Origin of the sequence: Amycolatopsis sp. NBC_00348, assembly GCF_036114655.1 — a bacterium.
GTDB lineage: Bacteria > Actinomycetota > Actinomycetes > Mycobacteriales > Pseudonocardiaceae > Amycolatopsis.
Genome location: NZ_CP107994.1, coordinates 115,344 through 228,091, shown reverse-complemented (window position 1 = coordinate 228,091; position 112,748 = coordinate 115,344). Strand labels below are relative to the sequence as shown.

104 protein-coding genes, 2 tRNA genes and 1 pseudogene (1 of these 107 only partly in view) are annotated in these 112,748 nt (G+C 71.4%); 39 read left to right on the top strand and 68 right to left on the bottom strand.

Annotated elements, in window-relative coordinates:
• Positions 1-40: 40 nt before the first annotated feature.
• From OHS58_RS00975 to OHS58_RS00950, 6 genes are all read right to left on the bottom strand, one after another.
• On the bottom strand, positions 41-292 hold the full coding sequence (locus OHS58_RS00975) for a hypothetical protein (protein WP_328646832.1): 252 nt from the start codon (positions 290-292) through the stop codon (positions 41-43).
• Between the two features lie 34 nt (positions 293-326).
• Positions 327-1,715, bottom strand: a complete 1,389-nt coding sequence (locus tag OHS58_RS00970) for an LCP family protein (RefSeq protein WP_328646831.1) — start codon at positions 1,713-1,715, stop codon at positions 327-329.
• Positions 1,716-1,763: 48 nt separating this feature from the next.
• Positions 1,764-2,525 carry an SDR family NAD(P)-dependent oxidoreductase gene (locus tag OHS58_RS00965; protein WP_326943361.1) on the bottom strand — a complete coding sequence of 254 codons (762 nt, stop codon included), beginning with the start codon at positions 2,523-2,525 and terminating at the stop codon, positions 1,764-1,766.
• Positions 2,522-2,941 carry a VOC family protein gene (locus OHS58_RS00960; RefSeq protein ID WP_326959385.1) on the bottom strand — a complete coding sequence of 140 codons (420 nt, stop codon included), beginning with the start codon at positions 2,939-2,941 and terminating at the stop codon, positions 2,522-2,524. Before OHS58_RS00960 ends, OHS58_RS00965 begins: the two co-directional genes overlap by 4 nt.
• Before the next feature lie 115 nt (positions 2,942-3,056).
• A complete protein-coding gene (locus OHS58_RS00955; protein WP_326943363.1) occupies positions 3,057-3,182 on the bottom strand; it encodes an MFS transporter small subunit in 126 nt (41 codons plus the stop codon).
• The gene (locus tag OHS58_RS00950) at positions 3,182-4,537 is read right to left on the bottom strand and encodes an L-lactate MFS transporter (RefSeq protein WP_326943364.1); all 1,356 of its coding nucleotides are present in this window, start codon (positions 4,535-4,537) and stop codon (positions 3,182-3,184) included. Before OHS58_RS00950 ends, OHS58_RS00955 begins: the two co-directional genes overlap by 1 nt.
• A gap of 103 nt (positions 4,538-4,640) precedes the next feature.
• On the opposite strand from OHS58_RS00950, the gene fdhD reads away from it, so the two are divergent.
• Positions 4,641-5,465 (top strand): formate dehydrogenase accessory sulfurtransferase FdhD, encoded by an 825-nt coding sequence (fdhD, locus tag OHS58_RS00945; protein ID WP_328646830.1) that lies wholly within the window; start codon positions 4,641-4,643, stop codon positions 5,463-5,465.
• 21 nt (positions 5,466-5,486) lie between these two features.
• On the opposite strand, the gene OHS58_RS00940 is transcribed toward fdhD, so the two are convergent.
• Positions 5,487-6,929, bottom strand: coding sequence for a carotenoid oxygenase family protein (locus OHS58_RS00940; protein WP_326959383.1), 1,443 nt, complete (start codon positions 6,927-6,929; stop codon positions 5,487-5,489).
• A gap of 73 nt (positions 6,930-7,002) precedes the next feature.
• Between OHS58_RS00940 and OHS58_RS00935 the strand changes: the two genes are divergently transcribed.
• Both OHS58_RS00935 and OHS58_RS00930 read left to right on the top strand, forming a co-directional pair.
• Positions 7,003-7,710: a TetR/AcrR family transcriptional regulator gene (locus OHS58_RS00935; protein ID WP_328646829.1), complete on the top strand. Its 708-nt coding sequence runs from the start codon at positions 7,003-7,005 to the stop codon at positions 7,708-7,710.
• A 446-nt stretch (positions 7,711-8,156) separates the two neighbouring features.
• Entirely contained in the window at positions 8,157-9,077 is a 921-nt protein-coding gene (locus OHS58_RS00930; RefSeq protein WP_328649756.1) for an alpha/beta hydrolase, read from the top strand.
• 28 nt (positions 9,078-9,105) lie between these two features.
• On the opposite strand, the gene OHS58_RS00925 is transcribed toward OHS58_RS00930, so the two are convergent.
• From OHS58_RS00925 to OHS58_RS00895, 7 genes are all read right to left on the bottom strand, one after another.
• Positions 9,106-10,026, bottom strand: coding sequence for an anti-sigma factor RsbA family regulatory protein (locus tag OHS58_RS00925; protein ID WP_328646828.1), 921 nt, complete (start codon positions 10,024-10,026; stop codon positions 9,106-9,108).
• Positions 10,027-10,082: 56 nt separating this feature from the next.
• On the bottom strand, positions 10,083-10,358 hold the full coding sequence (locus OHS58_RS00920) for a hypothetical protein (protein WP_247055281.1): 276 nt from the start codon (positions 10,356-10,358) through the stop codon (positions 10,083-10,085).
• Positions 10,359-10,550: 192 nt separating this feature from the next.
• Complete coding sequence (gene clpX / locus OHS58_RS00915; RefSeq protein ID WP_247055283.1) at positions 10,551-11,846, bottom strand: ATP-dependent Clp protease ATP-binding subunit ClpX; 1,296 nt, start codon at positions 11,844-11,846, stop codon at positions 10,551-10,553.
• 231 nt (positions 11,847-12,077) lie between these two features.
• Entirely contained in the window at positions 12,078-12,731 is a 654-nt protein-coding gene (locus tag OHS58_RS00910) for an ATP-dependent Clp protease proteolytic subunit (protein WP_326943370.1), read from the bottom strand.
• A 28-nt stretch (positions 12,732-12,759) separates the two neighbouring features.
• Positions 12,760-13,365, bottom strand: a complete 606-nt coding sequence (locus tag OHS58_RS00905) for a ClpP family protease (protein WP_326943371.1) — start codon at positions 13,363-13,365, stop codon at positions 12,760-12,762.
• 138 nt (positions 13,366-13,503) lie between these two features.
• Entirely contained in the window at positions 13,504-14,895 is a 1,392-nt protein-coding gene (tig, locus tag OHS58_RS00900) for a trigger factor (RefSeq protein WP_326943372.1), read from the bottom strand.
• Positions 14,896-15,024: 129 nt separating this feature from the next.
• Positions 15,025-15,615 carry a TetR/AcrR family transcriptional regulator gene (locus OHS58_RS00895; RefSeq protein ID WP_326943373.1) on the bottom strand — a complete coding sequence of 197 codons (591 nt, stop codon included), beginning with the start codon at positions 15,613-15,615 and terminating at the stop codon, positions 15,025-15,027.
• Positions 15,616-15,753: 138 nt separating this feature from the next.
• Between OHS58_RS00895 and OHS58_RS00890 the strand changes: the two genes are divergently transcribed.
• The gene (locus tag OHS58_RS00890) at positions 15,754-17,844 is read left to right on the top strand and encodes a fatty acid desaturase (protein WP_328646827.1); all 2,091 of its coding nucleotides are present in this window, start codon (positions 15,754-15,756) and stop codon (positions 17,842-17,844) included.
• Positions 17,845-17,859: 15 nt separating this feature from the next.
• Here OHS58_RS00890 and OHS58_RS00885 read toward each other — a convergent pair whose 3' ends face one another.
• Positions 17,860-18,474 carry a hypothetical protein gene (locus tag OHS58_RS00885; RefSeq protein WP_328646826.1) on the bottom strand — a complete coding sequence of 205 codons (615 nt, stop codon included), beginning with the start codon at positions 18,472-18,474 and terminating at the stop codon, positions 17,860-17,862.
• A 189-nt stretch (positions 18,475-18,663) separates the two neighbouring features.
• Between OHS58_RS00885 and OHS58_RS00880 the strand changes: the two genes are divergently transcribed.
• The 3 genes from OHS58_RS00880 (at position 18,664) to OHS58_RS00870 (ending at position 22,843) form a co-directional block, all read left to right on the top strand.
• Complete coding sequence (locus OHS58_RS00880; protein ID WP_328646825.1) at positions 18,664-20,226, top strand: sensor histidine kinase; 1,563 nt, start codon at positions 18,664-18,666, stop codon at positions 20,224-20,226.
• A gap of 4 nt (positions 20,227-20,230) precedes the next feature.
• Positions 20,231-22,177, top strand: coding sequence for a glycosyltransferase family 39 protein (locus OHS58_RS00875; protein ID WP_328646824.1), 1,947 nt, complete (start codon positions 20,231-20,233; stop codon positions 22,175-22,177).
• Between the two features lie 111 nt (positions 22,178-22,288).
• Positions 22,289-22,843 (top strand): GNAT family N-acetyltransferase, encoded by a 555-nt coding sequence (locus OHS58_RS00870; RefSeq protein WP_326943378.1) that lies wholly within the window; start codon positions 22,289-22,291, stop codon positions 22,841-22,843.
• On the opposite strand, the gene OHS58_RS00865 is transcribed toward OHS58_RS00870, so the two are convergent.
• Positions 22,791-23,954: a hypothetical protein gene (locus tag OHS58_RS00865; protein ID WP_328646823.1), complete on the bottom strand. Its 1,164-nt coding sequence runs from the start codon at positions 23,952-23,954 to the stop codon at positions 22,791-22,793. The genes OHS58_RS00870 and OHS58_RS00865 overlap by 53 nt on opposite strands.
• Positions 23,951-25,021, bottom strand: coding sequence for a helix-turn-helix transcriptional regulator (locus OHS58_RS00860; RefSeq protein ID WP_328646822.1), 1,071 nt, complete (start codon positions 25,019-25,021; stop codon positions 23,951-23,953). Before OHS58_RS00860 ends, OHS58_RS00865 begins: the two co-directional genes overlap by 4 nt.
• Positions 25,022-25,376: 355 nt before the next feature.
• Here OHS58_RS00860 and OHS58_RS00855 point away from each other — a divergent pair, with 355 nt between their 5' ends.
• Together OHS58_RS00855 and OHS58_RS00850 are read left to right on the top strand one after the other, a co-directional pair.
• Positions 25,377-25,643 (top strand): hypothetical protein, encoded by a 267-nt coding sequence (locus tag OHS58_RS00855; protein WP_247055308.1) that lies wholly within the window; start codon positions 25,377-25,379, stop codon positions 25,641-25,643.
• Positions 25,644-25,753: 110 nt separating this feature from the next.
• Positions 25,754-26,269, top strand: coding sequence for a hypothetical protein (locus OHS58_RS00850; RefSeq protein WP_328646821.1), 516 nt, complete (start codon positions 25,754-25,756; stop codon positions 26,267-26,269).
• A gap of 3 nt (positions 26,270-26,272) precedes the next feature.
• Here the strand turns inward: OHS58_RS00850 and OHS58_RS00845 are convergent, their stop codons facing one another.
• The 4 genes from OHS58_RS00845 to OHS58_RS00830 are packed head-to-tail and all read right to left on the bottom strand — an operon-like array spanning position 26,273 to position 29,913.
• A complete protein-coding gene (locus tag OHS58_RS00845) occupies positions 26,273-27,325 on the bottom strand; it encodes a thiamine-phosphate kinase (protein WP_328646820.1) in 1,053 nt (350 codons plus the stop codon).
• Positions 27,309-27,938, bottom strand: coding sequence for a dCTP deaminase (dcd, locus tag OHS58_RS00840; RefSeq protein WP_442875552.1), 630 nt, complete (start codon positions 27,936-27,938; stop codon positions 27,309-27,311). The genes OHS58_RS00845 and dcd overlap by 17 nt, the downstream gene beginning before the upstream one ends.
• Complete coding sequence (locus OHS58_RS00835; RefSeq protein WP_328646818.1) at positions 27,938-28,681, bottom strand: hypothetical protein; 744 nt, start codon at positions 28,679-28,681, stop codon at positions 27,938-27,940. The genes dcd and OHS58_RS00835 overlap by 1 nt, the downstream gene beginning before the upstream one ends.
• An 11-nt stretch (positions 28,682-28,692) precedes the next feature.
• Positions 28,693-29,913, bottom strand: a complete 1,221-nt coding sequence (locus OHS58_RS00830) for a helix-turn-helix domain-containing protein (protein WP_328646817.1) — start codon at positions 29,911-29,913, stop codon at positions 28,693-28,695.
• Between the two features lie 345 nt (positions 29,914-30,258).
• Here OHS58_RS00830 and OHS58_RS00825 point away from each other — a divergent pair, with 345 nt between their 5' ends.
• The 4 genes from OHS58_RS00825 to OHS58_RS00810 all read left to right on the top strand — a co-directional run bounded on the left by OHS58_RS00825 (position 30,259) and on the right by OHS58_RS00810 (position 34,361).
• Positions 30,259-30,585 (top strand): hypothetical protein, encoded by a 327-nt coding sequence (locus OHS58_RS00825; RefSeq protein WP_247055321.1) that lies wholly within the window; start codon positions 30,259-30,261, stop codon positions 30,583-30,585.
• Positions 30,582-31,163: a hypothetical protein gene (locus tag OHS58_RS00820; RefSeq protein WP_328646816.1), complete on the top strand. Its 582-nt coding sequence runs from the start codon at positions 30,582-30,584 to the stop codon at positions 31,161-31,163. The genes OHS58_RS00825 and OHS58_RS00820 overlap by 4 nt, the downstream gene beginning before the upstream one ends.
• Positions 31,164-31,263: 100 nt before the next feature.
• On the top strand, positions 31,264-32,520 hold the full coding sequence (locus OHS58_RS00815) for a bifunctional glycosyltransferase family 2/GtrA family protein (protein ID WP_328646815.1): 1,257 nt from the start codon (positions 31,264-31,266) through the stop codon (positions 32,518-32,520).
• On the top strand, positions 32,520-34,361 hold the full coding sequence (locus OHS58_RS00810) for an ArnT family glycosyltransferase (protein WP_328646814.1): 1,842 nt from the start codon (positions 32,520-32,522) through the stop codon (positions 34,359-34,361). Before OHS58_RS00815 ends, OHS58_RS00810 begins: the two co-directional genes overlap by 1 nt.
• 52 nt (positions 34,362-34,413) lie before the next feature.
• Here the strand turns inward: OHS58_RS00810 and OHS58_RS00805 are convergent, their stop codons facing one another.
• Positions 34,414-34,842: a nuclear transport factor 2 family protein gene (locus tag OHS58_RS00805; protein ID WP_328646813.1), complete on the bottom strand. Its 429-nt coding sequence runs from the start codon at positions 34,840-34,842 to the stop codon at positions 34,414-34,416.
• An 82-nt stretch (positions 34,843-34,924) separates the two neighbouring features.
• On the opposite strand from OHS58_RS00805, the gene OHS58_RS00800 reads away from it, so the two are divergent.
• The gene (locus OHS58_RS00800; protein WP_328646812.1) at positions 34,925-35,671 is read left to right on the top strand and encodes a hypothetical protein; all 747 of its coding nucleotides are present in this window, start codon (positions 34,925-34,927) and stop codon (positions 35,669-35,671) included.
• On the opposite strand, the gene OHS58_RS00795 is transcribed toward OHS58_RS00800, so the two are convergent.
• Positions 35,650-36,381, bottom strand: coding sequence for an AfsR/SARP family transcriptional regulator (locus OHS58_RS00795; RefSeq protein ID WP_326959347.1), 732 nt, complete (start codon positions 36,379-36,381; stop codon positions 35,650-35,652). The two genes, OHS58_RS00800 and OHS58_RS00795, sit on opposite strands and share 22 nt — an antisense overlap.
• Positions 36,382-36,513: 132 nt before the next feature.
• On the opposite strand from OHS58_RS00795, the gene OHS58_RS00790 reads away from it, so the two are divergent.
• Complete coding sequence (locus tag OHS58_RS00790) at positions 36,514-37,221, top strand: PP2C family protein-serine/threonine phosphatase (protein ID WP_328646811.1); 708 nt, start codon at positions 36,514-36,516, stop codon at positions 37,219-37,221.
• Positions 37,222-37,223: 2 nt separating this feature from the next.
• Here OHS58_RS00790 and OHS58_RS00785 read toward each other — a convergent pair whose 3' ends face one another.
• Together OHS58_RS00785 and OHS58_RS00780 are read right to left on the bottom strand one after the other, a co-directional pair.
• On the bottom strand, positions 37,224-37,709 hold the full coding sequence (locus OHS58_RS00785) for a DUF2127 domain-containing protein (RefSeq protein ID WP_247055338.1): 486 nt from the start codon (positions 37,707-37,709) through the stop codon (positions 37,224-37,226).
• Between the two features lie 115 nt (positions 37,710-37,824).
• Positions 37,825-38,397, bottom strand: coding sequence for a TetR/AcrR family transcriptional regulator (locus tag OHS58_RS00780; protein WP_328646810.1), 573 nt, complete (start codon positions 38,395-38,397; stop codon positions 37,825-37,827).
• Between the two features lie 127 nt (positions 38,398-38,524).
• Here OHS58_RS00780 and OHS58_RS00775 point away from each other — a divergent pair, with 127 nt between their 5' ends.
• Positions 38,525-39,913 carry an MFS transporter gene (locus OHS58_RS00775; RefSeq protein ID WP_328646809.1) on the top strand — a complete coding sequence of 463 codons (1,389 nt, stop codon included), beginning with the start codon at positions 38,525-38,527 and terminating at the stop codon, positions 39,911-39,913.
• A 62-nt stretch (positions 39,914-39,975) separates the two neighbouring features.
• Here OHS58_RS00775 and OHS58_RS00770 read toward each other — a convergent pair whose 3' ends face one another.
• On the bottom strand, positions 39,976-42,315 hold the full coding sequence (locus OHS58_RS00770) for a GH92 family glycosyl hydrolase (RefSeq protein WP_328646808.1): 2,340 nt from the start codon (positions 42,313-42,315) through the stop codon (positions 39,976-39,978).
• 222 nt (positions 42,316-42,537) lie between these two features.
• Between OHS58_RS00770 and OHS58_RS00765 the strand changes: the two genes are divergently transcribed.
• Positions 42,538-42,852 (top strand): hypothetical protein, encoded by a 315-nt coding sequence (locus OHS58_RS00765; protein WP_328646807.1) that lies wholly within the window; start codon positions 42,538-42,540, stop codon positions 42,850-42,852.
• Between the two features lie 18 nt (positions 42,853-42,870).
• Here the strand turns inward: OHS58_RS00765 and OHS58_RS00760 are convergent, their stop codons facing one another.
• The 5 genes from OHS58_RS00760 to OHS58_RS00740 all read right to left on the bottom strand — a co-directional run bounded on the left by OHS58_RS00760 (position 42,871) and on the right by OHS58_RS00740 (position 48,228).
• Positions 42,871-43,335 carry a hypothetical protein gene (locus OHS58_RS00760; protein WP_328646806.1) on the bottom strand — a complete coding sequence of 155 codons (465 nt, stop codon included), beginning with the start codon at positions 43,333-43,335 and terminating at the stop codon, positions 42,871-42,873.
• Between the two features lie 89 nt (positions 43,336-43,424).
• Entirely contained in the window at positions 43,425-44,882 is a 1,458-nt protein-coding gene (locus OHS58_RS00755) for an amidohydrolase (RefSeq protein WP_328646805.1), read from the bottom strand.
• Between the two features lie 234 nt (positions 44,883-45,116).
• A complete protein-coding gene (locus tag OHS58_RS00750; RefSeq protein ID WP_328646804.1) occupies positions 45,117-46,691 on the bottom strand; it encodes an ABC transporter permease in 1,575 nt (524 codons plus the stop codon).
• Positions 46,688-47,596 carry an ABC transporter ATP-binding protein gene (locus tag OHS58_RS00745; RefSeq protein WP_247055349.1) on the bottom strand — a complete coding sequence of 303 codons (909 nt, stop codon included), beginning with the start codon at positions 47,594-47,596 and terminating at the stop codon, positions 46,688-46,690. Before OHS58_RS00745 ends, OHS58_RS00750 begins: the two co-directional genes overlap by 4 nt.
• A 2-nt stretch (positions 47,597-47,598) precedes the next feature.
• Positions 47,599-48,228: a TetR/AcrR family transcriptional regulator gene (locus OHS58_RS00740; RefSeq protein WP_328646803.1), complete on the bottom strand. Its 630-nt coding sequence runs from the start codon at positions 48,226-48,228 to the stop codon at positions 47,599-47,601.
• A gap of 236 nt (positions 48,229-48,464) precedes the next feature.
• Between OHS58_RS00740 and OHS58_RS00735 the strand changes: the two genes are divergently transcribed.
• Together OHS58_RS00735 and OHS58_RS00730 are read left to right on the top strand one after the other, a co-directional pair.
• Positions 48,465-51,701, top strand: coding sequence for a S8 family serine peptidase (locus OHS58_RS00735; RefSeq protein WP_326959326.1), 3,237 nt, complete (start codon positions 48,465-48,467; stop codon positions 51,699-51,701).
• Positions 51,702-51,885: 184 nt separating this feature from the next.
• On the top strand, positions 51,886-53,304 hold the full coding sequence (locus OHS58_RS00730) for a discoidin domain-containing protein (RefSeq protein WP_328646802.1): 1,419 nt from the start codon (positions 51,886-51,888) through the stop codon (positions 53,302-53,304).
• Here the strand turns inward: OHS58_RS00730 and OHS58_RS00725 are convergent.
• Positions 53,292-54,455, bottom strand: coding sequence for an ROK family transcriptional regulator (locus tag OHS58_RS00725; protein WP_328646801.1), 1,164 nt, complete (start codon positions 54,453-54,455; stop codon positions 53,292-53,294). The two genes, OHS58_RS00730 and OHS58_RS00725, sit on opposite strands and share 13 nt — an antisense overlap.
• 98 nt (positions 54,456-54,553) lie before the next feature.
• Here OHS58_RS00725 and xylA point away from each other — a divergent pair, with 98 nt between their 5' ends.
• Positions 54,554-55,702, top strand: a complete 1,149-nt coding sequence (xylA, locus tag OHS58_RS00720) for a xylose isomerase (protein WP_326943407.1) — start codon at positions 54,554-54,556, stop codon at positions 55,700-55,702.
• Between the two features lie 104 nt (positions 55,703-55,806).
• Positions 55,807-56,538 (top strand): SDR family oxidoreductase, encoded by a 732-nt coding sequence (locus OHS58_RS00715; protein WP_328646800.1) that lies wholly within the window; start codon positions 55,807-55,809, stop codon positions 56,536-56,538.
• Positions 56,539-56,603: 65 nt separating this feature from the next.
• On the opposite strand, the gene OHS58_RS00710 is transcribed toward OHS58_RS00715, so the two are convergent.
• The 15 genes and pseudogenes from OHS58_RS00710 to OHS58_RS00640 form a co-directional block, all read right to left on the bottom strand.
• Entirely contained in the window at positions 56,604-60,482 is a 3,879-nt protein-coding gene (locus OHS58_RS00710; RefSeq protein WP_328646799.1) for a carbohydrate-binding protein, read from the bottom strand.
• 299 nt (positions 60,483-60,781) lie between these two features.
• A complete protein-coding gene (locus OHS58_RS00705; RefSeq protein ID WP_247055364.1) occupies positions 60,782-61,783 on the bottom strand; it encodes a sugar phosphate isomerase/epimerase family protein in 1,002 nt (333 codons plus the stop codon).
• A 20-nt stretch (positions 61,784-61,803) separates the two neighbouring features.
• The gene (locus OHS58_RS00700) at positions 61,804-63,171 is read right to left on the bottom strand and encodes a nucleotide pyrophosphatase/phosphodiesterase family protein (protein ID WP_442875510.1); all 1,368 of its coding nucleotides are present in this window, start codon (positions 63,169-63,171) and stop codon (positions 61,804-61,806) included.
• A complete protein-coding gene (gene eboE / locus OHS58_RS00695; protein WP_328646798.1) occupies positions 63,171-64,295 on the bottom strand; it encodes a metabolite traffic protein EboE in 1,125 nt (374 codons plus the stop codon). The genes OHS58_RS00700 and eboE overlap by 1 nt, the downstream gene beginning before the upstream one ends.
• Positions 64,292-65,143, bottom strand: a complete 852-nt coding sequence (locus OHS58_RS00690; protein ID WP_328646797.1) for a TatD family hydrolase — start codon at positions 65,141-65,143, stop codon at positions 64,292-64,294. The genes eboE and OHS58_RS00690 overlap by 4 nt, the downstream gene beginning before the upstream one ends.
• Positions 65,143-65,688, bottom strand: a complete 546-nt coding sequence (locus OHS58_RS00685; protein ID WP_328646796.1) for an EboA domain-containing protein — start codon at positions 65,686-65,688, stop codon at positions 65,143-65,145. Before OHS58_RS00685 ends, OHS58_RS00690 begins: the two co-directional genes overlap by 1 nt.
• Entirely contained in the window at positions 65,685-66,506 is an 822-nt protein-coding gene (locus OHS58_RS00680) for a sugar phosphate isomerase/epimerase family protein (protein ID WP_328646795.1), read from the bottom strand. The genes OHS58_RS00685 and OHS58_RS00680 overlap by 4 nt, the downstream gene beginning before the upstream one ends.
• Positions 66,503-67,332 (bottom strand): annotated as a pseudogene (locus OHS58_RS00675) (SCO3242 family prenyltransferase). The gene OHS58_RS00680 and the pseudogene OHS58_RS00675 overlap by 4 nt, the downstream one beginning before the upstream one ends.
• A complete protein-coding gene (locus tag OHS58_RS00670; protein ID WP_328646794.1) occupies positions 67,329-68,450 on the bottom strand; it encodes an inositol-3-phosphate synthase in 1,122 nt (373 codons plus the stop codon). Before OHS58_RS00670 ends, OHS58_RS00675 begins: the two are co-directional and overlap by 4 nt.
• A gap of 18 nt (positions 68,451-68,468) precedes the next feature.
• Positions 68,469-69,632, bottom strand: coding sequence for a Gfo/Idh/MocA family protein (locus tag OHS58_RS00665; RefSeq protein WP_328646793.1), 1,164 nt, complete (start codon positions 69,630-69,632; stop codon positions 68,469-68,471).
• The gene (locus tag OHS58_RS00660) at positions 69,629-70,654 is read right to left on the bottom strand and encodes a substrate-binding domain-containing protein (protein WP_247055376.1); all 1,026 of its coding nucleotides are present in this window, start codon (positions 70,652-70,654) and stop codon (positions 69,629-69,631) included. Before OHS58_RS00660 ends, OHS58_RS00665 begins: the two co-directional genes overlap by 4 nt.
• The gene (locus tag OHS58_RS00655) at positions 70,651-71,628 is read right to left on the bottom strand and encodes an ABC transporter permease (RefSeq protein WP_328646792.1); all 978 of its coding nucleotides are present in this window, start codon (positions 71,626-71,628) and stop codon (positions 70,651-70,653) included. The genes OHS58_RS00660 and OHS58_RS00655 overlap by 4 nt, the downstream gene beginning before the upstream one ends.
• An 82-nt stretch (positions 71,629-71,710) precedes the next feature.
• Positions 71,711-73,216, bottom strand: a complete 1,506-nt coding sequence (locus OHS58_RS00650; RefSeq protein WP_328646791.1) for a sugar ABC transporter ATP-binding protein — start codon at positions 73,214-73,216, stop codon at positions 71,711-71,713.
• Positions 73,213-74,484, bottom strand: coding sequence for an ROK family transcriptional regulator (locus OHS58_RS00645; RefSeq protein ID WP_326943419.1), 1,272 nt, complete (start codon positions 74,482-74,484; stop codon positions 73,213-73,215). The genes OHS58_RS00650 and OHS58_RS00645 overlap by 4 nt, the downstream gene beginning before the upstream one ends.
• Before the next feature lie 324 nt (positions 74,485-74,808).
• On the bottom strand, positions 74,809-75,270 hold the full coding sequence (locus OHS58_RS00640) for a MarR family winged helix-turn-helix transcriptional regulator (RefSeq protein WP_328646790.1): 462 nt from the start codon (positions 75,268-75,270) through the stop codon (positions 74,809-74,811).
• Positions 75,271-75,410: 140 nt separating this feature from the next.
• Between OHS58_RS00640 and OHS58_RS00635 the strand changes: the two genes are divergently transcribed.
• Positions 75,411-76,595, top strand: coding sequence for an MFS transporter (locus OHS58_RS00635; RefSeq protein WP_328646789.1), 1,185 nt, complete (start codon positions 75,411-75,413; stop codon positions 76,593-76,595).
• 23 nt (positions 76,596-76,618) lie between these two features.
• Positions 76,619-77,452, top strand: a complete 834-nt coding sequence (locus tag OHS58_RS00630; protein WP_326943422.1) for an aldo/keto reductase — start codon at positions 76,619-76,621, stop codon at positions 77,450-77,452.
• A 48-nt stretch (positions 77,453-77,500) separates the two neighbouring features.
• Here the strand turns inward: OHS58_RS00630 and OHS58_RS00625 are convergent, their stop codons facing one another.
• The 3 genes from OHS58_RS00625 to OHS58_RS00615 all read right to left on the bottom strand — a co-directional run bounded on the left by OHS58_RS00625 (position 77,501) and on the right by OHS58_RS00615 (position 80,046).
• Positions 77,501-78,340 (bottom strand): SAM-dependent methyltransferase, encoded by an 840-nt coding sequence (locus OHS58_RS00625; RefSeq protein WP_247055391.1) that lies wholly within the window; start codon positions 78,338-78,340, stop codon positions 77,501-77,503.
• 134 nt (positions 78,341-78,474) lie between these two features.
• Positions 78,475-79,572, bottom strand: coding sequence for a sialidase family protein (locus tag OHS58_RS00620; RefSeq protein WP_326959291.1), 1,098 nt, complete (start codon positions 79,570-79,572; stop codon positions 78,475-78,477).
• A gap of 63 nt (positions 79,573-79,635) precedes the next feature.
• Positions 79,636-80,046 carry a helix-turn-helix domain-containing protein gene (locus OHS58_RS00615; RefSeq protein ID WP_326959289.1) on the bottom strand — a complete coding sequence of 137 codons (411 nt, stop codon included), beginning with the start codon at positions 80,044-80,046 and terminating at the stop codon, positions 79,636-79,638.
• 155 nt (positions 80,047-80,201) lie between these two features.
• Between OHS58_RS00615 and OHS58_RS00610 the strand changes: the two genes are divergently transcribed.
• On the top strand, positions 80,202-80,618 hold the full coding sequence (locus OHS58_RS00610; RefSeq protein WP_247055397.1) for a hypothetical protein: 417 nt from the start codon (positions 80,202-80,204) through the stop codon (positions 80,616-80,618).
• 75 nt (positions 80,619-80,693) lie between these two features.
• Here OHS58_RS00610 and OHS58_RS00605 read toward each other — a convergent pair whose 3' ends face one another.
• The 3 genes from OHS58_RS00605 to OHS58_RS00595 form a co-directional block, all read right to left on the bottom strand.
• A complete protein-coding gene (locus OHS58_RS00605; RefSeq protein WP_247055399.1) occupies positions 80,694-80,858 on the bottom strand; it encodes a hypothetical protein in 165 nt (54 codons plus the stop codon).
• Between the two features lie 125 nt (positions 80,859-80,983).
• Entirely contained in the window at positions 80,984-81,526 is a 543-nt protein-coding gene (locus OHS58_RS00600; RefSeq protein ID WP_326943426.1) for a type 1 glutamine amidotransferase domain-containing protein, read from the bottom strand.
• A gap of 57 nt (positions 81,527-81,583) precedes the next feature.
• On the bottom strand, positions 81,584-83,149 hold the full coding sequence (locus tag OHS58_RS00595) for a SpoIIE family protein phosphatase (protein ID WP_326943427.1): 1,566 nt from the start codon (positions 83,147-83,149) through the stop codon (positions 81,584-81,586).
• Between the two features lie 139 nt (positions 83,150-83,288).
• Here OHS58_RS00595 and OHS58_RS00590 point away from each other — a divergent pair, with 139 nt between their 5' ends.
• Positions 83,289-87,953, top strand: a complete 4,665-nt coding sequence (locus OHS58_RS00590) for a HAMP domain-containing protein (RefSeq protein WP_326951617.1) — start codon at positions 83,289-83,291, stop codon at positions 87,951-87,953.
• Here OHS58_RS00590 and OHS58_RS00585 read toward each other — a convergent pair.
• Positions 87,905-87,978 (bottom strand) — tRNA-Gly (locus OHS58_RS00585). The genes OHS58_RS00590 and OHS58_RS00585 overlap by 49 nt on opposite strands.
• A 79-nt stretch (positions 87,979-88,057) precedes the next feature.
• On the opposite strand from OHS58_RS00585, the gene OHS58_RS00580 reads away from it, so the two are divergent.
• The 4 genes from OHS58_RS00580 (at position 88,058) to OHS58_RS00565 (ending at position 90,743) form a co-directional block, all read left to right on the top strand.
• Positions 88,058-88,131, top strand: a tRNA-Pro gene (locus OHS58_RS00580).
• Positions 88,132-88,168: 37 nt separating this feature from the next.
• Positions 88,169-89,179 (top strand): toll/interleukin-1 receptor domain-containing protein, encoded by a 1,011-nt coding sequence (locus OHS58_RS00575; RefSeq protein ID WP_328646788.1) that lies wholly within the window; start codon positions 88,169-88,171, stop codon positions 89,177-89,179.
• A gap of 95 nt (positions 89,180-89,274) precedes the next feature.
• The gene (locus tag OHS58_RS00570; RefSeq protein WP_328646787.1) at positions 89,275-89,835 is read left to right on the top strand and encodes a hypothetical protein; all 561 of its coding nucleotides are present in this window, start codon (positions 89,275-89,277) and stop codon (positions 89,833-89,835) included.
• On the top strand, positions 89,832-90,743 hold the full coding sequence (locus OHS58_RS00565; RefSeq protein WP_328646786.1) for a hypothetical protein: 912 nt from the start codon (positions 89,832-89,834) through the stop codon (positions 90,741-90,743). The genes OHS58_RS00570 and OHS58_RS00565 overlap by 4 nt, the downstream gene beginning before the upstream one ends.
• Here the strand turns inward: OHS58_RS00565 and OHS58_RS00560 are convergent.
• Both OHS58_RS00560 and OHS58_RS00555 read right to left on the bottom strand, forming a co-directional pair.
• Positions 90,740-91,489, bottom strand: a complete 750-nt coding sequence (locus OHS58_RS00560; RefSeq protein WP_328646785.1) for an alpha/beta fold hydrolase — start codon at positions 91,487-91,489, stop codon at positions 90,740-90,742. The two genes, OHS58_RS00565 and OHS58_RS00560, sit on opposite strands and share 4 nt — an antisense overlap.
• Entirely contained in the window at positions 91,486-92,274 is a 789-nt protein-coding gene (locus tag OHS58_RS00555) for an NAD(P)H-binding protein (RefSeq protein ID WP_328646784.1), read from the bottom strand. Before OHS58_RS00555 ends, OHS58_RS00560 begins: the two co-directional genes overlap by 4 nt.
• A gap of 67 nt (positions 92,275-92,341) precedes the next feature.
• Between OHS58_RS00555 and OHS58_RS00550 the strand changes: the two genes are divergently transcribed.
• Positions 92,342-92,704, top strand: coding sequence for a winged helix-turn-helix transcriptional regulator (locus OHS58_RS00550; RefSeq protein WP_247055416.1), 363 nt, complete (start codon positions 92,342-92,344; stop codon positions 92,702-92,704).
• 50 nt (positions 92,705-92,754) lie between these two features.
• Here the strand turns inward: OHS58_RS00550 and OHS58_RS00545 are convergent, their stop codons facing one another.
• On the bottom strand, positions 92,755-93,201 hold the full coding sequence (locus tag OHS58_RS00545; protein WP_326959260.1) for a nuclear transport factor 2 family protein: 447 nt from the start codon (positions 93,199-93,201) through the stop codon (positions 92,755-92,757).
• A gap of 5 nt (positions 93,202-93,206) precedes the next feature.
• Complete coding sequence (locus tag OHS58_RS00540; RefSeq protein ID WP_247055421.1) at positions 93,207-94,082, bottom strand: TIGR03619 family F420-dependent LLM class oxidoreductase; 876 nt, start codon at positions 94,080-94,082, stop codon at positions 93,207-93,209.
• Positions 94,083-94,230: 148 nt separating this feature from the next.
• Here OHS58_RS00540 and OHS58_RS00535 point away from each other — a divergent pair, with 148 nt between their 5' ends.
• A complete protein-coding gene (locus tag OHS58_RS00535) occupies positions 94,231-95,049 on the top strand; it encodes a hypothetical protein (RefSeq protein WP_328646783.1) in 819 nt (272 codons plus the stop codon).
• A 41-nt stretch (positions 95,050-95,090) separates the two neighbouring features.
• A complete protein-coding gene (locus OHS58_RS00530; protein WP_328646782.1) occupies positions 95,091-95,924 on the top strand; it encodes a DJ-1/PfpI family protein in 834 nt (277 codons plus the stop codon).
• Position 95,925: 1 nt separating this feature from the next.
• On the opposite strand, the gene OHS58_RS00525 is transcribed toward OHS58_RS00530, so the two are convergent.
• Positions 95,926-96,735, bottom strand: coding sequence for an Fpg/Nei family DNA glycosylase (locus OHS58_RS00525; RefSeq protein WP_328646781.1), 810 nt, complete (start codon positions 96,733-96,735; stop codon positions 95,926-95,928).
• A complete protein-coding gene (locus OHS58_RS00520; RefSeq protein ID WP_247055431.1) occupies positions 96,735-97,208 on the bottom strand; it encodes a ribose-5-phosphate isomerase in 474 nt (157 codons plus the stop codon). Before OHS58_RS00520 ends, OHS58_RS00525 begins: the two co-directional genes overlap by 1 nt.
• 45 nt (positions 97,209-97,253) lie before the next feature.
• On the opposite strand from OHS58_RS00520, the gene OHS58_RS00515 reads away from it, so the two are divergent.
• Positions 97,254-97,976: a 2-phosphosulfolactate phosphatase gene (locus OHS58_RS00515; protein ID WP_442875509.1), complete on the top strand. Its 723-nt coding sequence runs from the start codon at positions 97,254-97,256 to the stop codon at positions 97,974-97,976.
• Positions 97,973-98,782 carry an MBL fold metallo-hydrolase gene (locus OHS58_RS00510; RefSeq protein ID WP_328646780.1) on the top strand — a complete coding sequence of 270 codons (810 nt, stop codon included), beginning with the start codon at positions 97,973-97,975 and terminating at the stop codon, positions 98,780-98,782. Before OHS58_RS00515 ends, OHS58_RS00510 begins: the two co-directional genes overlap by 4 nt.
• On the opposite strand, the gene OHS58_RS00505 is transcribed toward OHS58_RS00510, so the two are convergent.
• Positions 98,779-99,399, bottom strand: coding sequence for a mycothiol-dependent nitroreductase Rv2466c family protein (locus tag OHS58_RS00505; protein ID WP_326959251.1), 621 nt, complete (start codon positions 99,397-99,399; stop codon positions 98,779-98,781). The genes OHS58_RS00510 and OHS58_RS00505 overlap by 4 nt on opposite strands.
• Positions 99,400-99,560: 161 nt before the next feature.
• Between OHS58_RS00505 and pepN the strand changes: the two genes are divergently transcribed.
• On the top strand, positions 99,561-102,128 hold the full coding sequence (pepN, locus tag OHS58_RS00500; RefSeq protein ID WP_326959249.1) for an aminopeptidase N: 2,568 nt from the start codon (positions 99,561-99,563) through the stop codon (positions 102,126-102,128).
• Positions 102,129-102,186: 58 nt separating this feature from the next.
• On the opposite strand, the gene OHS58_RS00495 is transcribed toward pepN, so the two are convergent.
• Positions 102,187-102,678, bottom strand: coding sequence for a DUF5130 family protein (locus OHS58_RS00495; protein ID WP_326943441.1), 492 nt, complete (start codon positions 102,676-102,678; stop codon positions 102,187-102,189).
• Positions 102,665-102,922 carry an aa3-type cytochrome oxidase subunit CtaJ gene (gene ctaJ, locus OHS58_RS00490; protein WP_326943442.1) on the bottom strand — a complete coding sequence of 86 codons (258 nt, stop codon included), beginning with the start codon at positions 102,920-102,922 and terminating at the stop codon, positions 102,665-102,667. The genes OHS58_RS00495 and ctaJ overlap by 14 nt, the downstream gene beginning before the upstream one ends.
• Positions 102,923-103,200: 278 nt before the next feature.
• Between ctaJ and OHS58_RS00485 the strand changes: the two genes are divergently transcribed.
• Complete coding sequence (locus OHS58_RS00485) at positions 103,201-103,572, top strand: hypothetical protein (RefSeq protein WP_328646779.1); 372 nt, start codon at positions 103,201-103,203, stop codon at positions 103,570-103,572.
• 102 nt (positions 103,573-103,674) lie between these two features.
• Here the strand turns inward: OHS58_RS00485 and OHS58_RS00480 are convergent, their stop codons facing one another.
• Complete coding sequence (locus OHS58_RS00480) at positions 103,675-104,172, bottom strand: HNH endonuclease (RefSeq protein ID WP_326943444.1); 498 nt, start codon at positions 104,170-104,172, stop codon at positions 103,675-103,677.
• Positions 104,173-104,529: 357 nt separating this feature from the next.
• Between OHS58_RS00480 and OHS58_RS00475 the strand changes: the two genes are divergently transcribed.
• The 3 genes from OHS58_RS00475 (at position 104,530) to OHS58_RS00465 (ending at position 107,736) form a co-directional block, all read left to right on the top strand.
• Positions 104,530-105,537 carry a mechanosensitive ion channel family protein gene (locus OHS58_RS00475; RefSeq protein WP_326943445.1) on the top strand — a complete coding sequence of 336 codons (1,008 nt, stop codon included), beginning with the start codon at positions 104,530-104,532 and terminating at the stop codon, positions 105,535-105,537.
• 190 nt (positions 105,538-105,727) lie between these two features.
• Positions 105,728-106,111: a globin gene (locus OHS58_RS00470; protein ID WP_326960134.1), complete on the top strand. Its 384-nt coding sequence runs from the start codon at positions 105,728-105,730 to the stop codon at positions 106,109-106,111.
• A complete protein-coding gene (locus OHS58_RS00465; RefSeq protein WP_326943446.1) occupies positions 106,111-107,736 on the top strand; it encodes a glycoside hydrolase family 13 protein in 1,626 nt (541 codons plus the stop codon). Before OHS58_RS00470 ends, OHS58_RS00465 begins: the two co-directional genes overlap by 1 nt.
• Before the next feature lie 42 nt (positions 107,737-107,778).
• On the opposite strand, the gene OHS58_RS00460 is transcribed toward OHS58_RS00465, so the two are convergent.
• The 4 genes in view from OHS58_RS00460 to OHS58_RS00445 are tightly spaced (at most 60 nt apart) and all read right to left on the bottom strand, a layout consistent with a single transcriptional unit that may run on beyond the window.
• Complete coding sequence (locus OHS58_RS00460) at positions 107,779-108,033, bottom strand: hypothetical protein (protein WP_326943447.1); 255 nt, start codon at positions 108,031-108,033, stop codon at positions 107,779-107,781.
• Positions 108,034-108,093: 60 nt separating this feature from the next.
• Entirely contained in the window at positions 108,094-108,729 is a 636-nt protein-coding gene (locus OHS58_RS00455; RefSeq protein WP_326943448.1) for a hypothetical protein, read from the bottom strand.
• Complete coding sequence (locus OHS58_RS00450; RefSeq protein WP_328646778.1) at positions 108,722-109,141, bottom strand: acyl-CoA thioesterase; 420 nt, start codon at positions 109,139-109,141, stop codon at positions 108,722-108,724. Before OHS58_RS00450 ends, OHS58_RS00455 begins: the two co-directional genes overlap by 8 nt.
• Positions 109,138-112,748, bottom strand: partial view of an NAD-glutamate dehydrogenase gene (locus OHS58_RS00445; protein WP_326959238.1) — the 3' portion only. The gene runs 1,381 nt beyond the window's last position; the window shows 3,611 of its 4,992 coding nt (coding positions 1,382-4,992); its start codon lies beyond the right edge, outside the window — the gene reads right to left on this strand; the stop codon is at positions 109,138-109,140. Before OHS58_RS00445 ends, OHS58_RS00450 begins: the two co-directional genes overlap by 4 nt.

Genomic DNA, 112,748 nt, shown 5'->3' with positions numbered 1-112,748 from the left:
CGCGTTTCGGGAAAATGACCAGCGCGGCTCAGTATTTTGGTCAATCCCGCGCGGCCCAGTACCGGAAGACCCGTTGGACGTCGGCGTGCCACGGCTTGCCGGTGCCACGCCGGTCGGCTCCCGGTTCGCCGGTCTGCGCGTTGACCACCAGCGCGGTCAACGGCGGCTCGTCAGCGCCGTAACAGGATTCGGCCGGCACGCGCGGCATTGCGTTGCGCAGCGCGATCTCCTTCAGGCCGATCGCGTGGCCCAGCTCCTTGTAGGTGACGATCGACCGCCGCAACGCCGCCATGACCAAGGCCGCCCGCTTGCAGGACCAGCGCGGGTCAGTCCACGCAGACGACGCCGCCCGAGGTGATCGGTTCGTCGCCGCCCGGGGCGCCGCCGCCGCCCGCTATTCCGGGGCCCGAATACACCGTCCCCAGCACCACTTCGATGTGGCCCGCCGGGACCGAGGTCGCCTGCTGGGTCGTCAAGCCGCCCAGGAGCTTCGCCACCTCCGCGCCGCGGTCCGCCAGGTCCGGGCCGAAACGGACCAACGACGTCCGGCGCGAGGCCGTGTTGCCCGCCGTTCCCGGCGCGAATCCCTTGTCCCGCAGAAGATCCCCGACTCGTGCGGCCAGGCCCGAGCGCCCGCTCGCGTTGGCCACGTCGACGATCGGCGCGGGTGCGGCCGGGGCCGCGGCGCCGATCAGCCCCGCCACGAACGCCTTGACCTGAGCCGGATCCACCTGCACCGCGGTGGCGCGCGGGTTGGCCGGGTCGTACCGGTAGTCCACGTTGACCGTCGGGATCGTCGCGAACTGGATGCCACCGCCGGAAACCCCGCGCATCTGCGCCACGAAGTCGAGCAGGTTCCAGGAACCGTCGAGGACCACCGAGCGCTTCACCGCGTCGATGAGGTCCGACAGCTTGCCCGGGTCGCTCAGCGTCCCCGACGACAGCACCTGCTTCGCCAGCCCCGCCAGGAAGACCTGCTGCCGCCGGGCGCGACCCAGGTCGCCGCCCTTGACGTAGTCGCGCTGGCGGACGAAGGCCAGCGCGTCCGCGCCCGCGATCCGCTGCGGGCCCGCCTTGAAGTCGGCCCCCGAGTTCTTGTCTTTCGTGTCCGCCTTCAGGCAGACGTCGACGCCGCCGACCGCCTTGCTGATCTCGTAGAAGCTCAGCAGGTTGACCTCGGCGAAGTGGTCGATCGTGACGCCGGTGAGGTCCTCGACCGCCTGCCGCGTCGCGCGGCGGCCCGCGGTCAGCGCCTCCTGGTCGATCTTCTTCTTGTCCGTCTCCCCCGCCTCCCGGCGGTTCCGCGCCTCCCCGGCCTTGGCGCGCCCGAACGCGGCGTTGATCTTCCCCTTGCCACCCGGCATCGAGACGTAGCTGTCCCGCGGGATCGAGAACGCCTTGACCTCCTTGGTGCCGTTCGGGATCCGCAGCACGATCAGGGTGTCGGTCAGGTCGTCGCCGTTCGGGCCCACGCGCAGCTCGCGCAGCAGGTCCGCCGGCATCGGGTTGCCCTGCTGGTCGTCACGCGAGTCGCGGCCGACCAGCAGGATGTCGAGCGAGCCGTCGGCCGGCTGCTCGCCCGGTTTCGCCGCGGCGCCGATCACGTCGTCGCGGGTGACCTCGTCGAGCGAGCGCAGGTTCGCGTAGCCGTAGGCCGTACCGCAGAAGACGACCACGGCGACCCCGGCGACGACGACCTTCCCCAGTGGATGCACGCCCTCCTGACGCCGTCGCCGCCCGATCTGCTGCACGGGTGAGCCACGTCACATGCGCAGGTGGGACGCGCCGTTGAGGTCGAGGATCGCGCCCGACGCCCAGGTCGCGTCGGCGGACGCCAGGTACAGCACGGCCGCCGCGACCTCCTCGGGCGTCCCGACGCGGCCGAACGGGCTCTGCGCGCGCAAGGCGTCGTCGATGCGGTCCAGCTGGCGCTCCGTGGCGGTGAAGCCGGGCGCCACGGACGTCACCGCGATCCCGTGCGGCGCCAGCGAAACGGCGAGGGACTGGCCGAACGCGTGCAGGGCGGCCTTGCTCGCGCCGTACGCCGGGTTGTCGGGCTCGCCGCGGAACGCGCCGCGCGAGCCGACGTTGACGATCCGGCCGGGCACCCCGCGGGTCATCAGGTGCCGGGCGACGCAGTAGCTGAGGTTGGCCGCGCCCAGCAGGTTGACGTCGACCGTGTGCCGCCAGATCCGCTGCCAGTCCGCGTAGGACACCCCGGTGACGGGGTGGGCGGTCTCCGGCGTCGGCGCGACACCCGCGTTGTTCACCAGGATGTCGACGCCGCCGAGCCCGGCCTCGGCCGTGTCGGCGATCCGCTGGGCGGCAGCCGGGTCGGCGAGGTCACCGGTGACGAGCACGTGCCCGTCGCCGGGCAGGGCGGCGAGCGTCGCCTCGGCGTCCGCCCGCCGGGTGCCGTAGTGGACGGCGACGCGGTGGCCGTTCGCCGCGAAGGCGTTGGCGACCGCCCGCCCGATGCCGCGGGACGCCCCGGTGACGAGGACGCCGTTCCCGGGTCCGCTCACAGCGCGAACAACTGCGACTCGTCGCGGAACGCCTTGAACTCCAAGGCGTTCCCGGCCGGGTCGTGCAGGAACATCGTCCACTGCTCACCCGGCTCGCCGGCGAAGCGCTGGTAGGGCTCGATGACGAACTCGGTGCCCGCGTCGCGCAGCCGCTCGGCCAGGACGTGGAAGTCTTCGACGGTCAGCACGAGCCCGAAGTGCGGCACCGGAACGTCGTGGCCGTCGACGGGGTTGCGCCCGGCTTCGGCCCGCGCGCCGGCGACGACGTGGGTGACGACCTGGTGGCCGCGGAAGTCCCAGTCGACCCACTTGTCGGCGGAGCGGCCTTCGCTCAGGCCGAGCACGCCGCCGTAGAAGGCGCGGGCGCGGCCCAGGTCGTCGACGGGGATGGCGAGGTGGAAGGCGGGACGGGTCACAGCGGTCCTCCAACAGGGTCGGCTGGCACCAGCCTGGAGCGATAATGTCTTAATGTCAACATTGAGACATCAAAAGTGTGCCCGGGACCACCCGCGGTGGTCCCGGGCACGCCGGTCAGCCGAAGAGCTGCACCAGTTTCAGGAACAGCTCGTAGACGCCGTAGGCGAAGGGCAGCACGACCCACGCCCAGGCCAGCACGATCAGCGGGACGCGGTTCGGCCCGGTTTTCTGCTCGCTCATCACGCCTCGCTCTTCGCGGTCTCGCCCGCCGCGGCGGGTTCGTGGAACTTCGCCTTCACCGGCCGCACCAGTTCGTTGGCCACGAAGCCGACCACCAGCAGGCCGATCATGATGTAGAACGACGTCGCGTAGAGGTCGGGGCCGGACTTGCCGGCCGACTTCTCGCTGTCGGCGATGGCGTTGACGATCAGCGGGCCGAGCACGCCGGCCACCGACCACGCCGTGAGCAGCCGGCCGTGGATCGCGCCGACCTGGTAGGTGCCGAAGAGGTCCTTCAGGTACGCCGGGATCGTCGCGAACCCGCCGCCGTAGAACGACAGGATCACCATGGCGCACAGGATGAACACGAGTTTCGACGAATTCGACGTCAGCGCGATCACCAGGTAGAGCACCGCGCCGACGCCGAGGTAGGTGCGGTAGATGTTCTTGCGCCCGATGGCGTCCGATGTGGACGACCAGACGAACCGGCCGAGCATGTTGCACAGCGACAGCAGCGCGACGAACCCGGCCGCCGCGGCCGCGCCGACCGGCGTCGAGGTGCCCTTGAAGAAGTCCACGATCATCGGGGACGCCTTCTCCAGGATCCCGATGCCCGCGGTGACGTTGAAGCACAGCACCACCCACAGCAGCCAGAACTGCGGTGTCTTGATGGCGTTGGCCGCCGAGACGTTCGCGGTGGAGATCATCGCCGTGCCGTGGTCGGTCTTCGGCTCCCAGCCCGCAGGCTTCCAGCCGTCGGCAGGGACCCGCACGATCAGCCAGCCCAGCGACATGAACGCCGCGTAGACGACGCCGTGGATCAGGAACGCCGTCGCGATGCTGCCGGTGGTCGGCGTGGTGCCGATCATCGACGACGACCACGGCGACGCGATCAGCGCGCCGCCGCCGAAGCCCATGATGGCGATGCCGGTGGCCATGCCCGGCCGGTCCGGGAACCACTTGATCAGCGTCGAAACCGGGGAGATGTAGCCGATTCCGAGGCCGACACCGCCGATCGCGCCGTATCCGACGACCACGAGCCAGAACTGCCCGGTCGCGACACCGAGGGCCGAGACGAGGAATCCGGTGGCGAAGCAGCACATCGAGACGAACATGGCCCAGCGCGGGCCGTTCTTCTCGACGAGCGTGCCGCCGAACGCGGCGGACAGCCCGAGCATGACGATGCCGAGCTGGAACGGCAGCGAACTCTGCGTGCCGGTGAGGTGCATCGTCTTTTCGAGCGGGGTCTTGAAGACGCTCCACGCGTAGGCCTGCCCGATCGACAGGTGCACCGAGAGGGCCGCCGGGGGCACCAGCCAGCGCGTCCAGCCTGGGGGTGCGACGATCCGGGAACGGTCCAGGAAGCCGAGAGCCATCGGATCCCTCCGTAGAGTGGGGATGATGGAGGGAATGTATTACTAAATACCCGGTGTTGCACCATGCGAGTGTCAAACTTTCCGGCGGCGAAGGGTGCGAGCGATGGGCAGGGTGACCGTGCGGCGGCCGGTGCGGCGGATCACCGCGACCGGGGACCGGCGGCGTCCCGACTCGCTGGCCGCCGAAGAACCCCTCGAGCTGCGGGTCGGCGGCCGCGCCCTGTCGGTGACCATGCGCACCCCGGGCCACGACGTCGAACTGGCCCACGGCTTCCTGCTGTCCGAAGGCGTGATCGGCGTCCGCGAGGACATCGCGGTCGCCCGCTACTGCGACGGCGTCGACGACCAGGGCCGCAACACCTACAACGTCCTCGACATCGCGCTCGCGGCCGGTGTGCCACCGCCGGACGTCGGCGTCGAGCGCAACTTCTACACGACGTCCTCGTGCGGGGTCTGCGGCAAGGCCGCGCTCGACGCGGTCAAGCTCAAGACGCGCTACTCCCCCGCCGACGCCCCCTTCGCGGTGAAGAGCGAGACGCTCGCCACGCTGCCGGACGCGTTGCGCGCGCAGCAGAAGGTGTTCGCCAGCACCGGTGGGCTGCACGCGGCGGCCCTGTTCACCCCGGACGGCGAGATCGACGTCGTCCGCGAGGACGTCGGCCGGCACAACGCGGTCGACAAGGTGCTCGGCTGGGCCGTCATGGCGGACCGGATACCCGCGCCCGGACACGGCCTGCTGGTGTCCGGGCGGGTGTCGTTCGAGCTGGTGCAGAAAGCGGCGATGGCCGGGATCGGCTTGCTGGCCGCGGTGTCCGCGCCGTCGTCGCTGGCCGTGGAACTGGCCGAGGAGAACGGCATGACGCTCGTCGGCTTCCTGCGCGGCGAGTCGATGAACCTCTACACCGGCGACCACCGGGTCCTGACCTAGGAACACCGGCCGGCGCGATCCTCACGGCGTGGCCGGCACCCAGTTGCCGTGGAAGCCGTGGGGCACGCGGTCCGGCAGGTGGACCGCGGCCACCGTCTCCAGCGTCCCCGCGTCGAGCAGGGTCAGGTCGCTGCGCTGCGTCGCCGGGTCGAAGACGAAGCCGATCAGGACGCCGTCGTCCTCGGCCGCGTCGTCGTGGCACGGGACGAACACGAACTCGCCGGGCTGACGTCCGCCGCCGAACGCGCGTTCCTGCGCCGAACCGGTCCGGAAGTCGTGCTTGAACAGCGAGCCGGCCGGGGTCGCGCCGCCGTCCGTGGCGATCGCGTAGCCGTAGCGGTGGCGGCGGCCGACGAGCCGCTCGTCGACGCGCGGGAACTCCTGGCCGCGGTCGTCGAGGCGCTCCTCGATGACCTTCCCGGCGGCGAGGTCGACGGTCCAGCGGTCCAGCGTCGGGCCGCCCTCGTCCGGGCCGTGCAGCTCGCGGTCGAACATCCGCGGGTGGCGGACGACCTCCAGGACGATGTCGTCGCCGTCGTCGTAGGCGTTGAGCGGGTGGAAGACGTAGCAGGGCTCGACGTCGAACCAGCGGACGTCGCCGTTGCCGCCTTCACGCGGCATGACGCCGATCCGCGCCGGGTACTTCGGGTCCCAGCGGTAGGGCAGGCCGCCGTTCGCGCCGATCTTGCGGGCCATCATCGCGGAGACCGGGTCCGGCACGCGCACCTTGCCGACCATGGCCGAGAGCACCAGCTTCGCGGGCGTGCGCAGCGCGCTGGGCACGTTGGCGGCCACGGCCATCTCGGCGTTGAACGTCACGGGCAGGTCGTAGAACACGACGTACCGCTCGGTCAGGGAGAAGTCGTGCATCATCGGCGAGCCGGTGACCTCGACGTCGACCGTGCGGCGGGCGCGGCCGGCGGCGTCGATCACGGAGTACTGGACCTTGTTGCCCATGCCGAAGAAGTACGAGACGGCGTGCAGCTCGCCGGTGCGCGGGTCGCGCTTCGGGTGGGCGGTGTAGCCGCCCGGGAGCGTGCCGTCGAAGTCGCAGCGACCGGCGGTGTCGAGCTCGTCGGTCAGCTCCCAGATCGGCGCGCCCGCCTCGACCAGTGCGAGGGTCTTGCCGGCGTGGCCGATGACGTTGGTGTTGGCGCCGAGCGCGTCCAGCCCGCAGTAGCGGCTCGCGTCCTCGCCGGCCAGCGTCGCCGAGACGGCCGGGTTGCGCACCCAGCGGTTGCGGTACCACTCGGCCTTGCCGTCGCGCAGGCGGACGCCGTGGACCATGCCGTCGCCCATGAACCAGTGGTAGGCCGCCGGGTCCACTTCGGACAGCGGGTTCGGGCCGTTGCGCAGGTAGCGGCCGTCGAGGAAGTCCGGGATCGACCCCGTGACGGCCAGCTCGGTGATCGTGTGTTCCCGGCTGACCGGGGCGAAGTTGCCTTCGAGGAACTTGGTGCCCATGGCTGACCCCTCAGAACGTGCCATAACTCGGTTATAGCTTCATTTATAACAGGGTTATGGGATACTGGCAAGCATGAGCCCGAAACCGCGCGCGACCGAAGTCAAGGACCGGCTCGTCGACGCCGCCATCCGGCTGCTCGACGACGGCGGCCCCGAGGCGCTGCAGGCCCGCAAGCTGGCCGCGGAGGTCGGCGTCTCGACGATGGCCGTCTACACGCACTTCGGGGGCATGGCGGCGCTGGTCGACGAGGTGGCGCGGGTGGGGTTCCTGCGGCTGTCGGCGTGGCTGGGCGCGGTCACGGCGACCGACGACCCGGTGGCGGACATCTTTTCCCTGGCCCGGACCTACCGGCAGGCCGTCGCGGAGCAGCCGCAGCTGTTCGCGGTGACGTTCGGGCAGAGCGCGCCCGGCGGCAAGCGCGCGACGCTCTCCGACCTCACCACCGAGGAGGGTCGTGAAGCCGCGCAGGAGGGCCTGGAGGCGTTCGAGCACATCGTCCGGGCGACCGAACGGGCCATCGAGGCCGGACGGTTCCGGCCGGCCGACAAGTACCAGGCGGCGGCGCAGTTGTGGAGCGCACTGCACGGTTTCGTCACATTGGAGGCGTCCGGGCACTTCGGGCCCGGCGAACAGGGTATAGACCACATCTTGATACCCCTGGGCATCACCCTCGCGGTGGGGCTCGGGGACACTGTGGACCAGGCCGGACGCTCGTCCGAGGCCGCGAAAGCGGCTTGGCGCGCGCGGATCGGAAACGCCGGGCAAGGTGGGAACGACTAACCCGGCGGAGGACAGGACGCGGGGGAACGCGGAGCGGGTGCGCGGCGTCCTAGGAAGTGGCAAGCGGGGGACGGAGACAGGTGAACGAGGAAGACGGGGACCGGGGCGACGAGCAGCGGCCCGAGGCCGAGCCTCAGGCCGCGGGTGGTGTGCGGCCCGAAGCGGAGGTTTCCGGGGCCGGGGAGGGCTCTGGAACACCGCACGGCGACGGCGGCGACGTGGCCGCTTCGGCGGGGGTGGCCGAGGCGGGCTCCGAAGCGCCGCTCGGCGACGACGACCGCACGGTTGCCGGACTGGCAGGAGGTACCGGGGCCGAGGCGGGCTCTGAGACGCCCCTCGACGACGGCCTCCACAACCACGCGGCCGCCGCTTCGTCGCTCGGCGAAGATGACCGCACGCCTGCCGGGCCGGCCGGAGCCGACGAGGGCGTCGAGGCGCCGCCGACGCTGGGGAGCGCTGCGGTCCGGGATGCCCGGCGGTGGCTGAGCCGCCGTTCGGTGCTGATCGCGGGGGCGTCCGGGGTGGCCGTGGCCGGTCTCGCCGCGGGTACCGCCACCGGCAAGCTGCCCTTCAGCCAGGCCCTGCAGCGGGCGCTGGGTGTGGCGTCCTCGAACCCGACGACCCAGCTGGGCAGCACGCGCGTCGAGCGCGTCTACTCCGCGGCCCGCGGCCGGATGGTCGACCTGGTGTTCCTGCTGCCGTCGAAGACCCCGCCGCGCGGGCTGCCGATGTCGCTGATGCTGCACGGCCTGCACGGCAACGCCCGCAGCGCGGCCCCGACCGGCACGCTCAAGCAGCTCTCCAGCGACGTCGCCCGCAAGGCCGTCCCGGCGTACGGCTTCGTGGCCGTCGACGGCGGCGACAACTACTGGCACCAGGTGCACCCGAACGACGACCCGATGGCGATGCTGCTCGAAGAGGTCCCCCAGTGGCTCCGCGCGCGCGGCTTCGCGGGTGACACGGGCCAGCCGTTCGCCTGCACGGGCGTCTCGATGGGCGGATTCGGCGCGCTGCTGTACACCCGCCGCCGGGTGGAACGCCGCCAGCCGCCCGCGGCGGTCGCCACGCTGGCGCCGGCCCTCATCACAAACTGGCCGGAGATGGAGAAGCGTCACATCTTCACGGGCATGGAGGACTGGGTGTCCCTCGACCCGCTGCGCCACATCGCCGAGACGGCGAGCGTCCCGAACGCCATCTGGTGCGGCACGGAGGACTCGTTCATCACCGGCGTCCGCCGCTACGTCGACGCGGCCCACCCGGCGGTCGCCCACACGGCCCACGGCAAGCACGGGGACACGTTCAACAAGACGGTCGTGCCCAGCCTGGTCAGCTTCCTCGGCAAGCACGTCCCCCGCACCAGCGCCTGACCCCGCGTACTCAGAGCGTCCGGGACCTTCAGCAGCGGAAGTGGACCCGGGTTGTCGTGCGGCCCGGGACCCAGTACGTGCGGACCAGGTCGGCCAGGCGGTTGACCAGCAGCAACCCGCGGCCGCCGAGGGTCGCGGCCGGGGGTGGGACGCGGCCGGCCAGCGGCTCGGTGATCGTGCCGTCGTCGGTGACCTCCGCGACGACGTGCTCGTCCTCCGCCCACAGCCGCAGGATGCCGGTGCCGCCGCCGTAGAGCACGCTGTTCGTGGTCAGCTCGGCGATCGCCAGCGCGAAGTCGTCCCGGCGCGGGCGGCGCAGGCCGTGGCGGGCCGCCCAGATCTCCGTGAAGCCGCGCAACGTCGCCAGCTGGCCCACGTCGAACGCGCGCTCGACGGCGGCCGCCGGGGACTCGAGGGGCCGGGTGAGGTCGGCGCGGACGCGGTCGGGGTCGTAGTGCGGGCTGACCGACCGGCCCGTAGGCTTCCACAGCTCCGGGTGGGTGCGGCCGGCGTCGGCCAGGACGCCGGGGGCCAGCGCCGCCGTGTCGTACGGGCAGAGGACCGCGACGGCCCGCCCCGCGAACGCCGTGTTGATGAGCGCTTCGTGCAGCACGCACGCCGGGTACTCGGCGGCGGTCCGGCCGGGCCAGATCGGCTCGACCACGATCCGCACCGGGCCCACGTGCTCGCCCGCGAAGGCGAGCAGAACCGTCGGCAGGATCGCGCCGGGGTTGCGGCCCGCTTGGTGCAGGTCGATCAGCCGGACTTCGCCCGAACGGGGGCCGAGGGCCTTCTCCGCGAGCAGGAGGTTGCGGCCGGGAACGGCGACGGCGACCGGTTCGCCCCGGTCGAGGCCTTCGAGGAGGAACGGAACGACGCCGTCCAAGTACTCAGTGTCACCGCGGTAGAACAGTGCCGGATGCCGAAACGGGCTGAGGGCATCTACCACGGGAGGGTGCTACCCCGGCGCCGTGAACTTCAAACGGACCGGCCGGAGGAATCCGGTCACTCCACCCAGCGGCCGACGACGGCGATGAGCCAAAAGCCCACGATCGTGGCGAGGCCGAAGAGGAGGACCCAGCTGAACAGCTGACGCCGGTCCCGGACGCCGCGGGCCTGCCAGAGGCCGTAGCCGGCGACGAGGAACAGCGGCACCGGGATCAGGGGCAACGGCGACAGCCGGGCGACCACGGCCACCACGCAGGTGCCGGTGCAGACGGCCAGCACGCCCATCAGGACGCGGTTCAGCCACCGGTACCGCTCGAAGGCGGACGCGATCACGCGTTCGCTCAGCTCACGGAACCCGAGCGGCCTTCCGGCCGGAGCGTCCCCGGCGGGTACCGGGGACGGCTCCGGCGGAGGCGGTGCCTGCACGCCTCCGCCAGGGGCCGTACCCCCGGTACCCGGGAAAGAGTCAGCAGTCATTCAGCTTTCCTGTCGGGTCTCCGGGCCGGGTGCCCGGAGACGCCCGGGTCAGGCCGACTTCTCGCCGCGCTCGCTGCGAGCGCGCCGAGTCGGCTGCCGGGCGACGATCGTCGGGTTCACGTTCTCCCGGACGGTCTGCTCGGTGATGACGACCTTCGCCACGTCGTCGCGGCTCGGGATGTCGTACATCACCGGCTGGAGCACTTCTTCCATGATGGCGCGCAGCCCGCGGGCACCGGTCCCGCGCAGGACCGCCTGGTCGGCGATCGCTTCGAGCGCGGTCTTGGTGAACTCGAGCTCGACGTTGTCCATCTCGAAGAGCTTCTTGTACTGCTTCACCAGGGCGTTGCGCGGCTGGGTGAGGATGCTGACCAGCGATTCCTTGTCCAGGTGACTGACCGTCGCCACGACCGGGAGCCGGCCGATGAACTCCGGGATCAGCCCGAACTTGATCAGGTCCTCGGGCATGGTGTCCGAGAAGACGTCGCTCTCCTCGATCTCGGACTTGGTGCGGATCTCCGCGCCGAAGCCGAGGCCACGCTTGCCGACCCGCTCGTTGATGATCTTCTCCAGTCCGGCGAACGCACCGGCCACGATGAACAGCACGTTCGTCGTGTCGATCTGGATGAACTCCTGGTGCGGGTGCTTCCGGCCGCCCTGCGGCGGGACGGAGGCGGTGGTGCCTTCGAGGATCTTCAGCAGGGCCTGCTGCACACCCTCGCCGGAGACGTCCCGCGTGATCGAGGGGTTCTCCGACTTGCGGGCGATCTTGTCGACCTCGTCGATGTAGATGATCCCCGTCTCGGCCCGCTTGACGTCGTAGTCCGCCGCCTGGATGAGCTTGAGCAGGATGTTCTCGACGTCCTCGCCGACGTACCCGGCTTCGGTGAGCGCCGTGGCGTCCGCGATCGCGAACGGGACGTTCAGCATCTTCGCCAGGGTCTGGGCGAGGTAGGTCTTGCCGCACCCGGTGGGGCCGAGCATCAGGATGTTCGACTTGGCGAGCTCGACGGACTCCTCCTTGGAGTCCTTGGGGCCGGCCTTGTCGTCCGCCTGGATCCGCTTGTAGTGGTTGTAGACCGCTACCGCGAGGGTCCGCTTGGCGTCGTTCTGGCCGATGATGTACTGCTCGAGGAACTCGTGGATGTCGGCGGGCTTGGGCAGCTCGTCGAGTTTGACGTCGCCGGCCTCGGCCAGCTCCTCCTCGATGATCTCATTGCAGAGGTCGATGCACTCATCGCAGATGTAGACCCCGGGGCCGGCAATGAGCTTCTTCACCTGCTTTTGGCTCTTCCCGCAGAAAGAACACTTCAGCAGGTCTCCGCCGTCACCGATCCGTGCCATGGCCGTTGACCTCGTCCCCTCCGGCGCGGTTGTCCGCGCCTGACGTGTGTTGCGACGGTGCGACCCCCCGGCCGCGAGCGACCGGGCGGAGCCTCACGCATTGCCACTGACGGTACCCGTCCGATGCCGTGGGCGGGAACACCCACGGGCACCGGGAGCACGTCAGAAGGACGACCCTAAACCAGAGTGCCGGTGTATGTCGTCTTCCTGACACACACCGGCCTGGCGGATCTACAGAGCCGACGCCTTACGGTACGGCAACACTTCGTCGATGATGCCGTACGACTTGGCCTCTTCGGCGGTGAGGATCTTGTCCCGCTCGATGTCCTTGCGGATCTGATCCGGGTCCTTGCCGGTGTGCTTGCCGAGGATGACCTCCATCTGGCGCCGCACCCGCTGGATCTCGTTCGCCTGGATCTCCAGGTCGGAGACCTGGCCGTAGGTGCCCTCGGTGGCGGGCTGGTGGATCAGCACCCGCGAGTTGGGCAGCGCGTAGCGCTTGCCCGGGGTACCGGCCCCCAGCAGCACCGCGGCCGCGGAGGCGGCCTGGCCGAGGCAGTAGGTCTGGATGTCCGGGCGGACGAACTGCATCGTGTCGTAGATCGCCATCAGCGAGGTGAACGAGCCACCCGGCGAGTTGATGTAGATCAGGATGTCGCGGTCCGGGTCCTCGTGCTCGAGGTGCAGCAGCTGGGCCATCACGTCGTTGGCCGACGCGTCGTCCACCTGCACGCCGAGGAAGATGACGCGCTCCTCGTACAGCTTGTTGTACGGGTTCGACTCCTTGACGCCGTAGCTGGTGCGCTCGACGTACGACGGGAGGATGTACCGCGACTGGGGAACGGACGGAGCCCGGAAGTCACCCGGGAGCCTGAAGTTGCTCATGATCGACTCTCCTGTGTGTACTTCGCGCTCAGTTCGAGGCCGGACGGGCGATGTCGCGGGTGAGGACGTGGTCGACGAACCCGTAGTCCTTCGCCTCCTGCGCGGTGAACCAGCGGTCGCGGTCGCCGTCCGCGATGATCTGCTCGACCGTCTGCCCGGTCTGGTCCGCGGTGATCTGGGCCAGTTCGCGCTTCCACTTGTTGAACAGGTCGGCCTGGATCGCGATGTCCGAGGCCGTACCGCCGACGCCCGCCGACGGCTGGTGCATCAGGATCCGCGCGTGGGGCAGCGAGTACCGCTTGCCCGGCGTGCCCGAGGAGAGCAGGAACTGCCCCATCGAGGCCGCCATGCCCATCGCGTAGGTCGCGACGTCCGGGCGGATGAGCTGCATGGTGTCGTAGATCGCGAACCCGGCCGTGACCGAACCACCCGGCGAGTTGATGTAGAAGCGGATGTCGGACTCGGCGTCGTCCGCGTCGAGCAGCAACAGCTGCGCGGTGATCCGGTTGGCGATCTCGTCGTTCACCTCGGAACCGAGGACGACGATGCGCTCCTGGAGCAACCGCTCGAACACCGAGTCGGTGAGGGTGAGCCCTGCGGTTCCGGTCCGCGCCTCGGGCGTGTGCTGCGTCACGTCTGCCTGCCTTTTCGCCGACGGCGGTCTCGTGCTGACGACCGCCGCTGTCGTTTCAGATGCTTGAGATCTTGCAACCGACCCTAACGAACTTGGGCGGTGCAGAATGCCTGACACCGCCCAAGTTCGCTCACAGCTTCACTCCGCGGGAGTCTTCGCCGCCTCTTCGGTGGCCGGCGTCTCCTCGGTTGCGGCATCGGCGGCCGGTTCCTCGCCACCGAACAGCTCGGCGAGGTCGACCTCGGCACCCGAACCGTCGGTGACGGTCGCCTTCCGGACCACGGAGGCGAGCGCCTTGCCGCGGCGGACGTCGGCGTAGATCGCGGTCAGCTGGCCGGACTGCTGGGCGCGCTGGACGTACTCGTCCGGGCTGATCCCGAAGCGCTGGGCCTGGTAGATGATCCGCTCGGTCAGCTCGCCGTCGTTGACCGAGACCTCTTCCTTGTCGGCGATGGTGTCCAGCAGCAGCTGCGTGCGGACGGCCTTCTCCGACTCGGTGCGGGTCTCCGCGTCGAACTCTTCCAGCGTGCGGCCTTCGGCCTCGAGGGCCTGGGCGAACTGGGCCTCGTCGTGGTCGAACGGGTGGATGGCGTCGTGCTTGCGGTTCTCGATCTCGGCGTCGAGCACCTTCTCCGGGATCGGCACCTCGGTGCGCTCGAGGAGCTCGTCGAGCACCTTGTCGCGCGCCTGGACGCCCTGCTGCATCTTCTTGACGCGGGCGAGCCGCTCGCGAAGGTCGGTCTTCAGCTCGTCGATCGTGTCGAACTCGCTGGCCATCTGGGCGAACTCGTCGTCGGCCTCCGGCAGCTCGCGCTGCTTGACCGACTGGACGGTCACGGTCACCTCGGCCGCCTTGCCGGCGTGGTCGCCGGCGACGAGCTCGGTGGTGAACGACCGGGTCTCGCCGGCGTTCGCGCCGACGATCGCCTCGTCGATGCCGTCCACGAGCTGGCCGGAGCCGATCTCGTAGGAGAGCCCGCTGGTGGCGGCCTCCTCGACGGCTTCGCCTTCGACGGTCGCGGCCAGATCGATCGAGACGAAGTCGCCGGTCTCGGCCGGGCGCTCCACGCCGGTCAGCGTGCCGAAGCGGGCGCGCAGCTCGTCGAGCTGCTCGTCGACCTCCGCGTCGGTCAGCTCGACGTCGTCGACGGTGACCGCGAAGCCTTCGAGGTCGGGCAGCTCGATCTCCGGGCGCACGTCCACCTCGGCGGTGAACTCGAGGACGTCGCGGTCCTCGAGCTTCGTGACGTCGAACTCCGGGTTCCCGAGCGTGCGGACCTCGTTCTCGCGGACCGCCTCGATGTACTTCGCCGGGATGGCCTCGTTGACGACCTCGTCGAGCACCGGGCCACGCCCGATCCGGCTTTCCAGGACGCGAGCGGGCGCCTTGCCGGGCCGGAAGCCCGGGATGCGCACCTGCTGGGCGATCTTGCGGTAGGCGCGGTCGAAGTTCGGCTTGAGCTCGTCGAACGGCACCTCGACATTGATCTTGACTCGCGTCGGGCTCAGCTGCTCGACGGTGCTCTTCAAGGTCTTCTCCTCGAGCGGTAACGATTGTGGTGGACAATCCTGCGGAAATGCCCCCGGTCACCTGTCAGACCGGGACGTCCGAGTCTAGGCCAGTGGCCCGCGCCGCCCGGGCGGGGGCCACCTGCGGCGTCACGCGCCCAGCATGCGGCCGATCACCCAGCGCGTCTGGCCGCTCGCGTGCTCGACCGAGCCGCTGGGCTGCACCAGGTGGGAAAGCAGCAGCCGCACGAAGGCCTCGACCGCGACCGGCCACTCGGAAGCGGTCAGCGGGGCCTCGGGGTAGCGGCTCGAGAACAGCTCCGCCACGGCGTCGACGGCCCGGCCGAGCACGGCCTCGGGCCGGGAGGTCAGCAGCGGGAGAAAGTCGTCGCGGCCGCCGGGCCGGCCGCCGAGCGCGAGGGCGACCAGGGGGTTGCCGCGGGCGGTCTCGAGGGTCTCCCGGAAGGCGGCGGTGACGCCGTCGAGCGCCCGGCCGGGGTGCGCGTCGACGATCCTGGTGACGTGCTCGACGAACCGGTCGGTCTCGCGCGCCATCAGCGCCTCGGCGAGCTCGGCCTTGGACCCGAGTTCGTTGTAGACGGTCTGGCGGCTGACGCCGGCGTGCGCGGCCAGCTTGCCCATGGTGACGCCGGCCCAGCCGCCGGTGGTGGTGAGCTCGGCCGCCGCGGCCAGCAACCGCTCCCGGGTGCTGGCCGGCGCGGTGCGGGTGACGGCGTTCACAGGCCGATCTTAGCCAGCGGTTCCGGTGCCCAGGCCGGCACCTTTTTTCGAAGCGTGCCGCACCGTTTACAAAGTCCGGCGCGTTGTCTACGGTGACTCCCGCCTCACCAGGAGCTTCTCGACCGAGGAGACCGTGCGATGTCCGTCGTCGACACTCCGGCGCGCGGCTCCCTGGAGCCCGCGCGCGGGCGGGCGTCCCCGCGCGCGGTCCCCGCTCCCCGGCTCCCGCTGCCCACCGTCTCGGTGCCCGCGGTGCTGCTGTTCGCCGGCGCCCTCGCGGTCTGGGTGGCGTCGACGTGGCTGCTGCTGGCCGGGCTGGTGCCGGCCGTCGTGACCGTGGTGCTGAACACCGCCGTCACCTTCGCGATGTACACCGTGGTGCACGAATCGGCGCACCACTCGGCCGGGAAGCTCACCTGGGTCAACGAAACGCTCGGCCGGCTGGCCGTCCTGTTCGTCGCGGCGTACGCGTCGTTCCCGTCGCTGCGGTACGTCCACGGTGAACACCACCGCCACACGAACGCGTCGGTCCGCGCCGACCCGGACGCCTGGACGTCACGCGGCCCGGCCTGGCTGCTGCCGCTGCGCTGGCTGACCCTCGACGTCTCCTACGCGCGCTGCTACGTCTCGCGGCTGCGCGCCCGGCCGCCGCACGAGCTGGCCGAGACGCTGGTGGTGCTGTCGGTGGCCGTGTCCGCCGGGGTCGCGCTGGTCGCGGCCGGCCACGGCCCGGAGCTGGTGCTGGTCTACCTGCTGCCGCAACGGCTCGGGGTGGGCCTGCTCGCCTGGGCGTTCGGCTGGCTGCCGCACCACGGGCTGCCCGCCGCGGGACCGCGCGGCCGGTTCGGCACGACCCGCGTGCGCGTCGGCCTCGACCGGCTGCTCACGCCCGTGCTGCTGGCGCAGAACCTGCACCTGGTGCACCACCTGCACCCGGCCGTCCCGTTCCACCGGTACCGCCGGGTCTGGCTCGACAACCGCGAGGCCTACCTGGCCCGCGACGTCCCGATCAGCACGGTGTGGGGCCGGGACCTGACGACGGCGCAGTACCGGGCGGAGGCGGGCCTCACCGGCGGGCCGGACGACGCCGTCCCCGCGCCCGCGCCGCCGCCCCCGGGACCGAGCCGGTTCCACCGGCTGCGCGTCGCCGACGTGCGCCCGCTGACCGCCGACGCCGTCGCCGTGACCTTCGACGTCCCGCCGGACCTGGCCGCGGAGTACCGCTTCACGCCCGGGCAGCACGTCGCCGTGCGCGCGGTGCTGGACGGGCAGCCGGTGCGGCGGACGTACTCGATCTGCGCCCCGGCCGGCTCGGGCGACCTGCGGATCGTGGTGAAGAAACGCCCGGGCGGCGCGTTCTCCGGCTTCGCGACCACGTCGCTGACGGCCGGGCAGTTCCTCGACGTGCTCCCGCCTTCGGGCGGCTTCACGCTCATCCCGGACCCGGCGCGCAGCGCGCACTACGTCGCGCTCGCCGCGGGCAGCGGCATCACGCCGGTGCTGTCCATCGTGGTCAGCGCGTTGCGGGCGGAGCCGCACAGCCGGGCAACTCTGTTGTACGTCAACACTTCCGGCGCGACGACGCTCTTCGCCGCGGAGCTGACGACGCTCGCGGAGGGGTTCGGCGGGCGGCTGCACGTCGTCCACTACCGCACCGACGAGCGCGACCCGGACCTGCACACGCACCGGCCCGCCCGGCACTTCGACACGGTCGGCGAGGCGCTGGCCATCTCCCACGAGCGGTACCAGCGCGGCCGCCTCGACGGCACGCGGCTGCGCGCGCTGCTGCAGAACCGGCTCCACCCGGCGAAGGTCGACGAGTGGTTCCTGTGCGGCCCGCGCGGCCTGACCGACCTGGCGCGGCGGACGCTCGCCGACGCGGACGTCCCGGAGGAGGACGTCCACTTCGAACTCTTCCGCGGCGCGGCGCCCCTGCGCGACCCGGCGGGCTTCCCGGCCGAGGTGACCGTGACGCTGGGCGCCACGACGACGCGGATCGCCGCGCGGGCCGGGGAAACGGTGCTGGACGCGGCGTTGCGGGCCGGGTTCGAGGTGCCGTACTCGTGCACCGGCGGCGCGTGCGGCACCTGCCGGGCGACGCTCCTGCAGGGCCAGGTCGACATGGACGTCCGCTACGCCCTCACGGTGGACGACGTCGCGGTGGACCGGATCCTGACGTGCCGCGCCCGCGCGACGACCCCGGAGGTCGCGGTCGACTACGACCGCTGACCCCCGGGACGCGCGTCAGCCCGTGGGCGGCTGCCCCTGTTGTCCCTGGCCCTGCTGCCCTTGCCGGCCCTGTCCCGCGCCGGCGGTGCCTTCGGTCACCGCCGTCGCCGTCGCCGTGGTGCCCGACTCCGTGGCCACCACCGTGACCGTGTCGCCGGCCGCCACGCCCGTCGCCTGGGCCGAGGTGATCGTGTACGTCTTCGAGAAGCCGTCGTCGCTCTGGGCGGTCAGCGACGTCGCGCTCAGCGCCGTCACCTTGCCGGTCTGCATGATCTTCGTGACGTAACCACCGTTTCCGTCCGAAGCGACGTACTCGCCGTGCAGCGCCGAACCCAGCCCGCCCGCGCCGCCGGGGCCGCCCTGGGTCCCACCCGGGCCGCCTTGCATACCGCCCGGGCCGGCCGCGCTGTCGGTCGTGGCGGACGACGACGACGCGGCCCAGATCGCCGCTCCCCCGCCGGCCACGATCACGGCCGCGACGGCCCCCGCGGCGACCTTCTTGCCGGTGGACCAGGCCGGGCGCGCGGGGCCGGGCGCACCGCCCCAGCCGCCGTCCGGGGCGGCGGGCGCGGCACCCCACGCCGGGTCCGAAGTGGACGGTGTCTGCTGCGGGGCCTGCGGTGTGGTCATGGTGTTGCTCCTTCACGGGATGCGTTGCCGCAACCCACAGTCCGGCCCCACGCTGTGTGCGCACTGTGCTGACCGTCAGCCGTTCCTGTGACCGGAGGAACCGGACATCCCGCGCCGGGCCGATCACCGCACAGCCGCCTCACAGGCAGCACACAAGCCGCGCACACGGCCGCGGCGGACGCTGAAGCCATGGCCGCGCGTACCCTCACGCCCCGCCCCCACCGGTCCGGCCGGCCGGGGCGGCTTTCGCTGCGCACGAAGCTGACCGGCTCGATGGTCGTGCTGCTCACCGTGGTGTGCCTGATCGTCGGGGTCGTCAGCGAGTTCGCGCTCGACGTGTTCCTCACCCGCCAGGTCGACCAGCAGCTGACGGCCGCGGCCACCCGCTCGCAGGTCTTCGCGAGCAACGCCGGGCGGCAGAACGGCCTGCCGGGCCAGCCGCCGCCCCAGGACCAGGGCACCGGCGAGCACCCGCTCGGGCAGAACGTCGGCACGGTCAGCGGCACCTTCTCCGGGCAGTCGCTGGTGCACGACGACAGCATTTCCGAGCACGGGGACCGGCTGCACCTGTCCGCGGCCCAGCAGGGCGTGCTGCTGTCGGTGCCCGCGGACGGCAAGCCGCACACGGTCTCCTTCGACGACCTCGGCGAGTACCGGCTGATGGCGCTGCCGGTCACCGGGTCGGCCGACGTCGCGGTCACCGGCCTGCCGATGAAGCCGGTCAACGACACCCTGCTCACCGTCGGGCTCATCCTCTTCGGCGTCGCCGCCGCGGGCGTGCTGGGCGCGGCGTTCCTCGGCGCGTTCGCGGTCCGCCGCACGCTGCGGCCGCTCGAGCGCGTCGCGGCGACCGCCGGGCGCGTCACCGAGCTGCCGCTGGACCGCGGCCAGGTGGCGCTGTCCATCCGCGTCCCGGAGTCCGAAACCGACCCGCGGACCGAGGTCGGCCAGGTCGGCTCGGCGCTGAACCTGATGCTCGGGCACGTCGCGCAGGCCCTCGAAGCCCGCCACGACAGCGAACTGCGCGTCCGCCAGTTCGTCGCGGACGCCAGCCACGAGCTGCGCACCCCGCTGGCCGCGATCCGCGGGTACGCCGAGCTGGCGGCCCGCGGCAGCTCGCTGGTGCCCCCGGACGTCGCCCACTCGATGACCCGGATCCAGTCCGAGGCCGTCCGGATGACGACGCTCGTCGAGGACCTGCTGCTGCTCGCCCGGCTCGACGCCGGCCGGCCCCTGGACGTGCGCGAAGTCGACCTCACGCGGCTCGTCGCGGACACCGTCGGCGACGCGCGGGTCGCCGGGCGCGACCACCGGTGGCAGCTCGCGCTGCCGCCCGACCCGGTGCTCGTGCACGGCGACGTCCAGCGCCTGCACCAGGTGCTGGCGAACCTGCTGGCCAACGCCCGCACGCACACCCCGCCCGGCACCACGGTGACCACCGCGCTCGCCCGCTCCGCCGACGGCAGCGCCGTCGTGACGGTGACCGACGACGGCCCCGGCATCAACCCCGACCTGCTCCCGGACGTCTTCGACCGGTTCGCCCGCGGCGACACGTCGCGCTCGCGCCAGGCCGGCAGCACCGGTCTCGGGCTGGCGATCGCGTCCGCCGTCGTCGTCGCCCACCACGGCTCGATCGAGGTGCACAGCCGCCCCGGCCGGACGGAGTTCGCGATGCGCCTCCCGGTGGCCGTTCCTGCACAGCGCGTGCACAGCATCGGCACAACCCGGCCCCAGCTGGGCACCGGAAGCTGATCTCATGACCGCAGTGACATCCGGGGCTTCGCCCCGGGCCGGGGGCTCCGCCACCCGTAGCCCCCGAAACGAAGCCGGTGCCGCGTCGCGCGAACCCGCCGCACCCGCACGTCCCGCTTGGCAACGGCCCGCACTGGCCGGGCTGCTGCTGGCGACGGCGGTGCTCTACCTCTGGGGCCTCGGCGCGTCCGGCTGGGCCAACGCCTTCTACTCGGCGGCCGCGCAGGCGGGTTCGCAGAGCTGGAAGGCGCTGTTCTTCGGCTCGAGCGACGCGGCGAACGCGATCACCGTCGACAAGACCCCGGCCGCGCTGTGGGTGCTGGGGCTCTCGACGCGGGTGTTCGGCGTGAGCGCGTGGAGCGTGCTGGTGCCGCAGGCGCTGATGGGCGTCGGCTCGGTCTGGCTGCTGTACGCGACGGTGAAACGCACGTCCGGCCCGGCCGCGGGCCTGGTCGCCGGGCTGGTGCTGGCGCTGACCCCGGCGGCGGCGCTGATGTTCCGGTTCAACAACCCGGACGCGCTGCTCGTGCTGCTGCTCGTCGCGGCCGCGTACTGCGTCGTCCGCGCGCTCGAGAAGGCGGGCCCCGGCTGGCTGGCCCTGGCCGGTGTCGCGGTCGGTTTCGGGTTCCTGGCGAAGATGCTGCAGGCGTTCCTGGTGCTGCCCGCGTTCGCGGTGGCGTACCTGGTGGCCGCGCCGGTACCGCTCGGCAAGCGGCTGCTGCACCTGCTGGGCGCACTGGGCGCGACGGTCGTCGCCGCGGGCTGGTACCTGGTCGTCGTCGCGCTGTGGCCGGCGGCGGACCGCCCGTTCATCGGCGGCTCGCAGACGAACTCGCTGTGGGAGCTGGTCTTCGGCTACAACGGCTTCGGCCGCATCACGGGCGACGAAGTGGGCAGCGTCGGCGGCGGTGCCGGCCGCGGCTGGGGCTCGACCGGCCTGACCCGGTTGTTCGGCAGCGAGATGGCGGGCGGCATCGCCTGGCTGATCCCCGCCGCGCTGCTGGCGCTGGGCGCGGGCCTGTGGTTCACCCGCCGCGCACCGCGCACGGACCGCTCGCGGGCGGCCCTGATCGTCTGGGGCGGCTGGTTCCTGGTGACGGCCCTGGTGTTCAGCTACATGGGCGGCATCATCCACCCGTACTACACCGTGGCACTGGCCCCGGCGATCGCCGCGCTGGTCGGCACGGCGGCGGTGCAGCTGTGGCGCCTGCGCTCGCGGCCGTCGGCCTCGGGTCTGCTCAGCGGCGGCGTGGCGTTGACGGCGGTCACGACGTACTTGCTGCTGTCCGGCTCGACGTGGCAGCCCTGGCTGGCCCCGACGGTCCTGGTCGGTGGTCTCCTGGCGGCAGTGGGCCTGTTCTTCGCGGCCCACCTGACCCGCTGGGCGGCGTCCTCGGTCGCGGCCTTGGCCCTGGTGGTCCTGCTGGCCGGCACGGGCGCGTACACCTTGGCCACGGCGGCCACCACGCACAGCGGCGCGATCCCGTCGGCGGGACCCACGTCGGGCTTCGGCGGCCGCGGCGGCGGTTTCGGCGGCGGCCCGGGCGGCGCTCCCGGCGGCTTCGGCGGTGGTGGACGCGGCGGCGGCCCGGGCTCCCTGCTGACCACGACGCTGCCGGGCGCCCAGCTCACGGCGTTGCTGAAGCAGGACACCGCGAAGTACACCTGGACGGCGGCCACGGTGCTGTCGAACGCGGCCGCGGGCTACCAGCTGGCGAGCGGCGCCCCGGTGATGGCGGTGGGCGGCTTCAACGGCACGGACCCGTACCCGACGCTCGAGCAGTTCCAGCAGTACGTCGCGAGCGGCCGGATCCACTACTTCCTCGGCGAAGGCATGACGATGCAGGGCAGCAGCGGCTCGGACGCGGCCCAGCAGATCGCCGACTGGGTGGCGTCGACCTACCAGTCGTCCACTGTGGACGGAGTGACGGTCTACGACCTGACCGTCTGAGCAACCCGACGAAAGCAGGGTGTGACGCCGCGGCCGCGTCGGGCAACCTGGTCAGGGCGCCGGTGCCTCCGGCACACTGGTGGTGACCCGGGCGAACAGGAGTCCCAGCCGATGACCGAGCCTTGCGTACGGCCGGCTCGCTCCGCGGACCTGGAACCCTTCGCCGTAGCCCTCGGTGACCGCGAATTCCTCATCGACCGCTTCGACCGGCAGCGAAAAGGCCTCGGGATGCTGTTCGTGGCCTGGCTCCGCTACCGCCCGGCGGGCGAGGTCTACCTGTGGCTGGAGGAGGCCGAGGAGTACCCGATCCGCCGTCACCTGCCGGGCGTCGCCCTGCTCACCCACCTGCAGGTGCACCACGAGCTGCGCGACCGGGGCGTGGGCCGGACGCTGGTCGCCGCGGTGGAGGGACACCTGCGGGAGCACGGCCACGAGCGGGTGGCCCTGGCGGTCCGCACGGACAACCCGGCGGCGGCGCGCTTGTACCGCCGCCTCGGCTACGAGGACTGGGGCCACGGCGAGGTCGTCTGCTACGCGCGGACGACCCAGCCGGACGGCCGTGTTCTCCACGAACCGGAACGCTGTTGCGTGCTGGTCAAGGACCTCGTGCCGGTCACGCCCGCGCCAAGAACGGAGACGCGGATCGGCGCTTCACCCCGGCACTGATCCGCCCGTCGACGCCCGGCTGGACCAGGTGGCCGATCTGCAGGGCGGCGAGCGCGCCGTCGACGCCGATGCCGCGCGGGTACCGGCCGATGTGCTTGCGCCACCGGGCGCAATCCGTTTGCCAGGCCCGCAAGTACGCCACGCACAGCTCCGGCGTGATCAGGTGGCTGCGTCCGATCGCGGCCTTCAGCGCGGCGACCATCCGGGCCTTCTGCGCCGGCTCGATCGCCGACGCCAGCACCTGCTCGATGGTCGTGCTGATGATCCGCCGCCGGTCCGGCAGGAACTCACGCCAGTACTTCTCGTCGGCGTCCGCGAGGCCGAGACCGTTGTCCAGCAGGCCGTACACCCCTTCGGCGAGGGTGTCGCCCAGCTCCTCACCGCGGGCGCGGCGGGCGTCCCGGTACGGGTCGTAGGGGTGCTGGATCGCCGTTCCGGTGACGGCCGACGGCCGCAGCCGCAAGCCGTCCAGCAGGAAGAACCAGTCCTCGTTGTAGATGTTGGGGAAGAACGAGCCGAACGCCCGTTCGCCGACCACGAGCGCGCCGCCGCCGATGAACGTCTTCTGCGCGGCCCCGATATCGCGGAGCGCGTGGCACACCACGGAGTTGTCCGGCATCCCGGAGTTGGCCAGCCCGACGACCGCGTGCTCGCCGAGCAGCCCGGCCGCCGCGGAGACGTCCGCGGGGTCGGGCAGCACGATGTCGTCGTCGAGGAAGAGGATCCGCTGCCACCCGGCGAGGACCGCGATGAGCAGACCGAGGTTCCGCTTGCGGCTGGTGTCGACCCGCCGATCGAACTTGTGGAGGCGGAGCAGCTTGTCGGTGGCGAACTCCGGCACGACCCGGCGGGGCACGTCGTCGATGTCGATGGCCGCGACCCGGACGCCGGCCCGCTTCGCCTCCAAAGCCGCGCTGGAAGCGTCGCCGCGCATGCTGCTCAGCACGAGCAGGAGGACGTCGCGCTCCTGGGCCGCCGCGATGGCCTGCCGCAGGTAGGGAGCCGTCCGGCCGTTGGGCACGATGACCGCGTCCAGCGCCGCCCGGGGCGCGGCCGCGGCATCGACGTGGACCAGGAGGTCTTGGTGCGACTGGTGTTGCCGCGCGGTCACGCGGCTTCCGGCCACTCGTGCAGCCGGTTGTCCGCCACGGTCCAGTCCGGGGTCAGGCCCTTGCCGGCGACGACCTGCACCCGGCTGATGATGCTGAACGACTTCGCGCCGCCGAACCGGTCCCGCACGAAACCGCTGTTCCGGTCCCGGAACTTGACGTCGGTGAGGGCGCGAACCGCGCCGAGGGTGCCACGACCGTACATACCGTTGCACACGGTTACGGTGCGCTTTCGGTTGAACGGGCTCACCCCCCGGTAGAAATGTGCCACGTCTTCCAACAGGTGACCTTCGCTGTCCAACTGGGGCGGGAAGAGCTCCGACCCGCCATCTCGTCGCACTCGGAAGCCGCCAGGTTCGCTGGTCGGTGCCTCGTCGGCACGGACTACCTGCTCCACCGGGAGGTCGACGCGTTCGATGACGTCGCGGGTCACGGTGTTCCAGTCGACGCCACCGAGCAGGACCAGGTGGGTCGTGTAGTCGTCGGGGGTCAGCTCCGCCGTGGTGTGGAAGCTGACCTGGTGCTGCGGGTTGACCGACCGGATGTGCCCGAACAGCTCGATCAGGGCGTCCGGGTCGGCGTAGGTGTAGAGCGAGACGAAGTCCGCGCTGTCGGGGTCGGCGTAGGTCAGGTGCTGCCGGTACTCCGTCGGCAGCTGGGCGCAGACGATGGTGACGTCCTCGTTCTCCGGGAAGCTCCAGATGTCGGGCACCGGTTCGGCCGCGCGGTCACGCCCGTCGCGCAGCGACAGCAGCTCCCCGAGCAGCTCGTCGTGCCGGTCGCGCTCCTCGTCCGTCAGCTGGTCGAGTGGGAGCACCCGCACGGTTTCGCCGTTGACCGACCGCGGCGTGGCGAACAGCGTGGCGTAGGCGTCCAGCCGCCGGACCGGCGGGGCGATGGGCTTTTCGGCGTTCTCCCAGGAGGAGATGAGCGAAATGCTGAGCGGCCTGCTCCCACCGATCGCGTGGGCGATCTGCGCCTGAGTGATTCCCAGCTCGGGCCACTGCTCTTCCCGCAGCGCGCGCAGGCGCCGGGCGAGCGCAGGACGGCGCGACTCGGCTGGGGACACGACTCCGCCGCCCTTCAGTAAATTTCAGTGGCGTGAGCAGGGGCACAATTGTACCCACGAATGGCCCAGCGCCTGCCGCCGACCCGCCGCAGCCGGGACCGAAGCATGAGCAGCCGGGGCTTTACTGTGCAGCGAAGCGGTAACGTCCGATTCTCCTCCGTTGCTACAGTCAAATCCAGACCTTACAGTCGATTTTACTGAACTTCACTGAATAACTGGTCCAGCGCGGTCGGTCACCTTCCGGCGCCTGGGCGGACGTCGAGTTTCGCGAACGAATCCCGCCTTGTGAGTCAGCTGGCACACGAGCCGGGACGAGCCGGAGGTTTCCTGGATCCACCGCAGAGGAGGGCTTTTCATGGACCCCACCACCACGCCGCGCAGCCGCTGGCGCCGGGGCGTCTTCGCCGCCGGGCTCGTCATCCCCTTCACCGCTTCGCAGGTCTGGGCCTTGCTCGTCCTGCTCCGGCTGGCCCCGCTCGACGGGCTGGTGGGCCAGGCTTTCGTGCTGATCCTGCTGGGCTCCGTCGCCGCGATCTGGGCGGGCTGGCGCTGGACCTGGCTGCTCGGCCGCGACCGCGACTTGCGGCCCGAGCCCGCCGCGAAGACGCGGATTCCGACATGACCTCCGGGCCGGTGATCGTCACGGCACTCGTGCTGGTCATCGCCGCCGGACGTCTCGTGCGCCACCTCGGCGGCCTCCTCCGTCGCCGACCGACCGGAAGGAGCAAGGAAATGACGACACAGCAGGCACATTCGCCGTTCCCGATGCGCGTGTACCACTGGCGGTGGGAGCTGCTCGCCGTGACGCTCCTCCCCTACGGCCTGGTGATGTTCGGCCTCTGGGCCGGCCCGGCGTGGGCGTCGGGGACGCTGGCGGCCGTCCTGGCACTGGCCCTGCTGCGCCGCCGGCACGTGCGGACCCGGATCCGCGCGGTAGTGGTGCAGCACCGGCTGCGCGCGGCGTTCCCGTCGCTGCGGCTGCCCGGCGGCCACCGCCCGGCGATCCTGTGGACCCGCCCCCGCGCCGGCGACATCGTGGTCTCGCTCTACGGCCGTGAGGCGTTCGAGCACCTCCACCGGCACCGCCGGATCCTCGCGGCGGCCTGTGACGTCCCCGAGGTGTACGTCGACCGGCACCCGCGGTTCGCGAGCCTGGTGACGCTGACGATCAGCCCGACCGAAGCCCACCACGAGCCGGGACGCGCGGTGCTGCCGAGCAACGTGGTCCCGTTGCGGGCGCACAGCTGAGGTTCAGCGCGCCTTGAACATGTCGGTGATCACCGTGGCCGGCTCCCCGCCGTGCCACGAGCTGGCCGAGAACCGCTCCTGCGCGATCCCGCGCCAGGCAGCGGTCTCGGGCCCCAGCGTCAGCTTCTCGTCCGCTGTCAGGGTTCCGATCTCCTGAGCGGCGATGCCCTCTTCGCGCAGCGTCTTCGTGACGAGCCTGGCGTCCTCTTCGCGGACCACGACGACGAGTCCCCAGTCGCCCCAGGTCTGCGCGAGGTCGAAGGGGTCCAGTTTCGCCTGCGCGGCCACCTCGGCCACCAGGTCGTCCAGCCGGAAATCCGCACTGACGGCCGCGCCGACGCCGTTCGCCTCGCAGAGCGTGCGGACCGTGGCGAACAGGCCGTCGGAGACGTCCATCGCCGCCCGCGCGAAGCCGGTCGTGGCCAGCAGCTGCCCGGCCTTCAGCTGGGCCATGGGCTCGCACGCTCGTCGCCAGAGCTCGGCGGCCTCGGCCGCCGGGAGCGTCGCCTGTCCCGTCTTCAGCAGGGCCGCGGCCCACAGGTGACCGGGCGAACCGACCAGCAGCAGGCGATCCCCGGCTCGGGCGCCGGAGCGTCGCAGCCGGCTGCCCGGGTTACACCGGCCGATGGCCGTCGCCGTCAGCTGGACGACTTCGCCGTCCCGGATGTCGCCGCCCGCGACCTTCGTGCCGTGGGCGGCGCAGCAGTCGTCGACGCCGTCGAGCAGGCGCTCGAACTCCCGCACCGTCGTGGCCTTGGGCAGGGTGTAGTTGACGACGAGCCCGAGCGGCTCGGCGCCGGCGGCGGCCAGGTCCGACAGGTTGATCGTGGCCAGCAGCCAGCCCGAGTGGTAGAGATCGGGCTCGCCGAGGAGGTTGACCACGGGCGTCGGGCAGCTGTCGGTGGTCGCGACGAGCTCGCTCGGCGTCGTCACCGAGGCGAGCAGGGCGCTGTCGTCGCCGAAGCCCTCCGTGCCGGCGTACCGCGGTCGCAGGACTCGCTCCTGGATCCCCCGTTCGCCGAGGTCACCCAGGCACTCTTCAGTTGCGTCGGACATGGTCGGCCAATCGGGACGCGGCGACGGCGTGGTCGCTCGAGTAGTTGTGCGGCATGACGTCGTAGGGCTGCTCGCTGCCGGTCGAGGCGAACAGCATCAAGTTGCAGATCCGGGTCTCCGGGTACAACAGGACGGGGTGACGCAGGTGGTTGACGATCTCCAGGGTGATCACGGCGAGCTTGCCGCGGCCGAAGCCGGGGCTGACCTGACCGCACAGCACCACGCTGATGCCGAGCCGCGCGTAGTCGCTGGTGCCGTCGACGAGCCCGACCAGGTTCTCGGAGAGACCGATCTTCTCCAGCGTCGGCGCGAGGACGACCTCGCCGGGTTCGACGGCCAGCCGGCCCTGCGCGTCGAGCTCCTTGGGGACCAGCTCCGGGTACGTCGACCGGTCGGCGATGTCGACCGGACCGGTCGTGGCGAGGCTGAACGCCTCGTGCCCGAGCCGCAGGCTGAGCGCGGCGGGCCGGAGCATCGCCGGCTCGAACGGCTTCACGGTCAGTTCCCCGGCCGAGACGGCGCGTTTGATGGCCTTGTCGGTCAGCACCCCGCGACGCGCGCGCCGGACGGGCAACCGGCGCTTTCTGTCACGGAATCCCAGCTGCACCGGCATCATGATGCGGCCTCTGACTTGAAAGCCGCTAGTACGGCCGTCATGAGCCGGCGGAAGTCCGCTTCGGACAGCACGCCGTTCGGCTGGTCGTCGCTCTCGCCCGGCTCGCAGTAGACCACCGTGGCCGGCGTCCGGCGCGGTCCCTGGATCACGACGGTGGCGGTCAGTCCCGCGTCGATCGGACGCACCGTGTGCACCACGTCCATGTCGCACGAGTACACCTCGCCGCGCACGACGTGCGGGGACCTCTGGCGTTTCAACCGCACTTCGCCGTCGGTGACGAGCGCGGCCGGGTGCGCGGGATCGGCGCCGTAGCGGTAACGCCGGAACGGCTTGCCGCCGTCGGCGACCTCCGTGAACTCGACCATGTGCATGCCCGTGCCCACGAGGATGTGGGAAGCGAACTCCCACCGGTGGCTGTGCGGGTTCGACTCCCCCGGCGAAACGACGTCGGACTCGGGCCAGACGTGCAGCCGGATCCGGAACTCCGGCTCGGCCGAAGTGTGGAGGACCAGCTTCGCGAAACCGTTGGGGTGCCAGTACGAGCGTCCGGCGATCTCGGCGACCTTCGCGTCGTTCGTCAGGAGCCCGGCCAGCCAGCTGACGAACGGCCGCGGCTCGACGCGGATCTCCCACGCCGCCTTTTCGAGATTGGACAACGCGGCGCCGTCGCGACCCAGGGTTTCCGCGAGCCCGCGCGGAAACCGGTGATCGTCGAGGGCCGTCAGTGACGTGGTGCTCATCGTGCGACGCTCTATTCTGCGGCGTTCGGGGGGAGAAGGGCAGGTACTGCGAACGCGAGCGCGGCCGCGCGGAGGGCCGTGACGGCGTCGAGCGTCATCCAGATCGGCAGATCGCCGCTACCCCAGGCCCACAGGCCCAGGCTCGGCTCATGACGTTCCCAGAGGGAGCCGAGCGCGCGGCTCAGCCTGGCCGTCGGCACGTGGGGCGCCTCGGCCAGCACCTGAAGGACCCACGCGGCCGTGAAGTGCTTGATGTTCACCCGGACCGGCTGGCGGCCGCCGGGTTGGGGCAGCGCCAGTTCCTCGGAGACCCCGTCGTCCGGGTGGGCCCGCTCGATGAGCCACTGCGTAGCCGTCTCGACGGCGTCACGGACGTCGGAACGCTCCCCGCCGCCGCGCAGCAAAGCGCGAAGAGCCACGACGGCCCGCGCGGTGTGCGCGGCCGACGGCTCCGGCGCCACCAGCCGCGGCTCCTTCTTCTCGCCCCACAGGAGCAGGCCGTCGAAGTCGAGACGGGTGGCGAGCAGGTCGTCGGCGAGCTTGCGGGTCAACGGCGCGTCCGGCCGGAGCCGGACCGCCGAACGCAACGCCGTGGCCAGCAGGAACGGCCGGGTCCGGCTGTAGCCGTCCAGCGAGCGTTCGAGGTAGTGCAGACCTTCGTCGGCGGAGAGCAGGGTGCTCGCCTGGGAGAGGGCGTCCACCACCGCGGCGGTCACCTCCGGCCGGCGACCGCTCGAGCGTCCCTGCCACCCGAATTCGGACCGCTTCTCGTAGAGGTCCACGACGACGTTGTGTAGGCCGATGTAGGGCTCGCCTACCACGACCATCGCGGAGATCCCGTAGGCGGTGGCGAGCGTGGTCTGCTCACCCTGCTGCTGGAGGTTGTGCCGCCAGCCGACCGCCTGGCCGTCGTCGTCGCGGATCACGTGCCCGGCGAGGCTGTGCCCCGCCCGCCGGAGGACTTCGAGCAGCGAGCCACCGGTGGTGACGACCGACCCCGCCGACGCGGGCGACCTCGCGCCTTCCACCAGGTCGAACAGCATGTTCGCCGCCCGGAAGTGATCGTCGAGCAGCCGCGCGTTGTCCGTCGAGGGGAGGTAACGCCCGGTCTCCCACTGCGTCAGGTTCGCCCGGCTCACCCCGACGATCCGGGCCACGTCCGCCTGGGTTTCGTGGGCGGCCTTGCGCAGCCGGCGCAGCTCGTCGCCCACCTGTTCAGGCGTCGTTACCACATCAGTACCTATCGGCTGGGCCACAGTCGACTTATCATGTAGGTAAGTCCGGTTCACCGGACTTACCTACATAGGTAGGCGACCGTAGGGAGGTGACAATTTGTGGACACAGAGCGCACCTTATCCCATCGGCGGCTCCTCGCGGTTGCGAACCCTCAGCGACTCGCCCGAACGGGTTGTATCCGCAGCTCGCGGCCCTCCCGGCCGCGGATCGGTCGCGACCCCGCGCACCTGAGGCACTGCGGAAAGTGTCCGGCGGCCTCCCCGAGCCGCCCGCGGGCAACCCCTACGCCGAGCCGGCCGGGCTTGCCCTCCGAAGTTCGCGCGCAGTTTGGGGGTGTCCCGATGGAAGACCACAACCTACCTACGTCCCGCCGGCGTGGCCGGTTCGATCGAGTACTCGCTGTCCTCGGCGAATGGCTCTTCGCCGCCGACGAGGACGCCCGGGCCGAGGCCCGCGGCTGGCAGGTGCACCGCGCCGCGAACGGCCGGACCCGCACCTACCGCGATCCCCGCTGGGACACCGTCAGCGCCTGCCGATCCTGCGGCGGCCACGGGCTCAGCCCCACCGACGGCGCCGCCTGCCCGGCCTGCGCCGGTACCGGAGTCATTCGCTCGGCACCCGAGACCGCGGTCCCGGTCGCCGACGGCTGGAGAGGAGCACGGTCATGACCCGCAAGCACACTCCCGAGCACGTCACCGAGCTGGCCCGGCAGCTCACCCCGGTGAAACGGCCCAACCCGTTCCTGTGGGCCTACCACTGGCGCTACGAGGTCGCGGCGGTCACCTTGCTGCCCTACTCGCTCGTGGTGCTCTTCCAGTGGCTCGGCCCGCTCTGGTTCGCGGTGGCCCTGGCCGGCGCGTTCCACTGGGTCTTCTACTGGCGCGCCGGCCGCCGCTACCTGCGGGGCCGGCTGCGCGCGATCGTCGTGCAGCACCGCCTCCGGGCGACGTTCGCCAGGGCCCGCGTCTGCACCCTGGACGGCCGCCGGCCGGCGATCCTGTGGACGCGGGAACGGGACGGCGAAATCCTCGTCACCGTGTTCTGCCCGGCCGGCCTGGAGTTCCGGCAGATCCGCGACGCTCGCGCGCTGATCGCTTCGGCGTGCTTCGCGACGGAGGTCTATGTCGACCGCCATCCGCGGTTCGCGAGCCTGGTGACGGTGGCCGTCTGCACGGCGCCGCCGCGGTGGGTGCCCGCGCAACGCGGCAACCCGCAGGAGATCGTCCCGCTGCGGGTGCACAGCTGAGCCGCGCCGCCCCCGGCGTCCACCCGTCCGGGGGCGGCGCACAGCAACCGCACAGGGCGATCACACGGTCACCAAAGCGGGACCCACGACCGTAGTCGTCATGACAGCCACCGCCTCCGCTTCACGGCCCGGGACCGTCCCGGTCGACCTGGCCGGCCCGCAGCCGGTTCTCGACGTCGTCATCCCGGTCCACAACGAAGAGGCCGACCTCGAACCGTGCATCCGCCGGCTGCACGCGCACCTGGCCGAACACGTCTCCTACCCGTACCGGATCACCGTCGCCGACAACGCGAGCACCGACGCGACGCTGCCGGTCGCGGAGCGGCTGGCCCGGGAGTTCCCCGAGGTCGAGGTCCACCACCTGGACGAGAAGGGCCGCGGCCGCGCGCTCAACGCCGTCTGGCGGGCCTCGGACGCCGCTGTCCTCGCCTACATGGACGTCGATCTCTCGACCGACCTGGCCGCGCTGGCGCCGCTCGTCGCGCCGCTGCTGTCCGGGCACTCCGATCTCGCCATCGGCAGCAGGCTCGCCCGGGGCGCGCGCGTCGTGCGGGGGCCGAAGCGCGAGTTCATTTCCCGGTGTTACAACCTGATCCTCCGCTCGACGCTCGCCGCGAAGTTCAGCGACGCGCAGTGCGGGTTCAAGGCCATCCGCGCCGACGTCGCCCGGGAACTGCTGCCGCACGTCGAGGACACCGGCTGGTTCTTCGACACCGAACTGCTCGTCCTCGCGCAACGCGCCGGGCTGCGGATCCACGAGGTGCCCGTCGACTGGGTCGACGACCCGGACTCGTCGGTCAACATCGTCAAGACGGCCACCGCGGACCTCAAGGGCATCGCCCGCGTCACGAAAGCGACGTTCACCGGCGAGATCCCGATCAGCCGGCTGCGCGAGCAGCTCGGCCGGCAGCCGATCGGGGTCGAGGCACCCGGGGTGCCGCCGCGGCTGGTGACGCAGCTCGTGCGGTTCGCCGCGATCGGCGTCAGCAGCACGCTCGCGTACCTCGTCTTGTTCCTGCTGCTGCGCTCGGCCGTCGGCGCGCAGCCGGCGAACTTCGCCGCGCTGCTGGTGACGGCGATCGCGAACACCGCGCTCAACCGCCGGCTCACGTTCGGCATCCGGGGCCGCGGCGGCGCGGGACGTCACCAGTTCGAAGGGCTGATCGTGTTCGGCCTCGGCCTGGCGCTGACCAGCGGCGCGCTCGCCCTGCTCCACGGCTCCACCACCCCCGGCCTGGTCCTGGAGATCACCGTGCTCGTGCTGGCGAACCTCGCCGCCACGGTCCTCCGGTTCCTGCTCCTGCGCGGCTGGGTGTTCAACCCGCGCCGCCAGGGCGCCACCCAGAAGGAGTACTGATGACCGCCGTCCTGTCCGACCCCGTGACGCAGGAACCGCGCCACCGCAAGGACTCCGCGGCGCCCGCACCCCCGCGCTGGGTCCGCCCGTCGGTGTTCGGGCTGCTGGCCGCGACCGCGGTGCTCTACTTCTGGAACCTGACCGCGTCCGGCTTCGGCAACTCGTTCTACGCCGCCGCCGTGCAGTCCGGGACGCAGAGCTGGAAGGCGTGGCTGTTCGGCTCGCTCGACTCCGGCAACGTCCTGACCGTCGACAAGCCGCCGGCCGCACTGTGGGTCGGGACGGCGTTCGCGCGGATCTTCGGCTTCTCCAGCTTCACCGTGCTGGCACCGCAAGCGCTGATGGGCGTCGCGTCCGTCGGCTTCCTCTACCTGGCGGTGAAGCGGACGTCCGGCCCGGTCGCCGGGCTGATGGCGGGCGCGTTGCTCGCGGTGACGCCGGTAGCGGCGCTGATGTTCCGGTTCAACAACCCGGACGCGCTGCTCGTGCTGCTGATGGTCGCGGGCGCCTACTTCGTCGTGCGCGCCACGGAAAAGGCGTCGCCCGGCTGGCTCGCGCTGGCCGGTGCGGCGATCGGGTTCGGCTTCCTGACCAAGATGATGCAGGCGTTCCTGGTGCTGCCGGCGTTCGGCCTGGTGTACCTGATCGCGGCGCCGACGTCGCTCGGCAAGCGCTTGCTGCACCTGGGCGGCGCGGTGGTGGCGCTGGTCGTCTCGGCGGGCTGGTTCATCGCGCTGGTCGACCTGTGGCCGACGGCGTCCCGGCCCTACATCGGCGGGTCCGAAGGGGACAGTCTGCTCGAACTCGCCTTGGGCTACAACGGTTTGTCCCGCATCTTCGGCGGTGGCGAGGGCGGCGGCCCCGGCGGCGGCGGTGGTATGGGCGGCAACACCGGCTTCGGCGGGACGTCCGGGCTGTTCCGGATGTTCGGCGCCAGCTTCGGCGTCGAGATCTCGTGGCTGCTGCCGGCCGCGTTGATCGGCCTGGTCGCCGGCCTGTGGTTCACCCGCCGCGCGCCGCGCACCGACCGGACGCGCCTGGCGCTGGTGCTGTGGGGCGGCTGGCTGGTCGTGACGGCGCTGGTGTTCAGCTACATGAGCGGCATCGTCCACCCGTACTACTCGGTCGCGCTGGCGCCGGCGATCGCCGCGATGGTCGCGATTTCGGGCCGCGCGCTGTGGCAGGGCCGGGTGAACCTGGCGCCGCGGGCGGTGCTGGCCGGCATGGTCGTGGCGACGGCGGTGTGGTCGTTCATCCTGCTGGACCGCACGCCGGACTGGTTCCCGGCGCTGCGCTGGATCATCGCGGTGCTCGGCGTGCTGGCCGCCACGGTGCTGGTGATGGGCGTGCCACCGGTGCGCCGGGTGGTGGCGGTGGTGGCCGCGGCGGTGGTGCTTTCGCTGGGCGCCTCGACCGTCGCCTACGGCGTCGAGACGGCGTCGGTGGCCCACAGCGGATCGATCCCGACGTCCGGCCCGACGTCGAGCGCGATGGGCGGCTTCGGCGGCGGCGAAGACTCGGCGTCCAGCGCGGTCGGCAAGCTGCTGGCGTCGACGACGACCGAGTGGGCGGCGGCGGCGACGGGTTCGCAGAGCGCGGCATCGCTGGAACTGGCGAGCGGCAAGGCGGTCATCGGCATCGGCGGCTGGAGCGGCTCGGACCCGGCCCCGACACTGGCCGAGTTCAAGGCGTACGTCGCGGCGGGCGAGGTGAAGTACTTCATCGACGGCGGCCGCGGCGGCGGCCCGGGCGGCGGATCGAGCGAAATCACCGAGTGGGTGACGGCGAACTTCACAGCCACGACAGTGGACGGCTCCACGGTCTACGACCTGCAGAAGTGAGCGCGGCCTAGGGGTCGTGAGTGGTAATCAGGGTTCTAACCCGCATTACCACTCACGACCTCTTTGTACGCAGGTGGTGGCTGACGTCGCCGACCAGGTCGACCGTGGCCCGGCGTTCCGTGAACTGCCACTCGCCCGCGGAGCGGGTGAACGTGTCCCGGTAACTGCCCGCCGCGATCGTTTGCAGTGGGAAGCCCGGGACCGCCTGCAACACCGTGAAGTACGCCCGCGACTCAGCCGTCTCCCCGGTGACCGAGATCGACACGTTCGTTGTCACGTGCTTCGTGCGTGGCGTCCCGTCGTCGTATCGGATCACCGTCGACTGCAGCATTCCCGCGACTTCCGGAGCGCCGCGCGCCACGCCGCCGCTGCCGGCGAACGCGCCCGATGCGAACAGCTCGCCGACGGCGGCGAAGTCGCCCGCGTCCACCAGGGACGCGTACCGGTAGATCAGGTTCTCGATCGCCCGGGTGTCATCCACGAAAATGATCGTACAGAAAAAGTATAGAAACCCTCCGTACGGTGGCGGCGAGGGCGGCGGGGGTCGCCCACAGGGGGTAGACATGGATCGCCGGAGCCTGCTCAAAATCACCGCCGGGGCCGCCGTCGCCACGGCCGGGTCCGTCCTGCTGAGCGGGACAGCGGAAGCAGACACGAACGTATTGCCGCCCGTGCCCGGGATGCTGGGTGATCGGCGGGCCAACGAAGTCTGGTACCAGCTCGACGAAATCGCGTTGTACCACCCGTCGCCGGAAACCAGTGCCGCCTACACCGCGTTGTTCGGGTACCTCGGCCAGGAAAGCATCGCCAGCAGGTGGCTCGCCTTCAGCAAAGAGCCCACGTACCCGCGGAACTACCTCGAGTTCGTCAAGCCCGTCGAAGCGCCGCTGCGGACGCTGTCGAAGCTTCAGCTCGGGAACTTCGACCGCTTCTACCGCGGGGACGAAGCGGGCCTCGTCAGAGCGTTCGTCGACTTCGGGCAGGGGGTTCTCTTCGATCCTCGACGCGAACCCGTCGAGTCCGAGGTGCACACCATGGACGGGAACCCGCCCTCCAGCTACCACTTCTGGCACGCGATCCAGCGCGCGCAGATGCTGCTCGGCATCGACCGTCAGCGGTGGGCGCGCATCGATCCCGTGCTCGGCTTCGCCTGGGCCTTGCAGTCCGTCGCGAAACCCGACCACCGGCACGTCAACCCCGGGCTGCCCGCGGGGCAGGTCCGCGCCTTCGCCCGCTACTGGCTGCCGCGGGAGCCCGCGCAGCTCGACCGTGACTTCCAGTCCTCGCCCTATCCCTCCGGACTGGGCTGAAGCACCCGCTCGTAAGCCGCTCGCAACGCCGGGCCCGGCGTGATCCCCAGCTTCTCGTCGAGGACGCGCCGGCCCCGGTGGTACACCTCCACCGCGTCCGCCGACCGCCCGCTCGCGCACAGCGCGGCCATCAGCAGCGCGAGCGCGCGCTCGCGCAGCGGGTGTTCGAGGACGAGTCCCGTCGCGTCGGGAACGGCTCGCAGGTGGTCGCCCACCGCGATGTCGGCTTCGATACGGCCTTCCAGCGCGGCCAGCCGGAGTTCCTCGAACCGCGCCGCCGAGCCCGCGCGAAGCGGTTCGGCGACGTCGGCGAGGACCGGACCGCGCCACAGGTCCAGCGCGGCGCGGAACAACCCGGCCGCACGGGAAGCCGAGCCCGCCCGGAACGCCGCCGCACCGGCCGACGCGAGCCGTTCGAACTCCTGCGCGTCGAGCGTGCCGCTCGGCTCCAGCAGGTAACCGCCACCCGTGCGGACGAGCCGGGCCGGTAACGCCCGCCGCAGCCGGGACGCGTACGTGCACAGCTGCGCGTCGACCGTCGAGGGCCGGACGCCGTCCCACACCAGGGAAATCAGCCGCTCGTCGGGCACCACCCGGCCGCGGGCCAGCAGCAACGCCGCCAGCAGCGTCCGCGGCTTGCGCCCGCCGAGCACGGCCGGGCGGCCGTCGGCGCGGCACACCGCCAGCGGGCCCAGAATCCGGAACTCCATCCCCCCACCCCGTTCCCACCGTACCGGGACTGACACCGCGGGCACAGGAAAGTCTCAGACCGCCCACAGGAACGGCGCGGATCATGGAGGTCAGAGGATGAGGGATGAGGGATGAGGGATGAGGAGGCCGCGATGATCACCACCCGTCCGGGCTACCCGCGCTGGCACACCGCGAGTGCGCAGGGCCCCCGTTCGCACAACGCCGACGCCGTCGGTGCCTACGCCGCGGCCGGCGCGCCCGGCATCGTCTTCGCCCTCGCCGACGGCGTCGGGGACGACCCGGCCGCCGCCCAGGCCGCGCGCGTCGCCGCCGCGGCCGCCGCGCGCACACCCGTCCACAAAGGACCGGTCGAGGCCGTTCTCGCCGCACAGCAGGCCGTCCGGGAACGCAGCTACGGCGACGCCGTGCTCGTCGTCGCCGTGCCGGTCGCCGGCGGCTACCGCATCGCCTGGGTCGGCGACGCCCGCGCGTACGCCTGGGACGGGACGGCGCTACGCCGCCTGACCACCGACCACACGCTCGCCGAGTACTTCCGCGCCCGCCGCCAGCCGGTGACGCCGCGGATGGAACACGTGGTCACCACCAGCGTCCGCACGACGAAACCGCACGAGATCGGCACGGCCGAGGTGACCGGCGGCGGGCTGCTGCTGACCAGTGACGGCGTCCACAAACCGCTCACCGGGACCGAGATCCGCGCCATCCTCGCGGATCCGGCGCACGGGGCCGCGGAACTCGTCGAGGCCGCGATCGCCCACGGCGGATCCGACAACGCGACCGCGCTCTACGTCGAGGCAGTGGAGGCCGAGAGCACCACGGTGCGATTTCCCGTTGCCGCGTGACCCTAGCTAGCTCGTTCGCGTTTCAGCTGCCGGTATTCGCGTAGTACCAACACGATGATGATGACGTCCAAGGCGGCGAAGAACGGCAGCGCGATCGAGTGGGTGTGGATCGCGCGCCAGACCTCGTAGACGACGAACGCGGCGAGGATCACCGCGGCGATCGGGTAGGCGGGGACGATCTTGCGCGCCAGCGCCCAGACCAGGCCGAGCTTGATGAGGCCGTGGGCCAGCAGGTAGGCGACGGCGAACGTCTTGGTGTCGCCGTGCAGGAAGTTCTCGGTCGCCGATTCGAGGTGCCGCGCGAGCGTGCCCGACGGGTCGCCGAGCAGGTCGCGGGTGATCACCGCGTGGGTGAACCCGCTGACGGTCGACGCCGGGATGAACGCGAGGATCAGCGCCCCGACGACCTGCAGGGCGCCGTCGAGGCCCTTGATCGCGATCGCGATCCGGAAGAACCGCTCGGTCGCCGTCGGCTTGGTTTCCGCCATGCCCCCACCTCAGCACGAACGGTGGATCCGCGCACGTGGGGGCGGTTTTCACGCCTTTCGTGCCGAGCTGTCCGGCCGGTCCGGTCCGTCCGGTGCCACTCGATCAGCCGCCCGATCAGCCGGCCGTTTCCGAGCGCACCACGTCTTCCGCGAACGCGACCGCCGTCTTCATTCCCTCTTCGCCGAAGATCGGGCCGTTCGTGTACAAGCCGTCGATGATGAACATGACCCGGTCGGCCAGGCGGTCCGGCTCGGCCGCCGGCGTCGAGCGGGCCAGCTCCCGCAGCTGCGTCCGGACCCGCACGAAGTGGTCCAGCGACACCTGGTGCGCCGGGTGCTCGCGCTCGGGGAACTCGGCGAAGGTGTTGCGCAGCGGGCAGCCGCGCGTGCCCGGGACGTTGACGCGGACCCCGACCTCGCGCACCAGCTCGACCAGCTGGCCCTCCGGGCCGTCGGCGGCCGCTTTCGCGTCCGCGACGATGTGCTCCCAGTCCCCGCTGCAGCGCCGCAGGTAGGCCACGACCAGCTCGTCCTTGCTCGCGAACTGGCTGTAGAGCAGGTTCTTGCCGCAGCTGCACTCGTCGATGATCTGTTGCATCCCGACCGCGTGCACCCCCTGCTGGTTGAACAGCCGGGTGGCGGTTTCGAGGATGCGCTCTCGGGCGTCCGGCGTGGGCTTGCGCGGCATGCGCCCCATCGTACCGGACCGAATGGTCCACATCGTGGAATCCCTGGTTGACACCGTGTCCGCGGCGCCGTCATGATTCGGACCGTTCGGTCCCGGACCGATCGGTCCATCTCACTTGGGGGTTCCCTTGACCGTCTCCACGTCTCCGGCCGCGGTCCACGACCGCATGACGCCCCGCGCCCGCGGCCTGCTCCTCGTCCTCTGCGGCGCGATGTTCCTCGACGCGCTCGACGTCTCGATGAAGGGCGTCGCGCTGCCGTCGATCGGCGCCGAGCTCGGTTTGACCACCGCCTCGCTGCAGTGGGTGGTCAGCGGTTACGTCCTCGGCTTCGGCGGTTTCCTGCTGCTCGGCGGGCGCGCCGCCGACCTGCTCGGGCGCCGGCGGATGCTGATCGGCTCGCTGGTGGTGTTCGCCGTCGCGACCGCGCTCGGCGGCTTCGCCACCGACGGCCCGCTCCTCATCGCCGCGCGGTTCGTCACCGGTGTGAGCGCCGCGTTCAGCGCCCCGGCCGGCTTCTCGATCATCACGACGAGCTTCACCGAGGGCCCGGTCCGCAACAAGGCGCTCTCGATCTACAGCGCGACCGGCGCGGCCGGCTTCTCGCTCGGGCTCGTCGCGGGCGGGCTGCTCACCGAGGTCAGCTGGCGGTGGGTGTTCCACGCGCCGGTGGTCGTCGCGCTCGCGACCCTGGCCGGCGCGCTGGCCGTGGTGCCGCGCACACCGCGTCCTGCCCGGACCGGCGGCTTCGACGTCGCCGGCTCCGCGACCATCACGGCGGCGATGCTGCTCCTGGTGTTCACGCTGGTCGAGGCGCCGAACGCGGGCTGGGCGTCGGTGCGCACGCTCGGTTCGCTGGCGGCGGTCGTGGTGCTGCTGGCCGCGTTCGCCGTGATCGAACGGCGGGTTTCGGCGCCCCTGGTCCGGCTGGGCGTGCTGCGGTCGGGCGCGCTGGTGCGGGCCACCGTCGGGGCGCTGTCGCTGCTGGGCGGCTGGGTGAGCGCGCTGTTCATCGTCACGCTCTACCTGCAGGATTTCCGCGGCTGGTCGGCGCTGGAGACCGGGCTCGCGGTGGCACCGAGCGGCCTGGTCGTGGCGCTGCTCGCGCCGCGGATCGCCGCGCCGCTGGTCGGCCGGTTCGGCTCGGGGCGCGTCGCGCTGGCCGGGCTCACCTCGTCGGTGGCGGCGTACGCGCTCCTGCGGTTCCTCGACGCCACCAGCGGGTACGTGACGCTGATGCTGCCCGCGTTCCTGCTGGTCGGGCTGGCCTTCACGCTCACCTACGGCCCGCTGACGATGGCCGCGGCCGACAGCGTCCCGGCCGCGGACCAGGGCTTGGCGGGCGGGCTGGTGAACACGTCGTTCCAGGTCGGGCCGGCGGTGGCGCTGGGCGTGGTGTCGGCGGTGAGCACCACCGGCGCCGACCTCCTGAGCGGCCTGCAGGCCGCCCTGGTGGTCCCGCTGATCGTGGCCGCACTCGGCGTCGCCGCGATGCTCCCCTCCCTGCGCCGCGCCTGAAAGCCGTGAAGGCCTCCTTACCGGCTATAAGAGCCGGTAAGGAGGCCTTCACGGCTTTTGGATCACATCGCGGGCGGGGCGGACTTCGTGCCCCACGCCGTCGGCGTGTCGCTCAGGGTGAAGCGGATCGTGCCCGCGCGGAGCAGGTCCTCGTGCGAGATCCAGCTGCGGTCGTAGCCGCGGTGTCCGATGTGGACGTCCGTTGTGTACTGGAGTTTCGACGCGCTCGCGCCGGGCGCCTCGATCTCCAGCTTGCGGCCGTGTTCCGGGTGGATCTCGACCTTCTCGAACATCGGCGTGCTGAGCAGGTACGTCCCGGAACCGGGCTGGGCCTCGAAGACGCCCGTCATGCCGAAGACCAGCCACGACGAGATGGTGCCGAGGTCGTCGTTGCCCGGCATGCCGTACGGCGTGTCGGTGAAGAGCGTCCGCGCCGCGCGCAGGACGGCCGACGTCTTCCACGGCGCGCCCGTCCAGCTGTACATCCAGGGCGCGTGCAGGTCGGGTTCGTTGTTGGGGTTGAAGGCGAAGTTGTTGTGGTAGTCGTACGCGCCGTGGACCCAGGAGTCCTTGGCGGCCTTCGCCGGGTCGGTGAGCAGCAGCGGCGTGTCGAAGAACGTGTCGAGCCGCTTCTCGGCCTGCCCCGCGCCGCCCATCAGGCCGAACAGCTTCGCGGTGTCCTGCTGGGCGAGCCACTGGTACTGCCACGGCGTGCCCTCGTGGAACCCGGTCGACTGGGCCGGGTCGGGGTCGCCGACGCCGGTGCCGTCCGCCGCGCGGGTGCGCGGGAAGCCGGTGAAGCCGTGGGACTCGACGCTGGTGTCCCAGAGCTTCGAGAAGTTGCCGCAGCGCGCGGACAGCGTCTTGGCCTTGTCGCGGTAGCCCAGCCCGGACGCCATTGTGGACAGTGCGCAGTCGGCGAGGGCGTACTCGAGCGTCGCGGAGCCGGCCTGGCGGGTGTCGCCGAAGGTGTAACCGGGGACGTCCTGGTAGCCGATCCAGCCGTTCTCGACGTAGTTCGGGTTGCCGTCGCGGCCGCGGAAGATCGACTGGTCCGCCGGGACTTCGGTGGCGTTGCGCCACAACGCGTCGAACAGCTGCCGCGCGGTGCGGTCGTCGAGGAGGCCGCGGCGGTAGTTGTCGACCACCCACGGCGTCACCGGGTCGCCGCTCATCACGTTCGTCTCGCCGCCGGCCAGCGCCCAGCGCGGCACCCAGCCGCCGTCCTGGTAGATCTTGAGGACGGACTTGGTCATGTCCGCGGCCTTGTCCGGGTGCAGCAGCGCGACGAGCTGGTTCTGCGAGCGGTAGGTGTCCCACAGCGAGAACATCTGGTAGTAGGTGTCCCGGCCGCGGTGCACGGCGTCGTCGAAGCCGCGGTAGGAACCGTCCACATCGGACCCGACGGACGGGTGCAGCAGCGACCGGTAGAGCGCGCTGTAGTAGGTGCGCTGGTCGGCGAGGGTCCCGCCGGCGACGCGCATCCGGTTCAGCTCGTCCGCCCACGTGTCGTGCGCGGTCTTGCGCGCCTTGTCGAACGACTTGGGCTGCTCGGTCTTCCGGTTCAGCCGGGCGCCGTCGACCGAGGTGTAGGAGACGCCAACGGACGCGCCGACCTGGTTCTTGTCCGCGCCGAAGCTCAGCCACGCGCCGGCGCGCTGGCTGCCGAGGCTTGCGTCGCGCTGGTTCGGCGTGAGCTTGTTGTCGGTCCAGGTCCCGAAACCGGTGAACTTGCGGTCGAACTTGGCGCTGAAGAAGACCTTGTAGCGCTCTTTCTGCGTCTCCCAGCAGAAGTTGCCGCCCTGCAGCCAGCCTTCGACGGTGTCGTCGCCGACGACGTGGACGTCACCGGCGTAGGTGTAGCCGTTGCTCTCGCCGACCTCGATGAGGACGTTCTCGCTGGTGGCCCCGGCCGGGTAGGTGTAGCGGTGCTGGCCGGTGCGCTGGGTCGCGGACAGCTCGGCGTCGATGCCGTTGTCGAGCTTGACGCCGTAGTAGCCCGGCTGCCGGGTTTCGTTGGCGTGGCTGAACTTCGCGCCGTACTGCGCGGGGTCGCTGCTGGTGACGGCGCCGGTGGTCGGCATGAAGCGGAAGTTGCCCATGGTCTGGCAGCCGACGCCCGAGAGGTGGGTGTGGCTGAAGCCGAGGGTGGTGTCCTGCGCGTAGTCGTAGGACGCGTACTTCTTGAGCTGGGTGTCCGGGCTGAGCTGGACCATGCCGAACGGCGTCGTCGCGCCCGGGAAGGTGGTGCCGTCACCGTTGTTGCCGATCGAGGTGTCGACGAGGGTGGTCGGGTCGTCGGCGAACTTCGGCCCGTGTGGTGCCGCCTGCGCGGGGGTCGCGAGGGCGACGGCGGTCACGCCGGCGAGCGTGACGGCCAGGACGCGCTTGCGCGCTCTCATCCGGTTCCTCCTGTGACAACGTTGTCAGACTGTGGGTGAATCCTTGACGTTGTCCACCGGACAGGTCAAGACCCACGAGCGAGGTTTCGCCGGATATGCGAAGGCTCACCCGCGGCGGCGGAGCGCTCCGAACCACTGGTTGGCGGCCAGTTCGCGGGCGACCTTCACGTCCCGCTCGGGCGGACCGGACAGCGCCTGCTGGGTGATCACCCGGACGCCGCCGTGCACGATGACTTGGCCGGCGGCGGCGACGGTGACGACCTCCGCGGCCACCGCCTGGCCGACGCCGCCGGCCACCTCGTGCGGCTGACCGAGTCCCGCGACCTGACCGACGTGGTACTGGTCGGGCGCAGCTGGGCCGGCTACCCGATCACCGGCGCGGCCGGGCGGCTGACCGGCCGGCTCGCCGGGATCGTCTGCTACGCAGCGCTGCCGCACCCCGGCGCAACGTTCGCCGGACGCCTCGGCGTGCCGCCGGTCGCCGTGCCCGGCATCCACCCCGGCGAGATCGCCAAGGCCGTCCTCGCCGCAGGCTGAACGACCGTCCACAAGGGACTACGACCGCAGCGCGAGGATCTGCCGGGTGTGGACCGGGACGTGGTCCTCGGCGAGACCGTCGATGAGCGCCGCCAGCGGGATCGGCTGGTCCAGCACGAGCGTGTCGCCGGACACGAGGAACGCCGGCACCTGCACCGAAGCCGCCTGCTCGTCGAGGGAATCGGCGATGTCGCAGAGGATGGCGGCCTGACTCCGGACGTGGCGGGTGAGCTCGGCCCGGCCGGCGTACCCGGCGATGATCCGGCCGAGGTGCGCGGGGTCGAGGGCGACGCGGTTATCGAACGCGGGCCGCGAGCCCGCGACCACGCCCATCGCGACCGCGGCGACGGCGGCGTCGACACTGAGGACGTGGGCGAGGACCTGGTCGGCGTTCCAGCCGCCGTCGGCGGCGGCCCCGAGGCCCGGCGTCGCCGCCGCTTCGAACAACTTCTCGTAAGCACTGCGCAGCGCGGTCGTGTCCATGGCCGGGCACCTTTCGAAGCGGTTGATGTGCAACTCAATAGTTGCACAACAGCCACTCACTACGCAACCCATGGGTTGCACATCACGCGTCAGGACTGGTGCGTGACGTGGCCGCCCAGGATCGTCGCCGTCACCGGGAGGCGGCGAAGGTCCTGCGGTGACAGGGAAGCCGGGTCCGCCGCCGTCACCATCAGGTCCGCGACGTCGCCCACCGCGACGCCGCGGCGGCCGCCCGAGGCCGCCGCCAGCGCGTCGGCGAACGGGATCGACTGCTCCGGGTGCCACGGCGGGCGGTCGTCGTCGGTGCGGGAGATCGCCGACGCGATGCCGTCCCACGGGTCCAGCGGCGCGACCGGCGCGTCGGAGCCCAGTTCCAGGCGGGCGCCCGTTTCCAGCAGGGAGCGGTAGGGGAACGCGCGCGCCGTCCGGCCGGTCCAGTGGCGATCCGCGACGTCGCGGTCGTCCGGCTGGTGGGCCGGCTGGACCGCCGCGACGACGCCGAGGGCCGCGAACCGCGGGACGTCCGCGGGCGAGAGCAGCTGGGCGTGCTCGATCCGGCCCGGGCAGCCGACCTCCTCGAACGCGTCCAGGGCGATCTTGTTGGCCTGGTCGCCGATCGCGTGGACCGCCGGGAGCAAGCCGTGATCGGACGCGCGGCGCATCAGCGGCACCAGCTCGGCCGGCGGGAGTTCCAGCAGCCCCAGCGAATCCCCGCCCGGGTACGGGTCGTGGCAGTAGGCCGTGCGGGTGTTGAGCGAGCCGTCGACGAAGAGCTTGAACGGGCCGACCGTGAGGAGCCCGCCGGAGCCCGGGAGGACGTCGTCCGTGCGGTGGCCGCGTTCGATGGCCTGGTCCAGCAGGTACCGGGCGATGACGCAGGAGACCCGCGCCGCCGGGGTGCCGCGTTCCAGCCGGCGCAGCCAGTCCGTGACGGTGTCGGCGTACTCGTAGTCGACGATCTGCGTCACCCCGCGCGCGGCCGCCGCGCGCACGGCTTCGGCCACCCACTGGTCCTGGACGTCGACGGCGGCCGTGGGCAGCTCGGCCGTCGCGCTCATGCAGTCGTTCTCCAGCAGCACGCCCGTCGGGTGCTCGCGCCCGATCAGCTTCAGCGCCGCCGGGCTCAGCCACAGCGTGTGCAGGTCCGCGCTGAACAACGCCACCGCGCGCCCGGGCAGCGCGCGCTGCAGCAGCTCCTTGTGCGGCTTGTCCGGCCAGAGCGCGTCGCGGAAGCCCGCGCCCACGACCAGTTCCGCCGGCTGCGACGGCGTCGCCAGCAGGTGCGCCAGCAGCAGCTCGACCGTCTCCCCCGCCGACCGCGCGGCTTCCAGCGGGATGCGGCGGCGGGACGTGGCCCACTGCACGACGTGGACGTGCGCGTCGACCAGTCCCGGCAGCAGCGTGCCGCCGTGGCCGTCGACGATCCGGGCCGCGAAACCGGCCGACCCGGGCTCGGTGATCGAGGCGACGCGGCCGTCGGTCACGCGCACGTCCGCGAGCTCGCCGCCGAGTCCCGGGCGCACGCGGCGCAGCAGAAGATCGTCCATGGCCCTACCTTGCCAGGCGGGTCACGTCCGGGTGAAGCACAGCGTGAGATGGGAAATTTCTGGGTATTAGCTACCGTTGAAAGAGATGGCAGCCGTCGCCCGCCGAAGGGTCAGGGCCGGTCCATGGGCGCCGCCTTCACAAGCCGCGCAGGGTTCGACTCCCTCGGTTGCCGCCGAAGTCCGTGAATGCCACATCGAGGGACCTAGTGTCTCTCAATGTGGCATTCACGGCGTTCAGCCCACCGGCATGTCGCGGCGGCGCAGTGCGGCCAGGCCGGCGGTGCCCGCCGCGGCGGCGATCAGCACCAGCCAGAGCAGCGGGGTCACCGAGAAGGTGCCGCCGGGCAGCCGTGGCAGGTGCTGGAACGGTGAGATGCCGAGCACGACGTCGTTCCACCGCAACGCCGAGCCGACCAGCGACAGCAGCAGGAACGCGCCCAGCAGCCCCCACGCCGCCGCCGCGAAGCGCGGCAGGAAGCCGGTCAACGCCGCCGCGAGCCCGGCCAGGACCCACACCGCGGGCAGCTGCGCCAGGGCCGCGGGGATCAGCCGCGCGCCGTCGCCGGAGGCCAGCCCGGTCGCCAGCCCCGTCACCGCCAGCACGAACGCCGGCCCCAGCAGCGCGAACACCAGGTGCGCCGCCGCCCAGCCGAGCCGGCCGACGGCCGTGGCCAGCACCGGTTCCGCCCGGCCGGCCGCTTCCTCGGCGCGCAGCTTCAGCGTCGCCTGCACCGCGTAGCCCGCCGCCGCGAGGCCGAACAACGTCATCGTCCCGGCCAGGTAGGCGTCCATCACCGCGCCCCCGCCGCCGAGCCGCGCGAAGACGTCGGCGACGGCTTTGTTGTCCCGCACCATGTCCGAGACGTTCTGCGCGACGCCGCCCATCAGCAGCCCGACCAGCGCGAGGCACACGGTCCAGACCAGCAGCGTCCCGCGTTGCAGCCGCCAGGCCAGTGCCAGTGGCGAGCGCAACGACGCCTTCGCCGCGGGACGCCCGAGCCGCGCGGGCAGCAGCGCCGCGCCGAGGTCCCGGCGGGCCGACAGCCCGGCCGCGGCGACCACCAGCAGGCCCGTGGAGACCAGGCCCAGCAGCAGCACCCACCACCGCTCCCCCGCGAACGGGCGCAGCCGGTGCGCCCAGCCGATCGGCGACAGCCACGCGAGCCAGCCCGCCGAGCCGCCGGTCGTCTCGCTGCTGTCCCCGGCGGCACGCAGCAGGAACGCCAGCACCAGCACGCCGATCCCGATGCCCCGGGCGCCGCTCGCGCCCCAGGTGAGCTGCGCGACGACCGCGCCGACGGCGGCGAAGACCCAGCCCGTCATGGTGAAGCCGAGCCCCAGCGCCAACGCTCCGGCCACCGGCACGCCCTGCGCGGACAGGCCGAGCGCGACCAGCAGGCCGTAGACCAGGCCCGCGCCGCAGGCGGCGAGCACGGCGGCGACGAGCCCGGCGTGCCGGCCGACGACGGTCGCGCCGGTCAGCTCCCGGCGTCCCGCTTCCTCTTCGGTCCGGGTGTGCCGGACGACGGTGAGCAGCGCGATCAGCCCGACGACGACCGGGATGAACCCGCACTGCCAGGCCAGCAACTCCCCGGCTGAAGGGCCGTACAACGGGCCGTTGCGGACGGCGAACGTCGCGCTGCCGACGTTCAGGTCGTAGAAGTGCTGCCGCGCCGCGGCGTCCGGGTACGCGGCCTCGATCGACGACAGGTAGCCCAGCGGCGCGACCGTCAGCACGACGATCCACAGCGGCATCAGGAACCGGTCGCGGCGCAGCACCAGCCGCAGCAGCGACCAGGTGCCGGTCATCGCGCCGCTCCGACCGGCTCGTCGTGCTGGTAGTGGCGCAGGAACAGCTCCTCGAGCGTCGGCGGGCGGCTCACCAGGTTGCGCAGCCCGGCGTCGGCCAGGTGCCGCATCACACCGTCCAAAGCGGACTGGTCGACCGACAGGTGGACGTGCGAGCCGTAGGTGCTCAGGTCGTGGATCCCGGGCAGCGAAGCCAGCTCCGGCGGGACGCGCACGAGCGAGGCGTCGATGGTGATCCGGCCCAGGTGCCGCAGCTCGTCGAGCGTGCCGGACTCGACGGTCCGGCCGGCGCGGATGATCGTGACGCGGTCGCACAGCGCCTCGACCTCCGAGAGGATGTGCGAGGACAGCAGCACGGTCCGGTCGCCGCGGTCGCGCTCTTCCTCGATCACCTGGCGGAAGACCTCTTCCATGAGCGGGTCGAGCCCGGACGTCGGCTCGTCGAGCACCAGCAGCTCGACGTCGGACGCCAGCGCGGCGACCAGCGCGACCTTCTGCCGGTTGCCCTTGGAGTACGTCCGGCCCTTCTTGCGCGGGTCGAGGTCGAAGCGCTCGACGAGCGCGTCCCGGCGCCCGGCGTCGAGCCCGCCGCGCAGCCGGCCCAGCAGGTCGATGACCTCGCCGCCGGTGAGGTTGGGCCAGAGCGTGACGTCGCCCGGCACGTACGCGAGGCGCCGGTGCAGCTCGGTGGCGTCGCGCCAGGGGTCGCCGCCGAGCAGGGTGGCCCGGCCGCCGTCGGCCCGCATCAGCCCCAGCAGCACGCGGATCGTGGTGGTCTTGCCGGCGCCGTTGGGTCCGAGGAACCCGTGCACCTCGCCGGTGTGGACGGTCAGGTCGAGCCCGTCGAGGGCCTTCGCCGCGCCGAACGCCTTGGTGAGGCCGGCGGCGGTGATCGCTTCGGCCATGGTCATTCCTTCCGGGAGTTCTTGGCCAGCGCTTCGCGGGCCTTCTCGAGCAGTTCGGGGGTGGCGAGCGGATGGGTGAAGATGTGCCCGGCGGCGGCCATCATGCGGAGCATCGCCTCGGGGGTGCCGGGCTCCTCGCCGAGCGCCCGCGCGATGTGGTCCTGCAGGATCATCAGCCCGCCGGTCATGGCGGTGAGCGCGGCCGCGGCCGCCCGCGGATCGGGCACGTCGAGCCCGGAGTCGACGAAGTACTGCTCGGTACCGTCGACGATCTCGCGGAACTGCTCGGCGGCCGCGTCGGAGCCGTCGATCATGCCGCGGCCCACGTAACGGCGGTAGAGCAGCTGACGGGCGTCGAACGTCGGGATGAACCCCGGGTTCGCGTGGCCCTTCTCCAGCGCCTCCTCCTTGAACCGCATCAGCTCGGCGAAGACGTGGGTGTCGCAGGCCTTGCGCAGCCCGTCCTTCGAGCCGAAGTGGTGCCTGATCAACCCGCCGGAAACGCCCGCGGCCTGGGCGATGTCGAGGATCGACGTCTTCTCGGCGCCTTGCTCGGTGAACAGCCTGATGGCGGCGTCGCGGATGCGGGCGCGCGCGGTGAGGTCCTCGAAGGCGGGACCACTCTCGGTCATGGAACGGCCTATCTCTCGACGCAGCTTGCTACACGTGAATGTAGCCCCCTATACGTACATATAGCAAGGTGGGCACATCACGCCGCGACGTCGCATCCGGTTGCCTCCTAACCGGTGATCCCGTTAGGCCATTCGGCCCGCAACCAATTGCGGGTAATGGGCTAAGTGTCTTATTGCTGCGGATCATCCCGCGATGTGTACTGCTCGCAAGCATCTCTTCACGAAGGGCTCACGCAGTGACACAGCTCAGATCCAGCTGGAGACGGCGGGCCGGGATCACCGTCCTCGCCACCGCTCTCGGCGCCTCCGTCCTCGGCATCGCCGTCCCGGTGGCGTCCGCCCAGCAGGCCCCGCTCACCGCCGGGGCCGCCGACGGCAGCAAGGCCCTCGACGAGCACGACCGCACGCTCGTCGCCGAAGCCGAGAAGGCCGGCAAGCCCGACGTGACCCTGCTGGTCGCGGCCGAAAAGGGCCAGACCGGCGCCGCCGTCAACGAGCTCAAGGCCCTCGGCGGGGTCGTCCAGTCCACCGACAGCAAGCTCGACTACGTCAAGGTGAGCATCCCGACCGGCAACGCCGGCAAGGCCGCGAAGCTGAAGTCGGTCAGCGCCGTCGACGTCGACGGGCTCATCGTGCGCGACGACCCGAAGCCCGACGGCACCGTGAACCCGCTGCCGCAGCCGGCGCCGGGGAAGAACACGCCGCGCGTGAACCCCTACCTCCCGACCGGTGACACCTACGCCGCGCAGTTCGGCCAGGTCCTGCCCAACTGGGACGGCAAGGACACCACGGTCGCGGTGCTGGACTCCGGCGTCGACCTCGACACCCCCGCGCTGGCGAAGACCAGCCACGGCGAGCGCAAGATCGTCGACTGGTACAACGCAAACGCCACCAACTCCGGTGACGGCACCTGGGTCGCGCAGTCGACCCAGACCTACACCGGCACGTTCACCGCGAACGGCAAGAGCTGGACGGCCCCGGCCACCGGCGGCCCGTACACGTTCGGCTCGTTCAGCGAGACCGCGGGCGACCTCGGTGCCGCCGACAGCGAGACCGGCGGTGACATCAACCGCGACGGCGACCGCGCCGACTCCTGGGGCGTGCTGCTCGACCCGGCGACCAAGCAGGTCCGCGTCGACCTCAACGGCAACGGTGACTTCACCGACGAGAAGCCGATGACCGACTACAAGACCAACTACGACGTCGGCTTCTTCGGCACCGACAACCCGGCGACCGACATCGCCGAGCGGATGGCCTTCGTCGTCCAGACCGACAAGCCGGGCTTCGTCGGCATCGGCATCGCCGGCGCGGAGCACGGCTCGCACGTCGCGGGCATCGCCACCGGCAACGACCTGTTCGGCGGCAAGATGGACGGCGCGGCCCCGGGCGCGAAGGTCCTGGCCGTTAAGGTCTGCCTCACCGGCGCGGCCTGCACCTCCAGCGGCCTGATCGACGGCGTCGTCTACGCGGCCAGCCACGGCGCGGACGTCATCAACATCTCGATCGGCGGCCTGCCCTCGCTCAACGACGGCAACAACGCCCGCGCGGAGCTCTACAACCGCACGATCGCCGAGTACAACGTCCAGATCTTCATCTCGGCCGGCAACAGCGGCGCCGGGGCGAACACCGTCGGCGACCCGTCGGTGGCCACGGACGCGATCTCGGTCGGCTCGTACATCACCAAGGAGACCTGGCTCGCGGACTACGGTTCGAAGACCCAGGCGCCCGAGTCGATGCACCCGTTCTCCTCGCGCGGCCCGCGTGAAGACGGCGGCTTCAAGCCGGACATCGTCGCGCCCGGCGCGGCGATCTCGACCACCCCGCGCTGGGAGGCGCCGGGCCCGGTGGCCGGCACCTACAGCCTGCCCGCCGGTTACGCGATGCTGCAGGGCACGTCGATGGCGTCGCCGCAGGCGACCGGTGCGGCCGCACTGCTGGTGAGCGCGTACAAGGCCACGCACAACGGCCAGCGGCCGCCGGTCGCGCAGCTGCGCTCGGCGATCAAGTCGACCGCCCGGTTCGTGCCGGGCATCGACGCCTACGCCCAGGGCGCGGGCCTGTTCAACGTCCCGGCCGCGTTCGTCGCGCTGTCGCTGAACCCGAAGCCGGACGCCGTCGCGACGTCGGTCGAGGTCCACACGGTGCAGTCGAACCTGCTGGCGACGCCGAACACCGGCGTCGGCATCCACGACCGCGAGGGCGTGACCACCGGCAAGGCCTACACCCGCACGTACACGCTCACGCGGACGTCTGGCTCGGCCAACCCGGCGCTCTACTTCGCGCGGTGGGTCGGCAACGACGGCACGTTCTCCTCGGCGGGCACCGTCGCGGTGCCGCTGAACAAGCCGGTGACCTTCCAGGTCAAGGTGAACCCGAAGAACGCCGGGGCGCACTCGGCGCTGCTCTACCTGGACAACCCGCTGACCATCGGCGTCGACGTGCAGACCCTCAACACGGTCTTCGCGCCGCAGGAGTTCACCGCCGCCAAGGGTTACCAGGTCGACGTCGCCGGCAAGATCGCCCGCAACCAGGCGACCAGCTACTTCGTGAAGGTGCCCCAGGGCGCCAGCGCGCTGAAGGTGGACCTGGACGCCGGTGCCGGCGCCCCGGGCAAGGGCCAGGTGCGGTTCCTGCGCTACGACCCGACCGGCGTGCCGGCCGAGGCGAGCACGTCCACGACGTACTGCTACCTGCCCGACGCGGGTGCGGGCTGCCCCGGCGGCACGCCGACCAGCCGGACGTTCGCCAACCCGCAGCCGGGGGTCTGGGAGATCGTCGTCGAGGCGCGCCGGACGTCCGATGTGGACAACGCGGCGTTCAAGCTGAGCGCGTCGGTGCTCGGCACGACGATCACGCCGAACCCGGACACGATCGCGGCCGCCACGCTGAACACGCCGATCGCGCGGTCCTACACCGTGACGAACACCCTCGGCGCGTTCACCGGGCACCTGCTCGGCGCCACGCTGGGCAGCGCGAAGGTGGCGCGGCCGACGATCGCCGAAGGCGCGCAGGCGCAGTACCAGATCGCGGTGACGCCGGGCTCGACGTCGCTGACGGCCACGATCGGGAAGACGTCCGACGTGGGCGCCGACCTGGATCTGGTGCTGTACAACTGCACCACCGGCACCTGCGTGGTGGCGGGCCAGAGCGCCGACGGTGACTCCGAGGAGTCGGTGACCATCGCCAACCCGGCGGCGGGCACCTGGGTCGCGCTGGTCGACGGTTACGCGGTGCCGGCCGGCACCACCGAGTACGACTACGTCGACGTGTTCACCAACCCGGCGTTCGGTTCGGTCGCCCTGACCGACCCGGTCGCGGCGCACGCCTCGGGCAGCACGTGGACGGTGCCGGCGACGGTCACCGCCACCGCCGCCCCGGCGCCCGGGCGCGTCCTGCGCGGTCAGCTGACCGTGCAGACCGACACCGGTGTCACGGTCGGCAGCTCGCTGGTGCAGATCAACGCCGTGAGCTAGTTCCGTCCCGCTGAACGGAAACCGCCCCGGGTTCGCCCGGGGCGGTTTTCGCTTTCCGAGCAGCGTTCCGGGTGGTTCCGGGTGGGTTTCCGACGCAAGTTTGCGTATGTCGGTGGAAGTGTTGCGGGATTTCGCGTGGCGTCCGTATGGTCTGGAACACCCCGAATCCCCCGAGAGGGTCCCCATGCGACGGATTTCGACGCTGTTCGCCGCACTTCTCCTGCTGGCGGCCACTTTGCCGGGAGCCGCGCACGCCGCGGCGCTCTCCACCCGGACCCACTTGTTCTACTACCCCTGGTACGGCAACAGCGGCGGCGTGTACCGCCACTGGGACCAGGGCGGGCACACGCCGCCCGCCGACATCGGCGCGAACTTCTACCCGTCGCTCGGCCCGTACGACTCCGGTGACTTCACCGGCGCGGTCGAGCAGCACATGCGGTGGATCGAGCAGTCCGGCGCCGGGGTGATCGTCTACAGCTGGTGGGGCCAGGGGTCCTATGAGGACGGTCTGGCCGCCGGCGTGCTGGCCGCCGCGGCCAGGCACGGGATCAAGGTCGCCTGGCACCTCGAGCCCTACAGCGGCCGGACGGCTTCGTCGACTGTCGCCGACATCGGGTATCTGACCAGCCGCTACGGCTCGAGCCCGGCGTTCTACCGCGACGCCGAGCACGGGAACCGGCCGGCGTTCTACGTCTTCGAGAGCCTGCGGATCACCGACTGGACGGCGCTGGACCAGGTGCGCTCGTCGGCGATCGTGCTGGCGCAGACGACGGACACGAGCAAGGTCGCGCACTTCGGCGGGATGTACACCTACGACGCCATCGCCGGGGCGACCGCGCCGGGCTGGCGCGACGCCGGCGCGTTCTGCGCGGCGAACGGCCTGGTCTGGGCGCCGTCGGTCGGGCCGGGCTACAACGACGACCGCGCGGTGCCGGGCAACACGACCCCGACGCTGGCGCGGGACAACGGCGCCACGTACGACCGCGAGTGGCAGAACGCGCTTTCCCCGGCGGTGGGCGGAAATCCGGACTGGGTCTCGGTGACGTCGTTCAACGAATGGCACGAGGGCTCGATCATCGAACCGGCGCGGTCTTCACCGCCGTCATCGGCGTACGAGACGTTCGCGGGCGCTTACGGGACGTCGGGCGCGGCGTCGGAAACCGCTTACCTGGACCGGACGCGCTACTGGGCATCGCAACTCGGCGGTCCCCCGCCGGCTTCGCCCAACCTCGCGTTCGGCAAGGCCGTCTCGGCGACTGGTTCGCAGGGCGGGTTCCCGCCGGGCAACGCGGTGGACGGAAACGCGTCGAGCTACTGGGAAAGTACGAACAACGCGTTCCCGCAGACGGTGACCGTGGACCTGGGCTCGGCCGTCACCGTGGGGCGGGTGGTGCTGAAGCTGCCGCCGTCGTGGGGTTCCCGGACCCAGACGATCGCGGTGAACGGCGGCGCCCCGGCCGGGTACGTCTTCGATCCGGCTCAGGCCAACTCCGTGACGATCACCGTTCCGCCGACGTCGCAGCGGTACCTGAAGCTCACCTTCACCGGCAACACCGGCTGGCCCGCGGGCCAAGCGTCCGAAGTGGAGGCTTACGCTTCCTGAACCCGCACCAGGAACGGCGCCGGGTCGGCCAGCACGCGGTGCACGACCCGGCCCGCCGCACCGAGTGTTGCGGCGTCGCCGCCCAGGCGTGAGGCCGTGAGCACCGGTGGTGCGCCGCGGAGGCCGCCCAGCCGGGTGGCCAGGACCTCGGCCACCGGCTCGGCCAGCCACGGGTACAGCTGCGTAAAGACGCCGCCCAGCACGATGCGGTCCAAGTCCAGCAGGTTCACCGCCGACGTCAGTGCGACGCCGAGGGCGCGGCCGGCGGCGTCGCACGCGGCCAGGGCGACCGCGTCGCCGCGGTCGAGGGCGGCCAGGAGTGCGGCCACCGTCGGGGTGTTTCCGGCCGTCAGCAACGCTTCCTGGCCGGCGTAGGTCTCCAGGCAGCCGTTGCCGCCGCAGCGGCAAGCCGGGCCGCCCGGCGTCACGACCACGTGGCCCAGCTCGCCGGCCAGCCCCCGGGAGCCGGCGAACAGCTCGCCGTTCACCACCAGGCCCGCGCCGATGCCGACCTCGCCGGAGACGTAGAGGAAGTCGCGCTCGCCGTCGCCGTACCAGAGCTCGCCGAGCGCGGCGAGGTTCGCTTCGTTGTCCAGCTCGACCGGGACGGGCAGGCGCAGCAGGTCGGCCGCGCGGACGTCCTGCCAGCCGAGGTTGGGGGCGCTGAACAGCACGCCGGCGCCGACCGGGCCGGACACCGCGAGCACCGCGCCCGCGAGGTCGAGCCCGAGGCGGCGCGCGTCGGTGATCGCCTCCCCGGCGAGCGCCTGCAGCTCGGCCAGCACCTTCTTGGGCCGGGAGCCGCGGTTGTCGCGGTCGCGGCGGGCGGCGAACCGGACCGCGCCGGTGAGATCGAGCACACGCACGGCGAGGTAGTCGACGTTGATCTCCAGGCCGAGGGACGCGATCCGGGCGCCGCTGAGGACGACGTCCACACCCGGCCGGCCCCGCTCACCCGCGCGGGCGGGTCCGGTTTCAGCCAGCAAACCGGCGTCCACCAGGTCGCCGACGAGCTTCGAGACCGTGGACTTCGTCAGCCCGGTCAGCTCGGCGAGGGCGGCCCTGGTCAGCGGACCGCCGCGGCTGGCCGCGCCCAGCACGACCTCGAGGTTGCGGGCGCGCATCGAGTCGTGCCGCACGGCCTGGGTCATCGTGTCCCTCCTGCCGAGCACTCTATCCGGGCTCTTGACGCCCGGGACCGCCGCGGCGCATATTTAGTCTACAACGTGAACTAAATGAAGGGACAGTCATGGACGACTACGCCCCCCAGGCGGCCGACAAGTTCACCTTCGGCCTCTGGACCGTGGGCTGGCCGGCGAACGACCCGTTCGGGGTCGCCACACGGCCTGCGCTGGACCCGGTGGAGAGCGTGCACCGGCTGGCGGAGCTGGGCGCCTACGGGGTGACGTTCCACGACGACGACCTGCTGGCCACCGAACCCGACCGCGACAAGGCGATCGAGCGGTTCCGCAAGGCGCTCGCCGAGACCGGGCTCAAGGTGCCGATGGCCACGACGAACCTGTTCACCCACCCGGTGTTCAAGGATGGCGGCCTGACCAGCAACGACCGCGACGTCCGTCGTTACGCGCTGCGCAAGGTGCGGCGCAACATCGACCTGGCGGCCGAGCTGGGCGCGCAGACCTACGTCGTCTGGGGCGGCCGCGAGGGCGCCGAGTCCGACGGCGCGAAGGACGTCCGCGCGGCGCTGGACCGGTACAAGGAGGGCCTCGACGCGCTCGCGGAGTACGTCGTCGAGAAGGGCTATTCGCTGCGGTTCGCGCTGGAGCCCAAGCCCAACGAGCCGCGCGGCGACATCCTGCTGCCGACGATCGGGCACGCGCTCGGCTTCATCTCGCAGCTGGAGCGCTCGGAGATGTTCGGGCTCAACCCGGAGGTCGGGCACGAGCAGATGGCCGGGCTGAACTTCGTGCACGGCATCTCGCAGGCGCTGTGGCAGGGCAAGCTGTTCCACATCGACCTCAACGGCCAGCACGGCCCGAAGTTCGACCAGGACCTGATCTTCGGCCACGGCGACGTGAAGAGCGCGTTCTTCCTCGTCGACCTGCTGGAGAACGGCGGCTACGACGGCCCGCGCCACTTCGACTACAAGCCGCTGCGCACCGAGGACACCGAGGACGTCTGGGTCTCGGCGGCGGCCAACATGCGGACGTACCTGATCCTTCGCGAGAAGTCCCGCAAGTTCCGCGCGGACCCCGAGGTCGTGGAGGCGCTGGCGGCGTCCCGCGTCCCAGAGCTGTCGACCCCGACGCTGGCCCCGGGCGAGTCCCTGGACGACCTGCAGAAGGACGACTTCGACGTCGAGGCGGCCGCGGCCCGCGGCTACCACTTCACGCACCTGAACCAGCTGGCGCTGGAGCACCTGCTCGGCGTGCGCTGAAAGCCGTGAAGGCCTCCTTCCCGGCTCTTATGGCCGGTAAGGAGGCCTTCACGGACCTCCGTTCGGCGGACCCGCGGGGCCGGGCGGCTGCTTACGATCACCGCATGACAGTCGCCTTGGTCACCAACGTGACGCAGTACGCGGGCCCCGCCGGTGCGACGGCGCTCGCCGCCGACGGGTTCACCGTGGTCTGCCACGACGAGACGTTCTCCGATTCCGAAGTACGCGGCAAGTTCGTTGCCGAGAACCCGGAGCTGACGCCGATCGCCGAGCAGGAGCCCGAGGCGATCCTCGCCGCCGCGCGAGAGCACGGCCGCGTCGACGTCGTGCTGAGCAACGACTACGTGCCGCCCTCCGCCGTCCAGAAGCCCTTCGACGGCGCACCTCTCGGCGACCTCGAGTTCCTGATGCGGGAGCTGGTGTACCGGCCATTCGAGCTGATCCAGGCCGCCACCCCGGCGATGAAGGAAGCGCGCACCGGCCGGATCATCCTGGTGACGTCGGCGGCCGCTGTCCGGCCACTCGCCACCGCGGTCCTCTACAGCGCGGCGCGTGCCGCGGCCACCACGCTGGTGACCGGGGCCGCCAAGGCGCTGGGCGAGTACAACATCCAGTTCAACGCCATCGGCCCGAACTGGTTCGAGAACCCGACCTACTTCCCGCCCGGGCTCTGGGAGTCCGACGCCGAGCTGCGCGCGACCGTCGCCAAGGAGGTCCCGCTCCAGCGCCTCGGCCAGCAGGAGGAGATGGGCGCGCTGATCGCGTTCCTCGCCTCGGGCAAGGCCACCCCGGTGACGGGCCAGTTCTTCGGCTTCACCGGCGGCTGGCTTCCCTGACCCCAAGTCCGTGAATGCCACATTGAGAGACATAGTGTCCCTCAATGTGGCATTCACGGACTTTCCTAGGACACCGTCAGGGTGTCGATGTCGAACAGGGAACCCGCGCCGCCCCGGAAGACCAGGTGGAGCGGACCCGTGCCGGACGACACCGTGGTGGTGACCGTCTGGAACGTCTCCCAGCTGCCCGTGTTCGGCACCGAGACCGTGCCCAGCAGGGCGCCGGTCGCCGAACCCGCGCGGATCTCGATCGTGCCGCCGGCGCCCGCCGACGAGACGACCGCGCTGAACCGCGTGATCCCGGCCGTGCTCACCGAAGCGAACCCGGCCCAGTCACCGTTCTCGATGTAGCCCAGCGTCTGGCCGCCGCTGGCCGGCGCGTGCAACGCGATCTGCACACCCGAACCCGACGTGAACGACTCACCCTCCACTGTGGACCCGGCGCGGACACCGCAGTCCGCCGAGACGACACCGGCCGCGTAGCGGATCCCGCCGACCAGCTCGGCGCGGAACGCACTGTCCGAATAGGACTCGATCGTGTGGCCCAGGCCGGTGTAGAACGCCCGGCCGCTGCCCTGCGGGTGGCACCACGTGATCGGGTGGTCGGCGCCCATCTCGCCGCCCGTGTAGCTCGACTCGTCCAGCGTCTGCAGGACGTGCACCTGACCGCGCGGGTTCGTGCGGTAGTTGTACAGCTCGTCCGTGCGGTTCCAGACGGCCGGCAGGTGCGCGGTCGCCGGGTTCGTGCGGTCCTCGGTGACGAAGTTCGCCGCCTGGATCGCCGGGTGGCTCTTGAACCACGCCCCGACGAGCTGCCCGTACCACGGCCAGTCGTACTCGGTGTCGGCCGCGGCGTGGATGCCGAGGTAGCCGCCGCCACCGTTCACATAGGACTCGAACGCCGCCTGCTGCGTCGCGTCCAGGACGTCACCGGTGGTCGAGAGGAACACGACCGCCTTGTACGCGGCCAGCGAAGACGCCGTGAACACGGACGCGTCTTCGGTCGCCGTGACGCCGAAGCCGTTGGCCGTGCCCAGTTCGCGGATCGCCTGGATCCCTGCGGGGATCGAGTCGTGCCGGAACCCGGCGGTCTTCGAGAACACCAGCACGTTGTACGCGGGATCCACCTGGGTCGGCATGCTGCTCAGGCTAAACGAATCCACGTCGAACAGGGAACCGGAACCGCCGTGGAACACCAGGAACAACGGCCCGGAGCCGCTAGTCACCGACGTCGTGACGTTCTGGAAGACCTCCCAGTCCCCCGTCGAAGGCACCGAAACCGTGCCCAGCAGTGTCCCCGTCGCCGAACCCGAGCGGATCTCGATCGTGCCGCCCGGACCGGCCGACGACACCCGCGCGGTGAACGTCCGCGCGCCCGACGTGCTCACCGACGCGTACCCGGCCCAGTCGCCGTTGTCGATGTAGCCCAGGGTGTTCCCGCCGCTCGCCGCCGCGTGCGCCGCGGCCTGGACGCCGGACCCGGACGTGAACGACTCACCCTCGATCGACCCCGCCTGCGTGCCGGTGGCGAAGGTGAACGAGTCCAGGTCGAACAGGTTGCCCTGCCCGGTGACGCCCTTGAACACGAGGTACAGCGACGTCGACCCGGACGGCCGGTTGGCCAGGGCCGTCGTCACGTCCTGGAACGTCTCCCAGCCACCGGTGTTCGCCACGGTCATCGTGCCGAGCAGGGTGCCGGTCGGCGAACCCGCGCGGACCTCCAGCGTGCCGCCGGGGCCGCCCGAGGAGACGTGCGCACTGATCGACGTCGCGTTGCCCAGCGCGTACGGCGCGAAGGAGATCCAGTCGCCGTTGTCGGTGTAGCCGACCGTGCGACCGCCTTCCGCAGATCCGTGGTCGGCGAGCTGGACCCCGGACTGCGCCGAGAAGTGCTCGCCCTGGCGGTGCCGCGGTTGCAGCTTGTGGACGCTGTGCGAGACGAGGCCGCCGTTGTCGGTGTACTGCGCGTCGAAGACGCCGAAGATGTTCGCCGCGGCGTCGTGCTCACCGTCGACCGGGACGGCGATCGAGCCGCTGCACCCGGTCGCCTGGGTGATCTGGTGCTGGTGGCTGTCGTGGCCCAGGAGGTAGGTCACCTTGACCTTCGAACAGTCCAGCGCCCCGTCCTCCGGGTCGCTGCCGGTCACCTGGAACGGCACGGTGTCGCCGAAGGAGAACAGCTGCCCGTCGGCCGGCGTGGTCAGGTTCACCGTCGGCGCGGTGTTCCCGACCGTGACGACCAGGCTCGCGGTGCCGGTGAGGCCGGCCGGGTCGGTCACCGTGAGGCTCGGTGAGTACGTCCCGTTGGTGGTGTAGGTGTGCGTCGGGTTCGCCGCCGTCGACGTCTGGCCGTCGCCGAAGTTCCAGCGGTAGGTCAGGGCGCCGCCTTCGGGATCGCTGCTGCCCGCGGACGAGAAGGTCACGGTGAGCGGGTTCGGCCCCGACGTCTTGTCGGCCGCGGCTTTCGCGACCGGGTTACGGTTGGTGCCCGCGAGGTACTCGACCCGGTACAGCGCCTGGTTGTCGCTGCCGGTGCCGTAGTCGAGGACGTACAGCGCGCCGTCCGGGCCGAAGGCCATGTCCATGACCTGCGTGCCGGTCCACGGGAAGTTGTCGATCGTGCCGCGGCTGCCGTCGGCGTTGACGGTCACCGCCTTGATCCACTTGCGCCCGTACTCCCCGGCGAAGAACTTGCCGTCGAGGGACTGCGGGAACTTCACCGTGGACGTCGAAGCGGCGTCGTACCGGTAGACCGGCCCGCCCATCGGCGACTCCGAGCCGCTGCCGAACTCCGGCGGCGACCCTTCGTCACCCGCGTACTTGATCCACGCGGCCTTCGGCACCGGCAGCTTGGCGACGCCGGTGTTGCGCGGCGAGGAGTTCGTCGGCCCGCCGGCGCAGTCGTACTTCGCGCCGGACGGCCCGCTCGGGAAGGTGTAGTGGTTGTACGACTCGGTCGTCGTGTTCGAGCCGGTGCAGTAGGGCCAGCCGAAGTTGCCCGCGCTGGTGATCCGGTCGAACTCGACCTGGCCCTGCGGGCCGCGGTTGGCGTCGGTGACACCGGCGTCCGGGCCGTAGTCGCCCAGGTAGACGACGCCGGTCGCCTTGTCGACACTCATCCGGAACGGGTTGCGGAAGCCCATGCCGTAGATCTCCGGCCGGGTGTTCGCGGTGCCCGGCGCGAACAGGTTGCCCGACGGGATCGTGTACGTCCCGTCGGCCTGCGGGTGGATCCGCAGGAGCTTGCCGCGCAGGTCGTTCGTGTTGCCGGCCGAGCGCTGCGCGTCGAACTGCGGGTTGCGCGTGGTGCGTTCGTCGATCGGCGAGTAGCTGTCGGAGGAGAACGGGTTCGTGTCGTCGCCGGTGGTCAGGTAGAGGTTGCCGGCGGCGTCGAAGTCGATGTCACCCCCGACGTGACAGCACTGGCCGCGGTCGTTCTGCACGGCCATGACGACCTTCTCGCTGGCCAGGTCGAGGGTGTTGTCCGTCTTGAGGACGAACCTCGACAGGTGCAGCTCGCCCTTGAACGGCGCGAAGTCGGCGGCGGTGCCGTCGGTCGGCGCGTCACCGTCCGGTGTGGACAGTCGAGGCGAGAAGTAGAGCCAGACGTAGCGGTTGGTGGCGAAGCCGGGGTCGGCGGCGACGCCCTGGAGGCCTTCCTCGTCGTGGGTGTAGACGTTCAGCTTGGCCGCGACGGACGTCGCGCCGGCCGCGGTGGTGACGCGGACGGTGCCGTCGCGGGAGGTGTGCACGACCGAGCGGTCGGGCAGCACGGCGAGCGACATCGCCTCGCCGAGCTCGGCCGCGCCGGTGGCGAGGGCGACCTGCTGGTAGTCCGCGGCGGGGATGTCCGCGCGGGCCGGGGTGTCGAGGGTGAGCAGGAGGCCGGCGCTCAGTGTCGCGGCGCCGAACAGCCTCGCCCACTTCGGTGGGGACGGAGACATGCTGGTTCCTTCCTGAATTTGAGCGTGCTTCGCCCCGGATTGGCGCGAAGCCGGTTTCGATCACCTTCCGACGGGGCTGGCGGCCACCCGTGCACAGAAGTCTCGGGCGCGTGCCGGTCCTCCCGGCGCGCGTGCTCGGCGGGTCGGCCGGCGTACCTGGACGGTCGGCCGGCGTACCCGGAGGGTCGGCTCGCGTGCCGGACCGGCCGGCACGCGTACTCCGATGGACGACACACGTGCCTGGACGGACGACACGCGTGATCAGGGGGTCGACACGCGTGATTCGCGCGCCGGCACGGCTACTTCGAGGAGAACGCGGCGTCGAACGCCGCGGTGGGTGGGGTGAAGTTGAGCTTGCGGACGAACTCCAGGGCCTCGGGCGCGCCGGTCAGGCGGTCCATGCCGGCGTCCTCCCACTCGATCGAGATGGGACCGGCGTAGCCGATGGCGTTGAGCATGCGGAAGACGTCCTCCCACGGGACGTCGCCGTGGCCGGTGGAGACGAAGTCCCAGCCGCGGCGGGGGTCGGCCCACGGGAGGTGGGAGCCGAGCCGGCCGTTGCGGCCGTTGAGCTGCTTGCGCGCCTCCTTGCAGTCGACGTGGTAGATGCGGTCCTTGAAGTCCCACAGGAACCCGACCGGGTCGAGGTCCTGCCAGACGAAGTGCGACGGGTCGAAGTTCAGCCCGAACGCCGCCCGGTGCCCGATCGCCTCCAGCGTCCGGACGGTGCTCCAGTAGTCGTAGGCGATCTCGCTCGGGTGCACCTCGTGGGCGAACCGGACGCCGACCTCGTCGAAGACGTCGAGGATCGGGTTCCACCGCGTGGCGAAGTCCGCGTACCCGCGTTCGATCATCGACGGCGGCACCGGCGGGAACATCGCCACCGTGTGCCAGATCGACGAGCCGGTGAAACCGACCACAGTGGACACTCCGAGCTTCGCCGCGGCGCGGGCGGTGGCCTTCATCTCCTCCGCCGCCCGCTGCCGGACGCCCTCGGCCTCGCCGTCGCCCCAGATCCGCGCCGGCAGGATGGCTTCGTGCCGTTCGTCGATCGGGTGGTCGCAGACGGCCTGGCCCACCAGGTGGTTCGAGATGGTCCACACCTTGAGGTCGTACTTGGCCAGCGTGTCCAGCTTCGCCTGGACGTAGCCGTCTTCGGCGAGCGCCCGGTCCACCTCGAAGTGGTCGCCCCAGCAGGCGATCTCGAGGCCTTCGTAGCCCCAGCCGCTCGCCAGCTCGCACACCTCCTCGAACGGAAGATCGGCCCACTGTCCGGTGAACAGCGTCAACGGTCGTGCCATGTCTGACCTCCTGGTGAGTCCTATTCGGTACGGATAGCCGCGAGCAGCAGATCCTTGACTTCGGTGGCGTGGACCTTGTCGCGCGCGAGCACGGGGTCCGAGCACAGCAGCACCGGCCCGTCCTCGGCCGAGTCGGGCAGCCGGCCGTGGCTGCCGCGCACCGGCGCGGGGTCGAGCGGGACGACCTGCATCGAGTACCGCAGGCCGAGCTTCTTGCGGGCCAGCGCGGACGCGGCCTTGAGCTTGACCATCGGGTCGTCGGGGTCGAAGAACAGCTCGGCCGGGTCGTAACCGGGCTTGCGGTGGATCTCGACGGTCTTCGCGAAGTCCGGCGCGCGGTCGTCGCTGAGCCAGTAGTAGTACGTGAACCAGGCGTCCGGCTCGGCGATCGCGACCAGCTCGCCGGCGCGTTCGTGGTTGATCCCGATGCCCGCCTGCGCCGCGCGATCCAGCACGACGTCCACTCCGGACAGTCCGGCGACGAGGTCCCGCACCCGCGGGATGTCCGCCGGGTCGGCGACGTAGACGTGCGCGACCTGGTGGTCGGCCACCGCGAACGCCCGCGACGTCCACGGGTCGAGGTACTCCATGCCCGCCTGGACGTACACGTTGAGCAGGCCCTCACGGCGCAGCGCGCGGTTGATGTCCACCGGCCGGCTCGCGTTCGTGATGCCGTACTCCGACAGCGCGACGACGGTGTGCCCGCCCGCGGCCGCGAAGTCCAGCAACGGCTTCAGCGCGGTGTCGATCTCCCGCGCGGCCGCCGCGGCCTGGGGCGCGTCCGGGCCGAAGCGCTGCAGGTCGTAGTCGAGGTGCGGGAGGTAGACCAGCGTGGTGTCCGGCTGGTCCTCGGTCATGATCTTCTGCGCCGCGGCGATGATCCATTTCGACGACGTGATCGCGGCCGTCGGGCCCCAGTAGGTGAACAGCGGGAACTCGCCGAGCGCGCCGACCAGGCGGTCGTGCAGCTGCGGCGGGTGGGTGTAGGCGTCCGGGGACTTCTTGCCGTCGGCGTGGTAGATCGGCCGCGGGGTCACGGTGAGGTCGACGTCCATGCCCATCGCGTACCACCAGCACACGTTGGCGACCTTGTGCCCGGCCTGCGCGCGGCGAGCCGCGGCCCAGAACTTGTCGCCCTGGACCAGGTTGTTGTGCTGGCGCCAGAAGAACACCTCGCCGAGGTCGCGGAAGTACCAGCCGTTGCCGACGATGCCGTGCTCGGCCGGCTGCAGGCCGGTGAGGAACGTGGACTGCACCGAGCACGTCACGGCGGGGAACACGGTGTCGAGCTGCGCGGTGAAGCCGGGTTCGGCCATCTTGCGCAGGTTCGGCATGTGCGGGAGCAGCCGGGGCGTCAGGCCCACGACGTCGAGAACCAGCAAACTCATCAGTGAACCTCTTCCAAGCCCAGTTCGATCAGGGAACGCCGGGTCCAGTCCAGCTCGGCGGTGATGCCCGCGACGAGCCCGGCGTCGTCGGCGGGTGCGTCCGGGAGCACCTGCCAGGTGTAGGTCTCGACCTCGATGTGGTCGGTGCGCGCGGTGGCGCCGCCGAACAGCTCGGCCAGCGTCCCGGCCAGCACGGGCCGGGTGGACGTCAGCGGCGGCGCCGGGTCGGCGTGCAGCGGCACGTGGAAGTGCACCCGCCACGGCGCCTCCCCCGGCAGGCCACCGGCCAGGGCCGCGTCGAGGTCGTCGGCGCCCGGTGGGGCACCTTCGTTGCTCTGGTGCAGGAATCGCGGCTCCACAAAGGACTCCAACGCCTTGCGCGTCGCCGGATCCGCCGGGTTCGCGGCTTCGAGGGCAGCGGACGCCTGGAGCTTGACGACGTCGAGCCCGGCCGCCTCCAGCCGGCCCAGCGCGGCCGCCGGGTCCTCGAAGCCGACCGCGAGGTGGCACGTGTCGAGGCAGACGCCGAGCCACTCCTTGTCCACTTCGGACAGCAGGGCCGCCGCCTGCGCCGTCGTCTCGATGACGCAGCCGGGCTCCGGCTCGAACGCCACCCGCACCGGACGGTCCTGCTTCGCCAGGCCCTCGGCCAGCAGTTCGAGCTGACCGGCGTCGTCCCGCCACTCGGTGCGCCAGCCCAGCGGCAACGTCGAGACGCTGCCGCGGACCGCGTCCTCGGGCAGCAGCTCGCCCAGCAGCCGCGCGAGGTCGAGGGTGTACCGCGTCCGCTCGGGCGTCGACCAGTCCGGCCGGTACACCTTGTGCTTGACGACCGGGTCGTGGAAGCCCTGGTACGGGAACCCGTTGAGCGTGACGACCTCGAGGCCGCGCGTGGCCAGTTCACCGCGCAGCCGCGCCACCGCCGCCGGGTTGCCGGCCAGCTCGGTCGCCACCGGGCGGGCCAGCCACAGGCCGAGGCCGAGCCGGTCCACGCCCAGGCGTTCCCGCACCGGCTCGCCGAAGCGCGCCAGCTGGGTGAGCACGCCGTCGAGGTCCTCGGCCTGGTGCACGTTGGTGCAGTAGGCGAGGTGGACGAGCGTGCCGTCGGGGTGCCGGAACCTCACTTGCGCGCCCCTCGCAGGATCGAGTTGCCCGCGAACTCGGCGTCCGGCGCGTCGCCCTCCAGCGAGAGGCGCCCGCTCTGCCCGTAGAACTCGACCGGGTTGCGCCACAACACGAGGTCGACGTCGTCCTCGCTGAACCCGGCGGCCAGCATCGCGTCGCCGGTGCGCCGGGTCTTGAGCGGATCGCTCTTGCCCCAGTCGGCCGCGGAGTTCACCAGCACGCGTTCGGTCCCGTACTCCCGGAGGATCGCGACCATCCGCTCTTCGTCCATCTTCGTGTCCGGGTAGATCGAGAACCCCATCCAGGAGCCGGAGTCCTTGACCATCGCGACGGTCACCTCGTTGAGGTGGTCGAGCACCACGCGCTCCGGCGCGATGCCGGACTCGCGGACGACGGCGATGCTGCGCTCGGTGCCGGCCGCCTTGTCGCGGTGCGGGGTGTGCACCATCGCGGGCAGCTCGTGGTCGATGGCCAGGGCCAGCTGCGCGGCGAACGCCTTGTCCTCCTCCGCGGTCATCGAGTCGTAGCCGATCTCGCCGACCGCGACCACGCCGTCCTTCTCCAGGTACCGCGGCAGCAGGTCGAGCACGGGCGCGCAGCGGGGGTCGTTGGCCTCCTTGGGGTTCAGCGCGATCGTGCAGTGGTGGGCGATGCCGAACTGGCTCGCGCGGAACGGTTCCCAGCCGACCAGCGCGTCGAAGTAGTCGGTGAAGCTGCCGACGCTCGTGCGTGGCTGGCCCAGCCAGAACGCCGGCTCGACGAGCGCGCGGACGCCGGCGGCGTGCATCGCCGCGTAGTCGTCGGTGGTCCGGGAGCTCATGTGGATGTGCGGGTCGAAGATGCGCATCAGACGTCCTGTTCGGTCAGCAGGGGGAGGAGGTCGGCGGGCACGTCGCGGCCCGCCGCGGTGCGCTCGGCGGCGAACGACCGCATCATCCGCAGCAGCTCCTCGTCGGTCCGGCGGTCCAGCCCGGCGATGTCCGCCAGGGGGATGCCCATGAAGACGCACTTGAGCACGCCGTGGCGGTAGGCGGAGTCGTCCAGGCGCGCGGCGCCGTACTCCCCCATCGCGGCGGTGACGAGCCGGGTGTCGTTGGTGCGCAACGCGTCCGCGACCAGCTCCAGCCCGGCGTCACCGGTGTCCACAACGGACAGTCCACGAAGGACGGCCCGTTTCTCGGCGGCGTCGCCGTAGCGGTAGAGATCGGGCATCTCGGCGGCGGCCCCGGGAGCCGCTTTGAGCAGCTCCACCCGGGCGACGTCGTCGACCGTCCACCCCGGGACGTCCGACGGCCCCCGGCCGACCCGGCGGCCGACGCCGGGGAACAGCGTGCGCAACGCCGTCGCGTCGGACGCGACCTTCGTCAAGGCTTCGTCGAGCCACGCGGTCACGCGGTCACCGCCCGGCGCAGGAACTCCAGGGACTCGCGGGCGATCCGCGGGGCCGCGTGGCTGTCACGCGGCAGCTCCACCGCGACAAGCCCGGGGTACGGCGACAGCGCTTCGAGCACGGGCGGGAAGTCGATCTCTCCCCGGCCGAACTCGAGGTGCTCGTGGGTGCCCCGGCGCATGTCGTCGATCTGGACGTTCACCAGCCGCGGCAGGGCGCGGCGGACGCAGTCGGGCACGGACGCCGTCTCGTTGCACCGGCAGTGCCCGATGTCCAGCGTCAGCCCGAACCGCTCCGGATCACCGAGCCTGCTCGCGAGGTCGAAGTAGCCGTCGAGGTCTTCGACGAGCATCCCCGGCTCCGGCTCGAACCCGAGCTTGACGTCGTGGTCGTCGGCGGCCTTGAGGACGTCCGAACAGCCCGCGACCAGGTGATCCCAGGCGTCCTCAGTGGACAGATCCACGGGCTTGTTGCCGCTCCAGAACGAGACGGCCTCGGCCCCGAGGTCCGCGGCGATCTCGACGGCCCGGGTCAGGAAGTCCACGCGCAAGGAACGGTCCGGGTCGAGGAACGTCGGCGCGTGCTTGCGCCACGGGTCCAGCAGGAACCGCGCGCCCGTCTCGATCACGACGGCCAGCCCGAGCCGGTCCAGGTCGTCGGCCAGCGAAGCGACGCGCCGCGCGAGGTCCGGGCCGAACGGGTCGAGGTGCTGGTGGTCGAGCGTCAGCGCGACGCCGTCGTAGCCGAGGTCGGCCAGGACGCGCAGCGCGTCGCCGAGGCGGTGGTTGGCGAAACCGTTGGTGCCGTACCCGAACCTCATGTCGGTGACACCTTCCGGCTCAGCGCCCGCGCGAGCGGGAACGCGGCGGCCACGGCCAGCGCCGAGCGCCACGCGCCGGTGCGCGCGATCAGCCCGGCCTGCAGCGGGATCATCCCGTGGATCCCGGCGCCGACCGCGCGCCGGATCACCGGTGCCTTCGGGTCGCGGACGGCGTCGTACTGCGCTCGTCCGGTCGTCACCGCGTACGTCCCGAGCAGCGCCGAGGCCAGCGGCCCGACACGGCCGGCGGCGACGCGCACCCCGGCCGTCGCGACCAACGTGGCGGCCGGAAGGGCGGGGGTGGCACCGTCCACTTCGGACCGGGACAGCGTCGTCACGGCCATGGTGTGCGCGCCGACCGTCAGCGCGGCGGGCAGGGCCGCCCGGGCGCCACCCGCCCCGAGCAGGACGTCCAGGGTCCGGGCCGCGGCCATCGCGACCGGCCCGAACGGCGTCGACTTGAGCAGGAAGTCGTACGCCCACACGGTCGCGGCCAGCGGCACGGCGACGCGCAGCGCGCGCGCTTGCCCCCGGCGACCGCCGCGATGCCGAGACCACCCGCGGTCAGCCCGGTCGCGACCCCCAGCGCCGTGCCCGGCGTGATGCGGCCCGACGGAATCGGCCGCTCGGGCCGTTCCACCGCGTCGAGGTCGCGGTCGGCGTAGTCGTTGAGCGCCATGCCCGCCCAGTAGATGCAGACGGACGCGCCGGTCAGCGCGAGCGTCCGGCGGCCGAAGGGCCAGCCCGACGCGGCCGCGCCGGCGACGGCGTCCCCGGGCACGGTCAGCGCGGCGGGCGCGCGGACGAGCTCGATCAGCGCCTTCACCGGTTCGCCCACTCACGCAGGGCCGCGTACTGCGACGCGAGGTCGTGCGGGCCGTCGCCGGCGGGATCCTTGAAGAAGAACCCGAACTCGGCCACCGGCCCGGCGACGCCGTCGCGGCACGCCTTGGCGGTGAGCCGGGCGAGGTCGAGCACCAGCGGCGCGGCGAGCGCGGAGTCGCAGCCCTGCCAGGTGAGCTGCAACGTCATGCGGGCGCCGAGGAACCCCTCGAACAGCACGTGGTCCCACGCGGTCTTCCAGTCGCCGAGCGCGGGGACGTAGTCGATGTGCACCTCGCCGTCGACGTCCCGGCCGAGGTTCTGCGAGAGCACCTGCTGCTTGGACGCGTTCTTGCTCGACGCCGCCCCGGGATCGGCGAGGGTCGCGCCGTCGCCGCCGCCGAGCAGGTTGGTGCCCGACCACGACAGCACGTTCAGCGCGCGCTGGGCGAACATCGGCGCGAGCACCGACCGCAGCAGCGTCTCGCCGGTCTTGCCGTCGCGGCCCGCGTACGGCAGGCCGGCCGTGCGGGCGAGTTCGTCCAGCGCCGGCAGCCGGGCGCCGGTGGACGGTGTGAAGTCGACAAAGCCACACCCCGCGCGGAACGCGGCGTAGGCGTACAACGCGCTGGGCGGCACCACGTCCGGGCCCGCGTCCAGCGCGTCTTCCAACGCGGCCAGGGAGACGTGCGCCGGGTGCGGCGCACAGGGCGGTTCGGTGGAGGAGACGTTGAGCACGACGACGTGGTCCAGACCCTCGCCGAACGCGGTCAGGTCCGCGACGATCCGGTCGGCAGCCTCACGTCCGTGGCCGGACGGCGCCGGGCGCAGCCGCGCCTCGGCCGCCTCCAGGTCGGCCGTGACCGGCCCCGGCAGCGTCGCGGGCAGCACGCCCGCCGCCACCAGGTGCTCGGCCCGCTTGACCAGTGGTGTGTCGACGACGTCGTGGCCCCCGAAGACCAGGTCCCCCAAGCCGGGCAGATCCGCCCCGGCGAAGTCCGGCAGCTCGGTCACGCACCCCGTGCGCGCGGTCAGCCCCGCGCGCATCGCGGCGGCCCCGGCGATGGCCGTGGTGGCCACCGATCCCCGGGCCCCGATCAGCCAGACACCGATCTTCCCCATGATTCCCTCCCTGTTGTTTCAGCCCGCGCCCGGCACTCCGGTTTCGACGCGGGTCCAGACACTGCGCGCCGCGGCGCTTTCCTCGACCGCCGCGAGCACCCGCTGCACCTGCAGCCCGTCCGCGAAGGACGGTGAAGGGTCCTCGCCCGCGGCCAGCGCGACGAGCAGATCACGCACCTCGTGGGTGAACGTGTGTTCGTAGCCGAGCCCGTGCCCCGGCGGCCACCAGGCGCCGACGTACGGGTGCCCGGGCTCGGTGACCTGGATCCGGCGGAAGCCGCCGAGCTCCGGGTCTTCGGTGTGGTCGTGGAAGGCCAGCTCGTTCATCGCCTCGAAGTCGAACGCGAGGCTGCCCGCTGAGCCGTTGATCTCCAGGCGCAGCGCGTTCTTCCGGCCGCTCGCGAACCGCGTCGCCTCGAAGGTGCCGACGGCGCCGCCTGCGAACCGCGCCAGGAACAACGCGGTGTCGTCGACCGTGACGGCGCCGCGCTCGGCCGATCCGGGCAGCGGCCGTTCGCCGACGAACGTCTCGGTCAGCCCGCTGACGCCGGTGACGAGCGAGCCGGCGACGAACTGGGCGAGGTCGATCGCGTGCGCCCCGATGTCCCCGAGGGCACCGGACCCGGCCTTGTCCTTCCGCAGCCGCCAGACGAGCGGGAACTCCGGGTCGACGATCCAGTCCTGGAGGTACTGGGCGCGAACGTGACGTATCTCGCCCAGCCGGCCCTCGGCGACGAGCCGCCGCGCCAGCGCCACGGCCGGCACCCGCCGGTAGTTGAAGCCCACCATGGACCGCACCCCGCGGGTGGCCGCCTCAGCGGCCGCCGCGGCCATCGCCTCGGCTTCGGCGACCGTGTTGGCCAGCGGTTTCTCGCACAGCACGTGCTTGCCCGCGGCGAGCGCGGCCAGCGCGATCTCCGCGTGCGTGTCGCCGGGCGTGCAGATGTCCACCAGATCTACATCGCCGGATTCGATCAAGCGTTTCCACTCGGTCTCGACGGACGCCCAGCCGAGCTTCGCCGCGGCCGCCTCCGTGGCCGGTTTGTCCCGGCCGCAGAGCACCGCCATCCGCGGCGCGCGCGGGACGTCGAAGGCCCGGTGCACGGTCCGCCACGCCTGCGAGTGGGCCGCGCCCATGAAGGCGTAGCCGACCATCCCCACGCCGATGGTGCCGCCGCTCATTCGAACGACCCCGGCAGGTACTTGTCCACGTTCTCCTTGGTGACGACGGCCGAGAACAGCGTCACGGTCGCCGGCACCTCCTGTTCGGCCAGGTCACCCAGCCCCTTCGCCTGCCCGAGCAACCGCGCCAGCCGGACCGCCGAGGCGGCCATCGTCGGCGGGTAGAGGACCGTCGCCTTCAGCACCGACGAGTCCGCCTTGATCTGCTCCATCGCCGCCTTCGAGCCGGCGCCGCCGACCATCAGGAAGTCCGACCGGCCGACCTGCTTCACCGCCTGCAGCGCGCCGACGCCCTGGTCGTCGTCGTGGTTCCAGATCGCGTCGAACTTCGGGTGCGCCTGCAGCAGCTCGGCCATCCGGGCCTGGCCGGTCGGCACGGTGAACTCCGCGGCGGCCCGGCCGATCTTCTGGATGCCGGGGAAGTTGGCCAGCGCGTCGTCGAAGCCCTGCGAGCGCTGCCGCGTCAGCTCCAGGGTGTCGATCCCGGCCAGCTCCAGGACCGTGCCCTTCCCGCCGAGCTTCTGCCCGATGTAGTTGCCCGCGTTGACGCCCATCCGGTAGTTGTCGCCGCCGATCCAGGTGCGGTAGCTCTGCGGCGAGTCGAAGATGCGGTCGAGGTTGATCACCGGGATCCCGGCGTCCATCGCCTTGCGCCCGGCCGGGGTGAGCTGCTTGCCGTCGGCCGGCAGCACGACCAGGACGTCGACCTTGCGGTTGATCAGCGTCTCGACCTGCGCGGACTGGGTGGCGGCGTCGTTCGAGCCCTCGGCGACGACCAGTTCGACGTCCGGGTGGCGCGAGGCCTCCGCGCGGGCGTTGACGGTGATGGCGTTGAGCCAGCCGTGGTCGGCCTGCGGCCCGGCGAACCCGACGGTCACCTTCTTGCCCGGGGTGTCGGCCGCGCCCTGGGTGACGGTCGCGGCGGCGGGCTCGTCGCTGTTGCTCGTGCACGCGGCGAGCGCGCCGACGCCGACAGCGGACGCGCCGGCGAGGAACGCGCGTCTGCGGAGGGGGTTGTTCATGAGGATTTCCTCTCGGTCGAATACCGGCGCTGGACGAGGACGGCGAGCACGATGAGCACGCCCTTGGCGAGCTGCTGCACCGCCGTGGGCAGGTTGTTGAGGGTGAACAGGACGCTGATCGTGGTGAACACGAGCACGCCGAGGACGGACCCGGCGAGCGTGCCGCGCCCGCCCGAAAGCAGGGTGCCGCCGATGATCACCGCGGCGATGGCGTCGAGCTCGTAGAGGTTCCCGTTCCCGCTGGTGCCGGAACTGGTCAGGATGATCAGCATCACGCTCGCGATGCCGCAGCAGAGCCCGGAAAGCACGTACAGCAGGCAGGTGTGCAGCCGGACGTTGATGCCGGCCAGCCGCGCGGCTTCGAGGTTGCCGCCGATCGCGTAGGTGCGGCGGCCGAACGTGGTGCGGTTGAGCAGGATCCAGCCGAGGACGGCGACCGCGGCGAAGATCAGCACCAGCGGCGGGATCCCGAGCACGTAGCTGTCCTGGTAGCCGAGGTCGACCAGCGCCTGGTTCTTCGGCGTGACGGTCTGCGTGCGGCCCTGGGAGAGCTGGATCGCCAGGCCGCGCGCCGAGGCGAGCATGGCCAGCGTGGCGATGAACGCGACCAGTTTCCCGTAGGCGATCAGCAGACCCGTCACCAGGCCGGCGCCGAGACCCACGGCGACCGCGCAGAACACGATCCCGCCGATGCCGAACGACTGCGTCGCCTTCGTCGTCGCCCACACCGTCGCGAGCGCGACCACCGCGCCGACCGACAGGTCGATGCCGCCGCCGATGATCACGAACGTCATGCCGACGGTGATCACGCCGATCACCGACGCCTGCGTCAGCAGCAGCACGAGCGTGCCGGTGGACAGGAACTGGCCGGGCTGGGTGATCGCGCCGATCACCGCCAGCAGCACGAGCACCCCGACGAGGCCGAGGTTGCGGATCTCGCTGATCCGTCTCCGGTTGGGTGCGGCCCGGGCCACCGGCCGTCCTTCGGGGGCCCGGGTGGCGAAGCCCCCGGCTCGGGGCGGAGCCCCGCTTGTCTCAGCCCCTTCCGACGCTTGTTCAGTCATGGACGCGCTCCTCCAGGATGAGATCCAGCACGCGGCGCTCGTCGAGTTCGCGTGCGTCGGCTTCGGTGACGACCTGGCCTTCGCGCAGCACCAGCACCCGGTCGGCCAGCCCGAGCACCTCCGGCAGTTCGCTGGAGACCAGCAGGATCGCGACGCCGGAGTCGGCGAGGTCGCGGATCACGCGGTACAGCTCGGCCCGCGCGCCGACGTCGACGCCGCGGGTCGGCTCGTCGAGCAGCAGCACCCGGCAGCCCTTGAGCAGCCAGCGCGCGACGACGGCCTTCTGCTGGTTGCCGCCCGAGAGCTTGCCGACGATCCGGCGGACGTCGGCCGGGCGCAGGTCGAGCGCCTCGGTGTGCCCGCGCACGGCGTCGATCTCGGCCTTCCCGCTGAACCAGCCGAACCGCGCGTACCGCCGCAGCGACGGCAGGGAGACGTTGCGCGCCACGGAATCGTGCAGCAGCAGCGCCTGGCTCTTGCGTTCCTCCGGCGCCAGGCCGAGCCCGCCGCGGACAGCCGCGCCGACGCCGTTCTTCAACGGCTTCCCGGCCAGCCGGATCTCCCCCGCCGTCGCCTTGCGCGCGCCGTAGACGGTTTCGAGGACCTCCGAGCGGCCCGAGCCGACCAGCCCGGCGATCCCGAGGATCTCGCCTTCCCGCACCGAGAAGTCGACGTCGCCGAACGCGCCTTCCAGCGTGAGGCCGGTGACGCCGAGGACCTCGGGTTTGCCCTCGTGCGCACCGGGTTCCGGGCGCGGCGGGAACGGGAACTCGACGCGGCGGCCGGTCATCCGGGCCACCAGGTCCCCGGTCGGCGTCGTGCGCGCGGGCAGCCCGGCGGCGACGGTCCGGCCGTCCTTGAGCACGCTCACCCGGTCGCCGATCTCGCGGATCTCGGCCAGCCGGTGGGAGATGTAGAGCACCGCGACGCCGCGCGCGGTCAGCCCGCGGATCACCCGGAACAGGTTGGCCACCTCGTCGGCGGCGAGCACCGCGGACGGCTCGTCGAGCACGATCAGCCGCGCGTCGAGCGAGAGGGCGCGGGCGAGGCTGACGATCTGCTTGCCCGCCGCCGACAGCGTGCCGACCTCGCGTTCGACGCGGATTTCCTGATGCCCCAAGCGGTCCAGCAGCTTGCGCGCCTCGGCCCGCATGGCGGTGCGGCGGACGAACCCGCCGCGGGCCTGCTCGTGGCCGAGGAAGACGTTCTCCGCCACGGAAAGCCCGTCGACGAGGTCGAGCTCCTGGTACAGCGTGGCGATGCCGTGCCGGATCGCCGCGGTCGGGTTCGGCAGCCGCACCGGCGTCCCGTCGAGCCGGATCTCGCCGGTGTCCGGCCGGTGCGCGCCGGCGAGGACCTTGATCAGCGTCGACTTCCCGGCGCCGTTCTGCCCGAGCAGGCAATGGACTTCGCCGGCTTCGACGCTCAGCTCGACGTCGTCGAGCGCGCGCACACCCGGGAACTGCTTGCCGATCCCGGTCATCTCCACGAGCGTCATCCGCTGTCCCTTTCCGCGCGCACCGGCACCAGCGCCGGGTCGTCGAACACCGCCTGCAGCGCGACGTGCGCGCCGCCGCGCGAAGCCGCGGAGAACCCGAGCCAGGACAGCTCGACGCGGCAGCCCCCGATGCCCGGCGCGATCACGCGGGCCTCGAGCTCGGTCATCATCGGGCCCAGCAGGTACGGCCCCAGCTGGGCGAAGTAGCCGCCCAGCAGCACCACCCGCGGGTTGAAGACGTTGATCAACACGGCCGCGCCGACGCCGAGACCGGTGCCGACCTGCGCCAGCGCGTCGAGCGTGCGCTTGTCCTTCAGCTGCGCGCGGCGGCGGATCATGTCGAGCCGCTGTTCGAGGTCGAGCGACGGGTCGTGCACCGGGTCGTTCGGCGACGCCGCCAGCCGCAGCATCCCGGCCAGCCCGACGAGCGTCTCCCAGCAGCCGCGGCGCCCGCAGCCGCAGACGCGCCCGGCCGGGTCGAGCTGGATGTGCCCGATCTCGCCGGAGAACCCTTCGGCGCCGCCGAGCAGCCGGCCCCCGGAGATCACGCCGCCGCCGACGCCGATCTCGCCGGTCAGGTACACGAGGTCCGCCGTTCCGGCGACGCTGCCCATCGCGTATTCGCCGAGCGCGCCGAGGTTCGCGTCGTTGGCCGTGCGGATCGGGAACGCCGGCGGCCCGAGTCGGCGCGTCAGCCGTTCGGTGATGCCGCGGACGACCGGGACGTCGGTCCAGTGGAGGTTCGGCGCGAAGGCGACGGTCCCGCTCGCGACGTCGACCAGCGCCGGGATCCCGACGGTCACGCCGGCCGGCACGACGCCGAGGCGGCGGCATTCCCGCAGCGCCCGCGCGGTCAGCTCGGCGCCGGCGTCGAGCACCTTCTCGACGGGAAGCGCTTGCACGTCGAGCGCGACGCGTTGTTCGAAAAGGACGGTGCCGGTCAGGTCCAGCGCGAGGGCGGTGAGGTAGTCGACGTTGATCTCGACGCCGATCCCGCCGACGCCGCGGCCGTCGAGCTCGACGATCGTGCCGGGGCGACCCACCGAACCGGCTCGTTCGCGTTCGCCTTCGCGGGCCAAGCCGCGTTCGACGAGCTCGGAAACGAGGCTCGACACGGTCGCCTTGTTCAGCCCGGTGTCCGCGGCGATGCCCGCCCGGGACCGGGATCCCGCGTCCCGCAGGTGCCGCAGCACCAACGCGAGGTTCGTCCGGCGGACCGCGGCCTGGTCGGCCGGGCGCACCGGTTTGAGCGAAAAGGAGGAGTCCACGCCGACACCGCCCGAGTTCGTCTGGTGGGACAACAAATTAGGGCGGGCGGAACGAACGGGTCAACGAGGTAACCGGGCACCGGGGCCGGACGAAAGCCGCAAAAAGCGAGCTGACCAGCGAAACTATCGAACCGGGGCGGGAATGCCGTCCCACGGATGGAGCACGGGTTCGGGTGCGTGGCCGCCGTAATCCCGCCGCCGAACGGGAGCGGTTTCGGAATGCCCCGCTGATCGGGACGTTCCACCGAAAAGCGCAGTCACGCGCGGACTCCGCCATTCGGCTTGCACAATTGTCGGGCGGACCGACGAAACTTTCTGAAAGCGTCAGGCGGTGCGGGCGCCGGGGAACGTGAGTGTGCCGAGGGCGCCCACGAGCGGCGCGAGTTCCGGCAGCGCTTCGGCTTCGGCGAGGGCTTCGGCCAGCGCGGTGTCGTGGGTCGGACGGGCCGCCGTCAGCAGCTCCCGCCCCGCCGGCGTCACCTCGGTGTAGATCCCGCGGCGGTCGTCCGCGCAGAGGTAGCGGGCCAGCAGCCCGCGGTCCTCCAGCCGGGTGACCAGGCGCGTCGTCGCGGACTGGCTGAGCACCACGGCGTTGGCGAGCTGGTTCATCCGGAGGTGGAAGCCGTCCTGGCGGCCGAGGACGTCGAGCACCGTGTACTCGCTCACCGAAAGCTCGTGGTCGCGTTCGAGGGCGCGCTGCAGCCGGTCCTCGATCCGCGCGTGCAGCGCGGCCAGCGTCCGCCAGCCCTGCGCGCGCGCTTCGACGGCGTCGTCGTCCAGTGACACGGTTCACCTCTCCCCGGCTTGCGCGCACACCGTTGCACGCTGCACCATCAAGCTTGTGCAATATACGGCGTCTGCAACTATCTCGGACGCTCGTAGTTGCCGACGCTGCTGACCACTCTACCCGGGGAAGAAGGAAGTCCATGCCCGCCGCTCTGCTCGCACTGGCGATCAGCGCTTTCGGGATCGGCACCACCGAGTTCGTGATCATGGGCCTGCTGCCCGAGGTCGCGGGCGACTTCGGGGTCTCGATCCCTGCCGCCGGCCTGCTCATCTCGGGCTACGCGCTCGGCGTCGTCGTCGGTGCTCCCGTGCTCACCGCGCTCGCCTCGCGGGTGCCGCGCAAGACCGTGCTCGTCGCGCTGATGGGCCTGTTCATCGCGGGGAACGTGCTCTCGGCGCTGGCCCCGAGCTACGGCCTGCTGATGACCGGCCGGGTGGTCGCCGCCCTGGCGCACGGCGCGTTCTTCGGCGTCGGCTCGGTCGTCGCCGCCTCGCTCGTCGCCCCGGCCAAGCAGGCCGGCGCCATCGCGCTGATGTTCACCGGCCTGACCGTGGCGAACGTCCTCGGCGTGCCCGCCGGCACCGCGCTCGGCCAGGCCTTCGGCTGGCGCTCGACGTTCTGGGTGGTCAGCGCCCTGGGCGTGGCCGGCGCGATCGGCATCCTGGCGCTCGTGCCGCACCAGCGGCCCGCTCCGGGCGCGGGCCTGCGCGGCGAACTCGCCGTGTTCCGGCGCCCGCAGGTGTGGCTCGCGCTGCTGACGACGACCCTCGGCTTCGCCGGGGTGTTCGCGTCCTTCACCTACATCGCGCCGATGATGACCGAGGTCGCCGGCTTCTCCAGCGGCGCCGTCACCTGGCTGCTCGTGCTCTTCGGCGCCGGCCTGTTCGCCGGCAACCTGCTCGGCGGCAAGGCCGCGGACCGCAAGCTGATGCCCAGCCTGTACGTCATCCTCGCCGCGCTGGCCCTGGTGCTCACGGCGTTCGTGTTCACCGCCCACGCGCAGGTGCCGGCGGCCATCACGATCGTGGTGTTCGGCGCGGCCGGCTTCGCGACCGTGCCGCCGCTGCAGGCCCGCGTCATGGCCAAGGCCGAAGGCGCCCCGGCGCTGGCCTCGGCGGCGAACATCGCCGCGTTCAACCTCGGCAACGCCGGCGGCGCGTGGCTCGGCGGCCAGGCCATCGAGGCCGGCCTCGGCTACACCGCCCCCAGCTGGATCGGCGCCCTGCTCGCCGCGACCGGCCTGGCCGTGGCGCTCGTCTCCGGCCTGCTCGACCGCAAGACCCGGGTTAGTTTCGACTCCGGGGAACGGGTACCCGCCCGATGAACCACCCACCGAAAGGAACCTTCGTGACCAGCGTGCCCGTGATCGAACTCAACAACGGCGTCCGGATGCCGCAGCTCGGCTTCGGCGTCTTCCAGGTCCCGGACGCCGAGACCAAGGCCGCGGTGCAGGCCGCGCTCGAAGCGGGATACCGCAGCATCGACACCGCCGCCGTCTACGGCAACGAGGCCGGCGTCGGCCAGGCCCTCGCCGAGTCCGGCGTCGCCCGGGACGAGCTGTTCATCACCACCAAGCTGTGGAACTCCGCCCAGGGCTACGACGCGACGCTCGAGGCGTTCGACGTCAGCATGGAGAAACTCGGGCTGGAGCAGCTGGACCTGTACCTGATCCACTGGCCGACGCCCGAGCGCGACAAGTACCTCGACACCTGGAAGGCGTTCGAGAAGCTCCACGCCGACGGCCGCGTCCGCGCGATCGGCGTGTCCAACTTCCAGCCCGCGCACCTCGAGCGGCTGCTCGAGCACGCCGAGGTCGCCCCGGCGCTCAACCAGGTCGAGCTGCACCCGTACCTGCAGCAGCGGGAGGTCCGCGAGTTCGACGCGAAGCACGGCATCGCGACCGAAGCGTGGAGCCCGCTCGCCAAGGGCGGCTCGCTGCTGGGCGACCCGATCGTCGCGGAACTGGCGGTCAAGCACAGCCGCACGCCCGCGCAGATCGTGCTGCGCTGGCACCTGCAGCTGGGCAACGTGGTGATCCCGAAGTCCGTTACTCCGTCACGGATCCAGGAAAACTTTGACCTGTTCGAGTTCACCCTCACGGAGGAGGAAGTGGAGTCGCTGACGCCGCTGAACCGCGACGAGCGCACCGGTCCGGACCCGGACACCTTCAACGCCGCCTGATCTTTTCACCCCGAGCCCGGCACTTTCACGTGAAAGTGCCGGGCTCGGTCACAGCTTGCGGGCGACTCCGCCCAGCGTCAGGAAGTTCAATTCGCTCAACGGGTGGATGCGCGGGCCGTCCGGCCACCATTCGTGCAGGTAGACCAATCCCGGCCGGAGCGGTTCGAGGCCGTCGAAGAACGACGCGATCTGCTCCCGCGACCGGTGGACGCTGCCCAGCCCGGTGCCCTGGAAACTGGTCTCCAGCAACCGCGCCAGTTCCTGGCGCGGCGAGTCCTCTTCCGGGTCGAAGTTGTGCGTGAGCAGCAGGTACGACCCGGGCGCGAGCGCCGCGACGTACTCCGAGACGATCTTCTTCGCCCGGTCGTAGTCGTCGATGTGGTGCACGATCGACGTCAGGATCAGCGCCACCGGCCGGGAGAAGTCCAGGTGTTCCCGGACGACCGGGTCGGCGAGGGTTTCCGCCGGCTTCGTCAGGTCCGCGCCCGTGACGTGGGTGAGGTAGTTCTCCTCCAGCAAAGCGCGCCCGTGCACCTGCACGACCGGGTCGATGTCGACGTACACCACCTGCGCGTCGGGGTTGTATCTCTGGGCCACCTGGTGGGTGTTCTCCGCGGTCGGCATGCCCGAGCCCAGGTCCAGGAACTGGTCGAGGCCACGCTTTCCGGCCAGGAACCGCACCGCGCGGACCAGCCAGTCGCGGTGTTCCTTCGCCATCGTGCGCGCGCCGGGCGCGATCGCCAGGAGCCGCCGCATCGCTTCGCGGTCGACTTCGTAGTGGTCGTGCCCGCCGAGCAACGCGTCGGACAGCCGGGCCAAGCTCGCCTTGCTGAAATCGAGGGCGGCTGCGCCTCCCTCGGCCCCGGACCGCAGGTCCCCAGGCGTCATCGACTCTCCCTCGTCGAGCGGCGGACGAGCCCCTGCCCCGGGCTCGGCCACCGTGTCCGGCAACGGACAGTGCTCAGACTACGACATGGCGTTCATCAAGTGAACCGCGCAAGGGCCTTGCCTGCCAGGCACAATCAGCCGAACAGGAGTTCGTGCCACGACGTTCCGCCGTCCGTGGACCGGTACACAGCGGAGCCGTCGGCCGCGTCGGGCTGGCCGTCGACGACCACCCCGGTGCCGCGGCCCGGGAAGTCCAGATCGGTCAGACTGAGCCCGCGTTCCGAGAGGACGGTCGTCGTCCAGGTGCGCCCGCCGTCCGTCGTGCGGTGCAGGAAGCCGACGCCGCCGCCCTCCGCCGCGATCGTCGCGGACGCCGGTGACGCCGCGCCGAAGCCCTGCGTGATCCCGACGACCGGGGCCGCGTCGGTGCCGCTGAACGTCCCGCCCAGGCGCGCCGCGTGCCGCACGCTCCGTTCCGTCGAGCCCGGCTGGGGCGAGCCGGGACTGCTGCTGCACAACGCCACGACCTGCTTGTCCCGGACGCCGGCGAGCGACGCGACCGTCCCCGTCGGGCACGGCGGCGCGGCCGGGGTGAAGCGGACGCCGTCGCGCGAGGTCCAGTACTTCTCGTCGCCGTAGTTCGCGCCGAGCGCCACCTGCAGGCCGCCGCCGACGGCGACGTCGCCGTAGGTGATGTCGCCGGTGACCGCGAAGCCCGGCATCGGGACCAGCACCGGCGAGCCGGCGGCCGCCGAGTACAGCCGCGTCGAGCCGCGGCCCTCGCCGTACGTGCTGAGCACGGCGAACACGCGGCCGCCGGTTTCGGTGATCTTCGAGACGTAGAAGGGTTCCCGCGCGTCGACGAGACCGACCGGGTGCCAGCTCGCGCCGCCGTCCCGCGTCGTCCGCACGTGCACGCCGTCGCTCACGTAGGCGACGCGGTCGGTGACGAACGTCAGCGCGACGTGGTTGTGGTTGTCCGGCAGCGGCATCGAGGGCGCGCCGAGGCGCCGCCAGTGCCGCCCGGCGTCGGTCGTGCCCAGCAGCGCCGGGCACCACGACTTCGCGCAGGGCGAGTAGCCGAGGACGTAGCCGGTGTCCGGGCCGGTCCAGCTGGTCGACGCGGGCTGGAACCCTTTCGGGACAACGGTTTCCGCGGAAGCGGGCGAGGCGGGGACGGCCAGGGCGGTGAGGACGGACAGCGTCAGTGCCGTACGCCGGAGGAGTCTCATGATCACCTGGACGTGCCGTGGCGGCCCGGGTTGCCCACCCGGGGCGAGGTTCAGCCGCCCGGCTCAGCCCAGGCCTTCGACGAACCCCGCGACCATCCGCAGCAGGTCCGCGCCGGCCGCGAGGTCGCCGAGCACGATGAGCTTCAGGACGGACTTCTCCTTGTCGTAGATCGTTTCGACGCGCAGCGACTGCGGTCCCTGCAGCGACGCGTGGACCAGGGTGGCGATCCGGTCCGCCGTCGCCCGGTCGACATCCTCGATCTCGACCACGCCCGAGAGGTCCGCCTTCTTGGCGGACGCCGGCGCGGCGGCCGGGAGCCCGGTGAAGGCCGCGAGGTCGGCCGCGGTGATCCGGTACTGCTTGCCGATCCGGACCGCCTTCAGCCGCCCGTCCCGCACGTAGTTCCGGACGGTCCGGACGTGCAGCCCGAGCTGCGTCGCGACCTGCTCGACGGAGTAGACCTCCTGCGCCATGACCCTCCTCGATTTCCGCAAAGTACCCTATCACGCCCCATGTTTCGGAAGTTTACGGAACACCGGGTTTGCCCGCCCCGGCATCGGGTACCTCTTCCTGGCACCGCACGCCCCAGATCCGTCCACAGAGGACTGTCGAAAGGACGGCGCCGACGATGCCGTATCCCCCTCCCCCGGAGCAGCCCTACGATCCGCGGTACGAACCCGCCGCCACCGAAGAAGTCGTGGAGCGAACCCCCGCCCGCCTCCGGATCGTGCGCACGGTCAACGCGCTCATCCACCTCGTGTGCGCGGTGTTCGCGCTGGTCCTGGCCGTGCACATCGTGCTGGTCTTCGGCGAGGCGAACGCGGCGAACGGCTTCGCGCACCTCATCTCCGAATGGTCGGCCGGCGTCTCCCTGGGCCTGCGCGACCTCTTCACGCCGGACTCCGAGAAGTTCCGGGTCTTCTGCAACGACGGCCTGGCCGCGGTCATCTGGCTGGTCATCGGCGCGGTGCTGACGGACGTCATCACCCGCATCGGCGCCCCCGGCCCGAGGCGGGTCTGGTACCGCCGCCGCAGCTACCGCTGACCACGCGGCTCGCTGCTCCGCTGCAAGAAAGGGCCCCCGGATCGTGATCCGGGGGCCCTTTCGCGTGCGGGAGACTCAGCTCTGCTGCGGTTGTTCGGCGACGGTCTCGACCGGCGCCGACTCCGGCTGCGGGAGGGCCTCGGCGGCGTCGGCGGCCCGGGGCGCGGGAACGCGCTCGGCGGCGACCACGTCGAAGTGTTCACGGCACCAACGGCCGTAGCGCCTCGCGTTCACTGTCATTGCGTCCACCTCCTCTCGGGCGGTCCTGGCCACCCCCTCAGCGTCCTCCGCCGGAACGCCGAAAGCCAACATATTTAAGCGGGACTTAAGGACACGGCCGGGTGAATGTCCACAGAGGACGGCCGTCAGCCCGCGAACTCCCGCACGACCGCGGCGCAGAACGCCGGCAGGTCGTCCGGGTTGCGGCTGGAGACCAGGCCGTTGTCCACGACCACTTCTTCGTCGACGACGGTGGCCCCCGCGTTACGCAGATCGGTCCGGATGCTCGGGTACGACGTCAAGGTGCGGCCACGCACGACATCCGCCTCGACGAGCGTCCACGGACCGTGGCAGATCACGCCGACCGGCTTGCCCGCGCGCACGAAGTCGCCCACGAACTTCACCGCCTCGGGGTTCACCCGCAGGTTGTCGGGATTCATCGTGCCGCCCGGCAGCAGCAGTGCGTCGAAGTCGCCGATCGCCACGTCGGAAACCTTGCGGTCGACGGCGAACGTGTCGCCCTTGTCGATGTCGCCGTTCATCGCCTGGATCTCACCGGTGTCCACGGACACGAGCTGCACGGTCGCGCCTTCGTCCAGCACGGCCTGGCGCGGCTGCTCCAGCTCGACCTGTTCGACGCCGTCCGCGGCCAGGATCGCGACCCGGCGGCCTTCAAGTGCATTCGCCATGGATCGGAATTACCCGCTCCGGCGGCCGGCAAACGCGGCAGGCCGGCAAGCAGACGATCAGTCCGCGCACTCCACGGCCAGCACGGCGATGTCGTCGTGGGCGGAGCTGCCGAGCCAGTCGCGCACGGCCTGGCGCAGCTGCCGGACGACCTCGCGGGCCGGCTGCCCGGCCGCGGCCGTCAGCACCGCGCGCAGCCGGTCGTCGCCGAACAGCTCCGACGGGTCGTGCCGGTTGCGGGCCTCGGTGATGCCGTCGGTGTAGAGCAGGCACATGTCGCCCGGCCCCAGCCGCACCGTCGCTTCGGCGAACCGCGCCTGCGGCGAGATGCCGACCAGCGTGCCCGGGACGGTGACCTCTTCGACGCCGCCCGCGTGGCGCACGATCAGCGGCGCCGGGTGCCCGCCGGAGGCCAGCGTCAGGTCGACGCCCTCGTCCGTCGGGGTGGCCGTGCCGAGCACGAGGGTGGCGAACCGGCTGCTGCCGCCGGCGATGAGCAGCTCGTTGAGCAGCCGCAGCAACGTCCGGCCGTCGCGCTCGACCATGGCGAGCGCGGTCAGCGCGTGCCGGACCCGCCCGGTCAGCGCCGCGGCCTCGGCGCCCTTGCCGCAGATGTCGCCGAGCACCAGGAACGCGCTGCCGTCGTCGTGCGGGAGGACGTCGTAGAAGTCGCCGCCGACCGCGAGCACCCCGCCGGCCGGCTCGTACCAGGTCTCGAAGCGGGTGCCGGCCAGCTCCGGCGGGTCGATCGGGCGCAGCGTGGTCTCCAGGCCGCGCGTCGCCTCCTCCTGCCGGGCGTAGCGCTGCGCGTTGGCCAGCGCCGTGCCGGCCGCCTTGGCGAACTCGACGACCGCGCGGTCCTGCTCGCCGCCGAACTCCGGGTCCGCGCGGCGGCCCAGCAGCAGCGCGCCGGTGACCCCGGCGCTCGCGCTCGGGCCCAGCGAGACGGCGGTGACCTCGGTGTGGTCGGCGAACCGGTCCGCGACGATCGACGGCAGCGTGGCGACCTCGGCCGCGGGCACCGGGACCGGCTGCGGCCGCCCGGTGGCGCCGAACGTCGCCGCCAGCACCGGCGCGACCTGGGGCGGCACCCGCCGGATCCGGCCGTGGCCGTGCGCGGCCGGGGGCTCGCAGCTCCACCACTCCCACCGGCCGCGGGTGGTGGGCAGCAGGACGAACACGGTCTCGGCGAGCGCGGCCGCGGCCAGCTCGGCGATCACGCGAGCGGTGCCGTGGCGGCCGCGTGCGGCCGCCAGCCGGGGCCCGGCGCCGGCCAGGAAGTCGCCCACGTGCCGCCGCGGGGAGACGCTCTCCCCTTCGGGGCCGGCGACGGTCCAGGCGTGCCAGCCGCCGGGCAGGGCCCGGACGCGCGCGGGGTGGCGGTGGCCCGTCACTTCGACGTGCCCCGAGGTCTCGGCGACGGGGTGCAGCTTCGGCTCGATGTCGCCCGTCAGCGTCCGCGCGGCGGGGTTCGCCCAGCGCAGCACACCCGCGGCGTCCTGCAGGAACACGGCGTCCCGCACGTCCTCGAGAACGGCCCGGCCGAAGGCGTCGAACCCCGGCGGCGCGTCACCGCCGGCCATCGGCGGCAGGGCTGCCGACGCCGGAGCCGGACGTGACACCATGCACGGACCTCCTGCCTCCGGACTGCTATCGCACGGCTACCGCGTGAGCGGGCGGACTGGCTCGAAGTGTAGGGCGAATCATGGCACGCTGGGTCGACGACCATGGCTGGCGCATGCGTGGTGGAGAGGGTCGGCACACATGACAACGGAATCCCAGGGCGAAGCGGCGGCGCTGGAGCGGCTGCTCGTGGCGGTGCGGGATCTCGGGGACGGCAACTTCCGGCGGCGGCTCGTGCCGCACGGCGACGGCGTCTCGGCGCAGCTCGCCGTCGCCTTCAACGACATCGCCGAGCGCAACCAGCGGCTCGTGAGCGAGCTGCTGCGGGTGCGCACGGCGGTCGGCCAGGAAGGCAGACTGCTCGAACGGCTCGAGACCGAGGTCGGCCCCGGCGGCTGGAACACCGCCGTCGACGCCGTCAACGGCCTCGTCGAAGACCTCACGCGCCCGGCCATCGAGCTGGAGCGCGTGCTCGGCGGCGTCGCCGACGGCGACCTCTCCCAGCCGATGACCCTCACCCTCGACGGCCGCCCGCTGCAGGGCGCGTACGCGACCCTGGCGAAGACGGTCAACGGCCTCATCGCGCAGCTGACGCGCTTCGCCGTCGAGGTGACGCGGCTCTCCCGCGAGATCGCGGGTGAGGGCCGCCTCGGCGGCCAGGCGGTCGTGCCGGGCGTGTCCGGGACCTGGCGCGACCTGACCGACTCCGTCAACTTCATGGCCGACAACCTCACCGAGCAGGTCCGCAACATCGCGCAGGTCACCACGGCCGTCGCGCGCGGCGACCTGACCCAGAAGATCAACGTCGACGCCCGCGGCGAGATCCTCGAGCTCAAGAACACCATCAACACGATGGTCGACCAGCTCTCCTCGTTCGCCGACGAGGTCACCCGCGTCTCCCGCGAGGTCGGCTCCGACGGCAAGCTCGGCGGCCAGGCCCAGGTGCCGGGCGTCGCCGGCACGTGGCGCGACCTCACCGACTCGGTCAACCTGATGGCCGACAACCTGACCGACCAGGTCCGCGGGATCTCCCAGGTGGCGACGGCGGTGGCCACCGGCGACCTGACGAAGAAGATCGACGTCGACGCCCGCGGCGAGATCCTGCAGCTGAAGAACACGCTCAACACGATGGTCGACCAGCTCTCGGCGTTCGCCGGGGAGGTCACCCGCGTCGCGCGCGAGGTCGGCAGCGAGGGCAAGCTCGGCGGGCAGGCCGAGGTGGCCGGCGCGGCCGGGACGTGGCGCAGCCTCACCGACTCGGTCAACGGGATGGCCGACAACCTGACCGACCAGGTCCGCAACATCTCCCACGTGACCACGGCCGTGGCGAAGGGCGACCTGACGCAGAAGATCACCGTCGACGCCCGCGGCGAGATCCTCGAGCTCAAGACGACCATGAACACCATGGTGGACCAGCTCTCCGCCTTCGCCGACGAAGTCACCCGGGTGGCCCGCGAGGTGGGCACCGAGGGTCAGCTGGGCGGGCAGGCGCAGGTCCCCGGCGTCGCCGGCACCTGGCGCGACCTCACCGGCTCGGTGAACTTCATGGCGAACAACCTGACCACCCAGGTCCGCAACATCGCCCAGGTCGCGACGGCCGTCGCGCGCGGCGACCTGACGCAGAAGATCGCGGTCGACGCCCGCGGCGAGATCCTGGAACTCAAGACCACGCTCAACACGATGGTCGACCAGCTCTCCGCGTTCGCCGACGAGGTCACCCGCGTCGCACGCGAGGTCGGCACCGAAGGCAAGCTCGGCGGCCAGGCCACCGTGCCCGGCGTCGCCGGCACCTGGAAGGACCTCACCGACAACGTCAACTTCATGGCGAACAACCTGACCGACCAGGTCCGCAACATCGCCACGGTGACGTCGGCCGTCGCGAAGGGCGACCTGACGCAGAAGATCTCGGTCGACGCGCGCGGCGAGATCCTCGAACTCAAGACGACGCTGAACACGATGGTCGACCAGCTCTCGGCGTTCGCCGACGAGGTCACCCGCGTGGCGCGCGAGGTCGGTACCGAAGGCAAGCTCGGCGGCCAGGCGACGGTCCGCGGCGTCGCGGGCACGTGGAAGGACCTCACCGACAACGTCAACGTCATGGCCACCAACCTGACCGACCAGGTGCGCAGCATCGCCACGGTGGCGACCGGCGTGGCCAACGGCGACCTGTCGAAGAAGATCTCGATCGTCGCCCAGGGCGAGGTCGCGGCGCTGGCCGAGACGCTCAACGGCATGGTCGAGACGCTGCGCGCGTTCGCCGACGAGGTCACGCGCGTCTCGCGCGAAGTCGGCACCGAAGGCATCCTCGGCGGCCAGGCGCGGGTCCCCGGCGTGGCCGGGACCTGGAAGGACCTGACCGAGAACGTCAACTTCATGGCCCACAACCTGACCAGCCAGGTGCGGAACATCTCGCAGGTCACCACCGCCGTCGCGCGGGGCGACCTGACGAAGAAGATCGACGTCGACGCCCGCGGCGAGATCCTCGAGCTGAAGACGACCATGAACACGATGGTCGACCAGCTCTCGGCGTTCGCCTCCGAGGTCACGCGCGTGGCGCGCGAAGTCGGCACCGAGGGCCAGCTGGGCGGCCAGGCCGAGGTCGACGGCGTGTCCGGCACCTGGCAGCGGCTCACCGAGAGCGTGAACCAGCTGGCCGGGAACCTGACCACGCAGGTCCGCGCGATCGCGCAGGTCGCCACCGCGGTGACGGCGGGCGACCTGACCCGGCACATCACGGTCGACGCGTCCGGGGAGGTCGCCGACCTCAAGGACAACATCAACCAGATGATCGCGAACCTCAAGGAGACGACGCGGACCAACACCGAGCAGGACTGGCTGAAGACGAACCTCGCCCAGCTGTCCGGCCGGATGCAGGGGCACCGCGACCTCGCGTCGGTCGGCGCGCTCATCCTGTCCGAGCTGGCGCCGCTGGTGCGCGCCCAGCAGGGCGCGTTCTTCCTGGCCCGCGACGACGACCGCGACGGCACGGTGCTGGAGTGCATCGCCGCCTACGGTCTCGCCCAGTCCCGCGCCGGCCTGCGGTTCGCGATCGGCGAGTCGCTGATCGGCCAGGCCGCCGTCGACCACCGCACTATCCTGGTCCACAACGCGCCGCCGGAGTACGCGCTGGTGTCGTCCGGGCTCGGCTCGGCGTCGCCGGTCAACCTGATCGTGCTGCCGGTGCTGTTCCAGGGCGAGGTGCTCGGGGTGCTGGAGCTGGCCTCGGTCAACGAGTTCAGCACCGTCCACCAGGACCTGCTGGAGCAGCTGCGGCACACGATCGGCGTCAACGTCAACACGATCCTGTCGAACTCCCGCACCGAGGCGCTGCTCACCGAGTCGCAGCGGCTGGCGCAGGAGCTGCGGGCCCGGTCCGAGCAGCTGCAGGCCCAGCAGGGCGAGCTGCGGCGGTCCAACACCGAGCTGGCCGAGAAGGCCGCGCTGCTCGCCCAGCAGAACCGCGACATCGAGGTCAAGAACAGCGAGATCGAGCAGGCCCGCCAGGAGCTGGAGGAACGCGCCGGGCAGCTGACGGTCGCGTCGCAGTACAAGACCGAGTTCATGGCGAACATGTCGCACGAGCTGCGGACGCCGTTGAACAGCGCGTTGATCCTGGCGAAGCTGCTGTCGGAGAACCCCGAGGGCAACCTCACCGAGAAGCAGATCCAGTTCGCCCGCACGATCTACGCGGCGGGCTCCGACCTGCAGCAGCTGATCAACGACATCCTCGACCTGGCCAAGGTCGAGGCCGGCCGGCTCGACATGCAGATGTCGGACATCACGCTGCCGGAGCTGGTGGACTACGTCGAGTCGCTGTGCCGGCCGCTCACGGCCGACAAGGGCCTGGAGTTCGCCGTCCACATCGACCCGCCGGTGCCGGGCAGCGTCCACACCGACGAGCACCGGCTCCAGCAGATCCTGCGCAACCTGCTCTCGAACGCGGCCAAGTTCACCGACGAGGGCAGCGTCCGCCTGCACATCCGCGCGGCCGACCCGGCGGAGGTCGAGCAGGAGGCGCTGCGGAACGCGCCGGGCATCATCGCGTTCGCCGTCGAGGACACCGGCATCGGCATCCCCGAGGAGAAGCTGGCGGTCATCTTCGAGGCGTTCCGCCAGGCGGACGGCACCACGAGCCGCAAGTACGGCGGCACCGGCCTGGGCCTGAACATCAGCCAGCAGCTCACGGAGCTGCTCGGCGGCGAGCTGCGCGTGGTCAGCGAGCCGGGCAAGGGTTCGACGTTCACCCTGTACCTCCCGGTGGCGGCGTCGAACCTGGTCGACCCGGCCGTGACGGCGCTGTCGTCACCCAGGCTGCCCCCGGTCCCGAGCACGGTCCTGGTGGCCGCCCCCGACATCGCCCCGAAGCGCTTCCAGGGCGAAAAGGTCCTGATCGTCGACGACGATTTGAGGAACGTCTTCGCCCTGGCCGCGGTGCTGGAGCAGGCGGGCCTGGAGGTCGTCTACGCCGAGACGGGCGTCGACGGCATCCGCGCCCTGGAGCGCAACGAGGACACGGCCCTGGTCCTGATGGACGTGATGATGCCGGAACTGGACGGCAACGCGACGATCGCGGCCATCCGAGCGGAAGCGGCCAACGCCGACCTCCCGGTGATCGCGGTGACCGCGAAGGCCACCGCGGAGGACCGGGCGAGGACGCTGGCCAGCGGCGCGGACGACTACATCACCAAGCCGGTGGACACGGACAAACTGCTGGACGTGATAGCCGCCAAGCTCGAGGCGGACGCCGCCTCGGCCGTTGGAGCGGGTGACGGGAATCGAACCCGCGTAGCTAGTTTGGAAGACTAGGGCTCTACCATTGAGCTACACCCGCGTGCCCCCGAGGTACCCGGGTGCGAGGTCAGCTTAGCGTGACCCGCTAGGCTGATCGCACACCCCCCTGGGGGTGGGACCGGGATGTGGCGCAGCTTGGTAGCGCATTCGCTTTGGGAGCGAAGGGTCGCAGGTTCAAATCCTGTCATCCCGACTTACGGCTGAGGCCTCGTGGACAGGGAGGACTCACCATGCCCGGCGTCTTCGTCAGCCACGCCTACGCCGACGAGGAGTTCGTCACCGCGTTCGTGGAGCAGATCCTCAGGCTGGGGTGCGCTCTGCCGATCGAGCGGATCTTCTACTCCTCCGGGGCCGACACCGGGATCGAGCCGGGCAAAGACGTGGCCAGCAGCGTCCGGGACAAGGTTGGCGAAGCCGACCTCGTCATCGCAGTCATCTCGCCGACCTACCAGACGAGGCCCTATTGCATCGCCGAGCTGGGCGCGGCCTGGGTCCGGACGGACGCGCTCCTCCCTGTCTTGACGCCGGGCATGGCCCACACCGACCTCAAAGGGGTCCTGGGATCGGTGAAGGTCGGACACCTGGACGACCGCACGACCCTCAACGCCCTGCACGACCGGGTCGTCGAAATGACCGGAGTCCGCCCGAAGGCCACCACCTGGGGCCAACACCTCGAAAGGTGGCTCGAAAGGGTCTCCGTCCATGCGGAGACACTCAAGACTCCGGCCGTCGTGGATCCCGACGATTTCCGCGCGGTCAAAAACCAGCTCGCGGCCTCGGAGGCGGACCGACAGAGACTTCAGGAAGCGTTCGACAAGCTACTCGAGGCGAAGACCCTGGAAGAGGCGCGGGAAGCCGCTCTTCCCGAAGAGGAGTCAGCTCACTTCCATGCCCTCCTGGATACAGTCAGGGACACACTGCGCAAGTTTTCTGGCGTACTGGAAGACGCGATCTGGTTCGATGCGAAGAACCAGCAAATGCTGTGGCCGCAGTACCTCGACGATCCAGATCGCCATGGCGACGCCCTGCGCGCGGTGGACGACGGTTACCTCTACGACGATGATGAATTCCTCAGGCTGAACAAGGACTTTCCCGATGTCTGGCGTGCCTGCGCCGCCGTTCGCGAGCTCGCTGACTTCATGAACGAGACGTCGCCCGAATTCATCGCGTGGTTCAAGGACGAGTACGACCTTCCACCGAACCTGGAACACAAGCGCGTGTGGCAGGCCCTGCTGCACTGAGGCCCAATGTGTTGAGGCGATCGGCCCATCCTGCGTCGATCTTGTTGTATTTCTTCGCTTTCTCGCGACTTCCCCTCACGGAGAGGTGATGTCCGATGAACAGGCCGACCCGTGCCGGTGTCGTGCTGGCTGTCGCGGCCGTTCTGGTCGTGGCCTGTGGGCGTGTCCCGGAGCCGGCGGCGCCGTCCGCCTCCGGCGGCAGCAGCAGCGGTGTCGTGACCTCCGCCGCGTCCACTCTGCAGGCGCCCAGCACCAGCGCGCTGGGGTTGACCAGCTCCAGCGGTACGACCAGCCGGAGCGTCGCGCCGCTGACGACCACTCCGAGATCGAGTAAGGCCGCGGACACGACCACCGCCGCTGTCACGGAGAAGCCGCCCGAGCCGCCCAAGCCGCCGGATCGCTGGGTGCTCGGTTCCGCTGACCGGCGCAGTCTCGAACAGCAGATCGGGACCTCCTTCACCAACTTCTCCGTCGACGACTTCTACCGCCGGGTCTGTCCCGCGCACGACGTCTGCGTCCACAACGCCTTCCGCGAAGAGCCGAGCCTGGGGCACGCGGACGAGGACTGCTGGGTCGGCCGCAACGAGATACCCGACCCGCTGGCCGAAGGCGGCACCGTGACCTGGGTCGTCAACAACCTCTGCGATCCCGCTTGACCGCGCGGCGCGTGGCCGGGCGGCCGCGGGAATCCGGCGTCACGCGTGACGCGCCGTCGCGGGCCTTGAAGGTCTTCAGCTCCATTCTCGCGCCCACCACCGTGCTGACCGCGCTGCTGTTCTACTTCGGTACCCAGCACGCCAACGCGTTCTACGGGTGGTTCGGCGTGCACTACTCGGTGCTCGGGCTGTCGGTCGCCGACTACCTGATCCGCGCGAGCGACGGGATGACCGTGCCGATCACCGCCGTCGCCGCCGTCGGGCTCGCCACCCTCTGGGCCCATCGCCTGCTCGAAACCCGGCTGTCGCCGCGGGCGTGGCAGACGCTGCTGCGGCGGGCCGTGCCCGTGCTCGCCGTCGCCGGGATCGTGCTGGTCGTCGTGGGCCTGACCGGCCTCGCCGAGCCCGCCCTGCTCTACCGGTTCGCCGGGCTGCCGGGGTTGTGCATCGCCGTGGGGTTCCTGTTCTTCCCGCTCGCCGACCGCCTGCACCAGGCCCGCACCGGCCGCCGCGGGTCGCCGACCGCGGCCGTCGTGCAGTGGACCTTCACCTTCGTGCTCGTCACCATCGGCGCGTTCTGGTCGGTGACGGACTACTCGTCCGCGCTCGGCGAACGCCGCGCGTACGAGTACGAGGTCGCCCTGCCGACGATGGCCGACACCGTCGTGTTCAGCGGCAAGGACCTCGGCCTCCGGGCGCGCGGGGTGAAGGTGACGCCCTGCGCGCCCGACGCCCAGTACCGGTTCCGCTACGACGGGCTCGTGCTCGTCCAGCAGTCCGGCGGGACGTCGATGCTGCTCCCCCGGCAGTGGAACCGCGCGGACGGCACGGCGATCCTGCTGCCCGCCTCCGGCGACGTCCGGCTGGAGTTCGCGCCGAACGGCACGTCCCGGGATCGCACCTGCTAGCCCGGCAGCCACGCCAGCAACGACTTCGCGATCAGCTCCGGCTGCTCTTCCGGCGTGTGGTGACCGGCGACGACGGGGTGATGCACCACTTCCAGCGACGCGAAGTTGTCCCGGCACCAGTCGATCATCGACGGTGTCAGCATCGTGTCGTGGCCCGGTTCGAACGTGATCAGGAGCTTCGGGATCTCCGGCGTCGCCGCCAGCCAGGTGCCGAACGCCTCGATGCGCGACACCACCGAGGCCGGCTCGCCGCCCAGGGGCAGGGAACGCGCCCAGCGCAGCAGCGGAACGTCGTGCGTGGTCCGGTACTCCGGCGGGAGTCCGGTGAAGAAGCCCGACAGATCCGTCGACGTCTTGATCGCCCGGAACACCTCCGCGCCCGCCGGCGGGAACTCCTCCCACGTCATCGGCTTCAGGATCGCCTCGGTGAACGCCAGACCGCGGACACGCTCTGGGTGCCGCAACGCCCAGTCCGCGGCCAGGGCGCCGCCCCAGTCGTGGCCGATCAGGACGACGTCCTCCAGGACCAGTTCGTCGAACCAGGCGTCCAGGTAGCGGGCGTGGTCGGCGAACGTGTACTCGATGTCCGGGCGCGCCGAGGCGCCCATGCCGATCAGGTCCGGCGCCAGACGGCGGCCCGGCAGGGACGGCATCACGTTGCGCCACAGGTACGACGACGTCGGGTTGCCGTGCAGGAACACCAGTGGGGCGCCGGTTCCCGTGTCCTGATAGGACAGTGCCGTCACTTGAACGCCGCCGCGTTGCGCGCGGCCCACTCGGTGAACGGACGCGGTGGGCGGCCCAGCACCCGCGAGACGTCCGGGCTGACGCGCTGCTCCTGCGGGGTCGGCGCGCCCAGGATGCCCAGCGTCACGTCGGCGACCTCCGGCGGCATGAAGCCGAGCATCGCCGCGCGTGCCTCCTCGCGGGTCCGCGGCACGAAACGCACCGGCTCGCCCAACGCCTCGCCGATCGCCGCCGCCTGCTCGCGAGGGGTGATCGGCGCCGGGCCCGTCAGCTCGTAGACGTCGCCGGAACGTCCGGACAGCAACACCGAAGCGGCCACCGCGGCGATGTCCTCCGGGTCCACCACCGGCAACGCGACGTCGCCGAACGGCGCCACCACCTGCCGGGACGTCCGCACGCTTTCCGCCCACTGCAAGGCGTTCGACGCGAACCCGCCCGGGCGCAGCATCGTCCACTTCAGACCCGAGGCCCGGACGGAGTCTTCCAGCACCGCCGGGTGCCGGCCCGTCGCGACGCCCTGGGACGACAGCAGCACCACCCGCTCGACGCCGGCCGCGCCTGCCGCGGTCAGCACGTCGTCCACGGGCGCGAAACCGCCCGGCACCATCAGGAACAGCGCCTCGGCACCGTCCAAAGCGGACTCGACGACGGGCACCACGCGCACGCCGTCCGGCACGTCCGCCGTCTCTCGGCGGGATACCGCCGTCACCTGTTCACCGGCCGCGGCCAGCGCTCGCACCAGCGGCCGTCCGACGTTCCCCGTCGCTCCCATGACTGTGATCATGCGGAGGACGCTACATTCCGACGTATAGTAGGTACCTAGAAGAAAGTAATGGCTGGAGGCCCCGAAAGTGACCGGAACCACACCCGAGCTGGCCTGCCCGATCGCACCGGTGGTCGACATCGTCTTCAGCCGCTGGACGACGCCGATCCTGTGGTCGCTGAAGGAATACGGGCGGCAGCGGTTCGTCGAGCTGGAACGCCGCATCGGCACGATCACGCCGAAGGTGCTCACCCAGCGGCTGCGGCAGCTGGAGCGCGACGGCCTCGTCGTGCGGACCTACCACGCCGAGGTCCCGCCGCGGGTGGAGTACGAGATCAGCGAGCTGGGCCGCAGTCTCGGGCCGCTGTTCGCGAGCCTTTCGGAGTGGTCGGGCAACCTCGGCAAGGTCGAAGCGGCCCGGGAGGCCTACGACAGCCGGTCCCGCCGCTGAGGTGCGACAGGTCCGGGACACGCACCGGGCCGGCGCGGGTCCCGGAGAAGCTACTCCGTGACCTGCCGGGCCGTGGCCATCGCGCGTTCGGTCTCCCAGAACGCGCGCATCGACGTGATCAGGCCGTCGTCGCCGACGCGGTAGACGAACACGCCGTCCGTGTCGACGCGGTAGCCGCCGGGGAGGTACGTCGTGATCGTGCCGACGTTCGCCACCTCGGCGCCCGCCGCGTGGGAGTCGCGGATGACGAACTCGAAGCGCTCGACGTTGCCGATCGTCTTGTCCCAGAAGGCACTGATGCCGTCGTGGCCGTGGTGCCCCTTGCCCGTCTCGTCGAACATCGACGGCCCGACCGGGTCCTCGACGACGCCGTCGGCGGCGAACAGCGCCAGCCACGCGTCCTTGTCGCCCGCCGTCACCGCCGTCATCGACGCCAGGGCCGCGCGCCGCGCCGGCGGCTGCTCCTTCTCCGTGTCCCAGCTGACCTGCACGCCCATCGCCGTCACTCCCCGAACTTGTCGATGATCTCGGCCCCGAACTTGCGGATCGACTCCAGCTTCGGCTCGACCGGGGCGTCGAAGCCGACGCCGTCGAACACCCACGGCATCGTGATGATGTCGGTGACACCCGCCTCGCCCTGCTCGCGGTAACCGTCGAGGCCGAACTTGTCGATGCAGACGGCCTGGTACTCGAACGGGTCGTCGGCGCGGCCGCGCTCGGCCAGCAGCTCCTTCAGCCGGGCGATGGTCTCGCGCAGCTCCTCGAGCTTCATCATCGCCGAAGACCAGCCGTCGGCGACGCGGGCCGCGCGCCGCAGCGCGACGTCGGTGTGGCCGCCGATGTAGAACGGCACGCGCGACGGCGGCGCCGGGCTCATCTGCAGCTTGTCGAAGTCGTAGAACTCGCCGTGGTACTCGACCATGCCGCCGTCGAGGATCAGCCGGAGCACGTCGATGGCCTCGTCGACCCGCTTGCCGCGCCGCTCGAACGGCACCCCGCAGTACTCGAACTCCTGCGGCAGCCAGCCGACGCCGAGGCCGAGCCCGAACCGGCCGCCGGTGAGCACCGACGCCGAGCCGACCTGACGCGCCAGCAGCACCGGGTTGCGCGAGCCCAGCTTCAGCACCGACGTGTAGAACTCGATGCGGCTGGTGACCGCGCCCATGGCGGCGGTCGCGACCAGCGGGTCCACCCAGGGCGTTTCGGCGGTCCAGAACCGGCTGCCGTCGGGGGTGTAGGGATAGTCTGTGGAGACCGTCTCGGCGTAGAAGAGCGAGTCCGGCAGGGCGATGGCGGCGAAGCCGGCCTCTTCCGCGGCCCGGGCCAGCTCGCCCAGCTGATCAAGCGGGTTCATCGCGATCGACAGGGTGAACTTCATACCGCGGAACTATAACGTGTTCTAGTTTCTTCGGCCAGGCCTGACGGTGGGCCGGATCACTACCCGGGAACCCTCCGCGCAACGTCCGCGTTGTCCGAATCACAAGGTGACTTCCGGTCACCGGGCACCGAGCTTCTGGGAGTGGTCCATGGGCACCGCGATCTTCCTGATCGTGCTCGTCGTCGTGATCGTCGGTGGCGGCCTGTATTTCTCGCGGCAGCGCGCCGCGGCCCGGCAGCGGGAACTCGACGACGCCAAGGCCGACGCCCGGCGCCTCGTCGAGCGGCTCGGCGGCCAGGTCCTCAACCTCAACGGCACGGACACCGCGTCGCAGCAGGCGATGGCCGACGCGAGCGAGCGCTACAACGCGGCCGGCTCGCAGATGGAGCAGGTCCGCACCATCGAGCAGGCCCGGCTGGTCAAGGACACCGCCGTCGAAGGCCTCTACTACGTCCGCGCCGCGCGGGTCGCGATGGGCATGGACCCGGGCCCGCAGCTGCCGGAGGAGGCCGAGCGCGAGCGCGCCGGCAAGGTGACCGAGCGCCGCGACGTCGACGTCGAGGGCCAGCACTACGCCGCCTCCCCGGACGCCGGCCAGGACACGCCGTACTACTACCCCGGCGGCCGCGTGGCCGGCCGGCCGGTGCCGCAGGGCTGGTACAGCGAGCCGTGGTGGAAGCCCGCGCTCGTCGCCGGCGCCTGGGGCCTCGGATCGATGTTCCTGTTCAGCGCGATGTTCTCCGGCATGGGCGGCATCGCCAGCGCCGGGGCCTGGGAGTCGGGCTACGACGCCGGCCAGCAGGACGCCCTCGACTCCGGCGGCGGTGACGGCGGCGGCGATGGTGGTGGCGACGGCGGAGGCGACTTCGGCGGCGGTGACGGCGGCGGCGGTGACTGGGGCGGCGGCGGTTTCGACGGCGGCGGCTTTGACGGCGGTGGCTTCGACGGGGGCGGTTTCGACTTCTGAGCACCGGCTGGCATCCTCCTGGACGACTTCAGGAGGATGCCGTGGCGAGAGTGCTGATCCCCGTCCCGGCCCGGGACTCGGACCCGTCCGAAGTGGCCGTCAGCCGGGCGGTGCTGAGCCGGGACCACACGGTCGTCTTCGCGACACCCGGCGGCACGCAGGCCACCTGTGACGAGCTGATGGTCACCGGCGAAGGCCTCGACCTGTGGAGCCGGGTGCCGGGCCTGAAGAAGCTCACCGCGCTCGGCCGCGTGCTGCGCGCCGACGCGGCCGCGCGTGACGCCCACCGCGCGCTGCTCGCGGATCCCGCGTGGCGCACCCCGATCCGCTGGGACGACATCAAGCTCGACGACGTCGACGGCGTGCTCCTGCCCGGCGGGCACCGGGCCCGCGGCATGCGCGAGTACCTCGAAAGCCCCGTGCTGCAGGGCGTGGTCGCCGACGCCTTCCGCCGCGACCTGCCGGTCGGCGCGATCTGCCACGGTGTCCTGCTCGCCGCGCGCAGCGTCGACCCGGCCACCGGCCGTTCGGTGCTGCACGGCCGCACGACGACGGCGCTGACCTGGCCGCTGGAGCGGACGGCCTGGCGGCTCGCGCGCCGGACCCGGTTCTGGGACCCGGGCTACTACCGCACCTACCTCGAGGAACCGGGGCAGCCCGAGGGGTACATGTCGGTGCAGCAGGAGGTCACCCGCGCGCTGGCGCGGCCGGCGGACTTCCTGGACACGACCGACCGCGTGAAGGCGAGCGGCCGGGCCCGCGACCGGCTCGACGACGACCGTCCGGCGTTCGTCGTCGAGGACGGCAACTACGTCTCGGCCCGCTGGCCGGGCGACGTGCACACGTTCGCGAAGGCCTTCGGCAAGCGGCTCTGAGTCAGGCCGGCTGGCAGGTCGGGCACCAGTAGAGGTTCCGCCCGACCAGCGACGACGTCTCCACCGGCGTCCCGCACACCAGGCACGGCTCGCCCGCGCGGCGGTAGACATACACCTCGCCGCCGTGGCGGTCGACGCGCGCGGCGCGGCCCATCGCCTCCGGGAGGTGCTCCGGGCGGACCGTGTCGATGCGGCCGACACGGACGCCGTCGCGCATCAGCGTCACCAGGTCGGCCCACATGTCGTCCCACAGCGCGCGGTCCAGCGCGCGGCCCGGCGTCAGCGGCGCGACGCCGTGGCGGAACAGGACTTCGGCGCGGTAGACGTTGCCGACCCCGGCCAGCACCGCCTGGTCCATCAGCAGCGAGGCGACCGAGACCTTCGACTTCGAGATCCGCGCCCAGGCCTTGTCCGGCTTCGCGTCGCGGCGCAGCGGGTCGGGCCCGAGGCGCGCCTTGATCGCGTCGGCCTGGGCCGGGTCCAGCAGCTCGCACGTGTTGGGGCCGCGCAGGTCCGTCCACTGTGTCCGGCCGACCAGGCGCATCCGGACCTGGCCCACCGGCGGCGGCGCGGGCAGCTCGCCCTCGCCGAAGATGCCGATCAGGCCGAGGTGGACGTGGACGATCCCGTGCGGCCCGTAGTCGTGGAACAGGTGCTTGCCGTGCGCCTCGGCGCCGACGAGCACCCGACCGTCCAAACGGGACGCTTCGGCGGCGAAGCGGCCCTGCGGGCTGCTCACCTCGACCGGGGCACCGGCGTAGCGGCGCTTGTGCAGCCGGGCCAGCCGGTGGAGCGTGTGCCCCTCGGGCATCAGGCCTCCGGCAGGGCCGGTGGGGTGCCGGTGCGCTCGTAGTCCAGCAGCTGCTGCACGCGGCGAGCGTGCCGCTCCTCGGGCGAGACCTCCGTCGCGAGGAAGGCCTCGACGATCTCGGTGGCCTGCTCGGCGGTGTGCATCCGGGCGCCGACGCCGATCAGCTGGGCGTGGTTGTGCTCGCGGCACAGCTTGGCCGTCTCGACGCTCCAGGCCAGGCCGGCGCGGGCGCCGGGCACCTTGTTCGCGGCGATCTGCTCGCCGTTGCCGGAGCCGCCGACGACGATGCCGCGGCTGCCCTCGTCGGCCACGACGCGCAGCGCCGTCTCGACGCAGTAGGCCGGGTAGTCGTCGGCCGCGTCGTAGACCCGCGGGCCGATGTCGGTGACCTCGTGGCCCTGCTTCTCCAGGTGAGCCACCAGGTGGTTCTTCAGCTCGAAGCCGGCATGGTCGGATCCCAAGTAGACACGCACGGCTGGGAGTCTGCCATCACGGCCGGTTTCCGGCATGCTCCGGGGGTGGGGATCTGGGAGCAGTCGGGACACGACGTCAGGCTCGACTGGGGCGCCGAAGGCGTGGCCGCGCTCGGCCGGGAATGCGCCGTGCTGGTGGTCGTCGACGTGCTTTCCTTCAGCACCACCACGGATCTCGTGGTCGGCCGCGGCGGCCGGGTGCTGCCCGTGCGGTGGCGCGACGAACGCGGGCTCGCGCTCGCGCGGGCCGCGGGCGCCGTCATCGCCGGCGAGGGCACGTTCACCCTGCGGCCGTCGTCGGTGACGGACATCCCGCCCGGCACGCTGCTCGCGCTGCCGTCGCCGAACGGCGCCACCCTGTGCGACGCCGCCGCGTCGACCGGCGCCCACGTGCTGGCCGGCTGCCTGCGCAACGCCTCCGCCGTGGCCGCGAAGGCGCACGAGCTGGGCGGTCCCGTCGGGGTCATCGCGGCCGGGGAACGCTGGGGGGTGAACATCTTCGGTCACGGCGACACGTTCGGGCCGCTGCGCCCGTGCGTCGAGGACCAGGTGGGCGCGGGCGCGATCGCCGCCGCGCTGGCCCGGTTCGGGCGCACACTGTCCCCCGAAGCGGCGCTGGCCGCGCGCTCGGTGGACGTCGCGGCGATCGCGGACTGCGTGTCCGGGCGCGAGCTGACCGAGGCCGGGCACGGCGGCGACGTCGCGCTGGCCGCCCAGATCGACGTGAGCGAAGCCGCTCCCGTCCTGCACGAAGGAGTCTTGCGATGACCGGTCGCTGGGTCGAAGTCGCCGACGGCGTGCACGCGCGGCGGTACGAGGAGCTGGACCTGACCGTCGGGCTGGTCGTCGGGGCCGACCGCTGCCTCGTCATCGACACCCGGGGCGACCTGGACCAGGGCGCCGAGCTGGCGGCGGCCGTGCGCCAGCTGACGGCACTGCCGTGGGCGGTCGCGTTCACCCACGCGCACTTCGACCACACCTGGGGCACCGAGCGGTTCCTGCCGTGCGCGGTCTGGGCGCACGAGGGCTGCCGCGCCGAGCTGACCGAGTACGCCGAGGGCGCGCGGGAGAAGTGGATGGCCTACTACCGCGAGGAGGGCAAGGCGGCGATCGCCAACGCCATCGCGCGGACGACGTTCGTCGTGCCCGACCACCTGTTCAGCGACCGGACCGAGCTCGACCTTGGCGGCCGGACGGCGGTGCTGCTGCACCCCGGGCGCGCCCACACCGACCACGACGTCATCGTGCACGTGCCGGACGCGGAAGTGGTCTTCGCCGGCGACATCGTCGAGAACGCCGAACACGGCTTCAGCGCGTTCTCGTTCGGCGCCGACTCGGACCTGACCGCGTGGCCGGACACCCTCGACACGCTGCTCGCGCTGGAACCGCGGGTCGTCGTCCCCGGCCACGGCGACCCGGTCGACGCCGACTTCGTCCGCTACCACCGCCACGGCCTGCACGAGCTGATCGCCCTGAAGGCGGCGGTCGGCCGGGGCGAGTCGACCGAGGCGACGGCCGTGGCGGCGTCCCGCTACCCCGCCGACGTCACCTCGGCCGCCCTCAAGACGCTTTAGTCGAAGTTCAGGTCGCCCGTGCGGGTGCGCTTGAGCTCGAAGAAGTCCGGGTAGCTCGCCAGCGCGACCGCGCCGTCGAAGATCTTCAGCGCGTCGTCGCCGCGCGGGATCGAGCTGAGCACCGGGCCGAAGAACGCCACGCCGTCGATGTGGATCGTCGGGGTGCCGACGTCCATGCCGACCGGGTCCATGCCCTCGTGGTGGCTCTTCTTCAGCGCGTCGTCGTACTCCGTGGAGTCGGCGGCGTCGTACAGCTCGGACGGCGCGCCGATCGCGGCCAGCGCTTCCTTGATGACCACGTCGCGGTCCTTGTTGCCCTGGTTGTGGAAGCGGGTGCCGAACTCGGTGTAGTAGTCGCGCAGCACCTCTTCGCCCTTGAGCTCCGCCAGCGCCACGGCCACGCGCACCGGGCCCCAGCCCTTCGCCAGCAGGTCCTTGTACTCCTGCGGCAGCTCGTCCCGGCCCGAGTTCAGGTAGGAGAGGCTCATCACGCGGAAGGTCAGGTCCAGGTTGCGGTGCTTCTCCACCTCGAGGATCCAGCGCGAGGTGATCCAGGCGAACGGGCAGATCGGGTCGAAGTAGAAATCGACCTTCGTGGGCTGCTCGGCAGTGGTCATCGGGTACTCCTGTGCACGTGAAGGCGACGTCGGCGTGTGGGCGGGCCCCACACTGCGGGCCAACACCGGGGAGCGCACGCTTGTTCCCTCATCGCCCGGCACCCCGGACCCATGATTGGATGCGGGGAGCCTGAAAACCGATCCCACGACCAGAGGTGCCTGTGCCCGCCCCCAACCTGACCCGTGATCTCGCCAAGCTGCGCGCGGATCTGCTCGACGTCACCGGCTACGACATCGAGCTCGATCTGACCGACGGCCACGGCGGACCCGGGGAGAAGACCTTCGCGTCGAAGACGACCGTCCGGTTCGCGAGCGCCAAGGCCGGCGAACAGACCTGGGTCGACCTCGTCGCCGATCGCGTGCACTCCGCCACGCTGAACGGCGCGGACGTCGACATCAGCGCCTACGTCGAAGACCGGGGCATCGCGCTGGCGGACCTGGCCGAGACGAACGAGCTCACGGTCACCGCCGACTGCCGGTACATGAACACCGGTGAGGGCCTGCACCGGTTCGTCGACCCGGTCGACGACGGCGTCTACCTGTACACCCAGTTCGAGACGGCCGACGCCAAGCGGATGTTCGCCTGCTTCGACCAGCCCGACCTGAAGTCGGTCTACCGGCTCACCGTGGTGACGCCGAAGGACTGGAAGGTCGTCTCCAACACGCTCGCCGAGTCGGCCGAGGAGACGCCGGAAGGCGCCGTCCGGACCGTCTTCAAGGAGTCCGAGCGGCTCTCGACCTACCTGGTCGCGCTGATCGCCGGGCCGTACGCCGAGTGGCGCGACGAGTACACCGACGCCCACAAGACGATCCCGCTCGGCATCTACTGCCGCGCGTCGCTGGCCGAGCACATGGACGCCGAGCGCCTGTTCACCGAGACCAAGCAGGGCTTCGGCTTCTACCACGACAAGTTCGGCACGCCGTACCCGTTCTCCAAGTACGACCAGCTGTTCGTGCCGGAGTTCAACGCGGGCGCGATGGAGAACGCCGGCGCCGTCACCTTCCTCGAGGACTACGTCTTCCGCAGCCGCGTCACCCGCTACGCCTACGAGCGGCGCGCCGAGACGCTGCTGCACGAGATGGCGCACATGTGGTTCGGCGACCTCGTCACCATGCGCTGGTGGGACGACCTGTGGCTGAACGAGTCGTTCGCGACCTTCGCCAGCGTGCTCGCCCAGGCCGAGGCCACCGAGTACAAGAACGCGTGGACCAGCTTCGCGAACATCGAGAAGTCCTGGGCCTACCGCCAGGACCAGCTGCCCTCGACGCACCCGATCGCCGCCGACATCGTCGACCTGCACGCGGTCGAGGTGAACTTCGACGGCATCACCTACGCCAAGGGCGCGAGCGTGCTCAAGCAGCTCGTCGCCTACGTCGGCCTGGAGCACTTCCTCGACGGCCTGAAGGTCTACTTCGGCAAGCACGCCTGGGGCAACGCCACGCTGGCCGACCTGCTCGGCGCGCTGGAAGAGGCGTCCGGGCGCGACCTGTCGTGGTGGAGCGCGCAGTGGCTGGAGACCACCGGCCTGAACTCGCTGAGCCCGCGCTACGAGATCGGCGCGGACGGCACGTTCGCCTCGTTCGCCGTCGTGCAGTCCGGCGCCAAGCCGGGCGCCGGCGAGCTGCGCACGCACCGCGTCGCCGTGGGCATCTACGACGAGGACGGCAACGGCAAGATCGTCCGCACCCACCGCGTCGAGCTGGACGTCGACGGTGAGCGCACCGAGGTGCCCGACCTGGTCGGGCAGGCCGCGGGCAAGCTCGTGCTGGTCAACGACGACGACCTGACCTACTGCACGATGCGGCTCGACCCGGTGTCGCTGACCACGCTGATCGACCGCGTCGCCGACATCACCGAGCCGCTGCCGCGCACCCTGTGCTGGTCGGCGGCCTGGGAGATGACCCGCGAGGCCGAGCTGAAGGCCCGCGACTTCGTCACCCTGGTGCAGCGCGGCATCCACACCGAGAGCGAGGTCGGCGTCGTCCAGCGGCTGCTGCTGCAGGCCCAGACCGCGCTGAACTCCTACGCCGAGCAGGGCTGGGCGGCCAAGACCGGCTGGCCGGCGTTCACCGGCCGGCTGCTGGAGCTGGTCCGCGGCGCCGAGCCGGGCTCGGACCACCAGCTGGCGTTCGTGAACTCGCTGGCCGGTTCGGTGCTCGACGAGGCGACCCTCGCGGTGCTCGCCGGCTGGCTCGACGGCTCGGCCCCGCTGGAGGGCCTCAGCGTCGACACCGACCTGCGCTGGCGCCTGCTGCACGCGCTGGTCGCGCACGACAAGGCGGGCACCGCGGAGCTCGACGCCGAGCTGGCCCGCGACAACACCGCGACCGGGCGCCGCCAGGCCGAACGCGGCCGTGCGCTGCGTCCGGCGGCCGAGGCGAAGGCCGACGCGTGGGAGCGCGCGGTCCACGACGACGAGCTGACCAACGCCGTCAGCGACTCGCTCATCTCGGGCTTCTCGCACCCGGGGCAGAAGGCGCTGCTCGGCGCGTACGTCGGGAAGTACTTCGAGGTGATCGACGAGGTGTGGCAGCGTCGCTCCAGCGAGCGCGCGCAGCCGATCGCGATCGGGCTGTACCCGTCGTGGGCCGTGGAGCCGGCGACGGTGAAGGCGTCCGACAAGTGGCTGGAGACCGAGCACTCGCAGGCCCTGCGCCGGCTGGTCTCGGAAGGCCGCGCAGGCATCGTCCGGGCCCTCGCGGCCCGCGACTTCGACGCCCAGGCCTGAAAGCCCCACGTGAAAGGGCCCCGCACCGGGTGGTGCGGGGCCCTTTCGTACGTCTGGGTCAGCGGGGCGCGGGGCCCGCCTGGTCGGACAGCATGCGAAGCGCGTTCGCGAGGCCGTTGACCAGGCCGCGGACCAGGTCACCCTCCTTGAACGACGCCACCATGCTCGCGATCGCCAGCTTGGCGCCGCGGTCGGGCAGGCGGCTGAAGGCCGTCTTGCCCGTGACGATCTCGATCAGCCGCTCGCCGGGCGAGACCGCGATCAGGACCGAGTTGGCCGGGTTCGCCGTGGTGGCGTGCAGCCTCTCCGCCGTCGCGCGGCTGTCCTGGCCGCCCAGCTCGCCGAGGTACAGGCTGAAGTCCAGGCCGGTCTCCCGGCTCGCGAACGTCAGCGCCTCGTCCAGGCGGGCCAGCTGGCGGGTGGTGAACGGGCCGGCCGGCGCGGCGGGCTCGTACATCTTGGCGGCCGACACGCGGCCGCTGGACGTCAGCGCTTCGCCGTAGCCCAGTTCGGACTCGTCGACGCGCTTCGTCAGCTCACCAGTTGCCACGAGCGCCCCCTGCCGCGGTAGTGGCGCCTGCGGCGACCACGCTGTTCCCGGCACCCGCGTGCGCGTGCCCTTCACCGACCCCGTCGGGGTTGGCGCTCCACCACATGGCCGGGTACTCCCAAGCCTGGCCCGGCCGGTGCCGCGGGGCGCCACCGGACTTGCGCCGGAGCGTCAGCAGCCCGGCGAAGCCGTAGATGGCCAGCGGGATCACGGCGAAGACCACGATCGTCTCGACAACGTTCACGGCGCTGAGCGTATCGGATGACCTCCGCGACCACCGCGCGCGGCGCACTCGACCGTTCGTCGTAAGGCAGGCGCCGTCCGCCGCTTGGCGCGCGGGCACTGGAACGTTGGGGCGAAGACCGTCGGGCCGAAAGGTTGCAACTCAACGTACAGGCGGCCGCACCCGCCGCTGTCGTCTTGTCGTTGCCTTGAAATCCTCGTAGCTTTTTCACCTGTACGGGCCTTGCGCCCCGCTCCCCAGCCCCAGCAGGTCACGCACCGGTCCCAGGAGGCCTTGCCATGAACAGCGTCCACACCCCCGCACAGGCGATCACCGAGACCACCTCGTCACCCAGTGATATCGACTTCGTGCCCGGAACGCGTGTGACGGCGGGCACCAGGGTCACCCGGGGTACACGAGTCACCCGCGGCACGCGGGTCACGGCGGGGACACGCGTCACGATGGGCACCAGGGTGACAGCGGGCACACGGGTGACGCGGGGCACCCGGGTCACCCGCGGCACACGGGTCACGATGGGCACGCGGGTGACGGCCGGCACGCGCGTCACGCGCGGCACCCGTGTCACCCGGGGCACGCGCGTCACCCGGGGCACGCGCGTCACCATGGGCACCCGCGTCACCTGCCAGAGCGAGTTCGCGCTCGCCGCCTGAGTCCTTTCACCAGGGCGCTCGCCTTCCTGGACGCACCGCGCAAGCACCCGGCTCGCCCCGGCCGCCGCAAGGCAGCCGGGGCGCCGGCATGTCAGGGCCCGGTTAGGCGGCCGAACCCAAGTAAGGCCGCCAGAGCGGGTCGGCCTCCTTGGAGTGCGCGAGCAGGCGCCAGTGCGGGCCGTGCGGGGCCCGCGGGACGACGCGCAGCTTCCAGCCGATCTCCGAGAGCAGCCGGTCCGCTTTGCGGTGGTTGCACTTGGCGCAGCAGGCGACGCAGTTCGTCCAGCTGTGGGGTCCGCCACGGCTGCGCGGCTGGACGTGGTCGATCGTCTCGGCCCGCCCCCCGCAGTAGGCGCAGCGGTACCGGTCGCGGTGCATCAGCCCGGCCCTGGTCAGCGGCACCTTCGCGCGGTAGGGCACCCGCACGTAGGTGCTGAGCCGGATCACCGAGGGCACCGGCAGTGACAGCGTCGCGGCGTGGAGCTCGATGCCGCCGGGGTCGCCGTGCACCACTTCGGCCTTGCCGCACATGACCAGGACCACAGCGCGGCGCAGGGGCAGCGCGGTCAGGGGCTCGAAGGTCGCGTTGAGCAGGAGCACCCGGCGCCGGCCCCAGGACGGGGCCGCCGGGTCCCGGCCTCTACTACGCTGACCGGGCGGGCGGGTGGTTCCCCCTGGGCGGTTCCCCGGCCCGGCCGGGGCGGGTCCGCCGGATGCGGTTCCCCCCGGATAGGCGCGCAGGACCACCTCTGGCGTCTCTTCGGCCATGGCTTGGCCGGAGACGCCGCGGGGGCTGGGTTGTCGGTCTGGCACTCGACCACCTCCAGGGGCGTAGGCATAGTCGACCACAGAACAGGCCCCCAGCGCACGTGTGTTACAAGACGTGTCACATCCCCGCGACCCAACATCCACTCGAAGTTGGCGAAACCGACGAGATCGGAAGGATGATCAACCCCCGTGTCCCCCTTGCTCACCGCCGACCCGCCATGCATCAAGGACTCCAGCACCTTCTGTTCCCAGGTGTACGAGGTCACGAACAACGCGTGGCTGGCCGGTTCGGCGAACTGGCTCCTCACCAAGCCGCTGAAGATCCTGTTCATCCTCTTGATCGCGTTCGTGGTGCGCTTGCTGATCAAGCGGATGATCAACCGCGTCACGCGGCTGCCCCGCTCCGGCGGCAAGCTGCCGGCGCTGCTGCGCCCCCTGCGTGAACGCGCCCCCGAGGTGCTCGGCTCGGCCGTGATCGAACGCCGCCGCCAGCGCGCGCAGACCATCGGCTCGGTGCTGAAGTCGACGTCGACGTTCCTGATCTACGGGCTCGCGTTCATCCTCGTGCTGGGTGAGCTCGGCATCAACCTGGGCCCGATCATCGCCTCGGCCGGCATCATCGGCGTCGCGATCGGGTTCGGCGCGCAGAACCTCGTCAAGGACTTCCTGTCCGGCATCTTCATGATGGTCGAGGACCAGTACGGCGTCGGCGACGTCGTCGACATCGGCGAGGCGACCGGCACCGTCGAGGCCGTGGGCCTGCGGATCACCACGCTGCGCGACGTCAAGGGCACGGTCTGGTACGTCCGCAACGGCGAGGTCCTGCGCGTCGGCAACTCCAGCCAGGGCTTCGCGATCGCGCTCGTCGACGTCCCGCTCGGCTACTCGGCCGACGTCGAGCGCGCGTCCACGGTGCTCATGGCGGCCGCCTCCACGGCGACGTCGAGCGAGCTGCTGCGGGAGAACGTGCTCGAGCCGCCGGAGATGCTGGGGGTGGAGAGCGTCACCCCGGAGGGCATCCAGCTGCGCCTGACGGTGAAGGTCCGCCCGGGCAAGCAGTGGGCGGTCCAGCGGGCGTTGCGCGGCCAGCTCCTGGCGGCCCTGGAGGAAGCCGGCTTCGAGCCCCCGCTCGGCCGCCTGTTCCCGGCCAAGGCGGCGGCGACGGCGCTCGAGAACGGCCGCCGCCAGTCCGAGTAGCACCGGTCGTGAGTGCGTAACAGTGTTCTAACACTGTTACGCACTCACGACCCTCGGCCGGAGATGGTCGCGATGGGGTCGTCGGGACCGCCGCCGTTACGCTGGGAAACGGTTTTGCGACGGTTCGGAAGCAGCGGTACCGGGCGTCGGGAACCTTGGGCCGAAGGGCAAAATGGGAGGCGTGTCACCAGTGAGCGAACCGGCGAACCTGTACGAAGCGGTGGGCGGCGAACCCACGTTCCGCCGGATCGTCGGGCGGTTCTACGAGGAAGTCGCGCGGGACGAAATCCTGCGTCCGCTCTACCCGGAGGAGGACCTCGGCCCGGCCGAGGAACGCTTCCGGCTGTTCCTGATGCAGTACTGGGGCGGCCCGCACACCTACTCCGACCAGCGCGGGCACCCGCGGCTGCGGATGCGGCACGCGCCGTTCAAGATCGGGCCGATCGAGCGGGACGCCTGGCTGCGCTGCATCCGGATCGCCGTGGACGAGGAGAACCTCGACGAGCCCTACCGGCAGCAGCTGTGGGCCTACCTGGAGATGGCCGCGCACAGCATGATGAACAGCTTCGTCTGATGAGAGCCGAGCCGGAGGACGCCGAAACATCCGGGGCTTCGCCCCGGGCCGGGGGCTCCGCCACCCGGGGCCCCCGGAAAGCGCTCGAGTGGTGGCGGGAAGCCGTCTTCTACCAGGTCTACGTGCGCTCGTTCGCCGATTCGGACGGTGACGGCGTCGGCGACCTGGAGGGCATCCGGTCCCGGCTCGGTTACCTGGAGCTGCTGGGCGTCGACGCGCTGTGGCTGACGCCGTTCTACCGCTCCCCCATGGCCGACCACGGGTACGACATCGCCGATCCGCGCGACGTCGACCCGATGTTCGGCACCCTCGGCGACTTCGACGTCCTGCTGACCGAGGCGCACAAGCGCAAGATCAAGGTCACCGTCGACGTCGTGCCGAACCACACCAGCAACCAGCACGCCTGGTTCAAGTCGGCGATGGCGGCGGCGCCGGGCAGCCGCGAGCGCGAACGGTACGTATTCCGCGACGGCGTCGGCCCGCGCGGCGAGGACCCGCCGAACAACTGGGTCAGCGCGTTCGGCGGCCCGGCGTGGACCCGCGTGCCGGACGGCCAGTGGTACCTGCACCTGTTCGCGCCGCAGCAGCCCGACCTGAACTGGGCCAACCCTGAGGTCGCCGCCGACCTGGAACGCACCCTGCGGTTCTGGCTGGAACGCGGCGTGGACGGCTTCCGCATCGATGTCGCGCACGGCATGGCGAAGCCGCCGGGCCTGCCGGACATGGACCCGCGGGCCGGCGGGTTCACCCCGACCGACTACTACGACCCGCGCTGGGACTACGACGGCGTCCACGAGATCCACCAGATGATCCGCAAGGTGCTCGACGAGTTCCCGGAGACGATGGCCGTCGGCGAGATCTGGGTGACCGACGAGGAGCGCCTCTCGCGCTACCTGCGGCCCGACGAGCTGCACCTGGCGTTCAACTTCCGGCTGGTGCTGACCCACTTCGACGCCGACGCCATGCGCACGGCGATCCAGCGCTCCCTGACCGTGCCGGCGAAGGTCGGCGCGCCGGCGACGTGGACGCTGAGCAACCACGACGTCTGGCGCCAGGTCAGCCGCTACGGCGGCGGCGCACAGGGCGTGCGCCGCGCCCGGGCGATGGCGCTGGTCGAGCTGGCCCTGCCCGGCGCGGTCTACCTATACAACGGCGAAGAGCTGGGGCTGGCCAACGTCGACATCCCGGTTTCGGCCATCGCCGACCCGCGAGCGAAGACGAGCGGCGCGGAGTTCGGCCGCGACGTCTCCCGGGTACCACTGCCGTGGGAGGGCGACCTGCCACCGTTCGGCTTCTCCCGCAACCCGCGCACCTGGCTGCCGATGCCGGGCGACTGGGCCGAGCTGACGGTGGAGAAGCAGATAGAAGACGCCGATTCGACGCTCTCGCTGTACCGCCAAGCGATCGAGCTGCGCAAGACCCACACGGCCTTCGGCGGCGACGAACTGGAGTGGTACGGCGCGCCGGCGGGGTGTTTCGCGTTCCGCCGCCGGGGTGGTGGGCTGGTTTGTGCGCTGAACACGTCCGCCAGCCCCATCGCGCTGCCGCCGGGTGAGGTGCTGTTGTCGAGCAGTCCGCTGGTGGACGGAAAGCTCCCGGCCGACTCTGCGGCTTGGCTGGTCTGAGGCCGGTTCGCGGCTGGCTCGCCCTTGGCCGCCGGACCCGCACTAACCGGACTGGTCGCCCGAACCCGAGCCGTCGTCGAAGGCGCCGCTCGCCAGCCACGCCACCAAGGCCGCGGCCTGGAGGTAGGGCGCCGCCTGGGCAGCCGCCCGGCCCGCCGCACGCGTGCGGCCCCACCTCTCAGGTCTTTCGACGCCCTCGGGCGCCTTCTCACCCACCGGACGGTCGCGTCGCCACGGCGTTTCCTCGGCGCGGACACCGTCGAGGAAGTCCGCCGTGGGGTCGTCGTCCGGGGTCATGAGCCCCAGCGTGCCACCGCGGCCGGGTGATCGCCCGGCTCGCAAGGAATCCGTAAGGCTTCAGAACAGCAGCGGCAGCAGCGCGTGGCGGCGGCGCAAGATCGCGCCGTAGCGCGCGTCCAGGCGCAGCCACGAGTCCGTCGCCGTCACGCGGACGACGTCACCCTCGACGCCCGAGTCCACGAAACCCATGCCGGACAACGCGAACAGGCAGCGCATCTGGACCTTGACCTCCTGCGCGCCACCGCTGACGGTGAGCACCGCCTGGTCCATCAGCGACGCCGGCGGGTTGCCGTGCGGGCCCGCGTTGTCGCGGGCCAGCGTGACGCCCCGGTCGGCCAGCTCCGCGACGACGTGCGCGGGGAGCTCGTCGACCAGCGGCCAAGGGCCGCGCGGCGGCAGCTCGCCGTGCCAGAGCAGGTCGCGGGCCGGGCCCGGGTCCATCCGCGGCGCGCCCGCCACCGTGAGCGCGGCGAGCAGCTCGTTGCCGGACACCGTGACGTCGCCGGGGGTGACGTCGCCGGCCACCGCGCGGGTCGCCAGGCACTCGAACGGCGTCGCCGTCCAGGCCTCGACCACGCCGTCACCGCGCTGGCGCAGCCGGACGGCCGTCTGGCCGTCCAGCCGGACCGCGCGGGCGACGAACGCGCCGAGGGTCTCCCGGTCCGCCGCGTCCGGCACGAACAACTCAGGCATCCGCGAACCCCTGCTTCAGAAACTCCGACTCGGCCGGGGTGAGCCTACGCGGCCGCAACGCGACGGTGTCGTACGGCGCCAGCACCGTCTGCGCGGTGACCGCCACCGGGTCCGCCTCGGCCGGCCCGTTGTGCACCCGGTAGGCCAGCGTGAAGCTCGCCGCCTTCAGCTCGGCCAGGTCGATGTCGACGCGGAGCTCCTGCCCGGTCACCACGATCGGCGCTTTGTAGCCCACTTCGAGCTTGACCACGACGATGCCCTTCGGCAGCTGGTCCAGCCCGGCCGAGACGGCCCCCTCGAACAGCAGCGGGATACGGGCCTCTTCGAGCAGCGTCACCATCTTGGCGTGGTTGACGTGCCCGTAGACGTCCATGTCCGTCCAGCGCGGGCGGACCAGCGAAACGTAGGTCACCGCACCGTGCTCCGGATCTGGCGGGCCGCCACCGACAGCGTCGCCAGGTCGAGGCGGCCGGACTTGGTGATCTCGTCGAGCGCGACGCGCGCCCGCTGCAGCCGGGAGGCGTTGGTCTTCTCCCACTGCGCGATCTTGGCGTCCGCCGACGACCCGGGATCGCTGTGCCGCAACGCGTCGAGCGTGATCGCCCGCAGCGAGCCGTAGACGTCGTCGCGCAGCGAGAGCCGGGCGAGCGCGTGCCAGCGGTTGCCGCGTTCGAGCGCGCTGATCTCGGTGAGCATCTTGTCGACGTCCAGGTGCGCCGACAGCGCGTAGTACAGCTCCGCCGTCTCGGCCGGGCTGTGCGTCGCGTCGACGCCGATCTGCTGCTCGGCGAGCTCCGCGACCTCGGTGACGTCGAGCAGGCCGAACGTGTGCAGCAGCAGGGCGATCCGGCGGGCCAGCTCGGCCGGCACGTGCCCGGCGGTCAGCTCCGCCACCTTCGCCTGCACCGACTCGGCTTCCCGGCCGCGCAGCAGGTCGCCGAGCTTCGGCACCAGCTCGTTGAGGACCCGGCCGAAGCGGTTGATCTCCGCCAGCGGCGCCAGCGGCTGCGGCCGGTTGGTGAGGAACCAGCGCGCGGCCCGGTCGAGCAGCCGCCGCGTCTCCAGCGTCATCTCGTCGGCGACGTCGGTGTGCACGACGTTGTCCAGCGCGTCGATCGCGCTCCACAGCGACGGGAGGTCGAACACCCGCGACACGACGGCGTACGCGCGCACCGCGTCGGTCGCCGTCGCGTTCATCTCCTCCATCAGCCGGTAGACGAACGAGATGCCGCCGCCGTCGACGACCTCGTTCGCGATCAGCGTGGTGATGATCTGGCGGCGTAGCGGGTGTTCGCCGATCGCCGGCGCGAACCGCTCGCGCAACGGCTTCGGGAAGTACTCCGGCAGCCGGCCGGCGAAGACCTGCGAGTCGGGCAGGTCGCTGGCCAGCAGCTCGTCCTTCAGCTCCAGCTTGACGTGCGCGAGCAGCGTCGCCAGCTCCGGCGAGGTGAGGCCCTTGTCCGCCTTCTCCAGCTCGCGGAACTCCGAGTTGCTCGGCAGCGCCTCCAGCTTGCGGTCGAAGGCGCCCTCGGCGACCAGCGACGCGACGAGCCGCGCGTGCACCGAGACCATAGGCCCGGCGTGCGCCCGGCTGACGCCGAGCACCGCGTTCTGCCGGTAGTTGTCGGCCAGCACCAGCGCGCCGACCTCGTCGGTCATCTCCTCCAGCAGCGCGTTGCGCTGGGCCTGCTCGAGCTTCCCGGTCTGCACCAGGTGATCGAGCAGGATCTTGATGTTGACCTCGTGGTCGGAGCAGTCGACGCCGGCCGAGTTGTCCAGCGCGTCGGTGTTGATCTTGCCGCCCTCGCGGGCGAACTCGATCCGGCCGAGCTGGGTCAGGCCCAGGTTGCCGCCCTCGCCGAACACCTTGACGCGCAGCTGCTTGCCGTCGACGCGGATGGCGTCGTTGGCCTTGTCGCCGGCGTGGGCGTGGGTTTCGGTCTCCGCCTTGACGTAGGTGCCGATGCCGCCGTTCCACAGCAGTTCCACGGGCGCCAGCAGGATGGCCTGGATCAGGTCCATCGGCGCCAGCGCGGTGACGCTCGCGTCGAGGCCGAGCGCCTCGCGCACCTGCGGGCTGACCGGGATCGACTTGGCCGAGCGGGAGTAGATGCCGCCGCCCTCGCTGATCAGCGAGCGGTCGTAGTCGTCCCAGGAGCTGCGCGGCAGGTCGAACAGCCGGCGGCGCTCCGCGTAGGTCGCCGCCGCGTCCGGGATCGGGTCGAGGAAGACGTGCATGTGGTTGAACGCCGCGACCAGCCGGATGTGCTCGGACAGCAGCATGCCGTTGCCGAAGACGTCGCCCATCATGTCGCCGATGCCGACGACGGTGAAGTCCTCGGCCTGGGTGTCCTTGCCCAGCTCGCGGAAGTGCCGCTTGACGCTCTCCCAGGCACCCTTCGCCGTGATGCCCATGGCCTTGTGGTCGTAGCCGACCGAGCCACCGGAGGCGAAGGCGTCCCCGAGCCAGAAGCCGTACTGCGCCGACATCTCGTTGGCGATGTCGGAGAACTTCGCGGTGCCCTTGTCGGCCGCGACGACCAGGTAGGAGTCGTCGGCGTCGTGCCGGACGACGCCCGGCGCGGGCACGGTCTTGCCCTCGACGCGGTTGTCGGTCAGGTCGAGCAGGCCGGAGATGAACATGCGGTAGCAGGCGATGCCCTCGTTGAGCTGGGCGTCGCGGTCGATGCCGGAGTCGCCGGTCGGGACCGGCGGGCGCTTCACGACGAAGCCGCCCTTCGCGCCGACCGGCACGATGACGGCGTTCTTGACCGCCTGCGCCTTGACCAGCCCGAGGATCTCGGTGCGGAAGTCCTCACGCCGATCCGACCAGCGCAGGCCGCCGCGCGCGACCTCGCCGAAGCGCAGGTGCACGCCCTCGACGCGCGGCGAGTACACGAAGATCTCGAACCGCGGCCGCGGTTCGGGCAGGTCGGGCACGCCGCTCGGGTCGAGCTTGATCGCCAGGTACGGCCGCGGCGCGCCCTCGGCGTCGGTGACGTGGTAGCTCGTCCGCAGGGTGGCTCGGATGACGGCCATCAGCCGGCGCAGGATCCGGTCCTCGTCGAGGCTGGTGACCTCGTCGATCAGCGCGTTCAGCTCGCCGGCCAGGCCGTCGGTCGCGGCCTCGCGATCGGCGTCGGAGAGGAACGGGTCGAACCGGACCTCGAACAGCCGCAGCAGCTTCGTGGCGACCTCGGTGTGGGACAGCAGCGTGTTCTGGATGTAGTCCTGGGAGAACGCGCTGCCGGCCTGGCGCAGGTAGCGCGAGTACGCGCGCAGCACGGCGGCCTGGCGCCAGGTGAGCCCGCCGCGCAGGACGAGGCCGTTGAGGCCGTCGACCTCGGCGTCGCCGCGCCAGGCGGCCTCGAAGGCGTCCTGGAAGCGATCGCGCAGCTCGGCGACGGCGGCGTCGTCCGGCTGCTGGCCCAGCATCTTCTGGCTGATGCGCAGGCCGAAGTCGTAGATCCAGCACGGGCCGCCGTCTTCGCGGTGCAGCTCGTACGGCCGCTCGTCGACGACCTCGACGCCCATCGCCTGCAGCACCGGGAGGACCTTCGACAGCGTCACGCCCTCACCGCGCAGGAAGAGCTTGAACCGCCGCTCGCCGGGCTCGGCGTCGCCCGGCAGGTAGAACGACAGCGCGAGGTCGCCTTCGTCGGAGAGCGAGTCGAGGGCGCGCAGGTCGGAGAGGGCCTCCTCGGCGGAGAAGTCCTCCTTGTAGCCCTCGGGGAAGACGCCGGCGTAGCGCTGGCCCTGCTCGGTCGCCGACTCCTCGCCGAGGACCCCGACGGCGACGCCGCCGTCCGAACGCTCCCGGCGCTCGTCGAGGACCGCCTCGACCATCCGGTCGTCCCAGCTGCGGACGGCGTCGTTGAGCCGGTCCTGGATCCGCGGAGTGTCCGGCTCCTGGCCGCGCGCGGGATCGGTGTGGACCATGAAGTGCACCTGCGCCAGCACGGTTTCCCCGATGCGGGCGCTGTATTCGAGCTGGGTGCCTTCGAGCTCTTCGAGCAGGA

What these genes read in the sequence shown, in the direction of transcription:
- OHS58_RS00975 (WP_328646832.1), bottom strand. Translation starts at nt 292, where the DNA reads ATGGCGGCGTTGCGGCGGTCGATCGTCACCTACAAGGAGCTGGGCCAC.
- OHS58_RS00955 (WP_326943363.1), bottom strand. Translation starts at nt 3,182, where the DNA reads ATGAGCGAGCAGAAAACCGGGCCGAACCGCGTCCCGCTGATCGTGCTG.
- OHS58_RS00950 (WP_326943364.1), bottom strand. Translation starts at nt 4,537, where the DNA reads ATGGCTCTCGGCTTCCTGGACCGTTCCCGGATCGTCGCACCCCCAGGC.
- fdhD (WP_328646830.1), top strand. Translation starts at nt 4,641, where the DNA reads ATGGGCAGGGTGACCGTGCGGCGGCCGGTGCGGCGGATCACCGCGACC.
- OHS58_RS00940 (WP_326959383.1), bottom strand. Translation starts at nt 6,929, where the DNA reads ATGGGCACCAAGTTCCTCGAAGGCAACTTCGCCCCGGTCAGCCGGGAA.
- OHS58_RS00935 (WP_328646829.1), top strand. Translation starts at nt 7,003, where the DNA reads ATGAGCCCGAAACCGCGCGCGACCGAAGTCAAGGACCGGCTCGTCGAC.
- clpX (WP_247055283.1), bottom strand. Translation starts at nt 11,846, where the DNA reads ATGGCACGGATCGGTGACGGCGGAGACCTGCTGAAGTGTTCTTTCTGC.
- OHS58_RS00910 (WP_326943370.1), bottom strand. Translation starts at nt 12,731, where the DNA reads ATGAGCAACTTCAGGCTCCCGGGTGACTTCCGGGCTCCGTCCGTTCCC.
- OHS58_RS00890 (WP_328646827.1), top strand. Translation starts at nt 15,754, where the DNA reads ATGTCCGTCGTCGACACTCCGGCGCGCGGCTCCCTGGAGCCCGCGCGC.
- OHS58_RS00885 (WP_328646826.1), bottom strand. Translation starts at nt 18,474, where the DNA reads ATGACCACACCGCAGGCCCCGCAGCAGACACCGTCCACTTCGGACCCG.
- OHS58_RS00880 (WP_328646825.1), top strand. Translation starts at nt 18,664, where the DNA reads ATGGCCGCGCGTACCCTCACGCCCCGCCCCCACCGGTCCGGCCGGCCG.
- OHS58_RS00875 (WP_328646824.1), top strand. Translation starts at nt 20,231, where the DNA reads ATGACCGCAGTGACATCCGGGGCTTCGCCCCGGGCCGGGGGCTCCGCC.
- OHS58_RS00870 (WP_326943378.1), top strand. Translation starts at nt 22,289, where the DNA reads ATGACCGAGCCTTGCGTACGGCCGGCTCGCTCCGCGGACCTGGAACCC.
- OHS58_RS00855 (WP_247055308.1), top strand. Translation starts at nt 25,377, where the DNA reads ATGGACCCCACCACCACGCCGCGCAGCCGCTGGCGCCGGGGCGTCTTC.
- OHS58_RS00850 (WP_328646821.1), top strand. Translation starts at nt 25,754, where the DNA reads ATGACGACACAGCAGGCACATTCGCCGTTCCCGATGCGCGTGTACCAC.
- OHS58_RS00845 (WP_328646820.1), bottom strand. Translation starts at nt 27,325, where the DNA reads ATGTCCGACGCAACTGAAGAGTGCCTGGGTGACCTCGGCGAACGGGGG.
- dcd (WP_442875552.1), bottom strand. Translation starts at nt 27,938, where the DNA reads ATGCCGGTGCAGCTGGGATTCCGTGACAGAAAGCGCCGGTTGCCCGTC.
- OHS58_RS00835 (WP_328646818.1), bottom strand. Translation starts at nt 28,681, where the DNA reads ATGAGCACCACGTCACTGACGGCCCTCGACGATCACCGGTTTCCGCGC.
- OHS58_RS00825 (WP_247055321.1), top strand. Translation starts at nt 30,259, where the DNA reads ATGGAAGACCACAACCTACCTACGTCCCGCCGGCGTGGCCGGTTCGAT.
- OHS58_RS00820 (WP_328646816.1), top strand. Translation starts at nt 30,582, where the DNA reads ATGACCCGCAAGCACACTCCCGAGCACGTCACCGAGCTGGCCCGGCAG.
- OHS58_RS00815 (WP_328646815.1), top strand. Translation starts at nt 31,264, where the DNA reads ATGACAGCCACCGCCTCCGCTTCACGGCCCGGGACCGTCCCGGTCGAC.
- OHS58_RS00810 (WP_328646814.1), top strand. Translation starts at nt 32,520, where the DNA reads ATGACCGCCGTCCTGTCCGACCCCGTGACGCAGGAACCGCGCCACCGC.
- OHS58_RS00800 (WP_328646812.1), top strand. Translation starts at nt 34,925, where the DNA reads ATGGATCGCCGGAGCCTGCTCAAAATCACCGCCGGGGCCGCCGTCGCC.
- OHS58_RS00795 (WP_326959347.1), bottom strand. Translation starts at nt 36,381, where the DNA reads ATGGAGTTCCGGATTCTGGGCCCGCTGGCGGTGTGCCGCGCCGACGGC.
- OHS58_RS00790 (WP_328646811.1), top strand. Translation starts at nt 36,514, where the DNA reads ATGATCACCACCCGTCCGGGCTACCCGCGCTGGCACACCGCGAGTGCG.
- OHS58_RS00785 (WP_247055338.1), bottom strand. Translation starts at nt 37,709, where the DNA reads ATGGCGGAAACCAAGCCGACGGCGACCGAGCGGTTCTTCCGGATCGCG.
- OHS58_RS00780 (WP_328646810.1), bottom strand. Translation starts at nt 38,397, where the DNA reads ATGCCGCGCAAGCCCACGCCGGACGCCCGAGAGCGCATCCTCGAAACC.
- OHS58_RS00770 (WP_328646808.1), bottom strand. Translation starts at nt 42,315, where the DNA reads ATGAGAGCGCGCAAGCGCGTCCTGGCCGTCACGCTCGCCGGCGTGACC.
- OHS58_RS00760 (WP_328646806.1), bottom strand. Translation starts at nt 43,335, where the DNA reads ATGGACACGACCGCGCTGCGCAGTGCTTACGAGAAGTTGTTCGAAGCG.
- OHS58_RS00755 (WP_328646805.1), bottom strand. Translation starts at nt 44,882, where the DNA reads ATGGACGATCTTCTGCTGCGCCGCGTGCGCCCGGGACTCGGCGGCGAG.
- OHS58_RS00750 (WP_328646804.1), bottom strand. Translation starts at nt 46,691, where the DNA reads ATGACCGGCACCTGGTCGCTGCTGCGGCTGGTGCTGCGCCGCGACCGG.
- OHS58_RS00745 (WP_247055349.1), bottom strand. Translation starts at nt 47,596, where the DNA reads ATGGCCGAAGCGATCACCGCCGCCGGCCTCACCAAGGCGTTCGGCGCG.
- OHS58_RS00740 (WP_328646803.1), bottom strand. Translation starts at nt 48,228, where the DNA reads ATGACCGAGAGTGGTCCCGCCTTCGAGGACCTCACCGCGCGCGCCCGC.
- OHS58_RS00730 (WP_328646802.1), top strand. Translation starts at nt 51,886, where the DNA reads ATGCGACGGATTTCGACGCTGTTCGCCGCACTTCTCCTGCTGGCGGCC.
- OHS58_RS00725 (WP_328646801.1), bottom strand. Translation starts at nt 54,455, where the DNA reads ATGACCCAGGCCGTGCGGCACGACTCGATGCGCGCCCGCAACCTCGAG.
- xylA (WP_326943407.1), top strand. Translation starts at nt 54,554, where the DNA reads ATGGACGACTACGCCCCCCAGGCGGCCGACAAGTTCACCTTCGGCCTC.
- OHS58_RS00715 (WP_328646800.1), top strand. Translation starts at nt 55,807, where the DNA reads ATGACAGTCGCCTTGGTCACCAACGTGACGCAGTACGCGGGCCCCGCC.
- OHS58_RS00710 (WP_328646799.1), bottom strand. Translation starts at nt 60,482, where the DNA reads ATGTCTCCGTCCCCACCGAAGTGGGCGAGGCTGTTCGGCGCCGCGACA.
- OHS58_RS00705 (WP_247055364.1), bottom strand. Translation starts at nt 61,783, where the DNA reads ATGGCACGACCGTTGACGCTGTTCACCGGACAGTGGGCCGATCTTCCG.
- OHS58_RS00700 (WP_442875510.1), bottom strand. Translation starts at nt 63,171, where the DNA reads ATGAGTTTGCTGGTTCTCGACGTCGTGGGCCTGACGCCCCGGCTGCTC.
- OHS58_RS00690 (WP_328646797.1), bottom strand. Translation starts at nt 65,143, where the DNA reads ATGCGCATCTTCGACCCGCACATCCACATGAGCTCCCGGACCACCGAC.
- OHS58_RS00680 (WP_328646795.1), bottom strand. Translation starts at nt 66,506, where the DNA reads ATGAGGTTCGGGTACGGCACCAACGGTTTCGCCAACCACCGCCTCGGC.
- OHS58_RS00670 (WP_328646794.1), bottom strand. Translation starts at nt 68,450, where the DNA reads ATGGGGAAGATCGGTGTCTGGCTGATCGGGGCCCGGGGATCGGTGGCC.
- OHS58_RS00665 (WP_328646793.1), bottom strand. Translation starts at nt 69,632, where the DNA reads ATGAGCGGCGGCACCATCGGCGTGGGGATGGTCGGCTACGCCTTCATG.
- OHS58_RS00660 (WP_247055376.1), bottom strand. Translation starts at nt 70,654, where the DNA reads ATGAACAACCCCCTCCGCAGACGCGCGTTCCTCGCCGGCGCGTCCGCT.
- OHS58_RS00650 (WP_328646791.1), bottom strand. Translation starts at nt 73,216, where the DNA reads ATGACGCTCGTGGAGATGACCGGGATCGGCAAGCAGTTCCCGGGTGTG.
- OHS58_RS00635 (WP_328646789.1), top strand. Translation starts at nt 75,411, where the DNA reads ATGCCCGCCGCTCTGCTCGCACTGGCGATCAGCGCTTTCGGGATCGGC.
- OHS58_RS00625 (WP_247055391.1), bottom strand. Translation starts at nt 78,340, where the DNA reads ATGACGCCTGGGGACCTGCGGTCCGGGGCCGAGGGAGGCGCAGCCGCC.
- OHS58_RS00620 (WP_326959291.1), bottom strand. Translation starts at nt 79,572, where the DNA reads ATGAGACTCCTCCGGCGTACGGCACTGACGCTGTCCGTCCTCACCGCC.
- OHS58_RS00615 (WP_326959289.1), bottom strand. Translation starts at nt 80,046, where the DNA reads ATGGCGCAGGAGGTCTACTCCGTCGAGCAGGTCGCGACGCAGCTCGGG.
- OHS58_RS00610 (WP_247055397.1), top strand. Translation starts at nt 80,202, where the DNA reads ATGCCGTATCCCCCTCCCCCGGAGCAGCCCTACGATCCGCGGTACGAA.
- OHS58_RS00605 (WP_247055399.1), bottom strand. Translation starts at nt 80,858, where the DNA reads ATGACAGTGAACGCGAGGCGCTACGGCCGTTGGTGCCGTGAACACTTC.
- OHS58_RS00600 (WP_326943426.1), bottom strand. Translation starts at nt 81,526, where the DNA reads ATGGCGAATGCACTTGAAGGCCGCCGGGTCGCGATCCTGGCCGCGGAC.
- OHS58_RS00595 (WP_326943427.1), bottom strand. Translation starts at nt 83,149, where the DNA reads ATGGTGTCACGTCCGGCTCCGGCGTCGGCAGCCCTGCCGCCGATGGCC.
- OHS58_RS00590 (WP_326951617.1), top strand. Translation starts at nt 83,289, where the DNA reads ATGACAACGGAATCCCAGGGCGAAGCGGCGGCGCTGGAGCGGCTGCTC.
- OHS58_RS00575 (WP_328646788.1), top strand. Translation starts at nt 88,169, where the DNA reads ATGCCCGGCGTCTTCGTCAGCCACGCCTACGCCGACGAGGAGTTCGTC.
- OHS58_RS00570 (WP_328646787.1), top strand. Translation starts at nt 89,275, where the DNA reads ATGAACAGGCCGACCCGTGCCGGTGTCGTGCTGGCTGTCGCGGCCGTT.
- OHS58_RS00555 (WP_328646784.1), bottom strand. Translation starts at nt 92,274, where the DNA reads ATGATCACAGTCATGGGAGCGACGGGGAACGTCGGACGGCCGCTGGTG.
- OHS58_RS00545 (WP_326959260.1), bottom strand. Translation starts at nt 93,201, where the DNA reads ATGGGCGTGCAGGTCAGCTGGGACACGGAGAAGGAGCAGCCGCCGGCG.
- OHS58_RS00540 (WP_247055421.1), bottom strand. Translation starts at nt 94,082, where the DNA reads ATGAAGTTCACCCTGTCGATCGCGATGAACCCGCTTGATCAGCTGGGC.
- OHS58_RS00535 (WP_328646783.1), top strand. Translation starts at nt 94,231, where the DNA reads ATGGGCACCGCGATCTTCCTGATCGTGCTCGTCGTCGTGATCGTCGGT.
- OHS58_RS00525 (WP_328646781.1), bottom strand. Translation starts at nt 96,735, where the DNA reads ATGCCCGAGGGGCACACGCTCCACCGGCTGGCCCGGCTGCACAAGCGC.
- OHS58_RS00510 (WP_328646780.1), top strand. Translation starts at nt 97,973, where the DNA reads ATGACCGGTCGCTGGGTCGAAGTCGCCGACGGCGTGCACGCGCGGCGG.
- OHS58_RS00505 (WP_326959251.1), bottom strand. Translation starts at nt 99,399, where the DNA reads ATGACCACTGCCGAGCAGCCCACGAAGGTCGATTTCTACTTCGACCCG.
- OHS58_RS00485 (WP_328646779.1), top strand. Translation starts at nt 103,201, where the DNA reads ATGAACAGCGTCCACACCCCCGCACAGGCGATCACCGAGACCACCTCG.
- OHS58_RS00465 (WP_326943446.1), top strand. Translation starts at nt 106,111, where the DNA reads ATGAGAGCCGAGCCGGAGGACGCCGAAACATCCGGGGCTTCGCCCCGG.
- OHS58_RS00460 (WP_326943447.1), bottom strand. Translation starts at nt 108,033, where the DNA reads ATGACCCCGGACGACGACCCCACGGCGGACTTCCTCGACGGTGTCCGC.
- OHS58_RS00455 (WP_326943448.1), bottom strand. Translation starts at nt 108,729, where the DNA reads ATGCCTGAGTTGTTCGTGCCGGACGCGGCGGACCGGGAGACCCTCGGC.